Source organism: Shewanella sp. Actino-trap-3 (genome assembly GCF_002836275.1).
Classification (GTDB): domain Bacteria; phylum Pseudomonadota; class Gammaproteobacteria; order Enterobacterales; family Shewanellaceae; genus Shewanella; species Shewanella psychromarinicola.
On record NZ_PJCE01000001.1, the window covers coordinates 1,903,158 to 2,018,500 of the forward strand.

95 protein-coding genes, 7 tRNA genes, 1 other RNA gene and 1 pseudogene (1 of these 104 only partly in view) are annotated in these 115,343 nt (G+C 41.8%); 29 read left to right on the plus strand and 75 right to left on the minus strand.

Translation table 11 applies throughout. The features are described from left to right. The 8 genes from der to CXF80_RS08125 all read right to left on the minus strand — a co-directional run. Positions 1–923, minus strand: partial view of a ribosome biogenesis GTPase Der gene (gene der, locus CXF80_RS08090; RefSeq protein WP_101032395.1) — the 5' portion only. It extends 544 nt beyond the left edge of the window; 923 of the gene's 1,467 nt are visible here — the first part of the coding sequence; its start codon is at positions 921–923; the stop codon falls past the left edge of the window. A 103-nt stretch (positions 924–1,026) separates the two neighbouring features. Then, complete coding sequence (gene bamB, locus CXF80_RS08095; protein ID WP_101032396.1) at positions 1,027–2,262, minus strand: outer membrane protein assembly factor BamB; 1,236 nt, start codon at positions 2,260–2,262, stop codon at positions 1,027–1,029. Positions 2,263–2,274: 12 nt separating this feature from the next. Continuing rightward, positions 2,275–2,895, minus strand: a complete 621-nt coding sequence (locus tag CXF80_RS08100) for a tetratricopeptide repeat protein (RefSeq protein WP_101032397.1) — start codon at positions 2,893–2,895, stop codon at positions 2,275–2,277. 14 nt (positions 2,896–2,909) lie between these two features. Next, positions 2,910–4,184: a histidine--tRNA ligase gene (hisS, locus tag CXF80_RS08105; RefSeq protein ID WP_101032398.1), complete on the minus strand. Its 1,275-nt coding sequence runs from the start codon at positions 4,182–4,184 to the stop codon at positions 2,910–2,912. 98 nt (positions 4,185–4,282) lie between these two features. Next, complete coding sequence (ispG, locus tag CXF80_RS08110) at positions 4,283–5,398, minus strand: flavodoxin-dependent (E)-4-hydroxy-3-methylbut-2-enyl-diphosphate synthase (RefSeq protein WP_101032399.1); 1,116 nt, start codon at positions 5,396–5,398, stop codon at positions 4,283–4,285. Between the two features lie 30 nt (positions 5,399–5,428). Next, positions 5,429–6,406 (minus strand): RodZ domain-containing protein, encoded by a 978-nt coding sequence (locus CXF80_RS08115; RefSeq protein WP_101032400.1) that lies wholly within the window; start codon positions 6,404–6,406, stop codon positions 5,429–5,431. After that, positions 6,406–7,191, minus strand: a complete 786-nt coding sequence (pilW, locus tag CXF80_RS08120; protein WP_101032401.1) for a type IV pilus biogenesis/stability protein PilW — start codon at positions 7,189–7,191, stop codon at positions 6,406–6,408. Before pilW ends, CXF80_RS08115 begins: the two co-directional genes overlap by 1 nt. Before the next feature lie 31 nt (positions 7,192–7,222). Then, complete coding sequence (locus tag CXF80_RS08125) at positions 7,223–8,344, minus strand: bifunctional tRNA (adenosine(37)-C2)-methyltransferase TrmG/ribosomal RNA large subunit methyltransferase RlmN (RefSeq protein ID WP_101032402.1); 1,122 nt, start codon at positions 8,342–8,344, stop codon at positions 7,223–7,225. Between the two features lie 469 nt (positions 8,345–8,813). On the opposite strand from CXF80_RS08125, the gene CXF80_RS08130 reads away from it, so the two are divergent. The 4 genes from CXF80_RS08130 (at position 8,814) to CXF80_RS08145 (ending at position 13,245) form a co-directional block, all read left to right on the plus strand. Beyond that, complete coding sequence (locus CXF80_RS08130; RefSeq protein WP_101032403.1) at positions 8,814–9,872, plus strand: hemolysin family protein; 1,059 nt, start codon at positions 8,814–8,816, stop codon at positions 9,870–9,872. A gap of 629 nt (positions 9,873–10,501) precedes the next feature. After that, positions 10,502–12,238 (plus strand): bifunctional metallophosphatase/5'-nucleotidase, encoded by a 1,737-nt coding sequence (locus tag CXF80_RS08135; protein ID WP_101032404.1) that lies wholly within the window; start codon positions 10,502–10,504, stop codon positions 12,236–12,238. Positions 12,239–12,378: 140 nt separating this feature from the next. Further along, the gene (locus CXF80_RS08140) at positions 12,379–12,681 is read left to right on the plus strand and encodes an NrfJ (RefSeq protein WP_101032405.1); all 303 of its coding nucleotides are present in this window, start codon (positions 12,379–12,381) and stop codon (positions 12,679–12,681) included. 57 nt (positions 12,682–12,738) lie between these two features. Beyond that, positions 12,739–13,245 (plus strand): GNAT family N-acetyltransferase, encoded by a 507-nt coding sequence (locus CXF80_RS08145; RefSeq protein ID WP_101032406.1) that lies wholly within the window; start codon positions 12,739–12,741, stop codon positions 13,243–13,245. A gap of 324 nt (positions 13,246–13,569) precedes the next feature. Here the strand turns inward: CXF80_RS08145 and CXF80_RS08150 are convergent, their stop codons facing one another. After that, positions 13,570–13,782, minus strand: a complete 213-nt coding sequence (locus CXF80_RS08150; protein WP_101032407.1) for a DUF3820 family protein — start codon at positions 13,780–13,782, stop codon at positions 13,570–13,572. Positions 13,783–14,521: 739 nt separating this feature from the next. Here CXF80_RS08150 and CXF80_RS08155 point away from each other — a divergent pair. From CXF80_RS08155 to CXF80_RS08170, 4 genes are all read left to right on the plus strand, one after another. After that, positions 14,522–15,268, plus strand: coding sequence for an AAA family ATPase (locus CXF80_RS08155; protein ID WP_101032408.1), 747 nt, complete (start codon positions 14,522–14,524; stop codon positions 15,266–15,268). Beyond that, the gene (locus CXF80_RS08160) at positions 15,228–15,650 is read left to right on the plus strand and encodes a hypothetical protein (protein WP_101032409.1); all 423 of its coding nucleotides are present in this window, start codon (positions 15,228–15,230) and stop codon (positions 15,648–15,650) included. The genes CXF80_RS08155 and CXF80_RS08160 overlap by 41 nt, the downstream gene beginning before the upstream one ends. A gap of 325 nt (positions 15,651–15,975) precedes the next feature. Then, on the plus strand, positions 15,976–16,800 hold the full coding sequence (locus CXF80_RS08165) for a M90 family metallopeptidase (protein WP_101032410.1): 825 nt from the start codon (positions 15,976–15,978) through the stop codon (positions 16,798–16,800). A gap of 51 nt (positions 16,801–16,851) precedes the next feature. After that, complete coding sequence (locus CXF80_RS08170; RefSeq protein ID WP_101032411.1) at positions 16,852–17,457, plus strand: nuclear transport factor 2 family protein; 606 nt, start codon at positions 16,852–16,854, stop codon at positions 17,455–17,457. A 159-nt stretch (positions 17,458–17,616) separates the two neighbouring features. On the opposite strand, the gene CXF80_RS08175 is transcribed toward CXF80_RS08170, so the two are convergent. From CXF80_RS08175 to CXF80_RS08200, 6 genes are all read right to left on the minus strand, one after another. Next, entirely contained in the window at positions 17,617–19,080 is a 1,464-nt protein-coding gene (locus tag CXF80_RS08175) for an HDOD domain-containing protein (protein WP_443019014.1), read from the minus strand. Between the two features lie 521 nt (positions 19,081–19,601). Then, the gene (aceA, locus tag CXF80_RS08180; RefSeq protein ID WP_101032412.1) at positions 19,602–20,918 is read right to left on the minus strand and encodes an isocitrate lyase; all 1,317 of its coding nucleotides are present in this window, start codon (positions 20,916–20,918) and stop codon (positions 19,602–19,604) included. 96 nt (positions 20,919–21,014) lie between these two features. After that, positions 21,015–22,667: a malate synthase A gene (gene aceB, locus CXF80_RS08185; protein WP_101032413.1), complete on the minus strand. Its 1,653-nt coding sequence runs from the start codon at positions 22,665–22,667 to the stop codon at positions 21,015–21,017. Between the two features lie 1,128 nt (positions 22,668–23,795). Then, a complete protein-coding gene (locus tag CXF80_RS08190) occupies positions 23,796–25,538 on the minus strand; it encodes a tetratricopeptide repeat-containing diguanylate cyclase (protein WP_157822198.1) in 1,743 nt (580 codons plus the stop codon). 50 nt (positions 25,539–25,588) lie between these two features. Next, a complete protein-coding gene (locus CXF80_RS08195) occupies positions 25,589–25,801 on the minus strand; it encodes a hypothetical protein (RefSeq protein ID WP_101032415.1) in 213 nt (70 codons plus the stop codon). 349 nt (positions 25,802–26,150) lie between these two features. Continuing rightward, the gene (locus CXF80_RS08200) at positions 26,151–26,987 is read right to left on the minus strand and encodes an SAM-dependent methyltransferase (RefSeq protein WP_101032416.1); all 837 of its coding nucleotides are present in this window, start codon (positions 26,985–26,987) and stop codon (positions 26,151–26,153) included. A gap of 311 nt (positions 26,988–27,298) precedes the next feature. Here CXF80_RS08200 and CXF80_RS08205 point away from each other — a divergent pair, with 311 nt between their 5' ends. Further along, entirely contained in the window at positions 27,299–27,802 is a 504-nt protein-coding gene (locus CXF80_RS08205) for an outer membrane protein assembly factor BamE (RefSeq protein ID WP_101032417.1), read from the plus strand. A gap of 162 nt (positions 27,803–27,964) precedes the next feature. Here the strand turns inward: CXF80_RS08205 and CXF80_RS08210 are convergent, their stop codons facing one another. Both CXF80_RS08210 and CXF80_RS08215 read right to left on the minus strand, forming a co-directional pair. Further along, positions 27,965–28,300 carry an RnfH family protein gene (locus tag CXF80_RS08210; RefSeq protein ID WP_101032418.1) on the minus strand — a complete coding sequence of 112 codons (336 nt, stop codon included), beginning with the start codon at positions 28,298–28,300 and terminating at the stop codon, positions 27,965–27,967. Beyond that, on the minus strand, positions 28,293–28,727 hold the full coding sequence (locus tag CXF80_RS08215; RefSeq protein WP_101032419.1) for an SRPBCC family protein: 435 nt from the start codon (positions 28,725–28,727) through the stop codon (positions 28,293–28,295). Before CXF80_RS08215 ends, CXF80_RS08210 begins: the two co-directional genes overlap by 8 nt. Positions 28,728–28,977: 250 nt before the next feature. Between CXF80_RS08215 and smpB the strand changes: the two genes are divergently transcribed. Together smpB and ssrA are read left to right on the plus strand one after the other, a co-directional pair. Further along, complete coding sequence (gene smpB / locus CXF80_RS08220; RefSeq protein WP_101032420.1) at positions 28,978–29,469, plus strand: SsrA-binding protein SmpB; 492 nt, start codon at positions 28,978–28,980, stop codon at positions 29,467–29,469. Between the two features lie 162 nt (positions 29,470–29,631). Then, positions 29,632–29,987, plus strand: a transfer-messenger RNA (tmRNA) gene (ssrA, locus tag CXF80_RS08225). A 776-nt stretch (positions 29,988–30,763) separates the two neighbouring features. On the opposite strand, the gene CXF80_RS08230 is transcribed toward ssrA, so the two are convergent. The 7 genes from CXF80_RS08230 to CXF80_RS08260 all read right to left on the minus strand — a co-directional run bounded on the left by CXF80_RS08230 (position 30,764) and on the right by CXF80_RS08260 (position 38,143). Continuing rightward, on the minus strand, positions 30,764–33,271 hold the full coding sequence (locus tag CXF80_RS08230) for a DEAD/DEAH box helicase family protein (RefSeq protein ID WP_232772064.1): 2,508 nt from the start codon (positions 33,269–33,271) through the stop codon (positions 30,764–30,766). A gap of 349 nt (positions 33,272–33,620) precedes the next feature. Next, entirely contained in the window at positions 33,621–34,013 is a 393-nt protein-coding gene (locus CXF80_RS08235) for a hypothetical protein (RefSeq protein ID WP_101032421.1), read from the minus strand. Between the two features lie 120 nt (positions 34,014–34,133). Next, complete coding sequence (locus tag CXF80_RS20085) at positions 34,134–34,280, minus strand: hypothetical protein (protein ID WP_157822199.1); 147 nt, start codon at positions 34,278–34,280, stop codon at positions 34,134–34,136. Positions 34,281–34,629: 349 nt separating this feature from the next. Then, positions 34,630–34,974 carry a zinc ribbon domain-containing protein YjdM gene (locus tag CXF80_RS08245; protein ID WP_101032423.1) on the minus strand — a complete coding sequence of 115 codons (345 nt, stop codon included), beginning with the start codon at positions 34,972–34,974 and terminating at the stop codon, positions 34,630–34,632. A gap of 203 nt (positions 34,975–35,177) precedes the next feature. Further along, positions 35,178–35,369: a CopG family transcriptional regulator gene (locus CXF80_RS08250; RefSeq protein ID WP_101032424.1), complete on the minus strand. Its 192-nt coding sequence runs from the start codon at positions 35,367–35,369 to the stop codon at positions 35,178–35,180. A 158-nt stretch (positions 35,370–35,527) separates the two neighbouring features. Further along, entirely contained in the window at positions 35,528–36,850 is a 1,323-nt protein-coding gene (locus tag CXF80_RS08255) for a leucine-rich repeat-containing protein kinase family protein (RefSeq protein ID WP_198554819.1), read from the minus strand. Positions 36,851–37,099: 249 nt separating this feature from the next. Then, positions 37,100–38,143, minus strand: coding sequence for an alkene reductase (locus CXF80_RS08260; protein WP_101032426.1), 1,044 nt, complete (start codon positions 38,141–38,143; stop codon positions 37,100–37,102). Between the two features lie 144 nt (positions 38,144–38,287). Here CXF80_RS08260 and CXF80_RS08265 point away from each other — a divergent pair, with 144 nt between their 5' ends. After that, complete coding sequence (locus CXF80_RS08265) at positions 38,288–38,875, plus strand: TetR/AcrR family transcriptional regulator (RefSeq protein ID WP_101032427.1); 588 nt, start codon at positions 38,288–38,290, stop codon at positions 38,873–38,875. Positions 38,876–38,987: 112 nt separating this feature from the next. Here CXF80_RS08265 and CXF80_RS08270 read toward each other — a convergent pair whose 3' ends face one another. Continuing rightward, positions 38,988–39,233, minus strand: coding sequence for a TIGR02922 family protein (locus CXF80_RS08270; protein ID WP_101032428.1), 246 nt, complete (start codon positions 39,231–39,233; stop codon positions 38,988–38,990). Positions 39,234–39,655: 422 nt separating this feature from the next. Between CXF80_RS08270 and CXF80_RS08275 the strand changes: the two genes are divergently transcribed. Beyond that, entirely contained in the window at positions 39,656–40,378 is a 723-nt protein-coding gene (locus CXF80_RS08275) for a YebC/PmpR family DNA-binding transcriptional regulator (RefSeq protein ID WP_101032429.1), read from the plus strand. Between the two features lie 733 nt (positions 40,379–41,111). Here CXF80_RS08275 and hpf read toward each other — a convergent pair. Then, a complete protein-coding gene (hpf, locus tag CXF80_RS08280; protein WP_101032430.1) occupies positions 41,112–41,468 on the minus strand; it encodes a ribosome hibernation-promoting factor, HPF/YfiA family in 357 nt (118 codons plus the stop codon). Between the two features lie 436 nt (positions 41,469–41,904). Here hpf and CXF80_RS08285 point away from each other — a divergent pair, with 436 nt between their 5' ends. Continuing rightward, entirely contained in the window at positions 41,905–42,555 is a 651-nt protein-coding gene (locus CXF80_RS08285) for a DsbA family oxidoreductase (protein ID WP_101032431.1), read from the plus strand. A gap of 454 nt (positions 42,556–43,009) precedes the next feature. Then, positions 43,010–43,444, plus strand: coding sequence for an OsmC family protein (locus CXF80_RS08295; protein WP_101032433.1), 435 nt, complete (start codon positions 43,010–43,012; stop codon positions 43,442–43,444). 112 nt (positions 43,445–43,556) lie between these two features. Here CXF80_RS08295 and CXF80_RS08300 read toward each other — a convergent pair whose 3' ends face one another. The 4 genes from CXF80_RS08300 to CXF80_RS08315 form a co-directional block, all read right to left on the minus strand. Next, on the minus strand, positions 43,557–46,838 hold the full coding sequence (locus CXF80_RS08300) for a S41 family peptidase (protein ID WP_101032434.1): 3,282 nt from the start codon (positions 46,836–46,838) through the stop codon (positions 43,557–43,559). A 193-nt stretch (positions 46,839–47,031) separates the two neighbouring features. Continuing rightward, positions 47,032–47,865 (minus strand): hypothetical protein, encoded by an 834-nt coding sequence (locus CXF80_RS08305; protein WP_101032435.1) that lies wholly within the window; start codon positions 47,863–47,865, stop codon positions 47,032–47,034. Beyond that, positions 47,862–48,479, minus strand: coding sequence for a sigma-70 family RNA polymerase sigma factor (locus tag CXF80_RS08310; protein ID WP_198554746.1), 618 nt, complete (start codon positions 48,477–48,479; stop codon positions 47,862–47,864). The genes CXF80_RS08305 and CXF80_RS08310 overlap by 4 nt, the downstream gene beginning before the upstream one ends. A gap of 21 nt (positions 48,480–48,500) precedes the next feature. Continuing rightward, a complete protein-coding gene (locus CXF80_RS08315; protein ID WP_101032437.1) occupies positions 48,501–50,363 on the minus strand; it encodes a vWA domain-containing protein in 1,863 nt (620 codons plus the stop codon). Positions 50,364–50,718: 355 nt separating this feature from the next. On the opposite strand from CXF80_RS08315, the gene purE reads away from it, so the two are divergent. Further along, positions 50,719–51,210, plus strand: coding sequence for a 5-(carboxyamino)imidazole ribonucleotide mutase (gene purE, locus CXF80_RS08320; RefSeq protein WP_101032438.1), 492 nt, complete (start codon positions 50,719–50,721; stop codon positions 51,208–51,210). Next, a complete protein-coding gene (gene purK / locus CXF80_RS08325) occupies positions 51,210–52,295 on the plus strand; it encodes a 5-(carboxyamino)imidazole ribonucleotide synthase (RefSeq protein WP_101032439.1) in 1,086 nt (361 codons plus the stop codon). Before purE ends, purK begins: the two co-directional genes overlap by 1 nt. An 82-nt stretch (positions 52,296–52,377) precedes the next feature. On the opposite strand, the gene CXF80_RS08330 is transcribed toward purK, so the two are convergent. From CXF80_RS08330 to CXF80_RS08350, 5 genes are all read right to left on the minus strand, one after another. Beyond that, complete coding sequence (locus tag CXF80_RS08330; protein ID WP_101032440.1) at positions 52,378–52,995, minus strand: transglycosylase SLT domain-containing protein; 618 nt, start codon at positions 52,993–52,995, stop codon at positions 52,378–52,380. Between the two features lie 161 nt (positions 52,996–53,156). Further along, a complete protein-coding gene (locus CXF80_RS08335; protein ID WP_101032441.1) occupies positions 53,157–53,591 on the minus strand; it encodes a hypothetical protein in 435 nt (144 codons plus the stop codon). Between the two features lie 2 nt (positions 53,592–53,593). After that, on the minus strand, positions 53,594–55,237 hold the full coding sequence (gene gshA / locus CXF80_RS08340) for a glutamate--cysteine ligase (protein WP_269801271.1): 1,644 nt from the start codon (positions 55,235–55,237) through the stop codon (positions 53,594–53,596). A gap of 598 nt (positions 55,238–55,835) precedes the next feature. After that, a complete protein-coding gene (locus CXF80_RS08345) occupies positions 55,836–58,691 on the minus strand; it encodes a M16 family metallopeptidase (RefSeq protein WP_443019015.1) in 2,856 nt (951 codons plus the stop codon). Between the two features lie 57 nt (positions 58,692–58,748). Next, positions 58,749–59,177, minus strand: coding sequence for a YqaA family protein (locus CXF80_RS08350; RefSeq protein ID WP_101032444.1), 429 nt, complete (start codon positions 59,175–59,177; stop codon positions 58,749–58,751). An 868-nt stretch (positions 59,178–60,045) separates the two neighbouring features. Here CXF80_RS08350 and CXF80_RS08355 point away from each other — a divergent pair. Continuing rightward, positions 60,046–61,299, plus strand: coding sequence for a dicarboxylate/amino acid:cation symporter (locus tag CXF80_RS08355; protein WP_101032445.1), 1,254 nt, complete (start codon positions 60,046–60,048; stop codon positions 61,297–61,299). 95 nt (positions 61,300–61,394) lie between these two features. Here CXF80_RS08355 and CXF80_RS08360 read toward each other — a convergent pair whose 3' ends face one another. The 15 genes from CXF80_RS08360 to recA form a co-directional block, all read right to left on the minus strand. Continuing rightward, positions 61,395–62,558, minus strand: coding sequence for an alginate export family protein (locus CXF80_RS08360; protein WP_232772202.1), 1,164 nt, complete (start codon positions 62,556–62,558; stop codon positions 61,395–61,397). Between the two features lie 448 nt (positions 62,559–63,006). Then, complete coding sequence (locus CXF80_RS20090; RefSeq protein ID WP_157822200.1) at positions 63,007–63,423, minus strand: hypothetical protein; 417 nt, start codon at positions 63,421–63,423, stop codon at positions 63,007–63,009. A 26-nt stretch (positions 63,424–63,449) separates the two neighbouring features. After that, positions 63,450–64,580: a sodium ion-translocating decarboxylase subunit beta gene (locus CXF80_RS08365; RefSeq protein ID WP_101032447.1), complete on the minus strand. Its 1,131-nt coding sequence runs from the start codon at positions 64,578–64,580 to the stop codon at positions 63,450–63,452. A 9-nt stretch (positions 64,581–64,589) separates the two neighbouring features. After that, the gene (gene oadA, locus CXF80_RS08370) at positions 64,590–66,368 is read right to left on the minus strand and encodes a sodium-extruding oxaloacetate decarboxylase subunit alpha (protein ID WP_101032448.1); all 1,779 of its coding nucleotides are present in this window, start codon (positions 66,366–66,368) and stop codon (positions 64,590–64,592) included. A gap of 13 nt (positions 66,369–66,381) precedes the next feature. Then, entirely contained in the window at positions 66,382–66,630 is a 249-nt protein-coding gene (locus CXF80_RS08375) for an OadG family transporter subunit (RefSeq protein ID WP_101032449.1), read from the minus strand. 598 nt (positions 66,631–67,228) lie between these two features. Further along, positions 67,229–67,305, minus strand: a tRNA-Arg gene (locus CXF80_RS08380). Positions 67,306–67,379: 74 nt separating this feature from the next. After that, a tRNA-Ser gene (locus tag CXF80_RS08385) sits at positions 67,380–67,471 on the minus strand. 8 nt (positions 67,472–67,479) lie between these two features. Further along, positions 67,480–67,556, minus strand: a tRNA-Arg gene (locus CXF80_RS08390). 27 nt (positions 67,557–67,583) lie between these two features. Further along, positions 67,584–67,660 (minus strand) — tRNA-Arg (locus tag CXF80_RS08395). A 27-nt stretch (positions 67,661–67,687) separates the two neighbouring features. Then, positions 67,688–67,764, minus strand: a tRNA-Arg gene (locus tag CXF80_RS08400). A gap of 27 nt (positions 67,765–67,791) precedes the next feature. Beyond that, positions 67,792–67,868, minus strand: a tRNA-Arg gene (locus CXF80_RS08405). Between the two features lie 22 nt (positions 67,869–67,890). After that, positions 67,891–67,982 (minus strand) — tRNA-Ser (locus CXF80_RS08410). A gap of 513 nt (positions 67,983–68,495) precedes the next feature. Beyond that, positions 68,496–68,693, minus strand: a complete 198-nt coding sequence (gene csrA / locus CXF80_RS08415; RefSeq protein WP_076496509.1) for a carbon storage regulator CsrA — start codon at positions 68,691–68,693, stop codon at positions 68,496–68,498. A 449-nt stretch (positions 68,694–69,142) separates the two neighbouring features. Continuing rightward, complete coding sequence (gene alaS, locus CXF80_RS08420; RefSeq protein WP_101032450.1) at positions 69,143–71,767, minus strand: alanine--tRNA ligase; 2,625 nt, start codon at positions 71,765–71,767, stop codon at positions 69,143–69,145. 640 nt (positions 71,768–72,407) lie between these two features. Further along, on the minus strand, positions 72,408–73,472 hold the full coding sequence (recA, locus tag CXF80_RS08425; RefSeq protein WP_101032451.1) for a recombinase RecA: 1,065 nt from the start codon (positions 73,470–73,472) through the stop codon (positions 72,408–72,410). 288 nt (positions 73,473–73,760) lie between these two features. Here recA and mutS point away from each other — a divergent pair, with 288 nt between their 5' ends. After that, complete coding sequence (gene mutS / locus CXF80_RS08430; RefSeq protein WP_101032452.1) at positions 73,761–76,343, plus strand: DNA mismatch repair protein MutS; 2,583 nt, start codon at positions 73,761–73,763, stop codon at positions 76,341–76,343. A gap of 417 nt (positions 76,344–76,760) precedes the next feature. On the opposite strand, the gene rpoS is transcribed toward mutS, so the two are convergent. From rpoS to rlmD, 13 genes are all read right to left on the minus strand, one after another. Then, a complete protein-coding gene (rpoS, locus tag CXF80_RS08435) occupies positions 76,761–77,732 on the minus strand; it encodes an RNA polymerase sigma factor RpoS (protein ID WP_101032453.1) in 972 nt (323 codons plus the stop codon). 78 nt (positions 77,733–77,810) lie between these two features. After that, positions 77,811–78,743 (minus strand): peptidoglycan DD-metalloendopeptidase family protein, encoded by a 933-nt coding sequence (locus CXF80_RS08440; protein ID WP_372491483.1) that lies wholly within the window; start codon positions 78,741–78,743, stop codon positions 77,811–77,813. 244 nt (positions 78,744–78,987) lie between these two features. Beyond that, on the minus strand, positions 78,988–79,623 hold the full coding sequence (locus tag CXF80_RS08445; protein WP_101034721.1) for a protein-L-isoaspartate(D-aspartate) O-methyltransferase: 636 nt from the start codon (positions 79,621–79,623) through the stop codon (positions 78,988–78,990). Further along, positions 79,620–80,369 (minus strand): 5'/3'-nucleotidase SurE, encoded by a 750-nt coding sequence (gene surE, locus CXF80_RS08450; RefSeq protein WP_101032455.1) that lies wholly within the window; start codon positions 80,367–80,369, stop codon positions 79,620–79,622. The genes CXF80_RS08445 and surE overlap by 4 nt, the downstream gene beginning before the upstream one ends. Positions 80,370–80,372: 3 nt before the next feature. After that, entirely contained in the window at positions 80,373–81,446 is a 1,074-nt protein-coding gene (gene truD / locus CXF80_RS08455) for a tRNA pseudouridine(13) synthase TruD (RefSeq protein WP_101032456.1), read from the minus strand. Between the two features lie 27 nt (positions 81,447–81,473). Continuing rightward, a complete protein-coding gene (gene ispF / locus CXF80_RS08460; RefSeq protein ID WP_101032457.1) occupies positions 81,474–81,953 on the minus strand; it encodes a 2-C-methyl-D-erythritol 2,4-cyclodiphosphate synthase in 480 nt (159 codons plus the stop codon). Between the two features lie 63 nt (positions 81,954–82,016). Next, on the minus strand, positions 82,017–82,715 hold the full coding sequence (ispD, locus tag CXF80_RS08465; RefSeq protein WP_101032458.1) for a 2-C-methyl-D-erythritol 4-phosphate cytidylyltransferase: 699 nt from the start codon (positions 82,713–82,715) through the stop codon (positions 82,017–82,019). Positions 82,716–82,777: 62 nt separating this feature from the next. Then, on the minus strand, positions 82,778–83,080 hold the full coding sequence (gene ftsB / locus CXF80_RS08470) for a cell division protein FtsB (protein ID WP_101032459.1): 303 nt from the start codon (positions 83,078–83,080) through the stop codon (positions 82,778–82,780). Between the two features lie 101 nt (positions 83,081–83,181). Next, entirely contained in the window at positions 83,182–84,483 is a 1,302-nt protein-coding gene (gene eno / locus CXF80_RS08475; RefSeq protein WP_101032460.1) for a phosphopyruvate hydratase, read from the minus strand. Between the two features lie 274 nt (positions 84,484–84,757). Beyond that, positions 84,758–86,395: a CTP synthase gene (locus CXF80_RS08480; RefSeq protein WP_101032461.1), complete on the minus strand. Its 1,638-nt coding sequence runs from the start codon at positions 86,393–86,395 to the stop codon at positions 84,758–84,760. 114 nt (positions 86,396–86,509) lie between these two features. Next, positions 86,510–87,331, minus strand: a complete 822-nt coding sequence (gene mazG / locus CXF80_RS08485; RefSeq protein WP_101032462.1) for a nucleoside triphosphate pyrophosphohydrolase — start codon at positions 87,329–87,331, stop codon at positions 86,510–86,512. Positions 87,332–87,415: 84 nt separating this feature from the next. Continuing rightward, the gene (gene relA / locus CXF80_RS08490; protein WP_101032463.1) at positions 87,416–89,623 is read right to left on the minus strand and encodes a GTP diphosphokinase; all 2,208 of its coding nucleotides are present in this window, start codon (positions 89,621–89,623) and stop codon (positions 87,416–87,418) included. Between the two features lie 183 nt (positions 89,624–89,806). Further along, on the minus strand, positions 89,807–91,174 hold the full coding sequence (rlmD, locus tag CXF80_RS08495) for a 23S rRNA (uracil(1939)-C(5))-methyltransferase RlmD (protein ID WP_101032464.1): 1,368 nt from the start codon (positions 91,172–91,174) through the stop codon (positions 89,807–89,809). 120 nt (positions 91,175–91,294) lie between these two features. Here rlmD and barA point away from each other — a divergent pair, with 120 nt between their 5' ends. The 5 genes from barA (at position 91,295) to CXF80_RS08520 (ending at position 99,056) form a co-directional block, all read left to right on the plus strand. Next, positions 91,295–94,135 (plus strand): two-component sensor histidine kinase BarA, encoded by a 2,841-nt coding sequence (gene barA / locus CXF80_RS08500; protein WP_443019017.1) that lies wholly within the window; start codon positions 91,295–91,297, stop codon positions 94,133–94,135. Then, entirely contained in the window at positions 94,125–94,721 is a 597-nt protein-coding gene (locus CXF80_RS08505; RefSeq protein WP_101032466.1) for a YjaG family protein, read from the plus strand. Before barA ends, CXF80_RS08505 begins: the two co-directional genes overlap by 11 nt. Positions 94,722–95,092: 371 nt before the next feature. Next, positions 95,093–96,061 (plus strand): AEC family transporter, encoded by a 969-nt coding sequence (locus tag CXF80_RS08510; protein WP_101032467.1) that lies wholly within the window; start codon positions 95,093–95,095, stop codon positions 96,059–96,061. A gap of 128 nt (positions 96,062–96,189) precedes the next feature. Next, positions 96,190–97,848, plus strand: coding sequence for a DNA repair protein RecN (gene recN / locus CXF80_RS08515; RefSeq protein ID WP_101032468.1), 1,659 nt, complete (start codon positions 96,190–96,192; stop codon positions 97,846–97,848). Positions 97,849–97,997: 149 nt separating this feature from the next. Then, entirely contained in the window at positions 97,998–99,056 is a 1,059-nt protein-coding gene (locus CXF80_RS08520) for a hypothetical protein (RefSeq protein ID WP_157822201.1), read from the plus strand. A gap of 88 nt (positions 99,057–99,144) precedes the next feature. Here the strand turns inward: CXF80_RS08520 and CXF80_RS08525 are convergent, their stop codons facing one another. The 9 genes from CXF80_RS08525 to glyA form a co-directional block, all read right to left on the minus strand. Continuing rightward, positions 99,145–99,636 (minus strand): phosphatidylglycerophosphatase A family protein, encoded by a 492-nt coding sequence (locus tag CXF80_RS08525; protein ID WP_101032470.1) that lies wholly within the window; start codon positions 99,634–99,636, stop codon positions 99,145–99,147. 9 nt (positions 99,637–99,645) lie between these two features. Further along, positions 99,646–100,602, minus strand: coding sequence for a thiamine-phosphate kinase (gene thiL / locus CXF80_RS08530; RefSeq protein ID WP_101032471.1), 957 nt, complete (start codon positions 100,600–100,602; stop codon positions 99,646–99,648). A gap of 87 nt (positions 100,603–100,689) precedes the next feature. Continuing rightward, positions 100,690–101,094 carry a transcription antitermination factor NusB gene (gene nusB / locus CXF80_RS08535; RefSeq protein ID WP_101032472.1) on the minus strand — a complete coding sequence of 135 codons (405 nt, stop codon included), beginning with the start codon at positions 101,092–101,094 and terminating at the stop codon, positions 100,690–100,692. Between the two features lie 13 nt (positions 101,095–101,107). After that, on the minus strand, positions 101,108–101,584 hold the full coding sequence (gene ribH, locus CXF80_RS08540) for a 6,7-dimethyl-8-ribityllumazine synthase (protein WP_011636512.1): 477 nt from the start codon (positions 101,582–101,584) through the stop codon (positions 101,108–101,110). Positions 101,585–101,708: 124 nt separating this feature from the next. After that, the gene (gene ribBA, locus CXF80_RS08545; RefSeq protein ID WP_101032473.1) at positions 101,709–102,812 is read right to left on the minus strand and encodes a bifunctional 3,4-dihydroxy-2-butanone-4-phosphate synthase/GTP cyclohydrolase II; all 1,104 of its coding nucleotides are present in this window, start codon (positions 102,810–102,812) and stop codon (positions 101,709–101,711) included. A 118-nt stretch (positions 102,813–102,930) separates the two neighbouring features. After that, positions 102,931–103,590 carry a riboflavin synthase gene (locus CXF80_RS08550; protein ID WP_101032474.1) on the minus strand — a complete coding sequence of 220 codons (660 nt, stop codon included), beginning with the start codon at positions 103,588–103,590 and terminating at the stop codon, positions 102,931–102,933. 63 nt (positions 103,591–103,653) lie between these two features. Further along, positions 103,654–104,799, minus strand: a complete 1,146-nt coding sequence (gene ribD / locus CXF80_RS08555) for a bifunctional diaminohydroxyphosphoribosylaminopyrimidine deaminase/5-amino-6-(5-phosphoribosylamino)uracil reductase RibD (RefSeq protein WP_101032475.1) — start codon at positions 104,797–104,799, stop codon at positions 103,654–103,656. Positions 104,800–104,861: 62 nt separating this feature from the next. Further along, entirely contained in the window at positions 104,862–105,311 is a 450-nt protein-coding gene (gene nrdR / locus CXF80_RS08560) for a transcriptional regulator NrdR (RefSeq protein ID WP_101032476.1), read from the minus strand. Between the two features lie 109 nt (positions 105,312–105,420). Continuing rightward, the gene (glyA, locus tag CXF80_RS08565; protein WP_101032477.1) at positions 105,421–106,674 is read right to left on the minus strand and encodes a serine hydroxymethyltransferase; all 1,254 of its coding nucleotides are present in this window, start codon (positions 106,672–106,674) and stop codon (positions 105,421–105,423) included. Between the two features lie 261 nt (positions 106,675–106,935). Between glyA and ettA the strand changes: the two genes are divergently transcribed. The 3 genes and pseudogenes from ettA to CXF80_RS08580 all read left to right on the plus strand — a co-directional run bounded on the left by ettA (position 106,936) and on the right by CXF80_RS08580 (position 110,137). Then, positions 106,936–108,603, plus strand: a complete 1,668-nt coding sequence (ettA, locus tag CXF80_RS08570) for an energy-dependent translational throttle protein EttA (protein WP_101032478.1) — start codon at positions 106,936–106,938, stop codon at positions 108,601–108,603. 834 nt (positions 108,604–109,437) lie between these two features. Then, positions 109,438–109,646 (plus strand): annotated as a pseudogene (locus CXF80_RS08575) (hypothetical protein); the annotation flags it as partial. Positions 109,647–109,663: 17 nt separating this feature from the next. Next, the gene (locus CXF80_RS08580; RefSeq protein WP_101032479.1) at positions 109,664–110,137 is read left to right on the plus strand and encodes a LabA-like NYN domain-containing protein; all 474 of its coding nucleotides are present in this window, start codon (positions 109,664–109,666) and stop codon (positions 110,135–110,137) included. Between the two features lie 497 nt (positions 110,138–110,634). Here the strand turns inward: CXF80_RS08580 and CXF80_RS20410 are convergent, their stop codons facing one another. Then, positions 110,635–110,814 carry a hypothetical protein gene (locus CXF80_RS20410; protein WP_232772065.1) on the minus strand — a complete coding sequence of 60 codons (180 nt, stop codon included), beginning with the start codon at positions 110,812–110,814 and terminating at the stop codon, positions 110,635–110,637. A gap of 302 nt (positions 110,815–111,116) precedes the next feature. Between CXF80_RS20410 and CXF80_RS08590 the strand changes: the two genes are divergently transcribed. Together CXF80_RS08590 and CXF80_RS08595 are read left to right on the plus strand one after the other, a co-directional pair. After that, the gene (locus CXF80_RS08590; RefSeq protein WP_232772066.1) at positions 111,117–112,124 is read left to right on the plus strand and encodes a substrate-binding periplasmic protein; all 1,008 of its coding nucleotides are present in this window, start codon (positions 111,117–111,119) and stop codon (positions 112,122–112,124) included. Between the two features lie 35 nt (positions 112,125–112,159). After that, a complete protein-coding gene (locus CXF80_RS08595) occupies positions 112,160–112,591 on the plus strand; it encodes an acyl-CoA thioesterase (RefSeq protein WP_101032480.1) in 432 nt (143 codons plus the stop codon). A 51-nt stretch (positions 112,592–112,642) separates the two neighbouring features. Here the strand turns inward: CXF80_RS08595 and CXF80_RS08600 are convergent, their stop codons facing one another. Together CXF80_RS08600 and CXF80_RS08605 are read right to left on the minus strand one after the other, a co-directional pair. After that, the gene (locus CXF80_RS08600) at positions 112,643–114,127 is read right to left on the minus strand and encodes a putative bifunctional diguanylate cyclase/phosphodiesterase (RefSeq protein ID WP_232772067.1); all 1,485 of its coding nucleotides are present in this window, start codon (positions 114,125–114,127) and stop codon (positions 112,643–112,645) included. A gap of 138 nt (positions 114,128–114,265) precedes the next feature. Then, positions 114,266–115,108 carry an HDOD domain-containing protein gene (locus CXF80_RS08605; RefSeq protein ID WP_101032481.1) on the minus strand — a complete coding sequence of 281 codons (843 nt, stop codon included), beginning with the start codon at positions 115,106–115,108 and terminating at the stop codon, positions 114,266–114,268. Positions 115,109–115,343 lie beyond the last annotated feature (235 nt).

Here is a 115,343-nt window from a genome sequence, read left to right on the forward strand (position 1 = left end):
TTTAAGGTAAAGCCTAATAAACCAAGATCTTGCTCTGCAATCCCTTCACGTGCATCGATCACTAACAATACTACGTTAGCATCTTCAACCGCTTTTAAGGTTTTAATCACCGAGAATTTCTCGATAACTTCATTGACTTTACTGCGGCGACGAACACCTGCAGTATCAATTAACACGTACTCTCTACCTTCGCGTGACATTGGAATATAAATACTGTCACGGGTGGTACCGGGTTCGTCATAAACTACGACACGCTCTTCACCTAAAATACGGTTGATCAACGTTGATTTACCTACGTTAGGCTTACCAATAATGGCGAGCTTAATCGGTAAGTTTTGTAGGCGTTCTTGTTCCGCTTCAGCTTCTTCTTCAGTATATTCACGCTCAACTTGTTCGCCTTCTTCGTCTAATTCACGAACAATACCCATAGCTTCAGCATAAGGCGTTAACGCATAGTCGATCATGTTGGTGACACCACGGCCTTGTGCCGCAGCCATTTGATATACTTCGCCTAAACCAAGAGACCAAAACTCACCACAAGCTGAATCAGCATCAATACCATCAACTTTGTTGGCAACAACAAAGGTCACCTTGTCGCGGCTACGTAAATGCTGAGCAATCGCTAAATCAGCAGCGGTAAGACCAGAACGGGCATCGGTCATAAATAATACAACATCGGCTTCTTCGATCGCAGCCAATGACTGTTCAGCCATTTTAGTTTCGATCCCCTCTTCAGTGCCATCAATACCGCCAGTATCAACAACGATAAACTCGTAGCCAGCTAAAAATGCACGGCCGTATTTACGGTCACGAGTTAAGCCAGGGAAATCAGCGACTAACGCATCACGAGTACGAGTAAGACGGTTAAATAATGTCGATTTGCCGACATTCGGTCGCCCAACAAGGGCCACAACAGGGATCATGATTTTGCCTCTAAAAAACTTTTCAATAAAAAGCCCCCGGAACGCTTCCAGGGGCTCTAGTAAGGATATTATACCTTAATTAACGCAACAATAGTGCTAGGACTTATTCCGCATCTGTTTCGGTATCTTCCTCAAGATTCTTTTGCTCTTGTTTGTTCAAACTCACAATGGCGACTTTTCCGCTGCGACCTTGAACATAAATTTTGTCATCCTCCACTAAAGGTTGGCCATATAAGCCATCGCTATCAACTTCAATGCGGCCAACAACCTCACCGCTAATACGGTCAATAAAATGCAAGTAACCTTCAAAGTCACCGACAACAATATAGTTATCTATTACTGCTGGAGCCGTTAACTGACGATTTTTAAGCTCAGAATTACTCCATAGCTCTAAACCATTACGGCGATCGACTGAGTAAATACGGCTATGGTCGTCCACTAAAAACAGGCTGATACCTGCTGCGGCCAAATCATTAAAGCTTGAGTATTTACGCGACCAAACTACGCGACCATTGCGAAGCTCCATAGAGACTAAATTACCATTGTAACTAGCAACATATAGATTCTCACCCAATATTAATGGCGTCATATCAATATCGGCCATACGGGTAAACTCATTGGCACCGGTCGGACTAAAAACGGTTTGTTCCCACGCTGCTTGACCATTACTTTTAACAACAACAGCTATTTTGCCATCTGCAGAACCTAAAAAGAAACCGCCCGCTTCATAAACCGCAGAACCCGTACCCCGTAAAGTGAGGTTTGGCAGTTGCATCTCATAGCTCCATAACTTTTCGCCGTTATCGACATTAAATGCTTCAAATGTGCCTTTACTGGTATTCACTGCGACAACATCTTCTGCCACTGTGGGTGCCGATAATAATTCGCCATTAGCTTGCGTAGACCACACAACGTCACCCGTTGCCTCATCAAGCGCGACTAATAAGCCCGTTTCGCCACCAATAAACACTTTACTGCGTGCCGCAGTAACACCTGCAGCTAAACGAATGCCTTTAGTTTTGGTTACAAGCTGCTGTTCAAAGACGTCATTAAAGTCTTGCTTCCAAAGCTCATCACCACTTGTTTCGTCAAAAGCGACAACTATACCGTTGCGATCAGCAACAAACACTTTGCCATAACGGACGCTGGGACGAAGTTGCGAATAATAATCGCCGACGCCATCACCAACACTGGTATCCCAAATAATCTCAGGAAACACCGTTGCTTGTATATCAACTAATTCACTAACAGGCTCTTCTTCAACATCACTTGAAGAACAAGCAGACATAAGAGCAACACTTAGCCCAACGGCAAGTAGATTTTTGCACCACGACTTCATCGGCTAAGTTCCTTATGCCTTGTTTAGATTGTCTAACTTCATGGTCAGCGCTGGACTGGTTAACGCACCACCATTATCCACTGCTGCTTGATAAGCTAATTTGGCTTTATCCAAGTCACCTTGACGCACTAAAAAGTCACCTTTTAATTCTTCACGTTGAGAAGCAAATGCTTTATCAGTCACTTGATCTAACGTGGCTAACGCCATGCCTACATTATTTTGCTCAGCTTGAATACGCGCTAAACGGATCATCGCGACCATGCCCAAACCAGCACCAGGTTGCGCCGCAATCACTTTGGTAAATGAAACTTCTGCTTTAGCCAAATCACCCGCTTCAACTGCCGATTTTGCTATTATCAATTCTAGTAGCGCTTGATAACCTTGCTGATCATGTTCTGATGCAAAGCTTTCTGCCTGAACCAATAATGCAGCAGGATTATTAACCTGTGTCACGATAGACTGAAATGACTCTGAAGCTTCTTCAGCCGCCGTCACTTGCATGTCTGAATAAGTATTCCATCCATATAAGCCACCAAGGCCTACCACGGCACCCACGACAATCGAGGTACCATAATCTTTCCAGAACTGCTTGATAGCATCTACTTGTTGTTCTTCTGTGCTATAAATTTCCACTGGCACTTCCCCTTTTAAATCAGTTCTGCAATTTTAGTTACGAGTTCACTACGCGTAACCAATTGTTGTTCGTTGTTAGTTCGTAATGGCTTAATAGCGACTTGATTACTGGCCAATTCATTTTCACCAATAATTAACGCAAACTGAGCACCGCTTTTATCGGCACGCTTCATTTGCTTTTTAACGTTACCGCCACCGCAATGACTCATGACTTTAAGCCTTGGTAAATGTTGACGCAACTCTTGAGCCACTTTAATGGCTTCGACTACGCAGTTATCGCCCATTGCTGTGACATAAACATCCACTTCAGCGGCAATGTCACTGGTTAACTCGAGCGTTTCAAGCAATAGTACAATCCGCTCAAGACCCATAGCAAAACCAACAGCGGGGGTATCTTTACCACCAAGTTGGCCGACTAAACCGTCGTAACGTCCACCTGCCAATACCGTACCTTGCGAGCCCAAACTAGTGGTAACCCATTCAAATACAGTACGGTTATAGTAATCTAAACCACGGACTAAACGCGGATTGATGGTGTATTGGATACCAACAGCGTCTAAGAGTTCACACAAAGTTGAAAAATGTGTCTTTGATTCTTCACCAAGGTATTCCATCAATACTGGTGCATCGCTTAAAATAGCCTGCACTTGTTGCGATTTACTGTCTAGCACACGTAATGGATTTGAATACATCCGACGTTGGCTATCTTCATCTAATTTGTCTTTGTGTTGCTCTAAAAAAGCAATTAACGCATCGCGGTAAGCAGCACGCTCAGCGGGATCGCCTAGGGTATTAAGCTCCAGCGCAACATGTTCTTTAATGCCTAACTGGTCCCATAAACGGGCAGATAACATTAATACTTCAGCATCAACATCGGCGCTGCCGATCCCGAAAACTTCAACACCAAACTGATGAAATTGACGATAACGACCTTTTTGTGGACGCTCATGACGAAACATCGGTCCCATATACCATAAACGTTGTTCTTGGTTATACAGAAGGCCGTGCTCATTACCCGCGCGAACGGTTGAGGCGGTGCCTTCAGGGCGTAAGGTTAAGCTGTCATTGTTACGATCGCCAAAAGTGTACATTTCTTTTTCAACAATATCGGTCACTTCACCAATAGAGCGTTTAAAAAGATCAGTACTTTCAACAATAGGAGTGCGAATTTCGCTATAACCAAATGCACTAACTGATGAGCGCAATACAGCTTCGACTTTTTGCCATAAAGGACTTTGCGTTGGCAGAATATCATTCATACCGCGAATAGCTTGGATTTGCTTTGCCACTGTTAACTTGCCCAATTCTTGAATTAGCTTGCACTAATAAAATGTAAATATACCCTCAACATAGACAACACTTAGGTTGTCATGCACAGGATTAATGATTATTCAGTTTTGTCGGTGATCGCGATGCGATTTGCCATCATGCTTGCTTTAGCACGGATTTTGGCTTCTAAGCCATCGATAATATTTTTATTGTCAAAGCGCTCTTTTTGACGCACTCCGCCATCATAATAACCGCTCTTTGCATGGCCGCCAGTTAAGCCAATATCTGACACCAGAGCTTCGCCTGGACCATTAACCACGCAACCAATAATAGACACGTCCATTGCAGTGGTAATGTCTTCAAGACGACGCTCAAGTTCATTGACGGTACTAATCACATCAAATTCTTGGCGCGAACAAGAAGGACAAGCAATAAAGTTAATCCCACGGCTACGAATGCGTAAAGACTTTAAAATATCAAAGCCCACTTTAATTTCTTCAACTGGATCGGCCGCTAACGAAATACGTATGGTATCACCGATGCCTTCTGCCAATAACAGACCCAAACCGACCGCTGATTTGACTGAGCCTGCGCGCAGGCCGCCCGCTTCGGTAATGCCTAAATGCAAGGGTTGACGAATTTGTTTCGCCAGTAAGCGGTATGATGCAACAGCAAGGAAAACATCTGAGGCTTTAACGCTGACTTTAAATTGATCAAAATTCAAACGGTCTAAAATATCTACATGACGCATTGCTGATTCTAATAAGGCTTCAGCCGTTGGCTCGCGATATTTGTCCATTAAATCTTTTTCAAGCGATCCACCATTCACTCCAATACGGATTGGAATGTTGTTATCGCGCGCGCACTCAACAACACTGCGAATACGTTGTTCATTACCAATATTACCCGGGTTAATACGCAAGCAATCTGCACCGTATTCTGCCACTTTAAGGGCAATACGATAGTCAAAATGAATGTCGGCCACTAAGGGAACATTCACTGACTGTTTAATCATTTTAAAGGCTTCAGCTGCGTCCATCGTCGGTACAGAAATACGCACAATATCAGCACCGACTTTTTCTAACGCCCGGATTTGCGCAACGGTTGCTTCAACATCGTTGGTATTAGTGTTCGTCATCGATTGCACAGCAATCGGCGCACCATCACCAATAGGCACATTGCCCACATATATACGTGTAGATGGTCTGCGAATAATTGGGGATTCGTTATACATGCGAATATGCTCTATTGCTATGCTAAAGCATTATGACGCTTTAGGCAGGGTTAATCTTGCTACTCGGCCGTCGGAAAACGCAGCTAAACTGACGTTATTACCATCGAGACTGATACTGGCTACTTGAGGCGCACCCAGGATCACTTTAAAAGGTTTTGTACCACGGACTTCTATTCTTTGTGCCGCATTTTTCACACCATCAACCATCACTTTGCCATTGGCATCAGTTACGTTAACCCAACAGTCACCCGAAAGTTCAATCGTTAACACACTCTCAGAACTTGATACGCTCGTCTCTGTTATGGTTGACGATGGCGTACTCGGTTGAGTTAATGCCTGAGTTGAGCTCGCCGCGTTTTGCGCTGTTTGGATAAGATTATCTTCAGCTTCGATCGCAGCCCTGCTAGCTGCATCAGTTGAACTATCGATGCCTTCAGTCACATAATCTGACTCACTGGTGGTGTTTTCACCTTGCGATTGCCCAGATTCACTGCGAATGATTTGCTGCGGATCAAGCATGCTACCTTCCGCGGCAATTTCTTCAACGGTTGGCTGTGATAAATCAACATTTGTCAGTAATGATGATTTTTGAACCCACCATAACACCAGCATCGCTATCAATATGGCAACAATAAGGTAAGTCACTAAATTAAGACGACTATTGCGAGCTTGATGGATCGTCTTACGTGAAAAACTTTGCATTACTGGTGCCACTATTTCAGGCACTTGACGGCTTAAACATTGTTGTATTGCAGCAATGTCGGCGCTAACAAAACGAGCATAATTCTTAATATAGCCTCTAACATAAGTGGTAGACGCTATATTAATAAAAATATCATTTTCAAGATCTTCGATGATCTTGGGACGTAAATGCAATTGGGTTGCGACGGTCTCAATCGAGATCCCCTTTGCTTCGCGAGCCGCTTTTAAAATGGTGCCGGCTGTCACTACGTCTTTTAACAAATCCGCCTTTTCTGCGTCTTGTTCTACTTCGAATTCATTAGTCATTAATTCAAGTTAGCTCTATAATTTTTGGCTTGTGGAGATGCAGGAAACTTCGCAATTAATAAAATGCCAAATCGTTTTACGGCCTCTACATCGTTCGCCGCCCGCTCAATCTTAATCCCTAAGGCTAAACTTTCTGCTGATTCACTAGCAACTCGATGGTATCTTGCGAGTTGTTCGCGCGCATTGCCGTAGTCAGCATCTTCCATGGCTAACTCGGTTAGTTCTAATAACGTTACTTGCCGTCTTTTATCATACTTTAACGCCATATTAAAATACTGTCGCGCTTTTTCTTTATCACCTGCTTTGCGACTGCACACCCCTAAGTTTTCATAACTCGATGCTGTACGGGTATATTTAGGTGTTTCAATCGCAGCAAGAAACATTTTCTCAGATTCGACAAATTTATTTTGTTGACACAAAAACACCCCAAAGTTATTCCGCGCATCACCGGTGACATCACTAAAGCTAATGGCCTTTTCGTATGATGCTTCGGTTCGCTCTAAATCACCTACGGTTTGGTAATAATAAGCCATTGCCATATGAACTTCACTGGTATTGGGTGCATATTCAACTGCTTTATTTAAATTATACTTGGCTTGTTCGCTATTACCACGATTTAGATAAGTAAGTCCGAGATGCATACGCTCTCTAGCGGCCCCCTGCTTATCAAACTGACGTTCAGCTACAGGGATATCAGTACCACTGTAAGTACGCTCAGTCACACAAGCAGTGACAGACAAAGCCAATAAGGTAATCAGACCAACCTTTTGCATTCCGTGCATCATCTATAAGCCTATTATCTATGTAAACAACGAGTTATTCCATTGTGACTGAAATCTGATTCTGTTGCATTTGTTTTTTTGCTAAACGCTTTGTTCTATCACGAATATCACCCGCTAACTGGCCACAAGCAGCATCAATATCATCCCCACGGGTTTTACGCACAATAACGGTGAGGCCATGTTCTATCAATACTTTAGAAAAACGGTCTATGCGTGAGTTAGATGAACGACCGTAAGGAGAACCAGGATACGGGTTAAACGGAATTAAGTTAATCTTACATGGAGTATCTTTCATTAACGTTGCAAGTTCATGCGCTTGGTCTGTGCTGTCATTAATATGATCAAGCATCACATATTCAACCGTTACGCGGCCGCGATTCGCATTAGACTTTGCTAAATAACGACGAATACCCGCTAAAAATTCTTGTAATGGATATTTTTTGTTAACCGGAACCAACACATCGCGCAGTTCATCATTAGGCGCGTGGATACTAACCGCTAATGCCACATCAATAACGTCACCGAGTTTATCAAGCGCAGGTACCACACCAGAGGTTGATAAGGTCACGCGACGTTTAGATAAACTAAAGCCAAAATCATCAAGCATAATATCCATCGCAGGGATCACATTGGCAAGGTTAAGCAAAGGCTCACCCATACCCATCATCACTACGTTAGAAATGGGTCTATCACCGGTGTCTTTATGGAAACCTAAAAATTGCGATACTCTCCAGACTTGACCGACGATCTCCGATACCGTTAAGTTACGGTTAAAACCTTGCTGACCAGTAGAGCAGAAAGTACATTCTAAAGCGCAACCCACTTGCGACGACACGCATAACGTCGCGCGGTCCTCTTCTGGAATATATACCGTTTCGACTTCTTGACCCTGACCAACATTGATCGCAAATTTAATGGTGCCATCAGCAGACTCTTGAAAATTAGCAATTTCAGGCGCAATAATTTCGTATTTCGCAGCCAATTTTCCACGTAAAACTTTGTTTATGTTGTTCATTTCTTCAAAATCAGTGACCCCAAAGTGATAAATCCACTTCATTAACTGATCGGCACGAAACGGTTTTTCGCCCATTTCACTGAACAACGCACGTAGTCCTTTACGATCAAAATCTAATAAATTGATTTTTTTTACACTCATCTGCCTAACCTCAAAACACCAAAACCTGTAACAGGGCGGCGAATTATACAGTTAGCATCACGTTTTAGCCAGTATCTCGAGCATCGAGTTTACTCAATTTCTCTAGTATCGTGTTTTAGTCACTGTCGCGAGTGCATCAAGTTTATTCTGTAGCTCTAATATTGTGTTTTAGCCACCGTCGCGAGTACATCGAGTTTTAGTCACTGTCGCGAATGCATCGAGTTTATTCTGTATCTCTAGTATCGTGTTTTAGCCACCGTCGCGAGTACATCGAGTTTTAGTCACTGTCGCGAGTGCATCGAGTTGACTCGGTATCGCTAGTATCGTGGTTTAGCCACTGTCCGAGTACATCGAGTTGACTCAGTATCGCTTGTATCGCGTTTTAATCACTGTAGCGAGTGCATCGGATGTTATGATAGAATTGATACAGTTTGTTTAGTCTACCTCGAGGAAGTTTCTACTTACATTTATGTTAACTCTTTTTTTGATTGTCTTTTTTGCTATTTTCATTTCATTTCTATGCAGTATTTTTGAAGCAGTCCTCTTATCTGTTACTCCAAGTTATATCGAAACCCTCAAAGAAACTCACCCCTTTATTGCTGCACGCCTCGATAAGCAAAAGCAAAACATTGATTCTCCATTAGTCTCTATCTTAACGATAAATACCATCTCACATACCATGGGGGCTTCTGTTGCTGGTGCAAAGGCGGCCATCATATTTGGTAGTGAAATGCTTGGCGTATTCTCTGCTGTTCTGACTTTTTTAATTTTATTCTTCTCAGAAATTATTCCTAAAACCTTAGGGGCTAATTACTGGCGCAAATTGGCTCCATCGGTATCACTATGTTTATATTGGATGGAAAAGATGACGATGCCTTTAATTTGGATGACTCAAAAAGTCACCAACCTCTTCGGCAAAGGCGAAAAAGGTCAATACATTCGTCAAGAACTCAGCGCAATGACCCAAATGGGCAAAGACAGTGGCGAATTAAGTGAGCAAGAATCACAGATGTTAACGCAAATGTTGTCGATGAAAGACATGCACGTCAGTGACATCATGACCCCCCGCACAGTGATTTTTAAATTACCAACTCACATCACTAATGAGCAATTTATCGACCAGTATTTGTCCAGTACTTTTACCCGGATCCCGATTTATCAAGGTGATCGTGACAATGTGATTGGTTATGTCAATCGTAATGATATTATACTTCAGTCTCGCCAAGCCCCAGATACTGAAATTGGAGAGCATTTAAAAAGTTTACTCGTCGTCCCTTCTTCCGTAAGAGTATTGTCGCTGTTTCAATTAATGATCAATCGCAGTTCAAAAATCGCATTGGTGGTTGATGAATACGGTTCAAGCGAAGGCATTGTGACGATTGAAGATATCATCGAAACCTTAATTGGTTTAGAAATCGTTGACTCAAAGGATTTAACGCCCAATATGCAAGCATTGGCGCGCAAACTATGGCAACGACGGATAAAAAGTAAAGGTTTAGTCATATACGATGAAAATAATATGGGTTAATTAAGCCTCCGTTATTGGCTATAAAATCAGGCTAACCAATTATTAACATTCAATTTATAGCCTTTTTATACCAACTGAATGATGTATATTCCAATTTATCTTAATCATTAACAATGTTAACAGCAATTCGATTAACTAATTGTTAAAAAAGGTGTTTTACCACTGTTAACACACTAAACTTGTTGTGATCACGGGGCTATGATCACGGGGCTAATAGTCAATCCTGCGTTAGCCTCAATCCATACCATAGTACAGTGTAAATATGTCGCATTATTGTCAATAACCTCATCTCTGGACAAACCTTAAAATAATAAACGGTTCTCAAATCGCTCTTTGTCCCGCGAACGAAGTGGCATTGACTTGCAACAAAAGCGCTATTATTGCCTTTACTCGCAAAACAAAAGGCAAGGTTAACAAACCAGACAACACGCTAATTTATATCACTTTATCTTACTTATACCAGAATTGAAGTTAAGTACGATCAATAAAAGACTCTTAGGTATTCTGTTTCTGCGTTACATGGCAACTCTTGCACCAACAAGCTTAAATTGAAAGACCAAAGGAAACGCTGAGTGATTACATATTTAATGAAATGGGTATAATATACCGACATTAAATTGAGGGAAAAAATGCCAAATATTTATCGTTTATCTATTGCTCACATTAATGACACTCATTCTAACTTCGAACCTAGTCCAGTCCATTTTAGCCTGACAGCCCAACAGCACACTTATAAACTAGAAGCCCATTCTGGTGGCTATGCACGTTTAGGTTATCAAATAGAACAGGCAAGACAGCAAGCCGCGGCCCAGCAAACTCCATTTCTATTTTTACATGGCGGCGATAGCTTTCAAGGCACCTTATATTTTAGAGAGTTTAAAGGTGCAGCCAATGCCCATTTACTAAACCTGCTAAAGCCCGATGCTATGGTAATAGGTAATCATGAAATCGATGCGGGTAACAGCCCTGTTCAAGCGTTTTTAAATCGTATCGATTTTCCGGTATTAGCCGGTAATATGGATTTAAGTCAGGAAGACCGCCAGAAAACGGGCCGACTTTATGGCCATCCAATGCTATACGACTTTGATGACTCAACTGAAACGGCCAAAGTATTAATTAAGCCGTTTTATGATACCAAGCTAGCGATAATTGGCATCACTCTTGATCAAATGCGCTTAATTGCCAGACCGGATCCTGATACCCACTTTGTCAATGCCATCGAGACCACAGAGCGAACAATACAACGCTTGCACCAACAAGGTATTCATCACATTATCGTCCTAAGCCATTTAGGCTTAGATCAAGATAGGGAACTGGCCGCAAAAGTTGATGGCATAAGCCTGATTGTAGGTGGTCACTCGCATACGCTCCAAGGCGAGCTGAGTGATATTGGCCTGAGTAATATCCCTTATGGCGAAACAATTAATTCAACGCCGATTTTACATGCCGGTAAATATGCTGAAACGGTTGGTTTAGCTGAAATATGTTTTGACCAACAAGGTAAGGTTGTCGAACTGTTGGGTAACAATTACTTTATGCTCGATAACAACATTACCGTAACCACAAAACAAGGCACTGTTGCTGACAGTCATACTTCAGCGGCATTAATTGAACAACTTTTTAGTCACCCTTGTATTAAAGATGCCCAACATGATGAAGAGATCCACTCGGTCATTCACACCCAATATAGACCATCATTAGACGCAATAGAAAATCAAATTCTGACCCATATCCCGCGCGATTTTGTCCATACTCGCCTGCCCAGTAAACATTTTCCTCACGGTAGTGAAATTGCGCCTTGGGTCAGTAGAAGCATGTATAAAGCCGCAAAAAATATTGAACCGAATATTGATTTTGCCCTCCATAATGCTGGCGGTGTTAGACAGTCATTGAATAAAGGCCAATTGTCATTAGCGGATGTAGTAGGACGAATTTTACCTTTTGAGTTACCCCTGACCTTGTACCAAATCCAAGGAAAATATGTAATTGAAGCGCTTGAGTCTTCAATTAACTCGGCAACCAATAATGGTATTATGGGTACTGGCGCAGGTAGTTTTCCTTATCCTTACGGATTGCGTTACTTCTATGACGGCAAACAAATTAAAGGGCAACGGATCACCCAAGTCGAAATTTACAAACAAGATCAATGGCAAACTCTTGATCCTAAAAAGCTGTATCTGGGGGTATCAAGTTCTTATACCGCTGCGGGTAAAGAAGGATATGAGGCATTGTTGCTGGCACATTGGCAACAATCGATAACGGATCAAACATTACCAGAAGCGTTTATCGATTTTGTCAGTCAATATGGACACCTCATTAACGGACTACTATTGGCCAATGTACATTATATTAGCCACCGCGATTAAACCAGCATGCCTAACAGCTGGGAGACCGCAATAATTCGTAGTAGATCACAGACCTCAGTGAGCAGAGATGGTTAAATAGCATAAAATTGAGCGAATCTCGTTATCCATTATCATCTGTAGATAAAAATAGGAATACATACATGAAAGCTAAATTAATCGCATTTGCAGCAGCGGCCACCTTGGCTATAGGTGTATCTTCAGCATGGGCACAAGGCGCTTTACATCAAGCTGAAGTTCTCGACACCATGAATGGCGGTGGTTATACCTATGTTCAGTTAAAAGAAGCTGACAAAACATACTGGGCAGCAGGTCCGCAAACTGAAGTAAGCAAAGGTGACAAGGTCGAAGTGTCAGAGCAAATGTGGATGAGTGACTTTAAAAGCTCAAGCCTCAACAGAACATTTGATAAAATCATGTTTGTTGGTGATATTAATAAAAAATAGTACGTTTTATTGCTAAAACCTTACATAATTGACCAATCTTATCGATTGGTCTTTTTTATGCAAAATTCATTACCTCATCCTTATCAAATCGTGGATTTTTCTGCGTCAAATGCAACTCAAATCAGTCAATTATACCATTGTGCCGTACAAGGTATTATTCATCCAAGATACCCAAAATTAAAACTCAATGCATGGTCCTCAGCACCCCGTTCCGCTAAATTTTGGCAACTAAGATACAAACGAAATAAAGCATGGTTAGCGCTTGATAACCAGCACGTTATTGGCTTTATCAGTGTGGAAACACACTTTAAATATCAAGGTTACATAGATTGCTTATATGTACACCCCAACCACCAACACCAAGGCATCGCCAGCGCCTTATGCAGTCACTTGCAGCATTGGGCAATACAGCAACAATATTCCAACCTCAGTGTTGATGCGTCATGCTTATCTAAGCCCTTGTTTGAAACCATGGGCTTTATCTTGCAACACACAAGCTATCAGCAAAAACGCGGTCAAACCTTTAGCGGCTTTTACATGAAAAAAACTATTCTAAAAGCCTAGGTGCTAGGACGCTTCGCGGCTAGATCCTATAACAGCGTAGAGCTAGGGCGATAACGGCACGCCATTGAGTACCTCAAAAAGGGTGCTAACGAGCGAACGCCTTAATAGCAGCGTAGCGATCTAGCAGGACGCAGTCCGCCCTAGCCTCTAGGCTGTTATCGATCTTCTCGCTCGTTATCGCTCGTTATCGCTCTTCACCGCTTTATTAGCAGCGTAGCGATCTAGCAGGACGCAGTCCGCCCTAGCCTCTAGGCTGTTACGCTTGTCATCGCTTGTCATCGCTTGTCATCGCTTGTCATCGCTTGTCATCGCTTGTTACCCGCTTTAACGCTTTAACAGCGGTTGTAGCATTTCTTCCAATCCATTGAGTTTCACTTCATACATTAATGCGAGTTGCTCACCGAGCTTGCCCTCTGGAAAACCTTTAGAATGAAACCAGACCAAATACGGTTCAGGTAAATGCAATAATTTACGTCCAGCATATTTACCAAATGGCATGGTTTGATTAATCGCTTCTAACAATTGCTGCTCATTCATCACTATGGCTCCAGGCCTTTGATTATCAATAAGGTTATTGTATTACCCATCACATTAACTATTTTATCAGCTCAGAGTCATTTTCAAAACTGCTTTAGGCTTCGCCAAATCAACAGATAATGGATCTGTTTGCTATAGCGGGCCGTAAAGGCACCAGCAACGGAATAGCATAACTGACGGATGTCGAGTTAATGGCCATTCATGTCAAATCAGCACCAAGTTCACTTCAAAAACACGTTCAAGTGACAATATCGAGCATTAATAAAGCGACTAATAAAGCCACTGCTAAAGTAAATGCTAAAATTAAATACCCTATTTGACCTCAATTCTGGATAATAAACGCTTATCAAACAGCCCTTAGCTTAAAAATAACCCATTTAGCTGCATCATCAAGTTATATCAATTAGCTATATTAAAATCATCCTATAGTCATTTAATGTATATAAATCGGTTATCTCGTTGCTGCCAATATTAAAACGGTGTCAGCACACTGGATTGTTAACCGTATTTAACTGGCGTAAGTCATTATTAAATTTAACCTTTAAGTAACATTGACGCATGTAAACTAGCGCCGTCAATTTTCTGTCTAAACACTCAACACAGTCAAATAACCGCCCAGATGACATTAATAAAAAACTGTCAAAAATCAACTAATTGACTAAACCTAGATCCATAATTACAGTGAGTTATCAATTACATTTAACGATGTAAGTTAATTTATATTGGGAGGGCAACGTCCATGATCATATTAGTTGGTGGTGAAAAAGGCGGCAGTGGTAAAAGCTGTCTTGCGCAAAATATTGCGGTATTTCTGACCAAAGAGGCGAGTGCAAGCGTGATTATGGTCGACTGTGATCCACAAAGAACCACATCAGACTGGATCCAAGCCCGTAACAATAATCCTAAATTACCTGCTATTAACTGCGTGCAACTCTATGGAAAAATTCGTAATGACTTACTCAGCTTAGAGCAACATTACGACTACGTTATTGTCGATTGCGGTGGCCAAGATAATTTAGCCCTTAGAGCAACCATGTCAGTGGCATCCCATGTGTTAATGCCATTACGCCCCAAACGACGCGACTTAAAAACCGTCAGTCATTTAGACGATATCGTCGCCACTTGTTTGATGATTAACCCAAAAATGAAAGCGTCATTCGTGATCACGCAATGCCCAAGTTTACCTAATCAGGCAAGCAGAATTATAGAAGCAAAAGATGTTTGTCGTACCTACGACATTAACGTGTTAGATGCGGTTAACTACAGTCGTAATATTTACGACGATAGCGAAGAATCGGGATTATCTGTATTTGAATTAGAGCCAAAAGGTAAAGCTGCATTAGAAATGCGCAGTATTGCCTGCGAATTACTCGAAATTACCGATGCAAAACAACTCATCGAACAGCGCAATACTGCATCAAATGTGACCACATTGAGAGGAAATTATGGGACTAGCCGATCTCAAGAAAAACGCTTCGTTATGTAAAAATACCACTAACATTGCGGTATCGATTGATGACTTTATTGCGGCAGCCGATTTATATGCTGCGGGTCAAGACCGTCCTCAACATGATGCAAAGCAAACAATTACGACAACCAATGCCGATAACCAGAGCAATATAATCGATTTTCTACAGCGTAAATATCCACAGTATCTTGAACCAATGGTGTCTGCGAATAAAAGCAAAAAACAGCCTTACAAACACTGTACATTTACCTTAAGTGAAACGGCAATAAATGAACTAACATTACTGAGCCAACAAGGAGTCATAGCAAAATCAAAACTCATCAGGCAATTGATTTCACAACATTTCAGTTTATCACCACAACAACAAAAAATGTTAGAGGCTAATTTTTCAGACCAGTAATACATCTTAAATACACCTAATAATTGCAAATAAGTACTCTTTTCTCCCCACCCTTTTGCTGGCAACAAATATGAGGTTAATATTTGTTAGTCAGTGCTTTTTTTCAAAGTTTAATGCCTTCATTCCAACCAAAAAGTTAATAGCCGACACCCTGGTCACTATTTAGTTTTCACTAAAGCTTGAATTTGTTCAATCGCTACCCCATTAATTATTAATACTCACAGTATGAAAAAATGAGCAATGCACTCATCGGCAAGCTCCAGTAATCAATAATGATGAGTTCGAGACAATAATTTAACTCCCCTTCGACCACCAGGACATGTCTATGATCGCGATTATAATATTGCTCGTTATATCAATGATAGCCGTCGGGTGGATCGTCAGTAGTCAATGGCGTATCAACCGTCAACGTAATATCGTCACCCGTCAGCCATTTCCCACACGATGGCGTAACATATTGAAAACCCGCTTTCCATACTTTAAAGCCATGCCGACAGATTTGCAGCTTCAGCTCAAAAAACATATTCAAATCTTTATCGATGAAAAACAATTTGTGGGTTGTAACGGATTCGAAATTAATGACGAAGTAAAAGTCACCATCGCAGCCCAAGCCTGTTTATTATTACTCAACCGTAAAACCGACTATTACCCTAAACTGAAGCAAATTTTAGTCTACCCAAGTGCGTTTATTGTTGAGCAAAACCGAACTGGCCTCGGGGGAGTACAATCTACTCAACGTAATGTCTTGCTAGGTGAATCATGGGAGTATGGTAAAGTTGTTTTATCATGGAACAGCACTGTAGAAGGCGCGGCAGATCCATTTGATGGCAGTAATGTGGTCATACACGAATTTGCTCATCAACTTGATCAAGAAGATGGCAGCGCCAATGGCGCTCCTCCACTGCGAGATATCACTTCATATCGCTCATGGTCAACAACACTGGGGCAAGAGTTTCAGCAACTTCAGTATTGCGCTCAGCATCATATCCCGTCATTATTCAATTATTATGGCGCGACCAATCCGGCGGAGTTTTTTGCGGTGATCAGTGAAACTTTTTTCGAACGACCTGTAGAGTTTTATCAACAACATCAACAATTGTATAAAGAATTGAGCCAATTTTATCAGCTAGATCCCATAAATTGGCACTAGAATACTAATAGTAAAAACATCATAATAATTCACAATATGAAAAGGGATACTATGCAATCAATTATCCACCGACTCGGTTTTATTGCCGTGTTAATGACCACAGTGACGGCTTTTGACTTACACGCAACGCAGGCGGAAGAATTAACCGCAGAACAAAGTCAAACCGAGCCGAAAAATGAACACGTGAGTCAACAAGTGAGCTCCGAAAGCGAAGCTGTGATTAAAGACATCAATCAAAAAAACGAGTTAATTGACAGCCAAGGTTTATCTGCAAAAGACAGCCAAGCTGTCAGTGGCTTATTAAATCAATTACATGAAAGTGCTGCTGCAGCAGACTGGATTACTTATTTTAGTCTTTATCACTCACAAGCCGTGTTTATTGGCACCGATGCATCAGAGCGTTGGAATATGGTTGAATTTGAGCGCTATGCTAAACCCACTCAAGGTTGGCACTACGATGTAAAATCGCGTCACTTGTTACAAATTGACGATACGATTGTATTTGACGAACAGCTCTACAGCCCAGCTTATGGCATCAGCCGTGGTACTGGCGCGTTAGTACAAACAGTTGATGGTTGGAAAATTGCTCAGTATCATTTGAGTTTCCCAATCCCAAACGACAAAGCTAAACGTATTACCAGCTTAATTATGCAATAAGGGTTTAAGGATATGGTGGCCATTGTCGATTATCATGACCACCATAAAACTGAATATCTAATATCTAATATCTAATACCTAATATGTAATATGTAACGCTTAGCTTTTAAGATTGTCGGTAATTGCACAACATTCAACATTCAATAATCAATAATCGTTCTATGTCATTGACACCCTAAAACACACATTCGCTAGTTCACTAAAGTGTGTAAAACTGTCGAAATCGTCTTGCTCAAAATGACGTTCAGAACCCTGCCTATCGGCATAGAACAACCCTAACACTTTATGACCTACACAGAGTGGCGCTAATAAAAAACCATGTTGAGAAAAACGTTCAACTAGCACATTATCAACTTGTACTTTGCATTCATTACTGGTTGGTGTATTTACCCAAAAGCTCTTTTTTTGCCCCACACATTGAGTAAAAACCGATGTTGGATCATCAAGTTCAATCACAAAGGCTTGTTTTAATAACTCAGCACCATCACCCATCATCACTCTGGGTTGTAATAATTTACGGCTCGGTGATAGTAACAACACGCCACAACGATCCAAGCCAACACCGGTTAGCATCCCTTCTAATGTAGTGTGCATTATTTGATTAAAATCAGTTTTTACCACCGCATAATGAGTGAGTTGCCTCAATTTGCTTAATTGATAACCTTGATTGGTTTGTCGTATCTCTGTGGGCTCAATCGGAGAATCGGCTTTTTCTAATACGTCGCCAGTATTAGGTAAATAAGACACGATGGCTTTGGCACCATATTCAATGGCTAACTTATGGGTAATGTCACTGCAATCAATGAATCGTTGTGTAAACTCATCCACACTGATGTCTAACATGTCTGCGGCTTGGGATAAGCGCTTATGCAATTCTTCAGCATTAACGTTAGGCTGAGAAACAATTTCTGATAACTTATTCGCTAAAAATATACAACGGATCTCAGGCATGCGCTCATCAGGTTGTGCTAAAGACTTAATCAATACTTCACCTAAACCCCAACTTCTGGCAATACTTTGGGTAAGCTGAGGAAATGAGGTGCCAAGTTCAGCTCGGATCAGTGATTTTTGCTCAATGTTATCCTCAATGGTTAATAATTTTTTATCCAGTTGCTCGGTCTGCTCACCACCCATACTCCAAAAAGCACTTTCACCTATCCGATATAACAAAGAGGCAATAAACACTTCTTCACGCAACGACTCGCCCTTGTCGCTCATCATCATTCGAGCCAACATCGCCGCTTGAAATGACTGCGCCATCAGCTTTAATAAACGCTGGTAAACACCTTCTGAAAGGTGTTTATTTTCTAATAAGCTGGTCAGTAATTTAGCGGTAAGACAGATATTGCGAATAGTATCAAAACCTAGCACCACAGCCGCGCGGCTAACCGTTGAGACTTGACTAATGCCTTTGTTGTATATGGCGCTGTTAGCCACTCGTAAAATACGTGACGTTAATGCGTTATCGTGCATCACACTTCGACCTAATAAAGATAACGAAGACACATCGTCTTTTGCCAACCTTTCTAAATCAAGCACGGTTGAACATAATGCAGGCATTTCTTGATCACTGATCCGTTTAGTCCAGTAATCAGCCCCTTTTTGCGGAGTCATAGGTTTCAAAAAAACAGCCTAAATGTAAAAAATATTATTTTCAGTATACTCAGTTTCATCACAGTGTCTTGTAGATATTGTTACTCGCTCAAGCTAGCTCACGTATCAAAGCAAAAACAACACTTTCGGTATCCTCAATCATACTGACTGGTAAGTTAACAAAATTGACTCTAGCACACTGAATAAACGACAATATATATCGTGATTAATCACTTTATTTAGGCTCTGCTTATCTTTTTGCTTAGGAGTGGTTTGAGGTGCAACCCACCAATGCCATATTAGTGTCAATCCGTGGGATTTTTGGATAAATGAGTAGGTAAAAAAAAACGGCTCACAAGAGCCGCAATCACAAATAATGTGGTTAAAAAAGCTTACTGGGAGGAAGTACCCAAACAATCAAGATCAACAACTAAGCATATACTTATAATCCATCATACTTGGATAAAAATCCCGTACGACCTGTAGGTGAGCCGCACGGGGTTACAACAGTCACAAAGTGACTAAGCTTGTAAAATGGTCAGGCAACTATCTTAGAACTGTTCTTCTTCAGTAGAACCCGTTAGTGCAGTTACTGAAGACTTACCGCCTTGTATACATGTTGTTACTTGATCGAAGTAACCGGTACCCACTTCTTGCTGGTGCGACACGAAAGTGTAACCTTTCTTAGCTGCAGCAAATTCAAGTTCTTGTACTTTTTCAACATAATGCTTCATGCCTTCGCCACGTGCATAGTCATAGGCTAAATCGAACATGTTGTACCACATGTTATGAATGCCTGCTAACGTGATGAACTGGTACTTGTAGCCCATGTTTGATAACTCTTGCTGGAATTTAGCAATCGTTACATCATCCAAGTTCTTCTTCCAGTTGAATGAAGGAGAACAGTTATAAGCAAGTAGTTGATCTGGATACTGTTCATGAATGGCATCAGCAAACTTCTTCGCTTCTTCAAGACAAGGTTTAGCGGTTTCACACCAAATTAAATCAGCATAGGGTGCGTAGGCAAGACCACGAGAAATCGCTTGGTCTAAGCCAGCTTTAACACGGTAGAAACCTTCGTTAGTCCGCTCGCCTGTCACAAAGTCACGGTCATATTCATCACAATCTGAAGTCATTAAATCGGCAGCATTAGCATCAGTACGTGCAATAACTAACGTATCAACACCGCTCACATCTGCAGCTAAACGCGCAGCAACAAGCTTTTGTACTGCTTCTTGGGTTGGTACTAGAACTTTACCGCCCATGTGACCACACTTTTTAACAGACGCGAGTTGGTCTTCAAAGTGAACGCCAGCAGCACCAGCATCAATCATCGACTTCATTAGTTCGAAAGCATTTAGTACGCCACCAAAACCCGCTTCTGCATCTGCAATAATAGGTAGGAAATAGTCAGTGTAATTGTCATCACCAGGATTGACTTCTTTGCCCCATTGAATTTGGTCAGCGCGGCGGAATGAGTTATTAATACGGCTTACTACTGCTGGTACAGAGTTAGCTGGGTATAGTGATTGGTCAGGATACATAGTGCCCGCTAAGTTAGCGTCCGCAGCAACCTGCCAGCCTGATAAATAAATCGCTTCAATACCCGCTTTTGCTTGTTGTACAGCTTGACCACCTGTGAGTGCACCAAGAGAGTTAACGTAGCCTTTCTTAGCGCCGCCATTAACCAGATCCCACAATCTAGCGGCACCCAGTTTCGCAATCGTATTTTCTGGCACGACAGAGCCACGTAATGCGACGACTTCTTCAGCGGTAAAAGGACGCTTAACCGATTTCCAACGTGGATTTTCAGCCCAATCTTTCTTAATAGCATCAACCTGTTGCTGACGAGTTAGTTGTGTAGTCATAATGTCGCTCCTTCCTGTGTAATGGGTCGGCAAAGTGAATTTTTCGACTTTGCCTAATTCAGTAGTGTTGTAATTAATATTCTGATAACTGGCGTATTAAGCCGTTAGCAGTTCATATCCTGGTAATGTTAAGAAATCGACTAGCTCATCTGAAGTGGTAATTTGCTCGAACAGCCCTGCCGCTACACTGAACTTGCCAGCATTAAAACGTTCAGCACCGAGCTCTTTCTTCACGTTGGCCATTTCTTCTTTCAACATGTCTTTAAATAATGTTTTGGTGACTAATTTGCCATTTGATAAGCTCTTGCCGTGTTGGATCCACTGCCAAATTGAAGTGCGCGATATCTCTGCTGTAGCAGCATCTTCCATCAAACCGTAAATCGGTACGCAACCATTACCCTGGATCCATGCTTCGATGTACTGTAAAGCAATGCGGATGTTCAAACGCATTCCCGCTTCCGTCTTCTCTCCATCGCAAGGCTCAAGTAATTCGCTGGCTAAAATCGGCGCATCCACATCACGGGTAATATGCAATTGATTGGTTCTATCGCCACCAATATAATCATTAAAAATTTTCATTGCGGTGTCGGCTAAACCTGGATGAGCAACCCAAGTACCATCGTGACCATTGCGGGCTTCTAACTCTTTATCGCCACGTACTTTTTGCAATACGAGTTCGTTAGTCGCTTCATCTTTGGCTGGAATAAACGCCGCCATACCACCCATCGCTAATGCGCCGCGTTTATGGCAGGTTTTAATCAGTAAGCGTGAATAGGCGCTTAAAAACTTAGTGTCCATGGTGACGGCTTGACGGTCTGGTAACACACGATCAGGGTATTTCTTTAATGTCTTAATATAGCTAAAGATATAGTCCCAACGACCACAATTAAGTGCGACAATGTTCGAACGAAGCTCATAAAGGATCTCCTCCATTTCAAACACCGCAGGTAATGTCTCAATTAAACACGTACATTTAATCGTGCCAGGCTGTAAGCAAAAACGCTCTTCCACAAAGGCAAAGACTTTCGCCCACCAACGCGCTTCCAGATGGCTTTCTAACTTAGGAATATAAAAGTAAGGTCCTGAGTTGTTAGCTAACAGTTGGCGATAGTTATGATAAAAGTACATTGCAAAATCAACTAAACCACCAGGAATAGGTTTACCTTTGTATTCAATGTGTTTTTCAATAAGATGCAAACCACGTACACGTGCAATTAATACCGCAGGGTCTGGATTAAGCGAATAATGCTTACCTGTTCCTGGGGCGGTAAAATCAATATCACCACGTACGGCATCACGAAGGTTAATTTGACCTTCTACAATCTTTAGCCAGCTTGGTGCTAAGGAGTCCTCAAAGTCAGCCATAAACACTTTTACATTGGCGTTCATCGCGTTGATGATCATTTTACGGTCAACCGGACCGGTAATTTCAACACGTCGGTCAGTTAGATCTTCAGGCATGCCGCGAATAGTCCAATCACCATCACGTATCGCACGAGTTTCAGGTAAAAAGTCTGGCAACTCACCACCATCAATACGAGCTTGTTTATGTTGACGTTTACTTAACAACTCAGGTACTTCATCAACAAACTTTGCGCATAACGAATCAAGGAAAGTCACGGCGCCAGAGTTAAAGACCTCATCTTGGCCGTTGACAGTGGGACCAATAAACGTGAGATCGGTTTTAAGCGAATCATCAGCATTTGCTGTGGACTTACTGTATTGAGCTACCAATTGTTCTGCCGTCATATTTGGCTCCCTAAGTGCTATCAGTGTTGATAGTGCTATATGTGTTGATGTTGGTTGTCATGCTTCATTACTTAAACAGACTAGTTATTGCTATCACTCACATTGAATCGTAAAGCTAAGCACCACTATCACGGCCTACGCTTAAATGTTTCAAATCAAGTTCAATAAAGAGTATGCCAATAATCGTTAACTGAAACTGACGGTTAACCTGAAAGTTAAAAATACAAACGTTCAAATGTTTGTTTCGTACTAAAAACTAACCAAAAACGTTTGTAATTGCAACAGTTAATACTTTACCAAAACCGCCTTAAACACAGTGTCGACGATCACACAAATTGGTAATACCAAAGAATAAAAGCAATTAAGCTAATGATTAATATTAACTTTAATAATTAGAGTTTATACTTTAAATGAGTGGGTACAAATTCATCTTACCAATTGACCAGTAAACTGAAATAGTATAAAAGCTTGTAATTTAATTACTCAATGTAAACATATATTTACATAACTTTAGTCTACATTGTTGAATTAAACAATTTGATAACGTTTTTAACTTACCTATACGTAACTACATTTTATTGTTTAAAAACAAGATACTAAACTAAAGCAGTCAACTCAAAAATTTAAACAACCGTTTTAAATTTACGTTCACGTAAACGTTATAAAAAAAGACATTAGGACGTTTAAAAGTGTGAGTTACGTCACCCGATCAACAAGATCAAGCAGATTGGTCTGTTTTAAATAAAATTAAATTTTTTTTAAAAAAAAATGAAAAAAGTTCACGAATGGGGCAATAGAGAACCCAAATGGTGCAGTCGAAAGTATTAAACAGCGGTGATCGCAACGCTACGCTCACTGCATGGCAGTTATCGACTTATCGATAACTCATCAACCATTTCTAGCGTGAACAGAGTCATGCTTATACGCTACGTGGCGGGAAAAATTGAGAAAGCGTTGAGAAAGAGCTAACAAAGAGCTAACAAAGAGAGTCATAAGGTGGGCATGCGGTTAATGTTTGCCACTAGGGGGCTTGATAGGATTTTGCTTGAAGCAACTTGGGGCAGAGACTTTACCCCCTTAACCACAACAGCTGGGGGCCGATTTTAGCCGCAATGACATGGGGTGCTATCATAAGCCTGATTCGATTATTGTCAGCTTGTCTGATGACGGCGGTTTCATGGTGTCGTTGTAACATACCGCACAATTTCGACCATTATGTTTGGCCTTATAAAGGGCTAAATCGGCACGGTGAATTAATGGATCAAGGCTTAAATCATTTTTATCGACACTGCTAATGCCACAACTGATGGTAACCGTAAAATCGTGGCCAGAGAAACGAGTGTTAATATTGGCAACTTCACTGCGGATCTGTTCGGCTAAATCAGCAGCTATATTTTCAGTCTGCTTGGGCATAAAGATAGCAAACTCTTCCCCGCCCATTCGAGTAAAAATATGAGTAGAGTTCAACATATCACCAATCACATGAGTCACCTTTTTTAATACCCAGTCACCGGTGGCATGACCATATTGATCATTAATATTTTTAAATAAGTCCAAATCCATCAACATAACTGAGAATGACTCGCCAAGCGTTTGAGCTTGAATGAATTCATTTTCCGCCATGTCTTGTCCTGTACGGCGGTTAAAAATCCCCGTTAATCCATCTCGCTGCGCTTGTTTCATAAATTGATTACGTTGCAACCAAGCAGATACCAATAACAATAATAAACCAACAGAAAGACCCACAAGTAACGTTGAGATCATGATGGAGGAGCTTTTTTCCTTCATGACTAAATCTTTTTGTTTTATCAGTAACTCGTGATCTTGGATCAAACTGGTATTCTCACGATTTTTTTCAACGCTATCAAAGCGGGCCATTTGATAAGCATTTTCTTTTACTTTCTGTTCATCAAGCAATTGCTTAGCCAGTGCAGAAGCGACAACTTGATATTGGTACGCTTTATCAAAGTGACCACGTTTACCTGCAATCAAAGAAAGGACTTCATTAACACGCTTTTTTACTTGCATGTTACTGGGTTTATTAGGTAAAGCATTGACTAATTGGGCAAACATTTTAGCTTGTTGGTAATCGCCTGAATGAAAATAAATAACGCTTAAATAAGACTGTATTTCATTAATTTCAACTTTAAATTTAAACTTTTGGTAGCGTTCTAAAGCCACTAGGTACAAACTTTCGGCTGCCGCATATTGTCCTTTATCAAACAGCACATTGCCTTGCCCCTTAATAGACATAATCTCAATTAAAGGAAGGCCATGATCTTTACAATACACTCGGGTGTCTTTGAATAATGTTTCAGCTTGATCATAGTGCTGTAATTTTAAATGCGCTACGGAAAGGAGTAGCATTGAAAAACATTGATTTCGTGGATCTGCACCCTGGTTTAAACTCAGTGCTAATTGTGAAATTCGTAGCATTTCGTCATAAGCACCGAGTTGTAAGTACACGTTCGACAAGCGATTATAAGACTTTATTTTTATGCTGTTATCTTGATAATTTTCGATACGAGAAAAATTTTCCTCTAAGAGAGAAAAAGCTCGTTGATAGTTTCGCTGCGCTATATTTACGGTAATTTTAAATAAATAAATATTTGTCAGAACTTCCCCTGTTGGGTTAAACGTTAACGCTTTATCTAATGCCTTATCCGCTTCAACAAAATCGCCCAAATAAATATACTTTGCACTTAATAACCCATACAAACGACTGTGTTGTTGAGCCGTTAACAATGACTCAGAAGATAATGCAGCATCAATTTGTTCAATGGCTTGATTAATATCAGTCTGCAATGACTTTTCAATAGCATCTAAGCCTTTATCATAATCAATGCTAGCGGCAATCGCCGTACAGCTCAAAAACGATACAAAGATTATAAATATGTAGGGTAATTTTTTTAACAAAATAACTACTCTGTTGGATTTAGCACAATCAAATACATCGCCATTTCTTTGTCACCGGACAACTGGCTGATGCGCGTTTTATCGCCAGACATTACCGCTTCAATCTCTTCTTCTGTTAATCCATTTGATTTCATTACGCCGCGAGGATCACGCTTATATGCTTCTAATAGCGCAGCATTAGTCCCCAGTTTAGTAAAAAATGTACTTATGTTCGACATGTTATTGCTCTCTATTTTAAGAATTTATTTTAGTTTTTTATTGTTAATTCATAATCATAATGACATAACAGGTTGCAACTCAACACCTAAAGAGCATGCTACTGATTTAGCTAGCGTTCATAAGCTGGAGTGTACTTACATTCCAGTGGGGTTAACAACAAACGGTGCTAGTTGTTACCCTTACATTAGCTGACAATTTCAATGAGCCATATTCTAAATGTGCCGATTAACATTGGCAAAAGGGTATTCCATGATTTCTGCATCCATATCCAGCTTAATAAAAAAGTCGTCATGTTAACCATAATACCTCTCTTATTGTATCGTATAATCTCTTAATTTTAACAGTCACTTACCCTATATCTAATGCTGTTATGCCTAATTTAGCCAACATTTCATGGTTAAGAGTGATTTGGCTCGCAGGAGGGATCAATAATGTGCTAATCGTCGTTAACCTAGCCTCTGGCAATGCCGACAGCGATATACGCTCTATCACTGGTGATTGAAATGGCAAATTTGCTGCTTCATATATAATCACTTGATGATTAAGCGGATACCACTGAGATAAATGTTCAACCAAAACCTGCAATCTCGCTTCAGTGGTACTAAATTGAGTCAAGGTGTGTTCGCCAGCAAGGGCTATCTGCCAAAGTAACAGGTGCGTTGTAGGATCTGGGACATGGTGATAAAGCATGAATTGAGTAGCCTCAAAGCTTTGGTGACCACTATTGCCAGGATCGATGCCTAAATCGGCCCACAAACACGCTTCGGCTGAAATCCCCGGTAACATGCTCGCGTCGTAACCTTCAGCACGGGCTTGTTTAATGGATAAATGCGCCACACAAGCAAACACCCCTGGGTGCCCATATAATGCGCACACAACTAATTTACCTAGGCGCACTTCATCTAAAACGGCATTGATCATTTCAGCATAAGTATCACGGCGATTTTTTATCTCATCGTGTTGAGCATAGTAAACTTGTAGTGAACGCACATCAGCATTAAGCGACATCAGCCACCGTTCAGAAAAACCATCGGGCACTAACGAAAACACCACATCAGCATGCTCAATATAACTCAAACTTAATACGCCTATTTGCCCAGCAAGCTGTAACCCGGTTCCAACACAAATAAGCTTACCTTGGTTTGCACTAGCTAATGTTGTTACCTGCGATGGATGAATAGTCATAGTGGTTTCTTATTATTGTAATCACTACAACTTATATAAAATATAAATTATCAGTGACTTATACATAAATAGCATTTGATATCGACAAATATTAGCTCGAGCGTTTAAATCGGACAATTTAACAACATCTTACCAACATTTCTGCTGTAACGATAAATAAAAATGAAAATTTACTATAAATTTATTTATCCGAAAAATGGAACTTAGCGCGCTAAATTGACTCAAAGCCACAACATCTTCTAATAGCCCCTTGTCAGCATAGGGACAGCTTGGGTATGATGACCGACAGAATTTAGGAAGTAGCGCAGACAATGATAAACAAAAAACAAAGTCTTACCCTTGTAAGCGCAGTAGCGCTTTCATTATCTCTTAGCGGATGCAGTGTGTTTGACTGGTTGATTTATAAACCAGACGTGCCCCAAGGCAACTACATGGAAACACAGCAAGTCGATAAACTTCGTATCGACATGACTAAAGAGCAAACCGAATATATTTTAGGTCGCCCAGTATTGCGCGACAGCTTCTCCGATGACACTTGGTATTATGTGTATCATTTCAAAAGTGGTCGAGATGCTAGCATTACCCATAAAGAATTGATTATTCACTTTAATGGCGACAAAGTTTCCAGTGTTGTGGGTGATTATGATCTCAGTAACGATTTTAATACCCCGCTTGGGCAAAGCTCATTACCCTCGGTCAACCAGCCTGATCTTAAGCCTTTATTACCTGAAGTTCGCCCAGATGCGAAACCTTTGGTTGAAGAGCAACGTCCGACGTTAAAAAATCAAGCTAAAACCGATAATGAAGCGTTATAAGTCAAATGCCACCATGTGATTTAAGCAAAAAAAAGCAGGACCTCTATTGAGGAGCCTGCTTTTTTTTTGCTATATAGCTCATCTCTTAGCCCGAGTTGAGATTGATTAACCTTAGTTCGGGATAAGGGCGGTTTGATAACCGTTTAGTATCCTAAGCGAAGGTTAGTTGACTTTGGCACCGGTAATTTTATTAATACGACCTTCATCTTTGGCCTTTTCGGCGCGCTTACGACGCACATCTTTAGGATCTGCAATTAACGGGCGATAAATTTCGACACGCTGCCCAGGAACGAGCACTTCATCATGTTTAGCCTGACGGCTAAATACCCCAAGCTTAACCTCTTCAAGGTTAATATCAGGAAAAAAAAGCACCATATCACTTTGCTTAACGGCTTCAATAAATGTGGTTCCTGGCGACACCATAATCGGAATAATTTTCTGTTGTTTTGGCAATGCATAAATAACATCTACCGAAAATTTTTCTGTTGCATTAATCACGATAAATCACCTTTGCCCTGTCGGTAAATGCCATCACCATCGACGACATTAAATCCTTAAATACCTTACCAAACGCCATATCAACAAGCACACTAGAAAATTCGAAATCTAAATCGAATTCAACTTTACAGGCATCTTCGGTCAGCTCGGTAAATGTCCACAAGCCATGCATATACTTAAACGGGCCATTTTCCAATTCAAGTGAAATCGATTTGGCGCGAACAACTTGATTGCGCGTGGTAAATGTTTTACTGATCCCCGCTTTACTGACATCAACCGAAGCCACCATGGTTTTACCATCAAACTCAAGCACCTTCCCCCCAACACATCCGGGTAGAAAAGCATGATACGATTCAACATCATTGACTAAATCATACATCTGTAAGGCACTAAATCTAACCAGTACATTCTTGGAAATCTTGGGCATCTGACATCACTATCCTTAATACAATAGCTCGATTTTATCACGTTAAACAAAAAAGGCATCTTTGAGAGTGTTAAATCACGTTGGAAATAACACAATCACTAAGAAACTGGGTATAATCGTTGAAAGATCAAAAATCTCCCCCATATCTATTAGTTAATAGATTAACTTAATAGAGTTTATCAAATGGGCTCACTGCGGGTTGTCCAGCACCATCCTTCAGGTCAATAACGGCAATCAGACGGTAATAACTATGGTAAAAAAGAAATCAGCAAAAAATTCCTCAGCGAGCATCGCACGTAATAAACGCGCGACCTTTGAATACCGCATCGAAGAAAAGGTCGAAGCGGGATTGCAACTTATGGGCTGGGAAGTTAAGTCCATTCGTATGGGGAAAGTCAACTTATCTGATTGTTATGTATATATTAAAGAGGGTGAAGCCTTTATGCATGGTTGTACTATTCAACCACTTAATACCGCTTCAACCCATGTAATATGTGATCCCATCAGAACAAAAAAACTGCTATTAAAGCGCAAAGAAATTGACAAACTTGCCGGCCTAATTGAACGTCAAGGCTACACCTTAGTGCCATTATCAATGTACTGGCGTAAAGGCGCTTGGGTAAAAGTAGAAATTGGTTTAGGTAAAGGTAAAAAAGATCACGATAAACGTGAAGACACCAAAGAACGCGAATGGAAAATTGAAAAAGCGCGTGTCATGAAAAAAGACAAAGAGAACGCTTAATCTCGTCAATAGACCTTTGAAGTGAATAACACTGATAAGTCTTTAACTAACAGAGCTCTATTACGAAGTTGAGCCTATTACGAACAGATAGTGAACAAACGATTATATTTTGTTAATGGACGCTAGGTATTCATCTAACAACACGCTATAGTTAACTCAATTGGGGGCGATTCTGGATTCGACAGGATTCACGAAACCCAAGGAGCATGTCGAGGGGCGGTTGGCCTCGTAAAAAGCCGCACCGTTATAGTTGCAAACGACTCTAACTACTCTCTAGCAGCTTAGGCTAGCTAGCCATCAACCACACGTTTCGCACGTGGACAGTGGATTCTGATGGTCATATTACAGTGTGCTAGCGAGGGAACTCCGTCCGGGGGTGAACCGCGAAACAGTACCGGACTCACCAAGTAGCATCCTGTCTTTCGGAGACTGCTTGGTTAAATAAAAGAGAGACTAAACATGTAGTGCCGAGGATGTAGGCTTTCTGGACGCGGGTTCAAGTCCCGCCGCCTCCACCAATTTATAGAAGGGCTTAGCAGCAATGCTAAGCCCTTTTTGTTTGTCTGCTAGCTCAGTTTAATCCGCTTTATTATTGTGGCTGGATGAGTTTTATAATCAAATTAGTTTATTCGATACCAACACTTCATTGATAATTATTGCCTAGGCAAAGGGTACATCGCTGAGGCCAATGTCAATCTTCATATTAGACTGTTATGAGTTTGATAATATCGCTTTTTGAATATAAGCAACGTCGTGGCGCTTCGCCCACACCCGACCAAGAGGAAACCAACGGCTATTCCCTCTTGGATCACCCCAGCAGCTCCGACAAAGTGTTGATCCTCATAGCATAATAAAAATCGCCTAACGGCTCAGATGGTACATCCCTGTACCCCTGGGCCTGTGCCATCATCCATGATGTCACTACGGCATTTTCATCACGCTATTTCGGACACCTCGGACGTAGACCCATTGAGTCTGCGGGATTGTTTGTTGCTTTGTTGAAGGTTTGGTATTCGTTATCTTAAATCAAAACTTAAAGCCAAGTATTAACATTTAGCACAATATAGACGCAATAAGCCACTCACAAGTTTTTACATCACTTGGGCGTCCAACTACTGGCGCAAAGAAACCGTCAAGCAAAGCCTGAATATTACCATCGGCATTGGCCGTGGTAATATCAAAGGTTAACTAGCTGCTAAGGGCGGTAAGCTGAAACATAAAGGCACTCTCAATAACATTGGAGTGCCTAGAATATGGTTTTTACTGATTTGAACGGATTGGAAAGGTTTCGGGATTAGCTATTCTGATGTTTTATATCCGTTGAATATATGCTCATTATCTCTCTCTCACTCAAACTATGTGTATTTAACCATAACTGAATATTTTCGTCGGTTACTTGAGATATGTCATACTTCGCTAGTTCTTGAAAAAAGGCTTTAATACACCCTTTAAATCTGCTCAATCTAGTTCGATTAACAACCTTAACATCACTAGGTAAATCAGCGTGATAGGATAAATGGTTAGTAGGTATAACAATATACTTTTCACATTTAGTCATTTCACCATACTCTGATTTAAACCATTCACAATGGCTATTCATCTGTGCAGCTTCGTGTTTGTTAATATCTTTTCTGGTCTCCAAAACCTCATTCTTACATTCAAACATAATGTACTTGTCATTTACACCACACCATAAATTATCAGGTCCTTTTTTGATATCTTTATCAGGCATAGCACATATATAACCTAACATTTCGCCTACTGAGTTAAGTGCCATTTCAAACTTATTAGAGTTAATACCAAAAGATAAATCATCAAGAATGTGGTTGACTGATAAAATTAGATCTTCATAGCAATCATAGTTAGATATCCAATGTTTAACTCTTGAAATTCTATTTGAATTCATATAGCTAAGCTTCTCATAAGGAATCATTACATTAGGCTTTAGCAACCTTTTGTTATTTAAATATGCACTACGCTGCAACTTTATAGATTCTGCTTTAGAATTTAGATACTTATATCGTGCCAGTTGTTGTTGAAACCATGATTTTTCTTGAGCATCACCAGAAAAACTATCACATAATGTCTGCATTTTTTTGATCGCTTGATCATATATGCCATTGTTATAATTAACCTCAGCATCATATTCCAACTTAACAAGCTCATATAAACTATTATCAACACTTTCACTTTCCAATAAAGACATATTCTCTATGTAATAATTTTTCCATCCTTCATCACGATTTATTGCTTGATCAATCACATTATTTAACAAACTAACTGAGTTCAATTGGTTTGATTCCTCAGATATCATATCAACAATATCCAATCCTATTTGTATCTGCTTTCTAGTTTGGAGAGAAAAATACTTCTGTGTAATAGGACTCTTGACATATTTAACTAAATCACTTCCTAAAAGAATTATTACACTGTAATCTTTTTCTCCTCTTACACTCCGACCTAATCCTTGTTCAATTTTTTGAGCTAATTTTAAATTCAAAATATCACTGGTTGGGCGGCATTCCTCTTCATACCGGTCAATTAATGTATCAAAGTATGGTTTAGAATCAATGATAAGAATTCGACATGAGTCATCAGGAAGATCAATACCATCGTACCTGTTTACGAAAACTACAGGAGAGTTGTAATGACCACTTTTCAATGACTCTATATTTTGAGCAATTGTATCAGTTTTTGCGACTATTGAACCAAGTTGCTTAAATTGTTCCTCTGTTGCAAAAGAAGAAGTAAGGAAAACAACCCCATGACGTCTACCTTTAACACTTTTAGCAAATGCATCAACCACAGCTTCTCTATCTAATTCTTCAGCAATCAAAGAAGGCATTAATATCATTTTTTCACCAGACCACTTCATCTCTGGGTTTAACAAAGAGTTTGACAACGCCTCAACACCAAAACCTAAACACTTTATAAATAAAGAGTCCTCTTGTGTTGTTGCTGACATTAATATTCTATTTTTAGCGTTATGAAAGATGCCAAACTCTTCGATTGGCAATAAATATGGTGATATTTCTAACTTTGCTCCTGATATAAAAGCCTGACAATTTTTAACCATATTTCTCAATAATGGCCAAGAAAATTTTATGCCATCATCACTTTTATGAGAGGCTAAAAAAGTTGTTACTTCATCAATTTTATCTAACCAACACCAGTAAGGTATTGGTAGCATTGTGTTGTAATCTCCATCACGAATATCTAAAAAGCTTCCCTCACCCTGTAAACTTAGATCATCTGAAAATAATTCAATAAAATGTTTGTAGATAGCATGTTCTTTGTTCACTGTAATCGTTAAAGCACTTCTAATTGAATCGACGCAAGCATGAGCATCATCAAGAACTATACTTCCAACATTTAAAGATTTCGCACCTATACCAAACTTTGATAATCCATTAAAAACCTTCTGAACATGAGTAATAAGAATTTTTTCACCATTAAGAAATTGCTCTGGAAGCTCTCTACTACCACTAGTTTCAACGTATTGAATGCCAAATTTCTTAGCATCTTGCTTTACTTGTTCAGCAAGATATTTATTAGGACATACATATAAACAAGGCATACCTGTTTCATTAATTTTAGACTGCAATAACAGTAATCCTATTAACGTTTTCCCTTCTCCAGTATGAAGTTTTATTACATTGTCTTTATTTTTAGATCTATTACAAAACCAATCAGACAGAATATTAAGCTGCGAAGGCCGTAAAGGCCCAGTTTCACTTCTTCTATCTAGGGAATCGTATACCTCAATAGGATTAACCTTCTTTACCAATCCCTTTGTTTTCAATCTTTACTAAAATCAATCATGTCCGAATCATTTCTTCATATGTATAAAATAATACTGTGATGTATCTATTAGTTTAATCTGCATTGAAAATAGTTTATTAGGTGTATTACTCATTTCTCAAAAAAATACGATGATAGAGTATTGTCGTTAAACTACATTTTTATTGATATTTGAACCTGTTTAAATCTTATCTAAAGCAATAAACACCTTTTAGTGCTGAATGTGCTTAGCATTGAGAATTAAACCTTTTCAAGGTCGATACACGCCTTTAAAAAAAGAAAGCACCAAGCTTTCAGTCTATTAGACTATTCAAAGTTACCATAATGAACTGACTAGTAAGAAATATATATTACTCCTTAATCTTAGATGACTGGTAAATCGAGTGCTTCGCTGTTAGGGGATTGGTGACAACAATAATCAGCAATGCATAAACGATGGCCCAGGATATTGATACCCCTAAAATGCCGAGTAAGAAAGGGGCTAGCACGACGACATCGGCACCGCTTTTTAAGAGTTTGAATGTGAAAATGATAGATCCAAGTAACACCATTCCATGGATAAATGAGCTGAACGAGCTCAGTGAGCCACCAACGCTCACCGCCGATTGGGCTTTGTCTAAATCAGCTTGAAATCGATGCGTTGTTTTATCTGCAGCTTGCTCAGTTGATTCTTGATTGTCGGCAGTACTGTTTAACTCGGTAGGGTCTTGAGGTAAGACAATTTCTTTGGCTGGTGTGTCCATACACGGGATCTTCCATAAGATGACTGGTTAAGAGTAAAACTTATCAACTAATGGGCCAGAAGACAATAAATCAATGTTAATCAGTAACCTATTTTAGTTATTTAAAGGGAATCTTAACCATTACATTAATGCTCGTCTTAAGTGGCTTTCTACTAAGTCGAGAATGTCTTGCTGTTCAAATGGCGCTATACCCAAAAACGGCAATGTCTGAATATCTTGATTGGGGAACATGCTAAATGGGCTTGTGGTGCCACAAAAATATTGCATGGCGGCATATTCTTGATAACTACAAAAACGGCTAAATCGAAGAAAGTAGAGACACAGGTGCAATCGCGGCTGTGACCATCGAAAACATGGGTGTTTTCGCAGAGCGCCCATGGATGGGTTTACAGCGTGTCACGGAAGTGATTGCACTTGGGGAGCACCACTGGGCAAGCATGCGTTCGGGCATTGCTAAACAATATACTTTTGGAACAACAATAACCCGTTCAGGTGTGGCGGCGGGACTTGAACCCGAGTCCATAAAAAATCCCCGTTAATAGCGATATCAACGGAGATTTTTATTCATTTTACCAAGCCTAACAAATGGTCACTAACGCGACGGGCTTAAGTATAATTAGCTTTGTTTTTTAACAAACTTTGATTTCAGCATCATTTGGCCATTGCCATCGACTTTACAATCGATGTCGTGGTCGCCGTCGACAAGGTGGTTAATCACGGCTTTGGTGCCGACTTTAAGCACTAGCGATGAGCCTTTGACTTTAAGATCTTTGATTAAGGTGACTTTGTCGCCTTCTGCTAATAAGTTGCCGTTGGCATCTTTTAAAATGATAGCGTCTGGATCAACCACTTCTTCATTTGGGTTCCATTCATTGGCGCATTCAGGGCAAATTAATAATGTACCGTCTGAATAAGCGTACGGAGACTCACATTTTGGGCATGGCGGGATTACATCACTCATATCTTTACTCTCTGTGTTCTTGGCAGTTGTCGAACATGTTAATAGCGCTAATACGCAGTTCGACAGGCTTTATCGATTGGCGTGAGATAGAAAAGTATCTACCCTGCCGAATTATTGTAATGGCATTATAATGCTATTATCACAAGTTGACTACCCTAGGCAGTGCAGCAACCGAATTAACTTAACGATAGTGTAGACCAACGTTAGCTTTTCACTTGTGGATTGGGACGGCTTTGATTATCACCAAAACTCACATCGTGCTTTTGCAGATATTCACGAATAAGCTGACGAGTGACTTGTGATGGCGTGAGATCTTGAGCGGCACACAGCTGCTCAAATGCCTGCTTTTTTAACGGGTCCATTAATACGGTAAAACGTGCAGTTTTATTTTCCACTGTGGGCGAGCCTTTAATGACAACATGATAATTTGATTGTAATGCAGTGTGTTGATAAAGACCATATTCTGTATTGGTTATTTACGCTGAAATTCATTCGAGCTCAGGCGTCATTAAGTTAATTTACCTAAATAAGCCTTAACTCGAATGTTTATGGTTTAAGCAATACTCGCTAAACGCGGTAACAATGTATTAAAGCACGGTCTGGATGATACATCATCTAGCAGGCAATCTTGCACTACCTGGCGCAACATCGTGGCTTGTGACGTATCTGGGTTATCGATGAGGTTTAGCATATCATCGACCAAATAACCAAACGCCCTAACCTCAATCGCTTGGATTAACTGCCGCCGCTGTGGGGTAAATTGTTTTAAATTTGATGCCGCGCCAAAATCGCCAAACAATACATAATCGTCTTGGTTTATCATGATGTTGTGGGCATAAAGATCACCATGGCTAATGCCATTTTGATGTAAATGAGCCAAAATATCAGCCATTTGGCTAGCAATATAAGTAATGCGCGCCCAGGTAAATACCGTTTGCGGCTCAAAAGTGTCTCGGCTACAGGTTTGCAACGACGGTGGTAAACCTAAATTGCCGAAGCTTGGCGGAATAAGTTGCATCACTAAGCCCAGTTGATCGGGCTGATTAATTTGTGCCACCACATTAATTAAATTAGGGTGTTCACCCGCGGTTAAGCAGCAATCAAGCTCATCTGCAGGATAACCGTCACTGGTGATCATACCTTTAAACAGCTTAATGGCGATATCTGCATCGCTACTAAAGTGGCTAATATTTGAGTTTCCGGCATGGTGACCTGCTTGATAAATTAGCCCAGATGCACCCTGACCGAGTAACTGACCTAAGCTAAATTGGCGTAATGGCACGGTGGGAACTCGAGTATTGTCGCAATGTTCAACATGACTAAAGGCATTACCCGCAAAAGCCAGCCAGGCTAAGTTAGGTAATTGAAATAACCACTCAGGTAAATCGGTAAGCTGGTTTGCAGATAAACGAATAAGTGCCAATTGATGGCAACTTGCCATGCTAGCGGGTAGCGAGGTGAGCCTATTACCTGCTAGTGCCAGCTTCTCGAGGCGATAACATTGACCTAAACTATCAGGCAACTGCTCTATCTGGTTGTCGGTTAAGATTAACCAACGGGTTTGTTTTGGAATGGCACTGTCTAGCACGCTGCTGATTTGATTGGCTTTAAAGCCTATCATCTCTAAATTAGGACATTGACCTAATACTGCTGGCAGATGATCAAATAGGTTATTAGACAAAAATAAGATTTTAAGTTGATGCAAGTCGGCAAAGTTAGCCGGCAATGACGACAATTGGTTGTTGCTAAGATCAAGTACTTCTAAGGTATCGGCTAGCTCAAACAAGTTAACCGGAAACTCAGTGAGTTGTGCTGCGATATTGACCCGTTGATAACCCAGTAACAAACCATCATTTAATTGTTGCAGTGTTTGCATCATGCATCTCTTTGCCTAAAATTGCCGACATAGTAATAGACAGCACTCACTGAGACAAATTTCTGCCAAAAAAAAGACCACAGCAAAAGCAGTGGCCAAGACGGATACTAAAAAACACAAATTGGGGTTGATAATTTTAGCGCCACTTCTCACACATAAAATAGCTGTTAGAAGTGGATTCCTACAAAATACGTTTAACTAACCTCTACTGAAGTTAATAACGCAAAAAAACAAAAACAAAAAACAACGTTAAATCAATTCAGCTAACATAGCGCCGTCGTAGCTGACTAATTCAACGCCATCACGTACTTTTGCTACGTAATCAGGATTGGCAATAAATGGACGACCAATAGCCAGTAAATCAAACTTGTTCTCGCTAATCGCTGTGCTACCCGTTTCAGCGGTGTAGCTGCCCACACCCACTAACGTACCGGTATAAACACTGCGCATATAAGCCGATATACTGCCACCTAAGTAATCAAACTGCATTGAGTCGTCAAATATACCACCATGTAAAAAGGCTAAATTTCGTTTAGCCAACTCAGGTAATAAATAGTCAAAAACATCACGGTCGCGAGGATCTGCTGCCATATTGAAATAGGCGCCAGGAGAGACTCGAAGAGCGGTGCGATCTGCGCCAATTCTGGCAACCACAGCATCAACCACTTCTAAGGCAAAGCGAGACATGTTTTCTGGTGTTTGACCGTATTCGTCTACACGACGGTTGTTATCATAGTGTAAGAATTGGTCAATTAAATAGCCATTTGCACCATGAATTTCGACACCATCAAAGCCAGCATCAATCGCGTTTGCAGCGGCTTGGGAATAATCAGCTACTAATTGCTTAATATCGTCTACCGTGGCGGCTTTTGGGGTTTGATAAACCAATTCGCGCATTCTAGGCACAGTACCTTCCACGACTTGTGCAGAAGAAGATAAGACATCGCCACCACCGAAAAAGTGCGGGTGTGCAACACGGCCTGTATGCCAAAGCTGAGCAAAGATTTTACCGTCATTTTTGTGTACGGCATCGGTAACGACACGCCAGCCATCAATTTGAGCTGGGGTAAATAAACCTGGGGTATTTGGGTAGCCCTGGCCATCTGGACGAATAATTGTCGCTTCGCTGATAATAAGACCCGCTTCAGCTCGGCGTGCATAATAATCGGCAATCATCTGTGTCGGCACAAGGTCATCATCTGCCATACAACGCGTTAATGGTGCCATTAAAATCTTGTTTGATAATGTTAGGGTGTCGTTAAGTTTGTAAGGGGTAAATAAATTGGCCGTCATGTGATAATCTCTTTTCTTGAATATGCGTTCAAGATTAATCTTATTTGAATACACATTCAAGTAATTTTTGAATAGTCGAGCTATTTTAGTTAGACTAAACCGAAATGAGTTATCACGCTTTGTTGTTACCAGAAGTGACAGAATATGAGACATGCTGAATTTGATAGAGAAAAAGTATTAAGAGCAGCCATGAGTGCTTTTACGGTGAACGGTTATGCCAAAACCAGCATGCAGGATCTCACCAAAGCCACTGGCTTACATCCTGGGTCAATTTATTGTGCATTTGACAATAAAAAAGGCTTACTGCTTGCAGCTATAGGTCAATATCAACAAGACAGAGGCCAGCAATTTCAGCAACTGTTTACTGATGAAAACTCGATAATAGACAACTTACGTCGATACTTGGATAGCATTTTACAGGAATGCTTAAGTTGCGATGCTAGCCAATCATGTTTATTAACTAAAACACTCAGTGAAATGGGCGAGCAAGATGACGATATTCGCCAAATGTCGGCCCAATGTTTAGCCACTTGGCATGGCTCATTAGTGCAAGTATTCGAACAAGTAAAAGCAAAAAAATTAATTCCTGCCGACAGCGACTGTGAGTTTTTAGCCCAATATATGATGATGGGAATATATGGGATGCGCACCATCGCTCATACCAATCCTAGCAAAACGCTATTGCAGGCGTTAGCGGATAAACTGCTCGATGATTTACTACGATGTGATTAGCATTATTATTTCATGCTAAACAACATAAAACGTGCATAAAAAACACCAAAAAAGCATAAAAAAAGACACACTCGGTGTCTTCTTAGTTATGTTAGCTTGATGACTACTATCTTTAGCTCACGACACGTTGTGAAAAAACACGTTCACCCAATGAGTTAAGTATTTTGCACTCGCCTTCTAATACCGCAATAATCGATTTACCTCGGCGAAACGACTCAGGGATAATCACGCGTCCACTGTGACTGACTTGCAGATTGGTCATCACAGCATTATGCATTTCTAAGCCAACAGGGGCTTCGTAATACAAAATAGTCACTGTCGGATTTGAAGTTTGACCTTCGGCAGATACAGATTTCATATTCGGACTCTCATTTCAACATACTAGTTCAGTGTAGAAATGATATTGATAATGTCACTTATCAACACATCTCAGAGTAAAATGGATGAACAAATAGACTCTTTGTATTGAATTCATCCTGGGAGAGAAGTCCTTTCTCTTTATTTTTATATTTTGTCTTTAAACAAGCCTTTACAATTAAATTGTCTTTTCGATTTATTATCGATAGCCAGTGCTTAAAACATGAACGTAACACATTTGATGTGTAGATATGAATAGTGATGGCCCAAAAGTATGACGTGACAGATCTAAATTCTATAATACCTATCGGGTTATCAAGCCTATTTATGTGAAATTTAGAACCAGCACCTAAACAGCACAACTTATTCCTGCTAGAATCGGTGACAATTTTTAGCTTAAACATTTAATAAAACGAGATTAAGATGGGCAGAGCATATCAAAATAAAAAAGAGGACATGGCGAAAACCGCTGGCCAAAAGACACGTATTTACTCACGTTATGGTAAAGAGATTTATATTTGCGCTAAAGGTGGCGTTGACCCAGAGGGCAATTTAGCCCTACGTAGCTTGATTGCCCGCGCGAAGAAAGATCAAGTTCCGGCACACGTTATTGAACGTGCCATTGAAAAAGCACGTGGTGGTGGTGGTGAAGATTATGATACCGCCCGCTATGAAGGTTTTGGTCCTGGCGGATGTATGGTTATTGTTGACTGTTTAACTGACAACAGTAACCGCACATTTACTCAAGTTCGCCAAGCGTTTGTTAAAAATGATGCCAAGCTTGGTGGCCCTGGTACTGTTGGCCATATGTTCGAACATCAAGCAGTATTTGTGTTTGATGGTGATGACGATGAAGCCATTTTAGAACTGCTTATGATGGCTGACGTCGACGTTGCCGATGTAGAACTAGAAGATGGCATCATCAGCGTATTTGCGCCAGTATCAGAGTTTAATAATGCCCGCACTGTGTTAATTGAAGCCTTTCCTGAGATTGACTTTAAGGTAGAAAATTTAGCCTTTGTGCCACAAACCATGACTGAACTGACTGGTGAAGATATTGAAAGTTTTGATAAGTTCTTAGCGGCTCTTGATGATTGTGATGACGTGCAACACGTGTATCACAATGCTGAGATTGATGAAGAATAAATCAAACTAGAACGAGAGACTATAAAAGCCTAGGAACTAGATCGCTTCGCTGCTAGATGCTATAAAATCTAAAGCATAGAGCCTAGTACGCTAGGCGGCTAGATCCTATAACAGAGATGACAAGCGCTGACAGTCGATGGCAAGCCAAGAGCCTAGAACGCTGCTAGTACGCTACGCGGCTAGAGACTATAAAATCTTGGTAGCTAGCGATAACGAGCGATGACATCCGATAACAAGCCAAGTGCTAGACCGTTCTATCCGTGAGCGTAGCGTTCGCTTGTTATCGTTTCCTAGCAGGACGCAGTCCGCCCTAGCAGCGAAGCGATACTAGCAGGACGCAGTCCGCCCTAGCAGCGAAGCGATACTAGCAGGACGCAGTCCGCCCTAGCAGCGAAGCGATACTAGCAGGACGCAGTCCGCCCTAGCAGCGAAGCGATACTAGCAGGACGCAGTCCGCCCTAGCAGCGAAGCGATACTAGCAGGACGCAGTCCGCCCTAGCAGCGAAGCGACACTAGCAGGACGCAGTCCGCCCTAGCAGCGAAGCGACACTAGCAGGACGCAGTCCGCCCTAGCAGCGAAGCGATACTAGCAGGACGCAGTCCGCCCTAGCAGCGAAGCGATACTAGCAGGACGCAGTCCGCCCTAGCATCTAGCCTTTTTACCTTTACCGAACCAAACAAAAAAACGCAGCTTAAGCTGCGTTTTTTGGCATCGTTGAATAAACGATTTTGGTTAGCGTAAGTCCATTTCTTGAACTTTTTCGTAGGCGATTTCAGGCGCAGTGACATCTGGTTTTTCATGTAAATCTGCTTTTAATTGGCCTTTGCGATGCTTTAGTGCCGCATCTAATTTTTTAGCGGCGCTCGTAATAGCCGGATACATGACTAAATCAGTACCTTTAGCTGCAATGCTAGTTCCTTCATAGTTAGTTCTAATTTCAACATCATACTCACCATGCTCTTTAGCAATGATGATATCTAGCGAGATAAGCGTGGGAAAATGGTTAGCTATTTTAGCGAATTTTTCATCTACGTGTTGTTTGACAGTATCCGTAACATCAACATGGTGACCAGAAAGATTTATTTTCATAGATTGTCCTTAAAAGAATTTACTTGCCAAATTTATCGCGTGTTACAACTGCATGCTGACATAAATAGGCTTGTTGTACAAATGCAGGCTGACATATTTAGACATGGGTCATGAGCTTTATGTCACAATTACTCAAGCCTACAAAGTGTTTTATATCTACTTGTGTTCTTCGACAACTATGCCATTAATAAAAGTTGATAAAAACGCGCATGGGGTATATCAAATTGACCTAACCCTTACTTGATTAAACACCAGATTACTGATTAAGTATAGACACAATTTAGTCACAAAGGTTGCCTCTTTTGGGTTGTTTACACAAGTGATTACAAACCAAACAAATAATCACTAAAAGCAGTTATTTTATAAACAACTATACATTTTTTGCCTGTTAAGGCTTATATAAATGAAACCGAATTAATCATTAGAAAGGATAATTATGGCCACTAATCAACTCCAAATCGATATTATTTCAGACGTAATGTGCCCTTGGTGTATTGTCGGCTACCGTCGTCTTGAACAAGCACTAAGTCAATTTAACGATTTAGAGGTTAAAATACAGTGGCATCCGTTTGAACTTAACCCCATGATGGGGCCAGAAGGCCAACACTTAGGCGAACACATTGCCGAAAAATACGGTTCAACACCGGAGCAAAGTGCTCAAAATCGTCAACGATTAACCCAAATGGGCGCGGATTTAGGCTTTGAATTTAATTTTTCTGATTCATCGCGCATTTACAACACGCTACTTGCCCACCAGCTGCTGTATTGGGCTGCAAAGTCAGGTAAGCAAACCGAATTAAAACTGGCTTTATTTAGCAGCTACTTTACTCAGCAGCAGAATCCCGATGACATTGAAGTCTTAATTAATATTGCCACGCAGGTTGGCTTAGATGCCGATGAAGCTAGAGTTGTACTCAGCGACAAACGCTATGAAAAAGCCGTTAAAGAAGCAGAACAACTTTGGATCAGTCGCGGGATTCAAGCTGTGCCAGCCATAGTGTTTAATCAGCAATATCTAGTGTCTGGGGCACAAGAACCCGCCACTATTGCTGAATTGATCACCAAGCTGACCACCGAAGAAGCTTAATTGGTTTACCTCACCTCAACTCGGGTTAAAAGATGGGGAGAATAAGCTAACATCGGAATAATTGATTATCTCAGTTTAAAAACCCGAGCTGAGTTTAGTGAGCCTCAATGGGCAACTCATGGCGTTCACATAGACTGATTTATCTTTATAGCCCTATTTAAAGCCAAACTGTGGCTAAATAAACAAAACCAGCGCAAGCTGGTTTTTGTTTATTTAAAGAGATAGGCGTAGCCTCTTTGCCCTCGGTTTTAAAATTCGTGATATCAAACCGAACAGTAGCTTGCCTGTAGTGAATAGATGCCATTTTTATATCTGTTTTCTCGAGCGAGTCCATGGACATTCAGCTACGCTTGGTGTTGAATCAACAGATGTTAGTTATCGTTTAAGTAAGCATCTATAAACGGTATGTTAAATCGTTATAAATACCACTATTAGGTGGTTTTGGGAGTACAAAATGAGCTTTAAATTAACGGTGAATTGGCAATCTTCACCAAGTGAAGACGGTGAATTTAATCGCGACCATGAGGTGAAATTTGGCAGTGGACAAACGATCCAAGCCTCGTCGGCATCAGAATACAAAGGTAATGCAGACAAAGTTAACCCAGAAGAAAGCTTACTAGCAGCTTTGTCGTCGTGCCACATGTTGACCTTTTTAGCGATTGCCCATTTAAAGCGACTGCCAGTGACCCATTATGTTGATAATGCCACCGCTGATTTAGGTAAAAATGATGCCGGTAAAGTCGCCGTGGTCAAAATGACGCTTGAACCCAAAGTCACCTTTACTGAAGGGATTGAAGTAGACCAAGAGACATTGGCAAAAATTCATGCCAAGGCCCATGCAAACTGCTTTATTGCCAATTCATTAGCGTGTGTAGTTGAGATAAAATAGCGCAAGCATCATGGTTGCAATAGCTTCATATGCCCGCGCAACATAAGTACATTGAACCCATATCTACAAAAACCCCAAGTAATCACTTGGGGTTTTGTCAATAAGCTAATCATTATCGCGGTTTTATATCCGCAGCCGGACCTATTTTAGGTAAAGGCTGACCTTGTAAAGGTTTGATCGGTTGTTGTACTAACTCATCTTTTAAATAGCTAATCGCCGCATTCAGCTGAGCGTCTTTACCGTTAAAAGTCGCATAAGGTAAATTATCAACCTCAATGTCGGGTTCAACCCCATGACCTTCGACGATCCAACGCCCATCAATGGCATATTGTGGATATTCAGCCACCCTCGCCATGCCATTATCGGTCACCGAATTACGCCCCGATAACCACACGCCTGCGCCGGCAGTTTGTTTACCAATAATCGGCGCGATGCTTAATGCTTTGATCCCAGCGGAAAAGGTTTCACCATCTGAGTAAGTCATTTGATCAGCCAACACCACTAAGTGACCTCTGAACGTTTGCTGCATATTGGCATTGGTGCTGCCGTGTGTTGGCTGCCAAAATGCCCATGCACGGCGCAATAGCTTTTCAATAATCCAACTGTCAATGTTGCCACCGCGATTTCGGCGCACATCAATAATTAACCCGTCTTTGTCGTAATTGGTATAAAACTCGCGGGCAAAACTTTCTACATCACCAGAGCCCATTGCATACAAATGTAAATAGCCAATGTTGCCATTGGAGGCTTTGGCGACTTTGTCGCCATTATGCTCTACCCAGTCCAGATAACGTAGTTTGGCATCGGTGCCAATATCGTGCGGCGTCACTACGGTATTAATGGCCGTTTTACCCCGCATCAGTCCCAGTAGCACTTGTTTATTGCCTTGGTTACGCAGCAATTGAGTCACATCGGCAATATTAGTCACTTTTTTACCGTTAATGGCGCGAATAACATCCTCTTCTTGGGCATCAACTTCAATGCGCGCCAGCGGTGATGCAGACAATGGCAATTCGGCATCTGTTTGATAAATATGGCTAATAAGTACACCTTTATCGGTTTGAGTCAGCCTAGCACCTAATGCAGCTGCTTTGGCAGCATCCGCGTCTTGGGTAATATCACCGCCGCGCACTTGTGAATGTAACGAGTTAAGCTCGCCCATCATTTGCATAAAAATATCATTGAGCTCGTTGCGATCGGTTAACCTATCAACCAAAGGTTGGTACTTGGTTTTGGCGGCTTGCCAATCTACCCCACGCATTTTAGGGTCAAAAAACGAGTCACGGTGCATTAGCCATGCATCTTCAAAAATCTGCTGCCATTCTTGCGGTGGTGAAATACTCAATTGCCATTGATCTGTACTGACTTTCGCTCGCGATACATCGCTTGGCAGTTTGTCGCCCGCATCAACAATCATGATGTTTTTAGGATCTGATTGCTTACGCAGCATTAATTTACTGCCATCTTTTGATAACGAATATTGGCCCACATCCTCGCTAAAGGTATCGACTTTAAGAATTAGCGGATCAAACTTAATCAGTTTTAGCTCGCTGCTTTGTTCATTGCCATCAAGTAAATATAGTTTGTCTTTTGCCGCCGTTAAGCTTTGGTAATTACCCGCATCAACAGGCACTTGCCATAGGCGTTGGTTTAATCCATCCCAATCCACCTTGGTTCTACCGCCCATTTCCTGCACTTTATCCGTTTTTTTAGCCTCTTTTTTGACAGTCAGTTCCGTTGGTTTTGCAAATGGGAATGACGCTTTAGCATCTAACGCTAAAGCAAATATTTGGGTCCGTTTGTCAAAAATAGGCCCCATATTGCGGTCGCCCCATGGCGAGCCAGGATTGGCTTTAAATTCGCGATTAGACAAGAAATACAACCATTTACCGTCGTGGCTAAAACTCGGTGAAAACGACTCGTATTTGTCTGTGGTTAAGGTTTGTGCTTTTGACTCGTTAATTGAATACAACACGATTTGTGGCCGCTGCTTACCAATTTCAGCTTTTGTCAGGGCAATAAACCGACTGTCTCCAGACCATTTAATGTCTTGATAAGGACCAAGACCTTCGCCATTTTTGATAATTTTCTGGTTATTGTCGCGAGTTAAATCCAGTAACCACACGTTGCCCATGTAATCGTCGGAGACCAAATAACGTCCATTAGGTGATAACGACAAGCTGGTACGCAAGGTGTTTCCATCTTTGGTTAACTGTTTGGCCCCAGCAGAGCCGTCTGCAGGATATTGCCAAATTTCTTGCTCGCCCGATGCATCGCTAATGCCATAAACCCATTTACCATCATCACTAAGCAGTGCATCGCGCACGCGGCTATTGGCTGATGAGTCTATTTGCACTAAGCGGCGGCCATCATTACTGGCAATAGCCACATGGCTACGGGCAGTAATTACCACGTTGTCGCCTTGATGGGCAAAGACGGTTGAGGTGGCGTAATCCATTGGGTCGTTAACCCATTGCTCGCGGCGATGGGCAAAGTCACTGGTGAGTTCGATATTTAACCTTGATTGGGCAAGATCGGCTAAGTTTAACAACTTGATATCGGCGCCCTGCTGGAACACAATGCGGCCATTATTAAGCTGGGCATCGCGCACCTGCCAATCGGTATATTGAGTGTGTTGTTTACTATCTTTGCCATCTAGGGTCATCGACCAAATATTGTCATTACCAGACTTATCACTGACAAAATAGACCCGTTGATTCCATAACATCGGCTGCTTAACAGAACCCTCATGGGCACTGGTTAACTGCTGTGCTTCTTGTTTACTACCCAGCTTATAACGCCAAATTTCACCTTTAGCGCCGCCGCGATAGACTTTGACATTATCGCCACTGACTTGCAGACCAAATTGAGTAAAGTAAACATACTCACCTTTGTCATCAATAGTGCCTTCTACGGCGTCAGCTAAGGGTAAGTCTGTGATGGTTAAGGTTTGTGGGTTAACGGTTTTTAGCACCCAAAAATTAGCGGGCCCAAAGGCATTGTCGGTGGAATAAAGTACTTCACCTGATGCAGTCCAGCCTTGCAGGCGCACCCGGCTGTTTTCAAAACTTACCCGCTTAGCCACTCCGCCCTGAATAGGCATCACATACACTTCGGTTGCGCCTTCATAATTGGCGGTGTAAGCCACCCACTTGCCGTCTTTTGAAATGGTTGCGTCCATTTCTTCGGCGGCCAAACTGGTTAAGCGACTGGCTTTAGTTTGGTTGAGTTGGGTTATCCACAGATCGCCTTCGGCGGTAAACACTAAGGTTTGATCGTGCAATGCTGGGGCGCGGTAATAGCCTTGATTTGAGGCGTTAGCAACGACCATTGATGAGCAAGCTAAAGTACCTAAAACCAACATACAATGCACAACGGATCGACGAAGTTTCATGGTGAGGAGCGTCCTTATAAAGTCGATATCTCGAGTTAAATCAATATCAATTAACGTATTATATTTATCTGTTCACATTATCAGAGTTGTGGCTAATGTTGCAGCACAAATATGTAACGAACCACAATTTGAGATAATAAACGGCTAAACAGTGATCGCTTAGCCGTTGGTGTTTTAATGTCTCGTATTTTCCTTACTGCGAAGTCAGTTGCAGTACAATTTTATGGTATTGCTCATAAAGTGGATGTGACGGATCAGATAGCTCAGGGAAGCGTTGATCTATGGTGATCATATAACGTTCAGCCTGAATCAGTTTATTGTCGGCCATTAGTGCTTGTAACCGAGCCAAGGCGACATCAGCAGTATCTAATTGAATGTCCCCTTTTAACGATCCATTAAATGACTGTTTCACTTGTTGTCCCTCCTTGTCATGGCTGCGTGAGTGCAGTTCTAGCACTTTGTTTTGTGCTTCTTCATTTACTTTGGCAGGTGTTGGCGCCGCACTCATTACCGCGGATGATTTATCTGCCATTTTAGATTCAACTGTTCCGTTGTTATCAGATGCTTCACTGATTGTTTCACGATTAACACGTTCGTTATTCATTGGCACTGAACTCATCGATAATCCCTGTACGGCAATTGATTCTGCTGCTGCGGCATCTTCAACTGGTGACTCAGTTAGTTTAGGCACATCCGATGTCGATTTGGCCTGCTTAAATGATGACTGTTGAGCGGGTAAACCTTGTTCAATATCAATTCCAACTTGTTTTTGCAGGCTTGGGGTTAACATAAACAATCCCGCCACCAGCAATACTGACGCCGCGCTTGAAAACACCCATGCATTGCGTTGCCACATTGATTTTTTAGGTGAACTGACTTTAGATACATTTGCATCCGAACGCGCTTTGGCTAATATGGCCTCATCCAGTTCAGCAGAGGGTTGCTCTAATGGTTGTTGATGATAAGCCTTGTTGATTTCAGTTTGTAATGCAGTGAACTCTGCATCATGATCTAATTGTTTACTCATAATGTTGTCTCCTGCCTTTGGGTAGCAATACATTGCTTAATACTCTGATAAGCATAACGAATACGGCTTTTGGTGGCTTCTAAAGTCACATTAGCAATGTCGCTGATCATCGCAGCGGTCATGCCCATTTCGATGTTGAGTAAAAAAGCCTCTTTTTGCACTGGCGGCAGTTTGGCAATGCAATTTTTCATCATCTCAACTTGTTGCTGTTGCTGTAATTGTGGCTCAGGCGAGGCTTGATTATCTGCTTGTAGGCTATCCATGGTTTCACCTTCGCCAAGCGGGGTAACTTTATCGAGAGGCTTAACGGCTCGCACATGGTCAATCAATAAGTTATGGGCAATTTTATATAACCAAGTGGTGAATTTGGCCGTGACTTGATATTGCCTCGCCGCATTAATCACCTTACCCCAGGTGTCTTGATACAAATCTTCGGCTAATTGTTGGTTATGTAATTGGCGAACAAAATAACGATACAAAGGCCCTTTGTGTTTAAGGTACAAGGCCTCGAACGCGCGGACGTCACCCGCTTGGTAGTCGAGCATCAGTTGCTCGTCACTTCCCACTTGGGGAATTAACGGCTCATCCTTAGGGTATATTGATGTTTGCACCATTTTATCCTTTTTGTGACGCATTTATTGGCTAACCGAACGAGTGTCTGGCTCAGTAATCATAAGCTGTCTCTCGAGTACACTTGCGGTTTTTAGCATTTGCACAAACTCATGGCGATAACCAAATCGGTCTTGGCCCATTGCAGACTCAGCAAGTACAATTAACTTAGCATAATCAGTATCGTGGACATAATTATTATGATTAAGCAATTGCCCAAACCCCGCGACTGCGGCGGCAAAGCGGAAATCATCGCTGGCTTGATGCAAATGAGTCAGCTGCTGATCGCGGCTAATGGGATAAGCGATTAATTGACTTCTTTGCTCGCCAATCGCTTTATAACGCAGCTTTAAATAAGCCACTTCATTTGCAGTGTGTTGATGAACTTTAGCTTCATCAATTTGCGTCGATTCTGTGACAGCATAACGCAGCGGATCCACTAAACGATTTTGGCTATCGTTATAACGTATCTCGTACAGCGCGGTGACGGTATGACCCGCACCAATCTCACCTGCATCAATAGCGTCGTTATTAAAGTCGCTACGATTTAACAACCGGTTTTCGTAACCAATAAGTCGATACTCAGACACCACCGCCGGGTTAAATTCAATTTGCACTTTGACATCGTGGGCAATAGTTAACAGTGTGGCACTGAGTTGATCAACTAGCACTTTTCGCGCTTCATTTAAGGTGTCGATAAAGGCATATTGACCGTTAGCTTTATTTGATAATTGTTCCAGCAAATGGTCATTATAACTGGCAGTAGCAGAACCCAGACCAAAGCCAAGCGTAGATAAACCAATACCACTTTTACTTTGACTGGTGACAAAATCAACCAATTGCTGATGATCTGTCATCCCCAAGTTAAAGTCACCGTCGGTGGCCAAAATGACTCGGTTACTGCCGTTTTCGATAAAGTGCTTTTGCGCTAATTGATACGCCAACTGAATACCTTGGCTACCATTAGTGCCACCTTGTGCAGTTAACTGACTAAGGGCTGTTTTAATGGCGGTAAAGTCATTACCTGCAACACCGTCAAGCACCACACCGCTGGCACCGGCGTACACCACTATCGATACTTTATCTTGCGCCGATAATTGCTGACTTAGCATCAACATGGCTTGTTTCAATAGAGGCAATTTATCAGCAGACGACATAGAGCCTGACACATCAAGCAGTAGCACTAAATTACTTGCACCAAGCTGGTCTGCTGCAACATCAAAACCTTTAATGCCAATGCGCAATAACTGAGTATCAGCATTATACGGTGAGGGTGCTAATTCAGTATTAACGCTAAAGGGTTGCTCAGTGGTTGTCGGTGCTGGGTAGTTATAGCTAAAGTAGTTCACTAACTCTTCTACCCTAACGGTATTCTTAGTCGGCAGTTGGCCTTGATTGATTAATCTGCGGGTGGTGCTGTAACTGCCAGTATCAACATCGATTGAAAACGTCGATACCGGCGTTTCACCGGCAACCATATTGCCATTTTGTACTAGCGACTCAAACTTGTCATTAGCATTAGGTGCTAATGATAAGTTGCCATCGCTTACGCTGAGACTCTTGCGGCTAATGCTATTGTTGCTGATAGTCTCACCACTAACCGTGCGCTGCTCCATTGACGCTGCAGTGGCTTTAACGCTGCGATGCACCTCCTTTGATCCTTGGTATGCATCAGCCTGTGGCTCAGATGCCATCACTAAACCTGCTACCTCAGATAACTCGGGACGCGCTTGTGCAGAGGAATCCGTTTTACTCGCGGATTGAATTTTAGAAGCGGGCTGACTTTGTTTCGCACTGTCTTTGGACTCTTGCGCACAACCACTGACAATAATCGCGCTAATGACTATGGCTAATGCACTGCGAGTGAGTTGCTTATGGACATCGTTCATGGTTTTTTCCTCATCTATCGGCTTGTTATTCATATTGGTTACGTCAACAAAGTGACCTTGCATACAGCTAATAACGAGCGAAATAGGTAAAAGGGTTACAAAAAGAATTCTTTACTCCATTATTCATCAATGTTCGATACGAACTTGTGGTGAATATAAAATGTGTTTAAGTAGTTTTCGTATTTAGAAACTGAGTGTTAGCCTCAAGAAACACTGAAATGCAGCCAACAGAGCACGGCTTATGCTATTATTTAGCACCTTTTTTATCGCCTTAATATTGACGTTAATCGCCCGCGGTTCCTACTGAGCGAATTAGCCAAATATACTAATAGAATAAGTACGTTAAGGAGTTAACATGCAAGCCCTAGTTGCTGTTGTAATGGGTTCTAAAAGTGATTGGCCTACAATGGAAGCCGCCGCTGAAATTATGGATAAGTTACAAGTGCCTTATCATGTTGAAGTCGTTTCAGCCCACAGAACACCAGACAAGCTAATGGAATTTGCACGTTCTGCTGCAGATAAAGGCTATAAAGTCATTATTGGTGGTGCAGGCGGAGCAGCCCATTTACCTGGCATGATCGCCTCTAAAACTCGCTTGCCTGTGTTAGGTGTCCCAGTGCAAAGCAAGGCCTTATCTGGCATGGACAGTTTATTGTCGATTGTACAAATGCCTAAAGGGATTGCCGTTGGCACCTTAGCCATTGGTACTGCCGGCGCGTTTAACGCAGGTTTATTAGCCAGCCAAATTTTGGCGATTAGCGATGCCGCTTTAGCTGAGCGTTTAGAAGCATTTCGTGATGAGCAAACTCGCGCGATCCTTGATAATCCCGATCCGAGAGAAGACTAATGACCTTGCCAAAAAATCTATGGGTATTGGGCGATGGTCAATTAGGTGCCATGCTCAGTCATGCAGGCCAACCGCTAGGTATTAATGTGCGTCCGGTTGATATTATGACACCATCAGATGTGCAGTTACCGCTTGAAGCTGACGACATCATTACCGCCGAACGCGAACAATGGCCAGAGTCACAGCTGAGTTTACAACTCAGCCAACACCCACATTTTATTAATGGCCCAGTATTTGGTCGTTTAGCTGACCGTTTTAGCCAAAAAAGTCTGCTCGATGAATTAGCTGTCGCCACATCGCCTTGGCAGTTAGTTAATGACAATACCACCACGCAAACACTGCATAATGCCTATGGTGAACGGGTATTATTAAAACGTCGCACCGGCGGTTATGACGGTAAAGGCCAACATTGGCTCAAGCAGGCAGAAGCGACAACCATCCCTGCCGATTGGCGCAATGAAGCCATTGCAGAACAAGCGATTAACTTTGATGAAGAAGTGTCGTTAGTGGGTGTGCGCACCCAAGACGGGCGCTGTTTATTTTATCCGTTGGCGTTAAACCTACATCAAGACGGTATTTTAATGGCATCGATTGCGCCATTAACTCGCTTAGCACCTTTGCAGGCCGAAGCTGAAGACATGTTAAGCAAGGTCATGCATGACCTTGAATATGTGGGCGTGATGGCGATGGAGTGTTTCCGTGTTGGTGAACACTTAATGGTCAATGAGTTAGCACCTAGAGTGCACAACTCGGGCCATTGGACTCAAGCGGGTTGTCACATAAACCAGTTTGAATTGCATTTACGTGCCCTATGCAATTTACCTTTGCATCAACCACAGGTTAATTTCCAATGCGTAATGGTTAACCTTATTGGGGTTGATAAAGACGATAGATGGTTAAGTCTGCCAAATGCTGAACTGTTTTGGTACAACAAAGAAGTTCGTGTAGGCCGTAAAGTCGGTCACTTAAACCTGTCTGTGCATAATAAAGCGATGTTAGATGACAGCATTAGCCAACTAAAAGCTTGGATGCCACAGCAATATCAAGCACCGCTGGATTGGATTTTGGCCGAATTTATCAAATAGGTTTATCACATAAACTTGCCAATAAGTACGTTAAATAACAAAAAAGGAGCCTAGGCTCCTTTTTTGTTATTTAACGTATGGGTTAACCAAAAAACACTCGCCATAACCATGACGAATCTAAATTTTCTTTACATTGATGATATTGCGCCGCGTAGGTTTTTGAACGTTTATCCACTTTATTGGCTACTGGCGTTAACCATTTTTTGGCTTTAAAACTGCCGCGTTTATAACCGCCCCAACCTTCGTGATAATTTAAGTATTGGTTTTTAGCATCCCACTTAGACACGCCATTAATTTTATGGGTTTTGTAAATAAACCAGCCCATAAAGTCCATCGCATCGTCAAAATCACTGCGGCTAGACCAACTATTACCGGTTTCTCGAACGTAATCATCCCAGGTCATGGTTTTAGCTTGCGCGTAACCATAGGCGTCACTGGCACGGCCGGTGGGAATAAAACCTAAAAAGTATTGCATTGGTGGTGCAGCATTATGTTTGAATGAACTTTCTTGATACATCATGGCTAAGGGGACATGAACTGGCACTCCCCATTTTTCACGCGTATTGACTGCAGCGTCATACCACGAGCGATGTTCTTTAAAAATAGCACACAGGTCATCTGGCTCTTGCGGTGGCGACGTGGCGCATCCCGTTAATGACAGTAATACCGTTGCGCTAACAACGCCTAAAAAACACTTCATAACACCTCTGCCAGTATCTAAGATATTGATTCTTGGCTTAGTTTTACATCAATTAAAAACCAATGCAATTATCCTTAGGAAACAACCATTATTTCAACAATGCGCCTCAAACTGAAAAAACTGAGTGGCTCTGATTGAGCACATAATTAATGGAATTGGTATTACCGTTTCATTTCACATTGATGCGATTCTGTTTGCCATACAACAGGCTGCCAATACAATGAATTTTGGCCTATATAGATTTTGTCGGTATTGAATTTGGCGCCAATATGATAACGCTGATCGGCTGCAACATTGACCGAAAATACTTTCACCTTACGAGCCGACAATAACACTTTTAATTCAGGTGAGTTGATCAATTCAGCAACAGTAAACTTATGCTCGCCTGGCGATAATAAATAATTGGGTCTTGAAATAACCGCAACATCATCTAAGTGAGTCACCACTACACGGTATAAATTGGCACTGTTGTCGGGCGCTAAGTAGCTCGATACTGTGCCACATTGAACCATTTCATCTGGCGATGAAGCACAGCCATTTAGGGCTAATGCCGCTACCGCGACAACCAGCACTCGCCAAGATGAAAAAAACTGCATGATTATTTCGCCTCGAAAGTGCCCGCAGGAACCACATCACAAAAATAGTTTTCTAAGAAAGTGGTAAAATTATCTTGTGGTTGAGCCTCTAGACTTTGCTGTTCAAGTAAAGAGAGTTTGGCCTCATTTTTATAGGTTTGCTCAATATCATGGCTTAATGGGTAATGACTTAAAAACTGATGATAATCATCGGCCAATTGCTTAACCCACACACTGTGATCTGTGCCCTTAACAACGACCTCTTGCATCACCTTGCCTGATAACGTTTTATCAGGATCATCAATCGCTTCAGCCCATGTGCTTAACGCGTCTTGGTAAGCATGGCTATCATCACCATCGAGTAATTTCGCGAGAGTCGCTAACTGTTCAAATAGCTCGTGCATCCATTGCGTTAAGCTAATGGCCTTAGCATTACGCTGTAATTCAAGTCCAGGCTTGCGCCCTTCTAATACAACGGCTTTCAGATTAGCACCAATTTCAGCTTCACCGACCGCGTCGGTGTCTTCAGATGGCGACAATAAGCAGTACAATAAAAATAGATCCAGAAAACGCACTTGAGTGGCATCGATCCCAACCGGGCTAAATGGATTGACATCTAAAGCGCGCACTTCAATATACTCAACGCCTGCACGCGATAGCGCCTGCGAAGGTTTTTCACCTTTTTGGGCAACACGTTTAGCGCGAATAGGTGCATAAAACTCATTTTCAATCTGCAAAATATTACTGTTTAACTGACGAAATTCACCATCAACATTGACACCAATTTGCTCAAACTGTTTCGATGGCATTTTAATTGCGGCGCCCACGCCCTCAAGATAATCAGGCAATGAGTTATAGCTAATATTGAGCGTATCTTGTTCTTTGTTGGTATAACCTAAATCACTCATGCGCAATGATGTTGCATAAGGAAGATATAAGGTGCCTTTACCGGTTTTTTCAAACTCAAAATCGACGTCTTGATCTTTTATAAATGAGCTACATAATGCCGGTGTTGAGCCAAATAAATACGGTAATACCCATACTAAACGGCGGTAATTACGGATCAGTCCAAAATAAGATTCAGAAATGAAGTCTTCAAAATTAATACTTTTGCTACAACAAGCGCTGCCATTGCCGTTAGCAATTTTGTCGTCATATAGACGTTGCCATAAATCTTGCGAAACAGAGAAATTAAAATGAACCCCGGAAATAATCTGCATTAACGCACCATAACGATGGGTTAATCCTTTACGATATAAGGTTTTCATTTTACCGTTATTGGAGGTTCCATAACGTGCTACAGGGATATCGCTTACTTTACCTACATAGCATGGCATGCTAACAGGCCAGAGTTTTTGACCGTTTAAGTTACGCACACTGTAAGCATGTGTTTGGGTTAACCCCTCTAATAATTCATCAATGCTATGACAAACTGGCGTAATAAATTCTAATAGGGACTCGCTATAATCGGTAGTAATACGCGAATGCGTCAGCGCAGAACCGAGCGATTTTGGATGTTCATCTTGTGCTAAATGACCATTTTCATCAATACGCAATGCTTCACGCTCAATTCCACGTAACATGCCCAATAAAGACTCACGGCCTTGAGTGTCGCTTAAGTGTTCGACTTTTTCATTGAAAGACTTCAATTTACTACTCTCTTTTATGGATTCGCATTGCGAGTAAACAGCTAGACCTGATGATAAACGAGATGATTAGTGATACGCGAAAAAAATGTAACTAAGTATAAATCAACTTGTTTATAGGTCTTAAATTAAAAATGGCAACACTCTCTGTCACCCTTGATGGAGCCTTAAACATTATCTTTTATTTAGCGGATAACCGACACAAAATGATATGACGATTAAAGCACACGAATTAGCTCAACCTATTATATACCCAAGTCACTTCAACATGCTCGTTTCAGTACTCCCGTAGGATAACAGAACAGGGCAGTGATTGAAGACAATGGTGACGCCTTACCGAGTGCGTCTCTTCGCGACTGATAGGTTCTAGGAACTCGCAAGCTCGCCAGAGGGCGGTGCTTCGCTCCTTCTAGGTGCTAGGTTTTAGGTCCTAGATTCTAGAAGCGTAGCGTCCTCGAAGACCGCAGGTTGTCCTAGCAGCCGCAGGCGCTCTATTCCTAGACCCTAGTAGGACGCAGTCCGCCTAGAACCTAGCAGCGAAGCGTATATGTCCTGTATATATGGTTAACACTAGCGTATTTCAAGGCTAGTGTTAACCTTCGTAGTAACAAGTGTTCAACTAGTCGACAAGTGTCACCATTTCAATCTGATACCCCAGCGCTTTTAGTTGAGGTTCAACGATGGATTTATCACCGACAACTAACATCACCATCGTATTGATATCTAATAATTTACTGGCAAGTTTATTTAACTCATCCGTCGAAATGGTTTTAACAATTTCATCTTGCTGAGCGGTAAAGTTTCTATCTAACTGATAGCGCTGGATCATCCTTAAAAAACCGGCTTTTTGATACGGAGTTTCGTATTCTAACGCTTGGCTTTGCGCAATCGAACTGCGCATAAAGGCACTTTCTTCGTCGGTCATACCTGATGCTTGGTAAGCGTTAATTTCTTTGACAAACTCAGCCAACGCTAAGCCGGTCACATCGCTTCTGACGCTGGCATTGGCAATAAACTGACCTGAATCTTCAGCACCACTAAATTGAGTGCGAGCGCCATAAGTGTAGCCTTTATCTTCACGTAGATTAAGATTGATACGGCTGTTAAATGCTCCCCCTAATGGATAGTTCATCAAATAAGCCTTAAAGTAATCGCCCGTTTTGTCGTAAGGTAACGACACTTGGCCAATATCAATGACCGACTGAGCGGCTCCCGGTTTATCAATCAAATAAATGGTGTTTTTATGGTGTGTTGGCAGTGCAGGTAATGCGGCAACCTGAGTCGCCTCGCCTTGCCATTCATTAAACATCGACAATTTTGGCATGATCTGTTGCTGATTTAAGTCTGACACCACCACCATTTGAGCATTACCGGCACGATATTGCTGCTGATAAAATTGCTTCACATCAGCCAGTGTTAATGCCGATATTGAGGTTATGGTGCCATCACTGCTGATCCCCATTGGGCTATCGGCACCGTATAGCAATTTTGAAAAGCCACTGCGAGCAAGATAGTTCGCATCGGACATTTGATGTTGCAAGCCTTGCAACTGCTGCTGCTTCAGTCTTTCAAAATCTGCCGCCACAAAACCTGGGCTAAATAAGCGCTCTTTAACGATGGCAAGCGTGGCATCAAGATTTTCGGTCAAACTTGATACTTTAATGTAACTCTGTGAATTACTCGCGCCAAAGCTAATTGACGAACCCAGCAGATCAAGCGCGCCAGCCAGTGCTTCACTGCTGCGTTGCGCACTTGACTCATTAAGCATGGACGCAGTTAACTCGGCCAGACCCGCCTTATTGATGGGTGCTAAGCGATGACCGCCATCTAAATAAATAAGCAATTCGACCGTTGGGGTTTCATCACTTTCGGTGCCCATGACGTTAATGCCATTGGCGAGTTGACTGTCCCACAATTGTGGCACGGTCAATAACGGTGCTGCCGCAGACGACGGCATTTTATTACGATCAAATGAGGATTTAGCCAAGGTAATATCGGTTAATCCCGTTACCGCATCTTGTGCTATTGGCAAGGTACTTGGCTCGAAATTATCAGCATGGGCAATCAATTGCGTTTGCCCTTCTGGCACCACACTCATCACTACCATTGGCTTGTTTTTAATGTAGGTATTAAACACACGCATCACATCGGCTTGGGTCACATTGGCATAACGGGCTAAATCTGATGCCACCATGTCCGGTTTGCCAAAAAAGGTTTGATTGGAGGCAAGTGTTGATACTTTTCCGGCCACGCTTTGCATGCCAAAAATAGTCGACGCTTCGAACTGCACTTTGACTTTCTGTAAGTCGTCGTCGGTAACACCGCGTTGTTCAAACTCAGCGATGGTTTGATTAATTTTGATTTCAAGTTCAGCAAGACTGCCGCCTTTAGCGGGGTTCGCCACTGCGTAGAGTGATAGCTGGCAGGTGAGCTCTTGGCAAGGATGGCTCACCGCAGCTTGTACCGCATAGCCATCTTTAACTAAGTTTTTATAAATGAGCGAGGTTTTGCCGCCACCGAGAATATTGGCCAGTAGATCTAATGGCGCTTCATCTTTGTGCTGCACGTAAACCGTTGGGAAACCAATATAAATCAGCGGCAAATGTACTTTGTCTTCCATTGAGATATAACGAGTTTTATCCAATGTCACCATGGTTTTAGCTTCAGGCTTAACCGCAGGTCCTGCTGGGATTTCACCAAAATACTTATTTACCCACGCCAGCGTGTGCATTTCATTAAAGTCACCGCCAATGGTTAAGGTGGCATTGTTAGGCCCATACCAACGTTGGAAGAAATGCTTCACGTCATCAACAGTGGCGCGATTTAAATCGTCTGGCCAGCCAATAACAGGCCAAGAGTACGGATGCCCCGCAGGATAAAATGCTTGGTTAAAACGCTCATTCAATCGCCCATATGGACGGTTATCAATCCGCTGTGCGCGTTCATTTTTAACGGTTTCTCGCTGTACTTCGAATTTTTCGCTCGTCAGTGCGGGTAAGAAAAAGCCCATACGATCTGACTCTAACCAGAGCATTTTTTCTAATTGGTTACTCGGCACCGTTTCAAAGTAATTGGTTCTGTCGGTATTGGTGCTACCGTTCAATGTTCCGCCGGCTTCAGTAACAACTTTAAAATGCTGTTCGTCACCAACATGTTGCGATCCTTGGAACATCATGTGTTCAAATAGATGGGCAAAACCACTGCGGCCGGCTAATTCACGCGCCGATCCCACATGGTAGGTTACATCGACATGAACTAAAGGATCAGACTTGTCTTGATGTAAAATAACGGTTAAGCCATTGGCTAACTGATATTTTTTATAGGGAATACTGACTTGATTTTCGGACGCAGTGGCCGTTTCAATTAAGCTCACGCCTTGGGGTAAACTCGGTGATTTGTGGGCGTCATATGCACAACCACTCAATGCCGCACTGATAGCTGCAGCGAATATCCATTGATTTACATTTAGTTTCAAAATCGACTCCTTTCTTATTACAACAAACATAACCACAGTTGCAGAAATGACAAAATATCAATACTCAACCATATACATAACCAAGAATACGATGACGCTGTAACGTAATAGCTTACCGATAAACATCAACAATGAAGCAGGCACAATGGGCATTTTCAGCCACCCAGCCAGTAAACATAACAAATCACCGATTATCGGTAACCAAGACAATAGTAAGGCCCACAGACCATATTTTTCAATCCATGCCAGTGCATAGCGATATTGACGTCGTTGAATATCTTGTGGGTTTTTGGCTAATCGCCCTGCACGACCAAGGCCATAGCTGGTTATCGCCCCCAGCGTATTCCCTATGCTGGCCAGTATCAATAATTCAAGCCATGATGATGGTGTTTGATTCAATAATCCTACGAGTAACACTTCAGAGCCGCCAGGCAATAAGGTTGCGGCAAAAAAAGCGCCGCTGAACATCAACCACAAACTGGTCATTGATAACCCTTTTTACTAGTGTTCATATTCATTTAACGAACCCATTCATAGTGTTTTCATCATACTGACGAAGTGACAACATCACTATTTGTCGATGAATTTGCTCAGCCGATATCTTAACGTTAATCTGCTCAGAGTAAATGCGTAACAACATGATAGCTAGGGCCGATTGCTCTTTTGGGGCAACAATTTGTTCGCAAAAAAAATGATTAACACTTTGGATGAATATGATGTGGCGCAAATATTAGCGACAAAGACGCTTGTTTACCCATAAACTCACCTGTTTAGGCAAATACTGCTAGCAGCAGTGGTTTTTTTCTACTGCGTTATCACTTATTCATCTACAACAACTCTGCCTCATTAACTCTGCCTGTAGAAAATTGCCGCAAACTACCACAAAAAATCATCTTCAAAGATCAACAGACTTTCATCAGATGGTGACGACATCCATTACCTCAAAGCTTCATTTTGTGCCACGCCATTTAGGTACATTGGCCCGTTATAGCTTAATCAGTTAATGATTAGTAAAAAAACTTAAAGTTATAATAACAAAGTTAATTATTCATATAAGTTATAATAACAAAGTTAGTTATTCATCTAAGTTATAATAAAATAACGTTGTTTGTCATTCGTTCAGTTCATACAATGCAGTTAATATTTATTAACCTTATCAGGTTGATTAGCGAACTGTTGAGTATAAACACCATCCATCGCCTTCAACAAGCTAGACAGCAATACAGCACCATATCGCCATCGAAAGGTTTAGCTTTTAGTAATTAATCACTCATTAGTGAACGTAATGAGTCAAGCACAACGACGTTGTCTAGTCAGATTTAGTGACGTCATAATGACATAATTTGGAACTTTCATGATATTGAAAACGCTCAATCGCATCCCTTTTTGGCAGAAAGTCATTGCTGGTTTTGTTTTGGGAACGCTCACAGGCGTCGGCTTAGGTGAATCAGCCGTGATGTTAAAACCGCTTGGTGATTTGTTCATTAGTGCCATTAAAATGCTGGTCGCTCCTTTGGTATTTTGCGCCATTGTGGTCAGTATTACGTCGCTGGGTTCGCAAGGTAATTTAAAACGCTTAAGCTTTAAAACCTTAGCCATGTTTATGTTTACTGGCACGATAGCTTCATTTATTGGGTTAACGGTTGGCAGTCTTATGGACATGGGCGGTAACCTCGCGTTAGCCACTTCTGAAGTGCGTGAACGAGATATCCCTGGCTTCGCACAAGTGCTGCTTAACATGATCCCTGTTAATCCATTTGCCTCTTTAGCTGACGGCAATGTATTGCAAATCATCGTTTTTGCCGCTTTGGTTGGTATCGCCATTAATACTGTTGGTGAGAAAGCTGCCCCCTTAAAAAATGCCATCGAAGCCGGTGCTGAAGTGATGTTCCAATTAACACGTATGGTGTTAAAGCTAACGCCAATTGGTGTATTTGGCTTAATGGCATGGGTTGTGGGCGAGTATGGGTTAAGCACGTTATTGCCTTTAGGTAAGTTTATTCTTGCGATTTATATTGCCGCCTTAATACACATAGTGTTTGTTTATGGCGGATTAGTGAAATTTGCTGCTGGTCTTAGTCCGTTGAAGTTTTTCCGCAAAGCCATACCAGCACAAATTGTCGCCTTTAGTACCGCATCAAGTTTTGGAACCTTGCCAGCAAGTACTCGCTGTACTGAGGCTATGGGAGTATCAAAACGTTACAGTGCTTTTGTGTTGCCATTAGGTGCAACCATGAATATGGACGGTTGTGGCGGAATTTACCCTGCCATTGCGGCCATTTTTATTGCTCAAATTTATGGCATCTCGCTCGATATGACTGACTATATGTTGATTGCGGTCACCGCAACGGTCGCGTCTATCGGAACCGCGGGTGTACCGGGTAGCGCGATGGTAATGTTAACAGTGACATTAGGCGTTATTGGTTTACCACTTGAAGGTATTGCCTTTATCGCAGCCATTGACCGTATTGTTGATATGATCCGCACTGCAACCAATATCACTGGCGATATGATGACCGCGGTTGTGATAGGTAAAAGTGAAGGCCAGCTTGATGTTGAACAGTTTTACTCTGACGAAACCCCGGTGCAACAACCAGCCGTTTCGTGATGTTTCGCGCTAATAGCGTCAAATAGTAATAAAAAAGCGAGTATCTATTGATACTCGCTTTTTTACAAAATAGTACGCTTATCGTTTATTGATGATTAGAATTTAGCGTTTGCCCACAACCACACTTTATCGGTATCGACTTTACCAGCGCCGGCATCGCCCGCTGAGTAAGCGGCGTATTTAACGCCTACGGTATAATGTTTATCAATAGGTAAACTAAATACCGCATCTACTTCGTTACCTAAATCATTAACAGTGGCACTTGACTCGTCAGCTTCAAAATCATGATAAACCAGCGCCCATTTGCCGCCCACTAAGCTACCACCGACTGACACATAAGTATCGGCCAAGCCTTGCTTGGGTGTGGCTAAGAATTGATCTGACCAACCATTAAATGCGTGCAAAGTGGCCAGTGGCGTCGCAAAACCGTACTCGCCATTGTCAGAACCGAGTAATTCATAACCTACTTTAAAGGTTAAACCGCTAACACCTACACCGATTTCTCCTAGCATATAATCTGCAGAATATGAGGTTGTTGCCTTGTCAGCATCTTGAGTGGCATATTCTAGGGTATAAAGTAGTTTAATTTTATCGAGATTTTTGGCACCAGCAAAGCGAACACCATAGGTGTCAATACCATTGTCAATGTTAGTATCTTCTTCGAGTAAATAGCCATAAGCGCTAAGCTTACCCAAACCTAAATTGTATGATGCATTGATGATGTGATCTTTTGAATCAATGTCTTTAATGTCAGCAAAAATACGGTTGCGTTTGTAGAGGTAGCCATAATCAATGCTAAAGTCATTAATACCATATTGCAGGGTGACAGCATCGAATGTTTGGCGATCTTGACGCCAGCCGACATGGCCTAAGAAACGCATGTTATCAAGTGCTATCACTTGGCGACCCACTTTGGCTTTAAAGCCACTGCGTTTGTATTGTAAGAACGCTTGGTCTAATTCAGTGGTTTCAGGGTCTGCAATCACTGAGTAATCAGTATTATTGCCAATGGCGTCGTTGTAATCATTTACCCCAGCCACACTGCGAGAGTCTTCAAACTCAACCAAAGCGCTTAATCCATAATACTCGGCCGTCGCAAAGGTTAAGCGGGTACGCAAGGTCAATGCATCGGCATCTTTCAATGCATTTTCTTGATCGACCGATTCATAGCGTAAATTTAAATTAGCGTTTACGGTACCTTGAGTGACAGCATCGGCAACCGAATTAACTTTGACGTCTGCGGCATTGGCGCTTCCCATGGCCAATAACACCGAACAGGTTAATGCTGATAAAGCCCATTTTTTAGCTGCAGTAGAATTGTGGCAAGCCTTATCTGCAACTTGACTAGCAAGCAGTTTGTTATTCATCTTACATCCCTAATTGTTATTTTGAGTTAAGTTAAGTTAAATTACCGGTAAGTTAAATATACGTAAAATATATGACTATCAAGTTAACTGGCATTAACTTTAGCGGCTTCACGAATCCATTTCCGTGATTTATCCTGCATTTTAGATGCTTGTTTGCCTAGATATTGACGCTAATTCAAAATTTGCGACTTTTGACCGCTAAAATTAACGGCCTGTCGAACTATTAGTATTTTAGGCTGATGTTATCTTGGTAATAAAACTGTTAACAAAAACGGTAACTTAGATACCTATAAAGAGGTATACGGATAGGCTTTCTGCTAAAAATGGACTTTAGTATATGTTATCTTTCGATTTGTGATACCCAATATGATGGACATACAAATAAGCTAAAATACCAATATTCAGGGTGAGTCAGTGAACACTTTTTAAACTGATATAGTGCGTTTAATGAACCGATAGCACTCTTAACATATTCGTAACCTAGTCGGTTTGTTGTTTTTATTTGCAGGTTAAGAGTAGCATTTAAAAAGTAACCGTTTGGGCAATTTCCCCTTACCAATATAGCTTGTAAAACATACCGCCTTTGCTGTTTATCTTTGACACCTATGTGATAAAGACTAATGCTAGGGCAAACAATTCTTTCACAACCATAACGCCACGATTGCTCAGTATTAAAAGTTAAGTTCGCCAATATAAATCCAATAGCAGTATCTACTTTACCTTTGAGATAAAAACAAAAAAGCCAATGCTGGCGCATTGGCTTTTCAACTCAATCGATAACGTTTAGCCTAACACTGCCAACAATACGCCGGCGGCAACGGCACTACCCAACACACCGGCAACGTTAGGGCCCATGGCGTGCATTAACAAGAAGTTTTGGTTGTTAGACTCCAATCCCACTTTATTCACCACACGGGCTGCCATTGGCACAGCAGAAACACCTGCAGCACCAATAAGCGGATTGATTTTCCCCCCAGTAAGCTTACTCATTAATTTAGCCATCAATACACCAGAAGCGGTACCAATACTAAATGCGACCGCGCCAAGGATTAAAATACCGAGGGTTTCGATACGCAGAAATTGATCAGCTGATAATTTAGAGCCGACAGCAAGACCTAAAAAGATCGTCACAATGTTGATTAACTCATTTTGAGCCGTTTTCGATAAACGGTCTACCACGCCTGATTCGCGCATTAAATTACCCAAACAGAACATGCCGATTAATGGCGTTGCTGCAGGTAAAAATAAAATGGTTAATCCTAGTACCATCAATGGAAAAATAATTTTTTCCATTTTGCTGACTTCACGCAATTGCTCCATTTTGATTTCACGTTCAGCTTTGGTGGTCAGTAGCCTCATGATAGGAGGCTGAATTAACGGCACGAGCGCCATGTAGGAATAGGCCGCAACCGCAATGGCACCTAACAATTCAGGCGCTAGTTTGGAGGCTAAGAAAATCGCTGTAGGACCATCGGCACCTCCAATAATGGCAATGGCAGCGGCATCTTGCATACTAAACTCAAAACCAGGCACCCAATTTAAGGCAATGGCACCCAGTAGTGTCGCAAAAATGCCAAATTGTGCCGCAGCACCAAGTAATAAGGTTTTAGGGTTGGCAATTAATGCCCCAAAGTCAGTTAATGCACCTACCCCCATAAAAATGAGCAATGGGAATACACCGGTTTCGATCCCTACATGATAGGCGTAGAACAGCAAACCACCTTCATCGGTAAAGCCAGCGTTTGGGATGTTGGCTAATATAGCGCCAAATCCAATGGGTAATAATAATAGTGGTTCAAAACCTTTAATTATTGCTAAAAATAGCAATAAACAACCAACCGCCATCATCAGTAGTTGACCACCACTAAAGTTGGCGACACCCGTTTCGCCCCAAAAGGCCAATAATCCTTCCATTTAGACCTCTTATGTTAATGATAACAATGTAGAACCTACGGTTACACTGTCACCCTGCTTAACCGCTAACTGAATGACTACACCATCTTCTTGGGCTCGAATTTCAGTTTCCATTTTCATCGCTTCAAGGATAATGATCACTTCACCGGCTTTGACTGCATGACCATTATCGACTAACACTTTAAAAATATTCCCCGATAACGGTGCCGCCATGGTGCACTTAATCTCACCCGTAGTGGCTGAGGCCGCTGGTGCTGACGTTGTAGCAACAGGCGCGGCTGAGGTGGGTGCAATATGGCTGATATCACCACCTTCACTCACTTCCACCACAAAACGTTGCCCTTCGACATTAACCGTATAAGTTGCTGGGCCACTATCGGTGTTAACTTGAAGATCATCGGCACTTGGAACGGGTTCAAAGGCATCGGGGTTGCCACGATTCTTAAGAAACTGTAGACCAATTTGGTTAAACAGCGCATAAGTCATCACGTCATCGTCAACATCTGCTGCTAAGGTGAAACCTTGCTCCGCAGACTTTTGAGCTAACTCTGCACGCAACTTGTCCAATTCAGGCGCGATCAAATCTGCCGGACGACAGGTAATGGCTTGTTCACCTTTAAGTACTCGAGCTTGAAGTTCGGCATTCACAGGTGCTGGCGTGGCGCCATATTCGCCTTTCAATACCCCTTCGGTTTCTTTGGTCATCGACTTGTAACGCTCGCCCATTAGTACGTTAATGACCGATTGCGAACCGACAATTTGCGATGTGGGCGTTACCAACGGAGGAAAACCTAAGTCCTCGCGCACCCGTGGGATTTCGTCCAGCACCGCATCCATTTTGTCTGCTGCGCCCTGCTCTTTAAGCTGACTTTCCATGTTGGTTAACATGCCGCCAGGCACTTGAGCACGTAAAATTCGTGAATCTATCCCTTTTAACGTACCTTCAAAACGCACATATTTTTTACGCACCTCACGAAAGTAAGCGGCGATCTCTTCGAGCAGCACCATATCGTAACCGGTTGCTCTGTCAGTATCCTCAACCATGGCCACTAATGTTTCTGTCGCGCTGTGACCATAGGTTTGGCTCATCGATGAAATAGCGGTATCCAATACGTCTACGCCCGCTTCAATCGCTTTCTGATAGGTCGCAGTACTGAGGCCAGTCGTCGCATGACAATGCATAGATATCATTAAGTCGGTTTGCGACTTTAAACGACTGATAAGCTCATAGGCTTGCATAGGCTTAAGTAAACCGGCCATATCCTTAATGCATAATGAATCGGCGCCCATATCCTCAAGACGCTTGGCCATATCAACCCATGTATCAATGGTATGAACAGGACTTGTGGTAAAAGAAATAGTCCCTTGGGCATGACCACCGACATTTTTAACTGCTTTAACTGCCGTTTCTAAATTACGTACATCATTCATGGCATCAAAAATACGAAAAACATCTACGCCATTAGCATGCGCCCGTTCGACAAAACGAGTGACGACATCATCGGCATAATGGCGATAACCTAATAGATTTTGGCCTCGAAGCAGCATTTGCTGTGGTGTATTAGGCATGGCTTTTTTCAATTCGCGAATACGATCCCATGGATCTTCGCCTAAATAACGAATGCATGAATCAAATGTAGCGCCGCCCCATGACTCGAGTGACCAAAAACCCACTTTGTCTAATAGCGGCGCGATGGGTAGCATATCGTCGATACGTAAACGGGTTGCCAGTAATGATTGGTGTGCGTCACGCAGAGCGACATCGGTTAATGCTAATGGCTTGATCATAATGACTCCAAATTTATTTTGCGCGGTATTGATGTATCGCTGAGGTAATTGCGGCAATCAGCTTAGGATCTAAGCCGGTATGTCCCGGTGCACAAGGTGTTGCTGGCACTGGTGTAGCTGTCGCTGTCGCTTCTGGTGCAGGAAAAAGCTTGGCAATAATGCCAATAGCGATGATTAAGATGCTCAAAAAAATAAACACTAAGCCCATGCCCATTACCATGATGCCTAGTGCATCGGATAACTGCTCTGATATCGATGTCATGTATTCTCACTTTGTCTGTTAAACATCAAAAAATTGCGTTGACTATTATGTACCGTCCCCAATGCGCGGTCACGGTGCAAAGTCACAAACTTGCACCAAGACAACAGCCGCTTAACGACAACATAAAAAACTTAAACTATTTAGGAAAGCATAAATATTCAAGCTCTACGCTTATTCAATGACGTTATATTTCATGGTAAAAACAGCAAACTGAGGCTGTAAACCCAAATTCTGCCACGAAATATAAACAATTTATAACAAAAATGCTATCTTTTTGTAAATTGGTCTTACCAAATAAGTAACATTCAATAATGTCGACTAAATAAAATTCAATAAATAAGTCAAAAAAATACTAAATCTGCAATAGAATTAGCAATAACACCTTTAAATTGATAAAACCATAATTCAATCATAAGTATACTTATACTTTGTTGATTTAACACCTTGATAAAATAAATGATTAGTTATGATATGGATAACAAGTGAATAAAGATGTAAATATCACCTTTAATTTGATAAAGAGGTTATGGTTAAATGAGAAAAGGCTGTTAAAATTAACAAAAAAAAAGCCCCACATTAATGCAGGGCTTTTTTATTATGGTGCGCGTGGGAGGAGTCGAACCTCCGACCGCCTGGTTCGTAGCCAGGTACTCTATCCAGCTGAGCTACACGCGCAAAATCAGTACAAGATGCCATTCATAAATATTGCTATAGTCAGCACTTTAACAATACTCACTTTACTTAATGAATGGCGGAGAGGGAGGGATTCGAACCCTCGATGGGATTTAAAGCCCATACTCCCTTAGCAGGGGAGCGCCTTCGGCCACTCGGCCACCTCTCCGCAATATATGGTGCGCGTGGGAGGAGTCGAACCTCCGACCGCCTGGTTCGTAGCCAGGTACTCTATCCAGCTGAGCTACACGCGCATAAATTGGGTCTTAGTGAAACATGAATGGTGCGCGTGGGAGGAGTCGAACCTCCGACCGCCTGGTTCGTAGCCAGGTACTCTATCCAGCTGAGCTACACGCGCATTCATGATTAACACTTTACTATGTAATGGTGCGGATGGGAGGAGTCGAACCTCCGACCGCCTGGTTCGTAGCCAGGTACTCTATCCAGCTGAGCTACATCCGCATTCATGGTTCACATTTTAATAGATAATGGTGCGGATGGGAGGAGTCGAACCTCCGACCGCCTGGTTCGTAGCCAGGTACTCTATCCAGCTGAGCTACATCCGCATCGTATATCTATTGTAAGAAATGGCGGAGAGGGAGGGATTCGAACCCTCGATGGGATTTAAAGCCCATACTCCCTTAGCAGGGGAGCGCCTTCGGCCACTCGGCCACCTCTCCGTTTCTTGGCGCACATCTTACTGTTTGATGAAAATAAGTCAAACCCTTTTTAGGAAACCTAACTTCATTTGGACTGTTTTTAATCACATTGGATATAATAGGCTCAAATAATCATCAAAACCGTGTTATTTCTTATGAATAATGGTTTTAATTAACCGTAACAATTTCATTAAGTCTCTGTTCATTCTACGAGAGTTTTAACCTTTTTTGGCAAGCGACATATTTGAAGACATCGTTGATCTCGATAAGGTAACTTCTACACGGCATATACTCGGCACTCAGTTGCCGCTCAACATCATGTTAAGCGACACAGACAATCGCCGGATAGGGTCACTTAGCTAGTTAGCCTCAATTCTGGATAATATACGGTTTTTCCAAGTTGAGGTTAACTCATCAGGACTGATTTAAACTAAAGCGGCAATTTCTTTGCCGTGCAAAAAACAAAAAAGTCAGCAAATGCTGACTTTGATGATATCGAGCATATGTCTGCCCGAAATTAAAAACTGCCCGAAATTAGAAATTTCCATCTTCAGAAGGCGTACCTGACTTCTCAGATTGAATACGCTGATAGATCTCTTCACGATGAACAGACACTTCTTTAGGTGCATTAACACCTATACGTACCTGGTTACCTTTAACACCTAACACAGTAACTGTGACTTCGTCACCGATCATTAATGTTTCGCCTACTCGACGAGTCAAAATTAGCATTCGATTGCTCCTTTAGTTCGATCTGCATAACACGCTTTATCCGTAATATGCGCTCATTATAAGGTTTGCTTTACATAAAATCATAGTATCAATTTCAAAATACGTCAGTTTATAAAGCATATTCTATTAGGAAATCATAAAATTTGACGATTGGTCGTCTTTTAAAACGAGATTAACGTAAATTAAACCAATTTACGTTATACCACTCAGTTGTTAAATAATTCATTACAGCAAACCAATAACAAAAACGATAGGAAGGGAAAACAAATACCAAGTGCTATATTTGAGCACACAATAAGTACTGTCTAACTAACAATCCTTTTAAACGCTTTTACTGCTAGCAAGATAGTTCACTATGCCAAATCTGCTCATAGCACTCAAGACATAAAGTCGCATATCTTAGACTTCATGTCTCAATTGCTATCAAAAACGCTAATCTACAGATTTCATTAACGTAAACGTTCGTTTACCCATGGTTCCACAAGGGCTAATGCTGCGGCTAGATTCTCAGGCTGAGAACCACCCGCTTGTGCCATATCTGGACGACCACCGCCCTTACCACCAACCTGTTGTGCAACCATTGCCACGAGCTCGCCCGCTTTGACCTTTTTAGTTAAATCATTGCTGACGCCAGCAATTAAATTCACTTTACCGTCTTTAGCTGTGCCGAGCACAATAATCGCAGACTTTAGTTTTTGCTTTAGCTCATCTTGTAAACCACGGAGTGAACCTGGGTCAATACCATTAAGCTGTTTAACTAATAGTTTAACACCATTTATCTCCACTGCATCCCCAGCCATATCGGCACTGGCTGCTGCGGCTAACTTATCTTTCAACTGAGACAACTCTTTTTCTAACTGTTTGACTTTATCTAACTGCGCTTTTAATTTAGCCACAACAGATGCACTGTCTGATTTAAGTAGTTGCGCAGTTTCATCTAACACGGCTTGTTGCTCGGCAATATAAGCCATAGCAGCAACACCAGTGACGGCTTCAATACGACGCACACCTGCAGCAATACCGCCCTCTGAAGTGATTTTAAATAAACCAATATCGCCCGTGCGGCCAACATGAGTACCGCCACATAACTCGATAGAGAAATCGCCCATAGTGACAACACGTACCTGATCATCGTATTTCTCACCAAATAAAGCCATTGCGCCTTTTTCTTTAGCTTCATCAATGGCCATTTCAGTGGTGCAAAGTGCATGGTTACGGCGAATTTGGGTGTTAACTAAGTCTTCTACAGCTTTCAACTCTGATGGTTTGAGCGCTTCAGAATGAGCAAAGTCAAAACGTAGGCGTTCAGGGTTCACTAATGAGCCTTTTTGAGACACATGAGAACCTAACACTTGGCGTAATGCAGCATGCAATAAGTGAGTCACGGAATGATTTAACTGAGTACGATGACGTAACTTTTTATCCACTTGCGCGGTTAACTGCTGGCCTAGCACTAATTGGCCTTGAGTTAATTGCCCCTCATGACCTGTAGCCGGACCAAACTTATGCGTATCAGCAACGTTAAATACCACACCATCGGCTGTCAGTTGGCCTTTATCACCCACCTGCCCACCTGCCTCAGCATAAAATGGGGTGTTGTCTAATACGACAACGGCATCTTGACCCGCAACCACGGTATCAACCGCTTTACCGTCAACATATAAAGCAATTACGTTCGGCTGCCCTGTGAGTTCGGTATAACCACTGAAAGAAGTTTGTGCATCAATAATTAGCTGACTATTATAATCTGCACCAAAGTTACCTGCGGCTTGCGCACGGCTTCTTTGCTGCGCCATTGCAACGTCAAAGCCGGCTTCATCAACATTAATATCGCGTTCACGACAAACATCAGCCGTTAAATCAATAGGGAAACCATAGGTGTCATACAGCTTAAATACGGTGTCGCCATCTAAAGTATCACCTTGGAGGGTGTTCAGCGCGCCATCTAAAATCACTAAACCGCGCTCAAGGGTACGGGCAAACTGCTCTTCTTCGGCTTTTAAGGCTTTTTCAACAATGGCTTGAGATTGTGTTAACCCATTTGCGGCATCGCCCATTACGCTGATAAGCGTTGGCACTAATTTATAGAAAAAGGCGTCAGTCGCACCAAGCTTATTGCCATGGCGAACAGCTCGGCGAATAATGCGACGTAATACGTAACCGCGGCCTTCATTTGATGGCATCACACCATCGGCAATTAAAAATGCACATGAACGGATATGATCAGCGATGACGCGTAGTGACTTATCTTCTAAATCAGTAATACCAATAATATTAGCGGCTTGGGCAATCAACTGCTTAAAAATATCGATTTCGTAGTTTGAATGTACACCCTGCATAATGGCAGCAATACGCTCAATACCCATGCCGGTATCGACTGAAGGTTTCGGTAGTGGCAACATTTCACCGTCTGCTTGACGGTTATACTGCATAAATACAATATTCCAAATTTCAATAAAGCGATCGCCATCTTCTTCAGGTGTGCCAGGGCGGCCACCCCAAATATGATCGCCATGATCGTAGAAAATCTCGCTACAAGGGCCACAAGGTCCGGTATCACCCATCTGCCAGAAGTTATCTGACGCAAACGATGCACCTTTGTTATCGCCAATACGGATCATGTTTTCAGCTGACACACCAATTTTTTGAGTCCATAGGTCATAGGCTTCGTCATCTGTTTCATAAATGGTGACACATAAGCGTTCTTTTGGCAGCTTGAGTGTTTCGGTTAAAAAGGTCCATGCGAATCGAATCGCATCTTCTTTAAAGTAATCGCCAAAACTGAAGTTACCTAGCATTTCAAAAAAGGTATGGTGACGAGCGGTATAACCCACATTATCAAGATCATTATGCTTACCGCCCGCACGAACACAACGCTGAGATGTTGTTGCGCGGCTGTAATTACGCTTATCCATACCGAGGAACACATCTTTAAATTGGTTCATGCCCGCATTGGTAAATAACAGTGTTGGGTCATTGGTGGGAACGAGCGAGCTGCTATCAACAACCTGATGTCCGTTATCTTCAAAGTACTTTAAAAATGCACTTCTTAACTCTGCTGTAGTCTGAAACATAAATGGTCCTGAATAGAGAAAATACAAAAGTAACGAGCTTGGCATGCAAGCCAGTAAATGTTGGCATTATATACTGAATTTACGTCAACATGCGAGATGAGTGGTTTGATTACCCTCTTAGTTGAAATCCATAAGAGTAGCCAATAACAAGCAAATATTAAAATCCACTGACCCTAGGCATTACTATTGCAATTAGGCGTTATAAATAGGGCTATTAGATTGAGTGCAATAAATATTAACGGGTCTTAACAGAAAGTGATTTGTTCATGAAAACAAACTAGTAGTAAAAAGTAATCAATAAGAGGCTGGCAGCTTTAACGAGTCGTGTGTTGCTTCGCGTAAGTTGCAGATATAAAAATGGGTTCTTGAGGTGGCTTTGTTGGACGTTGATGTTAAAACAGTGAATAACTACGGGGTATGAGTATTAATACCATTAACACTTATGCTGTACTCATGTACTCAATGATAAAAAACATATTGAAGTGATAGGATCGTTAACAGCTAATCACTATTGTTAGGGTCATTATACTGACTCATCATTAGGGTCATCATTAAGTGCGTATGTACTTACAGGATATTTCATGGCGGGAATATTCGCGGCGCGCAAAATGCGCTACCGCGATATATTTTACTGACTGGCTTAGAACACCTCGCCAGTTTCAAGATCGACATTCTCATCATTTTCTGTTTTTGAGCCTGATGCATTAGCACCACCGTTCAATAACATAGCACGAAGAGTGGTATTAATTTCACTGGCAATGGCTGGGTTTTCAGTTAGAAACTTACCCGCATTAGAACGGCCTTGACCAATTTTTTCGCCTTTGTAACTGTACCAAGAACCCGCTTTATCAACCAGCTTATGAGCAACGCCTAAGTCAACTAACTCACCGGTACGATTAATACCTTGTCCATAAAGAATTTGAAATTCAGCTTGTTTAAATGGGGCGGCAATTTTGTTTTTAACCACTTTAACGCGGGTTTCATTACCCACGACTTCGTCGCCCTCTTTAATTGCACCTATACGACGAATATCTAAACGAACTGAAGCGTAGAACTTAAGTGCGTTACCACCTGTAGTCGTTTCTGGACTACCGAACATAACACCAATTTTCATCCGAATTTGGTTAATGAAAATAAGCAAAGTATTTGATTGCTTGAGGTTACCAGCAAGTTTTCGCATTGCTTGGCTCATCATACGAGCGGCTAGGCCCATATGCGAATCACCAATTTCACCTTCAATTTCAGCTTTTGGCGTTAACGCTGCAACAGAATCGACCACAATAACGTCGACAGCACCAGAGCGGGTTAACGCATCACAAATTTCTAATGCTTGCTCACCGGTGTCTGGCTGTGAACAAAGTAAGTTATCAATATCTACGCCTAGCTTTTTGGCATAAATAGGGTCAAGTGCATGCTCAGCATCAATAAACGCACAGGTTTTACCTTCGCGTTGCGCCGCTGCAATCACTTCCAGAGTTAACGTCGTTTTGCCTGATGACTCTGGGCCGTAAACTTCAACGATACGTCCCAGTGGCAAACCACCCGCACCTAGAGCGACATCCAATGAAAGTGAACCGGTAGAGATAGTTTCAACATCCATTGTGCGATCTTCGCCCAACTTCATAATTGAGCCTTTACCAAATTGCTTTTCAATCTGACTTAAAACGGCGGCAAGTGCTTTCTCTTTATTTGGATCAACCTTCATTATAAAACCCTCTAAGGCATTCAATACGTTTAGTAAAATGCTGTTTTGACTTAGGTGAAATGATGTAAACCATTTCAGTATGTTCATCAGTATACTGTATAGTCATACAGTATCAAGTGCTGAGCGCAATTTATTTTTTAACCTGTGATAATTGCCTTTTCACATCAATATTTTATCCAGATATACTTTTTATTATGAATCTATTTATACGCTGGGGACAAATATTGTTAAGATTAGCCCCATAAAATTACGCCCCCCTAAGATTGATTAAATAGTGAAGTGTTCATAATGACAGTAATTGATACCAGCGATTTAGAAAAACACACCCCGATGATGCGCCAGTATTTGAGCTTAAAAGCTGCTCATGCTGATATGTTATTGTTTTATCGGATGGGTGATTTTTATGAACTGTTTTACGATGACGCTAAACGCGCTTCTGAAATGTTGGGCATTTCTCTCACCGCTCGCGGGAAAAGTGGCGGCGATCCTATCCCCATGGCAGGTATTCCCTATCATGCCGTTGAGGGCTATTTAGCAAAATTAGTTAACATAGGTCAGTCTGTGGCCATTTGTGAGCAAATTGGTGACCCTGCAACATCAAAAGGTCCAGTAGAACGCCAAGTCGTGCGTATTGTCACTCCAGGCACCTTAACCGACGAAGCCCTACTGCAAGAAAAACAAGACAATTTACTGGCGGCACTTTATCAAGGTAAAAACGGATTTGGATATGCCACACTGGATATTTCATCAGGTCGTTTTGTGGTTGCAGAGTTACCCACCCGTGAAGCATTAGAAGCTGAATTACAACGCACGAATCCTGCCGAATTACTTTACAGTGAAGATTTTACTGACATGTTATTAATCAATAATATGAAAGGCATTCGTCGCCGTCCAGAATGGGAGTTTGAGTACGATACTTGTGTGAATTTACTGCTCAGTCAATTTGGCACCAAAGATTTACATGGTTTTGGGATGAGTGATGCTCGATTGGCGTTACAAGCTGCAGGTTGTTTAATGCAGTATGTAAAAGATACTCAAAAAATGGCGTTGCCACATATCAACGCCATTGTACGTTTTAATCAATCGGAATCGATAATTTTAGATGCCGCGACTCGACGTAACTTAGAATTAACGCAAAACTTGTCTGGCGGACGTGAGAACACTCTTACGTGGGTATTAGATAATACCGCAACCCCTATGGGAAGCCGCATGTTACAGCGCTGGATCCACGAACCATTACGACATCGCCAAACGATTCAATATCGCCATAACGCTGTCAGCGAATTGATTGAGCGAGACTTATATCAGACGCTACATGAACAGCTAAAAAGCTTAGGTGATATAGAACGTATTATGGCACGTTTGGCACTACGCAGCGCCAGACCACGTGACTTTTCACGTTTAAAGCAAGCATTAACACTTCTGCCTGAGATCCAGCAAACCTTAGCGGTATGCCAGCAACCTCGATTGAGTACATTAGTCCAATTATTAGGTGAATTCCCACAACAACACGACCTATTAGCACGCGCTATTGTAGACAATCCGCCCATGTTAATTCGTGATGGTGGCGTTATCCGTACTGGCTACAATAATGAATTAGACGAATGGCGGAAGTTGAGTGAAGGGGCAAGTGATTATTTAATCGAACTTGAAGCTCGCGAGAAACAACAAACAGGGATTAATACCTTAAAAGTGGGTTATAACCGCGTCCATGGTTACTATATTGAAGTGAGCCGTTTACAGTCAGAAAAAGTGCCACTAAGTTATCAACGCCGCCAAACACTTAAAGGGACTGAGCGTTATATCACCCCAGAGTTGAAAGAATACGAAGAAAAAGTACTCTCAAGTCAGGGAAAAGCACTCGCACTTGAAAAACAACTTTGGGAACAGCTGTTTGACTTATTACTGCCAAAATTACAAGAGTTACAGCAGTTTGCTACTGCTGCTGCAGAACTTGATATATTGAGTAATTTTGCAGAACGTGCCCAGACCTTTAATTACCAATGTCCGCAAATGACTCACGAAACTGGTATTCATATTGATGCGGGTCGCCACCCCGTGGTTGAACGAGTCAGCCAAGCGGCGTTTATTGCTAACCCTGTCGCGTTAACACCGCAACGTCAAATGCTAATCGTTACCGGTCCTAATATGGGCGGTAAATCAACCTATATGCGTCAAGTGGCGCTCATTACATTAATGGCACACATTGGCTGTTTTGTGCCCGCAGATTCTGCTCAAATAGGTGAGATTGACCGTATTTTTACCCGCATTGGTGCCTCTGATGATTTGGCATCGGGTCGCTCAACCTTCATGGTTGAAATGACCGAAACCGCCAACATTTTGCATAATGCAACCGCAAACAGTTTGGTGTTGATGGATGAAATAGGCCGTGGTACTTCAACCTATGATGGGTTAGCGCTCGCGTGGTCTGCTGCAGAATATCTCGCTAAAAACCTTAGTGCTCTGACATTATTTGCCACTCATTATTTTGAACTCACCCAACTGCCCGAACTGTTACCGTCAGTGATTAATGTGCACTTAGATGCAATAGAACACGACGACACCATTGCTTTTATGCATTCGGTACAAGAAGGTGCGGCAAGTAAAAGTTATGGTCTGCAAGTTGCGGCGCTCGCAGGTGTACCGGCCTCAGTCATTAAAGCGGCGAAACAGAAACTGCATCAACTTGAAAACCGTGACATGAGTTTATCACAGCAAAATCCGACCCAAGTGAGCATGAATTTATTACCTCCAATACCAGAGCCGTCGCCAGTGTTGGACAAGTTAGCGCAAATTAATCCTGATGATTTAACCCCTAAACAAGCATTAGATTATTTATATGAATTAAAGCGTTTAAATAACGTAAGTTAACAAATAATGCCGTTTGGTAGCTTACCCATCTCTTATCCCGAGTTGAGGTTATTAAAACCGTGGAAGTCGGCCAAGGCTTCCACTCCAATACTGCATTTCGCGACCATGTAGCACAGCAACAATGATAGGCTGACACAATAAGCAGGAATAATGAGAGACTGAAAACGAGAGACTGAAATGGACTAAAAGTGGGGAAGCGGCGTCAAAAAACATCGGGGGGGGTGAGGCAAATTGTTTAACAAGCTTTTTATCTTAACAAACGATTGAGCTTACGTTTACATCGATTAAGATCAAATAAATTAACGAGATAAACCTAAATACATGAGATGGAGTATTAACCACTCATATAGGTTCTCAACCCGAATACCGACAAAACCTTAAGCTGTACTTATTAAACAATTATCGATTCAATATCCATTAGTCTCTGAATAATGCTTCAACTGAAAGCCCTTGCGCGCCAAGTAAATCTTTTAAGCGTTTGAGAGCTTCAACTTGAATTTGGCGCACTCGCTCACGGGTTAACCCAATTTCAGCACCGACATTTTCTAATGTTGAAGGTTCATATCCGAGTAAACCAAAACGTCTCGCCAGCACTTCACGTTGTTTAGTATTAAGCTCATTTAACCACTCTACAATCGAATTAGATAAATCTTCATTTTGTACGCGATAGTCTGGACCGACGGAATCATCATCAGCAATGACATCTATTAATGCTTTCTCATTATCGCCACTAAATGGCGAGTCTACCGAGGTAATTCTTTCATTTAGTTTTAACATGCGACTGACATCACCAGTGGATACATCTAATTTTTCGGCAATCTCTTCTGCGGTAGGTTCATGGTCAAGTTTTTGAGCAAGTTGTCTTGCGGTGCGTAAGTACACATTTAATTCTTTAACAATATGGATGGGTAAACGGATAGTGCGAGTCTGATTCATTATCGCCCGTTCGATGGTTTGTCTAATCCACCATGTTGCATAAGTGGAGAATCGGAAACCACGTTCAGGGTCAAATTTTTCTACCGCTCTGATTAAACCTAAGTTACCTTCTTCGATAAGATCGAGTAGCGCTAAACCACGATTGTTATATCTTCTGGAAATTTTAACGACAAGGCGAAGGTTGCTTTCGATCATGCGGTTGCGAGACTTTTCGCAGCCTTTGAGGGCTTTACGTGAAAAAAACACTTCTTCCTCTGCTGTCAGTAGCGGAGAAAAACCTATCTCACCTAAATATAATTGAGTAGCATCTAAATTTTTCTGTAAGTCATCTTGGACTTTTTCTTCAATCTCGAGTTGTTGTACCAAATCACGGTGATCGGTTGTGTCTCCTGGTGGTTGTTTAGCTAGATCGACAAGATATTCTGCTGAAGCAGTATTATTTTTGCGGCTCATAATTGCTCTCCCAAACCTAATTTATGTTATTTAATCTACTGCAATTGCTTATCCTCCGTTAATTATGTGACTAAACAATTACTGTTTAGGTAGATATCGTAATGGGTTGACAGACTTACCATGAAAGCGCACTTCAAAGTGAAGCATAACTTGATTAGTCCCGGTACTGCCCATTTTTGCAACTGTTTGACCTGCACTCACATATTGCTTTTCTTTAACCAGTATCGTGTCGGCATGCGCATAAGCACTTAAAAAATCATCATTATGCTTGATAATCACTAAGTTGCCATACCCGCGCAGTGCATTACCTGCATACACGACTCTCCCATCTGCTGCGGCTTTAATAATATCGCCGCGATTACCAGCAATCTTTATCCCTTGATTGCCTTGTTCTGATGCCGAAAAATATCCAACTATTCGACCTCTAACTGGCCAGTGCCATTGCTGAACTTGCTGTGGCAAATTTGCGACAGAACCTATTGCACTTTGGTTAATTGTTTGTTGGGTAGTTGTTACAGAATACGCAGGCTTGACTTTGTGATCAAGAACTTTTTTCGTTCTGGCTGAAACTACTGCTGGGCTTGGCTTTGGAATATCCTTCGGCTTGATTGTTTCTAATTGAGAACGATTTGAGCTCGAAATATATGGTTTGGTAACGGCTTGTGTTTGTACTGAAGTCACATAAGGTTGAGGTGCTCGAACGGTTGTCGATGGACGATTATTAGTGGCCGCTAAATTAAGTACTTGCCCAGGATAAATAATGTAAGGAGACGATAAATGGTTCAAACGGGCAACGTCCACAAAATTACGCCCTGCCCCCCAAGCAATTGAATAAAGCGTGTCACCTTTCTTTACTTTGTATTTGTTCGTTTTTAATGAGCCTTTATGATAACGAGGACCATGATTATTTGACGATAAACTGTCAACCGGCGCGGGACGATCAGCTTGAAAGCTGCATCCAGTGAGCATAATTGCTAAGACCAAAAAGTGTGGCCAACCGGTATTCATCAAACAAAATCCTTTTAGAAGAGGTACGTGATTGTTAGGCTAAAACAAGCTTGTTGCAAACGAAAATATCGTTAATGTATCAAACCTCATTTTATCGTGTTGAATAAGCTCAACTCGGGATAAGAGACGGGATAAATCGATAAAAACAGGTTTACGCCAAGTCTGCAATATCAAACTTGCCATTTGTGTTGCCAACAAGGCCTATTGCAATGCAATAGCATATATCAGGACAAAGAGCTGAGGTTAACTATGCCAAATCGCCATTAATTAAAGGAACAAATTTAACTGACTCAATGATCTCAGATTGGAATGCCTGTCCGACACGGGTAATTTTGAGCAATTGTTGGGTGTCTTCTCCCACCGGAATAATTAATACACCACGGTCAGATAATTGTTCAAGCAATGCTTGAGGTACCCTTGCTGCAGCGGCCGTCACCATAATGCCATCAAATGGCCCTCGATTTGGCCACCCTTGCCAACCGTCGCCATATTTGAATGATACATTATGTAGATCTAGGCGCTTTAGTCTTTGACGAGCTTGTATTTGTAATGCTTTGATACGTTCAATAGTGCATAACTCTGGAATTAACGATGCTAAAATAGCAGCCTGATAGCCTGAACCGGTTCCAATCTCTAACACTTTTTGAGGGTTATGCTGTAACAGAAGCTCAGTCATTCGAGCCACAATGTAAGGTTGTGAAATTGTCTGTCCCTGCCCGATTGGTAATGCAGTATTTTCATACGCCTTATGAGCTAATGCACCATCAAGGAACAATTCCCGTGGTGTTATTGCTACAGCATGCAATACGGCAGGATGTCGGATCCCTGCATCAGACAATTTCTTGGCCAAATTTATTGCTGATGTTGAAGCTACCGGTGTCATATTTTTATTATCCAATCGGCTAATCCATCAAGTTGATTGTATGCCGTCAAATCAACTGTTAGGGGGGTTATTGATACATATCCTGCTGCTACTGCATCGAAATCGGTCCCTTCACCTGCATCTTGTTCACTTCCAACAGGCCCAAGCCAGTATATATCTTTACCCGCTGGATCTTGGGTTTTTATCATACCTTCTGCTTTATGCCGTGCACCTAAACGGGTGACTTTAATCCCTTTAATTTCTGCTATCGGTAAATCGGGGACATTAACATTTAACATTTGATCACGACTAATAGGATGAGCCAACAACCCTTTTACAATTTTAGTCGCATAAACCGCAGCAGTATCGTAATGAATTAATGATTTTCCAACGAGAGACACCGCTATGGCTGGCAGACCTAAAAAACGCCCTTCCATTGCAGCGGCAACGGTACCTGAATATAAGGTGTCATCTCCCATATTCGCACCGGCATTAATACCGGAAACCACTATGTCGGGTTCCGTAAGGCACAGCTGCCTAATAGCGAGATGAACACAGTCAGTTGGAGTGCCATTAACAGCAATGTAGCCATTATCTAAATTATTGATTCTTAATGGATTAGTTAAGGTTAATGAGTTACTCGCACCCGAACAATTACGATCAGGTGCAACCGTTAACACTTGGGCAAACTCGCTCAGTGCGTTGCTTAACGCAATAATACCGGCCGCACTCACACCATCATCATTACTGACTAAAATATTAATCATTCATTAGCACTCTTCATTGGATTGTGCTTGTTGATCCGCAACCATCTCTTTTCGCTGTGATTCTTGAATATCTTGATAATCAGCAAGTTCACGTAACATCGACGTGGCATAACTGCCGGCCGGCAACACAAACTCAAGGGTGAGTATATTCGCTTCAAACTGCCATTTTATCCCTTGAGGCTCAAGCAATAAGGGTCGTCTTTCTTGTGATAAGCCCGCGTCTTCGAGTCCTTGCAAGTCAGTTGATAAATCGGTTAATGGTGTCAGTTCAACGGCTAATGCTTCGGCTTGAGCTAATGGTAGACCTTTGCCCCACAACGGGGCTGAAAGTTGAATATCTTTTTCTGCTAAGCGACTATTGAGAACCTCATCCCACGTTTCAGCGGTAAAATAGCTTTTACTGCCAGCTAACATCACGCAATCGCCTGCTAATGTGTCAGTATGATGATGGGCTAAACGAAATGACACCACTTGATTAAACACATTGGAACGTACTGCTGATAAATACATGCTGCGTTTATGACGATCTTTTACGTTGCGACCACCGCTGAGCATTTGTCGACCCAAAATGAGGTTTTTGCCGTCGTGGCCAAAACGTTGCTCGCCAAAGTAATTGGGGACACCTAACTTAGCAATCTGTTGTAAACGTGTTTCAACATCGGCAATATCGGTTATATTGCGTAATGTCAGCACAAACCGATTTCCGATCAAGGCGCCTATACGCAGTTTTTTACTGTGGCGGCTGCTCGACAAAATCGTTAATTTCTCATTATTAAGCTCTGTCCACTCAGGGGTTTCTTTACCCGGAATACGTACCCCAAACCATTGTTCGGTAATAGCATTTTTATCTTTCTGGCCAGCGAAGGTCACTTCTTTCGGATGAACTTTAGCGAACTTAGCCAATATTTCAGCAACATAGACCGTATTCATGCCGTTTTTACGCACATGGAGCATATGATGCTCGCCTTCGCCTGTTGGCGTAAAAGGCAAAATTTCTTTAACAATAAAATCGCTATTATAGGTACGTAAATCAGCTTGGCTTATTGGTTTACCAAAAAGGTAATGTAATTCTTTCATGTGCCAGAATTCTCTATATTTTGTAGGTTATCGACTCGTCATCAACACAACAGCTTCAACAGCAATGCCTTCTTTACGTCCAGTAAAACCGAGTTTCTCGGTCGTCGTCGCTTTAACATTAATGTTATCGATATCCGTTTGTAAATCGGCACTAAGGCACTGACGTATAGCCTCAATATGTGGCGCCATCTTAGGTGCTTGAGCAATAATGGTGACATCTAAATTACCTAATATAAATTGCTTTTGCAGTGCAAGTTGATAACAGTGTTTTAATAACACACGACTATCGGCACCCGCAAAGTCGGCATCCGTATCAGGAAAATGTTGACCTATATCCCCTAACGCCATCGCGCCTAATATCGCGTCGCTAATAGCATGCAATACCACATCACCGTCAGAATGGGCGATGAGCCCACTGTCATAAGGAACCGTCACACCACCTAAAATGAGTGGGTTATCACCGCCAAACTTATGCACATCAAAACCATGACCAATACGAATATTCATTTAAAACCTTATATTAACTTGTTATGAGGCGATATTAACAAGTGTTGTTTATAACTGTTCAATTTATTTTTGTGACATAAACAAGGCCGCCAACTGTAAATCATCTGGATGAGTCACTTTAATGTTATCCATTCGGCCTTGAACCAGACCCGGCATGACTCCCGCCCATTCCATTGCACTGGCTTCATCGGTAATAGAGACCTGGGCCGCTAGTGCGGCCGATAAATGGCTGCGTAAAGTTGATACGGGAAAAAACTGTGGGGTTAATGCATGCCATAGCAACGCGCGATCGACAGTACTAACAATATGACCACTGGCGTCACTTCGCTTCATGGTGTCACGAACTGGCGCAGCAAGAATGGCGCCTTGAGGATGAATGTGTACAGACTCAATCAATTGGGTAATATCTTCGTGGCTTACACAAGGTCTTGCGGCATCATGAACCAGAGCCCACGCATTAGGATTAAGAGTCTGTGCATAATCTAATGCCGCTAAAACAGAATCAGCGCGTTCTCCACCACCAATGACTTGGGTTAACTTAGGATGTTGAGATTGTGGTAACTTACTGAAATACTTATCTTCTGGGTGTAGAGCTACCACCACCAAGTCTATTTCAGAATGAGCCAATAATGCATCTAATGTATGTGCGAGGATGCTTTGTTGCCCAAGCATTAAATATTGCTTAGGTTTATCAGCCCCCATGCGACTACCAACACCCGCGGCAGGAACAATAGCAATAATAGAACGAGGATTGTTTAGCATATTAGCAGTACCAAAATTGAAAGTAATATGATTAAGAGTTTTGCCTGCGGTGTTACACAGTATTAACGATTAAATTGGTTTAGCTCACGTAGTTCACTGCCTACTACCCGATAAAACGTTTCGCCTTCTTTAACCATACCCAACTCATTGCGGGCACGTTCTTCAATCGCTTCGGTGCCACGTTTTAAATCGATAATCTCTTCTTTGAGGATTTGATTTCGAGCGACTAGCTTATCATTACTTTGTTCTTGGGCCGCTATTTGGGTTTGCAGCACGACATATTCTGAAAAATTGTTATCGCCCTGCCAAAGTCGGTACTGTAAAAGTGACAATAAACAAATCAGTAAAAATAGTAATCGTTTCATAATATTAAGTTATGTCGAAGTAACCCCTAGAAAACATGTCCGTTATAGTACAACACAAAAGGCCACCCAGTGGTGGCCTTTTTCAGTTAAAGCAAAAAAAATTATGCTTGGCCTTTCACTTCTTTAAGACCGTTGTAAGGTGCTTTTGAACCTAGGGCTTCTTCGATACGTAGCAATTGGTTGTATTTCGCAACACGGTCACTACGGCTTAGTGACCCTGTTTTAATTTGGCCTGCCGCGGTACCAACAGCTAAATCAGCAATCGTTGAATCTTCTGTCTCGCCACTACGGTGAGAGATTACAACAGTAAAGCCTGCATCTTTAGCCATTTTAATGGCAGCCAAGGTTTCAGTTAATGTACCGATTTGGTTGAATTTAATTAGGATAGAGTTAGCGATACCATTGTCGATACCACGCTTAAGAATTTTTGTATTTGTTACGAATAGATCGTCACCCACTAATTGGATTTTATCGCCCATTAGTTTAGTTTGGTGAGCGAAACCATCCCAGTCAGATTCGTCAAGACCATCTTCGATAGAAACAATTGGGTAGCGTGTAGTAAGATCTTGTAAGAAGAAGTTAAATTCTTCAGAAGTGAATTTTTTGCCTTCACCTTTAAGATCGTAAATATTTGCTTCTTTGTCGTAAAACTCAGATGCAGCACAATCCATCGCTAACGTGATGTCTTTACCTAACTCGTAACCAGCGTTTGCAACAGCAACTTTGATTGCAGCAAGTGCCGCTTCGTTAGAGGCTAGGTTAGGCGCAAAACCACCTTCATCACCCACAGCCGTTGAGTGACCGTCAGCTTTAAGCACTTTAGCTAAGCTGTGGAATACTTCTGCGCCCATACGTAAGCCTTCACGGAAAGTCTTAGCACCAACGGGTTGGATCATGAACTCTTGAATATCAACGCTATTATCTGCGTGCTCGCCACCATTGATGATATTCATCATTGGAAGTGGCATAGAGTAAACACCAGGTGTACCGTTTAAATCAGCAATGTGAGCATATAAAGGTACGTGTTTAGCTGCCGCAGCCGCTTTAGCAGCCGCAAGAGACACAGCAAGAATCGCGTTAGCGCCAAATTTTGCTTTGTTTTCTGTGCCATCTAAGTCAATCATGATTTGGTCAAGTTCAGCTTGAGCCAATGCATCTTTACCTTTAAGCGCTGCAGCAATTGGGCCATTTACAGCAGCAACGGCCTTAAGTACACCTTTACCTAAGTAACGTGTTTTGTCGCCATCACGAAGCTCTAATGCTTCGCGACTACCGGTAGAGGCGCCAGATGGTGCCGCAGCCATACCCACAAAACCACCTTCTAAATGCACTTCTGCTTCAACCGTTGGGTTACCACGCGAATCCATAATCTCGCGACCAATCACTTTAATGATGTTAGCCATAATTCCCTCGTACTTTGTGTAAGTAAATTAAAAAATTAAAAGAAATAAAAAGTTAATACCAATACAAAAGCATAAAACACTCAGAAAAGCAGATTTATTGGTATATAACTTTCAGTTTTGTAATTTAAATTCGATTTGTGCTTAGGATAAATCTAATTGGACTTTGCTTCAACTTAGTTTTCACTCTCGTTTGAGATCATAGGTGCGATTATTTGATCTCGCGCAAGCATTTTGAATAAAAAAGCCGTTAATGCATGCATTAACGGCTTGTTGATTAAACGATGTCGCGTTTTTGATACGCATAAGAAGCGGCAATAAACCCTTCAAATAATGGATGCCCATCGCGCGGTGTTGAGGTGAATTCTGGATGGAATTGACCCGCAACAAACCATGGATGATCAGCAAGCTCAATCATCTCAATCAATTTACGATCAGAAGACAATCCACTGAATATTAGGCCCGCTTGTTCTAAACGCTCAATATAATTGTTGTTAACTTCGTAACGATGACGATGGCGTTCAACACAAGTATTTGACTTGTAAGCTATTGCAGCTTTAGAGCCTTCTTTCAAATGGCAAAGCTGTGCGCCTAAACGCATTGTGCCACCTAAGTCAGACGATTCATGACGCTGTTCAATATCGCCATCATCGTTAATCCATTCAGTGATTAACCCTACCACTGGATGTGGAGTCTGCTGATTAAACTCCGTTGAATGTGCACCTTCTAAACCGGCAACATTACGTGCAAATTCAATTAACGCCACTTGCAAGCCTAAACAAATACCAAAGTAAGGTAGTTTGTTTTCACGGGCAAATTTAGCAGCAAAAATCTTACCTTCTATGCCACGCTCACCAAAGCCACCTGGGACTAAAATACCGTCTAGGCCTTGCAACACTTCTTCGCCTTTGGCTTCAACCGTTTGCGAATCAATGTATTTAATATTGACAGTCACACGGTTTTTTATACCCGCATGCTTTAATGCTTCGTTAACTGATTTATAGGCATCAGGTAGTTCAATGTATTTACCAACCATACCAATGGTCACTTCACCATTAGGGTTCGCTTCTTGGTAAATAACATGTTCCCATTCAGACAAATCGGCTTCGTTGCAATCGAGGTTGAAACGTTTGATAACCAGATCATCCAATCCTTGCGAGCGTAATAATGCAGGGATTTTATAGATGCTATCTACGTCTTTTAATGAAATAACCGCCCGTTCTTCAACATTACAGAATAGCGAGATTTTGGCTTTTTCAATTGCTGGAACCGCACGGTCGCCGCGACAAACCAGTACATCCGGAGCAATACCAATAGAGCGTAACTCTTTAACAGAGTGCTGAGTTGGCTTGGTTTTAATTTCACCTGCAGCGCCTAAGAATGGCACTAAGGTTAAATGCATAAATAACGTGCGTTCACGTCCTAGCTCTGCACCTAATTGACGAATAGACTCAAGAAACGGTAATGATTCAATATCACCTACAGTGCCACCGATTTCCACAATCGCCACATCATGGCCTTCACCACCGGCTAACACTCTTGCTTTAATGGCATTAGTAATATGAGGGATAACCTGAATCGTTGCGCCTAAATAATCACCACGACGTTCTTTACTAATGACTTCTTCGTAAATACGGCCAGTAGTAAAGTTATTGCGGCGATTCATTTTGGTGCGAATAAAACGTTCGTAATGACCTAAGTCGAGATCGGTTTCAGCACCATCTTCAGTGACGAAAACTTCACCGTGCTGAGTGGGACTCATGGTACCCGGATCGACGTTAATATAAGGGTCAAGTTTCATAATGGTTACATTGAGGCCACGCGCCTCTAAAATTGCCGCCAGCGAAGCTGCTGCAATGCCTTTACCTAGTGATGAAACAACGCCACCAGTAACGAAGATATACCTTGTAGTCATGCTGAACCTGAGAAATATATTGGAAAAAAACGTGCTTGTAAGAAAGCACTAGGATGGGACGATATTATAGCAAAGCCACCTCGTTTCGACAAACTTAAACGCGCTAATTTTAGCTTAATTTGCGTTTTCATCTTGTTTCACCGCATTCCAGTACCGGTCTAATTCGTCCAGAGTATGGTTTTCTATAGGTTTGCCGTTTTCAGCTACGTGCTGCTCTACACCTCGAAATCTACGTTCAAATTTCTGATTGGCTTGGCGTAGAGCTTGCTCAGGATCAACCTTTAAATGACGGGCGAGATTGACTACGGCAAATAGCAAATCACCCATTTCATCAACAATCCTAGGCTGATAGAAATCAGGGTTTTGATCCCGTTTACTCACCTCCACCAGCACTTCATCTATTTCTTCATGTACTTTGGCAACCACAGGGGCCAGTTCTGCCCAATCAAAACCGACTTTAGCGACTCGGTGTTGAATTTTTCGTGATCGGGTTAGCGCAGGTAATGCTTGGGGAATATCATCTAACGCGGAGTGCAGTTGTTTTTGCTGACGTTCAGACCCTTTTAATTTTTCCCACGCGTGGCTTAAATCATCGGTATTGGTGATTGCCACAGTCGCTTCGGTTTCTGGCTGGGTAAACACGTGCGGATGACGACGAATCAACTTATCACTAATGCGCTCAATCACGGTGGAAAAATCAAACTTACCTTGCTCTTGCCCCAGTTGACAATAAAACACCACCTGAAACAGTAAATCACCCAGTTCATCAGGTAATTCCTCCCATGCTTGTCGCTCAATCGTATCAACGACCTCGTAAGCCTCTTCTAATGTAAAGGGCACTATACTGGCAAAGTCTTGAGCCAGATCCCAAGGGCAACCAGAATCAGGATTGCGTAATTGCTGCATGATGGTCAGTAACGATTGAATATCTGCCATAGAAAGGGCCTTTTTTGGGAGTGAAACCTAATAAAAAAAGGCACCTAATAAGTAGATGCCTGTTCAATTAATACATGAGGTTATTTATAATCGACGAGATTCAATAACACCATCAACTTGCGACAGTTTCGCGATAATTCGTGATAAACCATCTAAATTATACAGCTCAAGTTCAAGCTCTACGGTGGCTGTTTGGCTTTTAACATCAGAAGATGAACTCATGGCCATCACATTGGATTTTTCTGCTGCAAGCACTGTGGTTAAATCTCGCAGTAAACCACTGCGATCATTGGCAAGGACTCTTACGCGGATACGATAACCACCAGAGTAGTTTTCCCCCCAAATGACATCCACGCTACGTTCAGGATGAGCGCGCATTAACTCTTTTACTTGCTCGCAATCACTGCGGTGCACAGAGATACCCCGTCCCATAGTAATATAACCAAAAATCTCATCGCCAGGTACCGGTTGGCAACAACGTGCAATGTGGCTCATTAAATTACCCACACCATTGACTTCAACTTGGCCTTTACTCGATCTTTTAGGTTTATTTGACGCTTTCTTTATAATATCTTCAAGTAAGTCTTCGTCAGTGTCTTCTACCTTATGAATTAAGGTGTCAGTAAAGTTAACCACTTGATTTAAGCGTAAGTCTCCCCCACCGATGGCAGCCAGCATGTCATCCATTGAATTTAAATTAAAGCGCTCAACCGCCACGACTGCGTCTTTAACTTTTAAACCTACACGGGCTAATTCAGACTCAAGCATCTCTTTACCCGCGGCAATATTTTTATCGCGGTCTTGTTGTTTAAACCAATGTTGTATTTTTGAGCGCGAACGGGATGATTTTATATAACCTAAATTAAGATTAAGCCAGTCACGTTTAGGGTTTGGGGTTTTTGAGGTGATAATTTCAATACGCTCACCGGTTTCAACTTGGTAAGTGAATGGTACAATGCGGCCATCGACTTTGGCGCCAATGCACTTATGACCCACTTGTGAGTGAATATAGTAAGCAAAATCGAGCACAGTTGAGCCTAACGGTAAGTCGACGACTTCTCCGCTAGGCGTGAATACATACACTCGGTCTTCAAAGACTTGACTGCGGACTTCGTCAACCAAATTACCACTTTCGGCCACATCTTCTTGCCACTGTAAAATTTTACGCAGCCAATTAATTTTTTCTTCGTAACCCGTTTGTTTGGTGGTACTGGCACCTTCTTTGTATTTCCAATGCGCAGCGACCCCAAGTTCAGCGTCTTGATGCATCGCTTCGGTACGAATTTGAATTTCTACTGTTTTGCCTTCAGGCCCAACAACCACAGTATGAATAGATTGATATCCATTAGGTTTTGGATTGGCGACATAATCGTCAAACTCACGCGGAATATGATGCCAAAGGTCGTGTACAACCCCTAATGCACCATAGCAATCTTGTAATCTGTCGGTAACGATACGTACAGCTCGAACGTCAAAAAGCTCATCAAACTTAAGATCTTTGCCCTTCATTTTGCGCCAAATACTGTAAATGTGCTTAGGACGACCGTACACTTTAGCGCGAATATCATCACTGTCTAAACGCTGTTGCAACTGGGTCACAAATTTGTCGATAAACACTTCACGATCAACACGCTTGCCATCAAGTTGTTTGGCGATGTCTTTATAAACCGTTGGATGTAAATAGCGAAAAGAAATGTCCTCAAGTTCCCACTTAAGCTGGCCAATCCCCAAACGGTTTGCTAATGGTGCATAGATATCGGCAATTTCACGCGCTAACAACACCCGAGTTTCTTCATCGGAATTTTTTACCGCGCGCAGTAAACACACTCGTTCGGCTAATTTGATCACTACGGCGCGAACATCTTCAACCATTGCCAATAGCATTTTTCGAATATTGTCGATTTGCGGTTCAGCATCACGTGAGTTTTTACTGACTTTTAACGCCCCAATGGCATTCATGGTCACGACGCTGGCGACTAATTTGGCAAGATTATCACCGTATTGCGCTATAATTTGCTCTTCATTGAGAACGCCAGCATCCAAGAGCAAAAACAACACTGCGGCTTGCAGCGTTTCAATGTCCATATTCAGCGGCGCAAGAATTTCAATCATTTCACGTGCACGTGCCAGCAACTCGGTGTGAGCCAGTTTATTTTTAACCGGTAAGGCCTCAACATGCTGGATCAATTCCAATAAGGTTTGCGCGTCATCTTTATCGACAAGATAACGAGCCACCCATTCATCTAGATGGAATGCTTGCGTATTAAAATGTGCTTCGCGAACAGATACCATGAACCCTTCCTTAGCCGCATGACCGACTGATATTCAACCATAGTATCCACTCTAATCGGTGCAGACATGGTGTTAACAACAACTAAACGGCCTATCTTGAAAATCTACATTGTTTTGTCAATTCAATAGTGCTCAGTTGAAAAAATTTTTAGCATACCTATCGTGTATGGCTAAAACTGATGTTTATTTATCTAATTCAAATAACACCATCGCTTCAATATGGTGTGTCTGCGGGAACATATCAACTAAACCCACTTGGGCAATACGATAACCATTGGCTAATAATACACTACTGTCGCGGGCTAAACTTGCCGGATTACATGAAACATAGACCACTTTTTTAGGTTGCATTTTCTGTAACCATTGTAAACTTTCAAAGGCTCCTGCTCGAGCAGGATCAAGTAACAGCTTATCAATTTTGCCTAGCCAGGTTTGTGTCGATAAATCGGCACTCAAATCAGCATGATGAAAGGTGACATTATCTAACTGGTTATCAATAGCATTTTGTTTAGCTTGTTGCACCATTTCAGGTACACCTTCGACACCTATAACCTCTGCAGCTCGTCGAGCTAAGGGTAAACTGAAATTACCGACACCACAAAACAAGTCTAGAATACGCTCGCCAGCCTGAGGGGCTAACCACTCAATGGCTTGATCCACCATGGCCTGATTAATAGCACCATTAACCTGAACAAAATTGCCTGGCGTGAACGAGCAGCGAACCGATTCCTGTGCAAGATGATAATAAGGTAACGCGACTAAATCATCATTGGCTTGTGACAACGGATACAATTGCGTCAATTGACCAGCATCATCTTGCAATAATAAGTTAAGTTGATGTTTTTCAGCAAAGCCCGTTAACCAACGAATATCGGATGCTGGCAAGACTTTAGTGACTCTTAATACGGCAAAATTACCGTTATCGGCTTGGGTAAGTTCAACATGCCCTAAACTAGCCTTAGCTTTGAGTTGATTTAAATTAACCGCCAATGGGGTAATTAACGCGGATAAAGACTCTGCTAATACAGGGCACTGCTGAATAGAGACAATTTTATTGCTATTTGCTGCACGAAATCCAAGTTGTAGCCGCTGAGAATTTTTATCGAATAATGTTGCCAATCTGGCACGTCGACGGTAATGCCACGCCTCTCCCACTAAAGGTTCTGCGATGATATCGGCTTCAATGGTTTTAGCACTGGACAGCTTGCTGATGAGATCAACTAAGCTAGTTTGCTTATGATCGCGTTGCACATTCGTGTCCATATGCTGTAAATCACAGCCGCCGCATTGATGATAATGAGGACAATGAGGGGTGATTCGATGAGCAGATGCCACATCAATAGCAATTAACTTGGCCTTAGCATAGCTTTTCTTTTGTTCCACAAATTGTACTGTGGCCGTCTCTCCTGGCAGCACACCAGGAATAAACACAATTTTACCTTGATGTTGCGCTATGCCCGCACCTAAATGGTCAAGTTGAGTCACGCTGAGGCTGAGCTTTGCTGATAATTGCTTAGATTTGTTCGGTTTTGCTTGGAAAAATTGTGCCATTTCGGCCTCAGGTATTGAATAAAAAACTAGTCAAGAGTGCGCCATATCTGGCAGTCTAGACGCAATATCAACGATTTAGTAATAGGGACACACCTAACTACCATGAAAAGTGCCAACAATATGACCAAATATAGCCTACGCTCTTGGGTTCTGGTACTTGCGTTAGCACCCACTATCGTAGTGGGTATTCTACTTGGAAGTTATTTCACGATAAACCGCTTTTATGAATTAGAACAAACCTTAATTGAAAAAGGCAGCAATATTGTTGAACCGTTAGCGATTGCCAGTGAATTTAGTATTATTAATCAAGATCGTGAATCCACTAAACGTATACTCGCCGCATCGCAAATTAACAACGCATCATTGATCCTCTCTATTGCGGTTTTTGATGCCGAAAACCAACTCTTTGTGACCTCGCACTACCACAAAGATTTTGAATCTATGCGCTACAAACAAGCTTTGGCAAACTTACTCGGGACAGAAAATGAAACAATTGGCGATACGTTAGTCATTCGTGTGCCAATAATATCTCATACTGGCTTAGAACCAAAACCGGTTGCCAGTATGAATCGCCCGAGTGATGGCAACATCGATAACAATTCCTCAGTCAATGATACCGTAGAGCCCATTTACAACAGTCAACAAGAGCGGATATTAGGATACATTTCAGTATTACTGAATAAGGAAAACGCCCTGCTCGAGCAACATCGAGCGGCAATCGCCGCGTTTATTATCGTATTAATTGGCGTACAATTTAACCTGTTTTTTACCTTTCGCTTAGTCAAACACGTTAACTACCCCATTACAGAAATGGTTCGTGTAGTCGCCAAAATCCGTGAAGGTAAGCTTGATACTCGCCTAGAAGGCAACTTAATTGGTGAACTTGACTTGCTTAAACGAGGCATCAACGCAATGGCAGGCTCATTGTCAGAATATCACGATGAAATGCAGCAAAACATTGATCAAGCCACCTCAGATTTACGTGAAACCCTTGAACAGATTGAAATTCAAAACGTTGAGCTCGACATTGCCAAAAAACGGGCCCTTGAAGCGAGCCGTATAAAATCTGAATTTTTAGCTAACATGTCCCATGAGTTACGAACACCACTTAATGGCGTCATTGGATTTGCAAAGCAGCTACTCAAAACACCATTGCATACCAGCCAGCTCGACTACATTAAAACCATTGAACGCAGTGCCAGTAACTTACTTGGCATTATCAACGACATTCTCGATTTCTCGAAACTAGAAGCAGGTAAAATGGTATTAGAGAAAATGCCATTCGCACTGCGTGAAACACTCACAGAAACCTTGACGATTATTGCTGGTAGCGCCCAAGAGAAAGGCCTAGAACTGGTTATCGACATCGACGCAAATGTGCCAGAGAGCGTCAGTGGTGACGCGATGAGAGTCAGTCAAATTATTACCAACTTAGTCGGTAACGCTATCAAATTTACCGACAAGGGCAGCGTAATACTCAAGATACACTTGGTGGGTCAAGACGAAGATAACATCACCTTACGCTGCGAAATTATCGATACCGGTATTGGTGTTAATGAAAGCCAACAAGATTATCTATTCCAAGCATTTGGCCAGGCCGACTCATCTATCTCACGCCGCTTTGGCGGCACAGGACTAGGCTTGGTGATCACCAAACGCTTAATTAACCAAATGGGTGGCCAAATAGGCTTTACCTCTGCGCCAAATAAAGGCTCAAATTTCTGGTTTATTCTGCCGCTTGGGATCAGTCAATTCGAAATTGGTGAAGTACTTACCGTTGATGTATTGCAACATAAATCAGTATTGTTGTATGAGCCTCGGGAATTAACCCGCGATACATTAAATCGCCGCTTAGTGTCATGGCAATTAATTATCACTAATGTTGCAAATCTAGAAAACCTCACATCAGTATTACAAAGTAAAACCAGCAAGTTTGATTACATCATCATGAGCTGTCATGGTTTTGCGGACAATACGGTCTTTATCCATTTCTTGCAACAAGCCAGGCAGCATACCGACTGCCTTATTTTATTGCATGACTGTTTAAATCAAGACATGATCATCAATGTGCTCAAAGCCAATGCAGATGTATTACTCAACACTCCGGTCAGCGATTTTACCCTAGCACATCATTTAATCTATCCTCCGGTGCCTTCAACTTCAGTGCGTCTCCCTGAACTGATTAGCCCAGACCCATCGCCACGCCTGAAAGCATCGGTATTAGCCGTTGACGATAATATGGCCAATCTAAAGTTAATTGATACTTTACTCAAAGAATTAGTTGAGAACGTGGTCACAGTCAATAATGGCGACGATGCGATAAAGCAAACTAAGGCACAAGCGTTTGACTTAATCTTTATGGATATTCAAATGCCTGGAACTGACGGCATTAGCGCAACCCAGCAAATACGCTCAGAATCACTCAATCGTAATACGCCCATCATTGCAGTAACGGCACACGCTATCGCCGAAGAGCGTAACAATATTTTAGCCAGTGGTATGGATGGTTTTTTACCCAAACCCATTGATGAACTATCACTAAAAGGGGTGATTAGCCGCTGGATAACTAAACCACAATTGACCCATTTTGATTCCCATGTACTAAATTGGGATTTGTGTTTAACCCAAGCGAACCAAAAAACAGATTTAGCCTTAGATATGTTAAAGATGTTGGTTCATTCATTACCCGAAACAACAGCCGCTATCGATACAGCATTCATAGCCAGAGACGCACAGACATTACTCCAAGCCGTACATAAGCTGCATGGTGCAACATGTTATTGCGGCGTACCGACAACACAAAAGCTGTGTAGGGATATTGAGTCAGGATTAAAGCATAAAATTGACATCGATGACTTAGAACCTGAAATACTAGAGTTACTTGATGAGTTAACTAAGGTAGAATCGGCAGCAAATCAAGTAATAAACCAGCTATCAGTGGATGTACCCCATGACCAGTAAAACCGGTTTTTTTAAACGCCTAAAGGCATTATCGTTACCTCAAAAGCAGCTTTTTGCCCTCGCACTGTGCCAACGAATGCTGCCCAACTACCAACTGTTTTCTGAAGTCTGTGAGTTTGGCCAACCACAGGTCCTAAGCACGGCATTAGAGTTATTATGGCAAAGCCAATATGACAAAAAGCTTAAATTCAATATTGATGTGCATTTGCAACGTCTGGATGAAAACACCCCTGATCCAAGCCAATTTGAAGCCTATGGTGCTTATCCCGCCATGGATGCTGCAGTGGCCATTGCCACTTTAATGGGTGCAATAGACGGAAAAATTGAAGAAGATATTACTAATATCAGTAAGTTATCATCAAGTACTGTGGCTAACTACATTGAGGCTATTAGTGAGGAATCATTAATGGATGAAGCGCTGGATGAATTTGTGTTTTCACACCCAGTAATGGAAGAAGAAAAACAATTACAAGGTATGTTACTCGACATTATCGAAGCCAATCCTGAGATCAACATCGAGTTGGTTAAAGGTTTACGTAAAGATATTATCGAAACGGGTGTGTCTAATATCGGCATTAGTCTATAGCAATACTATCAATAGATTTTACTTAGCCTGGAAACTATTCCAGGCTTTTTATTGAGCGTCATAGCCAAAATTTTTTATCACAGTTTCAGCGGCAGCAACCCACATAGAGAAACCGATAACTGGACGTGAATGATCGGTCATTAAGCTCGGCGGTGATTATTAGTAGAACGGTTATCGCATCGAAGAAAACAAGTAACTTTTTTAGTGATTTTTTACGCTGAATGAGCAATATTGCCACAATCAAAAGTATTAAAGGCCTGTTTTAGCTTAAAATCAAAAATAAACGCTCGTTTAACTTTAGCCTAATTGCATCCTGCTATCAAAAAGCAGTACAGTGATCTTATTATCACTTTGCTAAGGAATTGCGAGGAATGTCCAGTATTCTTACCCCGCTAATCGCTGTATTTATAATTATGCTTCTCGGCAGTATCATTCAGAAATTGAGACTTTTACCACCAGACACCGATCTGATCCTCAATCAATTTGTCTATTACATAGCCTTCCCAGCGATTTTACTCATTGTTTTAGCTGAAACTCACATTGAAGATATTATTCAGTGGGGCTTTGTTGGTGGCTTTAGCCTGGCGATGATCATCACTTATGCGCTGGTCATTGGCGTATCACTATGGTGCAAGCCTAAGCAGCAAGCGGTTGCCGCAATGCGCGCGTTAAACGCCACGTTTGGCAATACTGCATTTATTGGTATTCCATTGCTGAGCCTATTGTTCCCAGGTCACAAAATGGCATTAGTGGCCGCAGCGATTGCCAGCTTGCTGTCGGTGTTCATGTTCGCGTTTGCTTTAGTCTCTATTGAACTGGCCAGCCGTAATAAACAATCAACCGACCATGCCATCATCATCATGGCTAATGCACTGTATAAAAACCCGATAGTGGTCGGCAGTCTTATTGGTATAGGCCTATCGGCATTTCATATCACCTTACCCGCTAGCCTGGCGTTAGTGCTGCACCAAGTGGGAAACACCTCCAGTCCTTGTGCACTGTTTGCCATCGGAATGGTACTTGCCAAAGCGTTACGGCATCAGTCAATCACGAACATGTTCAGTCTTAGCTTGATTGCAGAACTGAGTTTAATCAACTTACTCAAGATAATTATTCAGCCCCTTATTGCCTTTGGATTACTGAAACTCTTCGGCGTAGAACACGAGTTACTGACTATGGGAGTCCTGTTAGCAGCCTTACCAACTGCAGCAAGTGTGTATTTATTGGCAGACCGATACCAAATTAATGCCAATGGCAGTGCCCAAGGGATTTTATATGGCACATTAGTCACTTTTATTAGTTTGCCTATAATAGAAACACTTTTAAAATCATATGCTTGATAATTGACCGAGTTAAGGCGATAAAATAATCAGTGATATTTTTATGCCAACCACTTTACTGTATATAAAAACAGTATATACTGTTTATCAATACAGTGGTTCAGTCGCTTCATTGACAGGGATTCATTATGCTTTGCCAACTCAGCATCAATAATTTTGCTATCGTGCGTTTTTTAGAACTCGACTTTAAAGCCGGTATGACAAGCATCACCGGAGAAACCGGTGCAGGTAAATCGATTGCTATCGATGCCCTTGGGTTATGTCTTGGTAATCGCAGTGATGCCAATACCATCAGACCCGGCGCAACGAAAACTGAAGTGAGCGCGCGGTTTACGCTCCACGATGTCCCTTTAGCTAAACGCTGGCTTGAAGATAACGATCTTGATGCTGAAGATGGATGTATTTTACGTCGAACCATTAATAATGATGGCCGATCTAGAGCCTATATTAATAGTAATCCGGTCCCGGTTTCGCAATTAAAAGCCGTTGGTCAACTCCTGATAGGCATTCATGGCCAACATGCTCACCATGCCATGCTCAAAAATGATCATCAGTTAGCCTTACTCGACAGCTACGCTAACCACAAGTTGTTACTTGATGCCGTCAGTGCCAGCTATCAGCGCTGCAAGCAAGTGGAAAACGAGCTAAAGCATCTTGAGCAAGCTCAGCACGAACGCATTTCGCGTCAACAGCTGCTGCAATATCAAGTAGAAGAGCTTAATGAGTTCAACTTAGGCTTGGAAGAATTTGATGAAATAGAACAAGAACACAAACGCTTAGCCAATGGCACAGATTTAATTGAACGTTGCCAAGCTGGTTTACATTTATTGACCGAAAGTGATGAAGGCAATATAGAATCGCTGCTTAATAAAGTGGCCAGTATTGCTGATACGCTTCAAGGCTATGATGAATCCCTTGCTCCTATCGGCACTATGATCAGCGATGCGTTAATTCAAGTACAAGAAAGCGCTAGCGAAATTGAAAGTTATTTAAGCAGTTTAGAGCTTGATCCAGAACATTTTGCCTATTTAGAAAAACGCCTTTCAACGGCAATGCAATTGGCGCGTAAGCATCATGTGAGTGCTGATAAGTTGGCGCTACATCATCAAGCATTGATGAGTGAATTGGCCGAACTTGCTGACGACGAAACTAAATTAGATGGTATAAGACAGCAACTTGAAGCCACCAGAAATGCCTATTTAACCAATGCACAAAAACTAAGTCAAAGTCGTAGCCGTTATGCTAAAGAACTCGATAAATTGGTCACTCAGTCAATTCATGAATTGAATATGCCTAAGGGCAAGTTCCATATTCAGGTTAACTATGAAGCAACTAATATCAGCTTAAATGGTTGCGACCAAATTGAGTTTATGGTTACCACTAATCCCGGCCAACCTTTACAACCTATTTCAAAAGTAGCCTCAGGCGGCGAACTATCACGCATTGGCTTAGGCATTCAGGTGATTACCGCCAGAAAAGTCGCCACTCCGACGCTTATTTTTGATGAAGTGGATGTGGGCATATCGGGTCCTACCGCTTCGGTTGTTGGCCGTATGTTACGCAGCCTTGGCGAGTCGACTCAAGTATTGTGTGTTACTCATTTGCCACAAGTGGCGGGTAACGGTCATCAGCATATGTTTGTCAACAAATTCAATAAAGCAGGTAGTACAGAAACCACCATGCAGGCCTTGGATAAAGATCAACGGGTGAATGAACTTGCGCGCTTATTAGGTGGTGATGTCATTACCGAAAATACCTTGGCTAATGCCCGTGAGTTGTTGCAATAATCGTTATGCACTTATAAAAAGCAAATCAATATGTTAACGTAAAATTAACATAGATTTACGGATAAATCATAATGCTGAAAGTAATAAAGGGCTTGGGTGTTTTTGTCGGGCTAATATGTAGCTTAATGGTCTTTATTGTTGTCTGTTTAGTGGCCATTAATGCAACAGACAGAACAAAGTCACCTAACACGCTATTAGTTGAAAACTGGCTAAAGCAACAGCCTATCGATCCAAGCGAAAATGGTTTTGTATATTTACAAACTTTTATCGGCACTTTTCAGGATGTAACGACTAAAGAAGTGGCCACTACATTAAGTTTCAATGATGAGGAAGATCAACTACTACGCGATTACAAAAAATCGTGTTATCAAACTGATGTGGCAACCTGTAATGAATTTCTTGAAAAGAATAACGAAAGTATTTTACAAGCAATTCATGCACACAAAACCGATGCAACCCATTATAGAAAGCTGATTGAAATGCCTTATTGGCAAGAAGATATTCAGTATTTAACACCTGAAAATCTTTTTAAATGGGCGCCACTACTTAAATTACGAACAATCAGTGAACTTACCGTTTTAATAAACCTTGACGGGTCCTCTAACCCTAACGTGAATGAAGCCTTGTTAACATTTTTAAATAAAGATGCTCAATTCTGGAATATGGTTTATCACTCATCTCGCTCTATATTCAACCATATGATTGCCGTTAGCGTAATCAAATCTCAACTTAACTTTGCCAGCACTTTAGCTAGAACACTCGATACGGCAGTTCTACAGAGAGTCACTACTTGGCAAACGCCATTCGAATTAACTAATAGCGATTTTGAGAGAGTATTTTCTGGTGAATGGCAGTTTGCTCATAACACGATGCAAAAAATGATAACGGATGCGCAGGAAGAGACGGTGCCATTTTATGAGAAATGGTTAGCTGATACTTTTTTTAACCCCATTGACAGTGATAATCTCATGGCTGAATTTATTGTTAGCTTGGTAAAAGAACCGATATCCACAAACCCCTCTCACACACTTAAACAACCAAGTTATTGTTCTAACGACAATAAATTACAGCAATTATGGCATTTACGCTACAACCCTGTAGGTAAAATATTAAGTTGTGCTAATTACGAAAGAAATCTTAAGTTACAGTTCATCAATATGAACAATGAAATAGAACAGCTGCGCACAAATTTAATAGTGACTCAATAAATAAAATTATAATTAAACTAAAATCGAGAGTCTAAATATGTCAAACATCGCAACGTGCGCTTTTGACATATTAAATGCTTTAAGGCTCTTATAGATAATACACCGCTAATTGCACACCGATTAACGAAAAGATCCCCGCCAATACATCATCAATCATAATCCCAAAACCACCATGCACTTTGGCATCAAGCCAACGTATAGGCCATGGCTTTATAATGTCAAAAAAGCGAAATAATACAAAACCGAGAGCTAACCATATAAAACCTAAAGGCGCGGCAATCATGGTGATCATCAACCCAACCACTTCATCCCACACAATAGCGCCATGGTCGTGTACACCCATATCTCTGGCCGCTTTCCCACAAATATAGAATCCAGCAAGCATACTAATACAGGTGATGATGAGGTAATTCGTTAAGCTTAACTGCTGCATGAGCAACACTATGGGCACTGCGGCTAAGGTACCAAAGGTACCCGGCGCTTTGGCCGCTTTACCGCTGCCAAAGCCTAATGCCAAAAAATGAATTGGGTGGGCTAAAGACAGTTTTTTAACGAATTTATCTTGGGTTAATAGTCTCATAGTACTCAATTAAAAATGCACAAAGCCACGTGAAATGGGGGTAAATACTTGCCCATCTTCTACTAGTTTTAATTTATCGCCGGCGCTGATCTGACCAATTTTAACAAACTTCACCCCAGCATGAATTAGCGCGGTATCAATTGCACCGCGTTGTGACTCTGGCACAGTAAATAAAAGTTCGTAGTCTTCACCGCCCGTTAATGCATAACTTAATGCATCTTCACGACTAAGATTGGCTTTAAGTGAGTTTGATAAAGGAATTAGATCCACATCAATGATGGCGCCGACTTTCGATGCCGATAACACATGTCCAATATCAGACATTAAGCCATCAGACAAATCGATAGCGCTTGTGGCGAGAGTGCGTAGTGCTTGACCTGCCAACACACGAGGCGTTGGGTAATAATGGCGGTTAATCAGATATTGTTTATCTTCAGCGTTAACGGTTTTAACTCCTCTGATAATATCAAGGCCTAAGGCTGAATCACCTAAGGTTCCCGTCACATAGATCCAGTCTCCTCTTTTTGCACCTGCACGGGTTAATGCTGTTCCTTTAGGGACTTGGCCATTAATCGTAATGCTGATACTGCGCGGACCACGGGTGGTATCACCACCAATGAGTGCAATACCATAATATTCAGCAATATCAAAAAGGCCGGCACTGAACTGGGCTAACCAAGGTTCATCAACACAGGGTAACGTCAGTGCTAAAGTAAACCAAGCGGGCTCTGCCCCCATTGCGGCAAGATCAGAAAGGTTAACCGCTAGCGATTTATAACCTAAAGCATGAGCTGGAATGTCTGCTAAAAAATGGATATTTTCAACAAGGGTATCACAAGAAATTGCTAAAGATTTCTTGTCCGCAGGATTCACTAACGCACAGTCATCGCCGATGCTTAACTCAACATCGCGCCTTTTTTGACCTTTATTGCGGAAGTAATGTTCGATGAGTTGAAATTCTTTCACATTCAGTCTGGTACGGTAAACCGTCCACCTTAATTTTGAAACAATTAATAACAAATGAAAACGGTATCCGAAGATACCGTTCTGGTGTTACTTATGCTTCACTAACTTATCAAGCAAGCCGTTGACAAATTTGTGACTATCTTCAGCACCAAACGCTTTCGCTAACTCGATACCTTCGTTAATAGCCACTTTAAACGGCACATCTTTACGGAAGGTCAACTCGTAAGTTGCCAGACGCACAATGGCTTTTTCTACTGGTGACACTTCTTCAAAATTACGATCAAGATGTGGCTTTAACAGCTCATCAATTTGCGATATTTTTGATGCTACACCGGTTAATAGCTCACGAAAATAAGCGACATCAACACCGTCAGTGTTCTGTTCAGTTAAAAACTCATGTTCTACGTCAGCAACTTTGTTTTTACTTAACTGCCATGAATAAATGGCTTGAACGGCTAAACGGCGGGCCTTACGGCGCTCTGAAGGTTTCATACTTTTCCTACTATTACAGCTGTTGTTCTAGTTGTTGCAGTACATTAACCATTTCAAGCAAACTAAGGGCAGCTTCGCCACCTTTGTTACCTGCTTTAGTACCTGAACGCTCAATAGCTTGCTCAATGGTATCTGTAGTTAATACACCGAATGAAACAGGAAGATCGTACTCTAATGCAACTTGTGCAAGACCTTTGTTACATTCACCAGCAACAAATTCAAAATGAGGTGTACCGCCACGGATGACAGCACCTAATGCAATGATCCCGTCAAACTTTCCACTTGCAGCAACACGTTTTGCAGCAAGCGGTAATTCAACTGCACCAGGCACTCGAACAACAGTAATGTTGTCGTCACTGACCTGGCCGAAACGCTTTAATGTGTCTATTGCACCGTCAAGCAGACTTTCAACTAAAAAGCTATTGAATCGCGATATTACAATCGCCACTTTGGCATTTTTCGCTTCGATATTACCTTGAACTACGTTCATTCTATCTTACCTAAATTAGCTAAAGCACCCCGCTCGGGGCAAAAAAGAGGCGCTATGATATCACAGCCGAAAGCCCTGAGCGCTATGCAATTAATGAAATTATTAAATTTACCATAAGCCAAAATTATTCAGCTATATAATCCGTTACTTCTAAACCAAAACCTGACAAGGAATGGTAACGCTTTGGCGAACTTAATAAGCGCATTGTACTGACACCTAGACTCGACAGAATTTGCGAGCCGACGCCAACACGACGTGATGTTCCTTGCCACATGGCTCCTGCTGGTGATTGGCCATTATCTTCGGCCTCAAACGCTTTCACTTTTGCCAGAATCTGACTTGAATGCTCAACGTTACCCAGTAACACCAATACGCCACCTTCTAAAGCAATGCGTTGCATGGCTTTTTCTAATGGCCAGCTACGTGTTTGATCTCGCTCAGAATGCAGTAAATCGTTAAAGGTGTTTTGCAAATGCACACGCACTAAACAATTAGGCTTCACTTCATCTTTAACCAATGCGTAGTGTAATTGATTATCAATAGTGTCTCTAAATGTCACCATAGTAAAATCACCAAAACGAGTCGGTAGTTTACATTGAGCTTCGCGTACAACCGTGGTTTCGTTGGTGTTACGGTATTCAATTAGGTCTGCAATGGTACCGATTTTAATCCCATGCTTTTGACTGAATATTTCTAAATCAGGACAGCGCGCCATGGTGCCGTCTTCATTTAAAATTTCAACAATCACAGCTGAAGGTTCACAGCCAGCTAAGCGCGCTAAATCGCAACCGGCTTCAGTATGGCCAGCACGCGTTAATACCCCGCCTTCTTGTGCCATTAACGGAAAAATATGCCCAGGTTGTACTAAATCAGAGGCTTTGGCATCTTTGGCAACAGCGACTTGAACGGTCACGGCTCGGTCATGAGCTGAGATCCCGGTTGTGACCCCGGTCGCCGCTTCAATTGATACGGTAAAGTTAGTCGAGAACTGCGCATTGTTGTTGGTAACCATTAAAGGCAAGTTAAGCTGCTGACAACGCTCTTTGGTCATGGTTTGGCAAATTAATCCGCGACCATAGGTTGCCATGAAATTGATTGCAGCAGGCGTCACTTTATCAGCGGCCATGATCAAATCGCCTTCATTCTCTCTGTCTTCATCATCCATCAAGATAACCATCTTACCTTGACGAATATCTTCAATGATTTCTTCTATGTTATGTAGCGCCATTGTCAGACCTTTCTCTATTAAGTTTTTTGATTTTAAATAATTAAATCAATTTGTATTTGTTATTTTGAATAATGTCTTGTACATAATCATTGGGTATAAATATTTATGCCTGGAGCGATTAACGCAAAAAACCAGACTTAGCTAATAATTCCATTGTCACACCCGATGACGGCTGTGCATGGCTAGCATCAGGTTGCATTAAACGCTCTAAATAGCGGGCAATTAAATCCACTTCGATGTTCACGCTGTCACCAACTTTGAGATCCACCAGCGTGGTTTCACCCGCAGTATGAGGCACGATGGTTAATCTAAAACGAGTTCCATCAACTTCATTGACGGTCAAACTAACGCCATCAATGGTGACCGATCCTTTGTGAGCAATGTAGCGACTTAATTGAACCGGTACCGATAACCAAAACTCAAGTGCCTTGCCTCGGTAAGCACATTGCTCAATTTTTGCAATGCCATCAACGTGGCCACTGACCATGTGTCCGCCCAATCTCGTGGTCGCCGTAACGGCTTTTTCAAGATTAACCTTTTGGCCAACTTGATAACGACTAAAACCTGTTAATTCAACTGTTTCAGCCGATATATCCGCAACGTAGCTATCGCCTAAACGCTCAACAACGGTCAAGCACACACCATTTGTGGCAATGCTATCCCCTAGGTTTACATCGGTTAAATCCAACTTGCCGCTGGCAACGGTTAAGCGGATATCGTTACCTTTGCGATCAATTTTACGTAATGTACCAAGGGCTTCGATTATCCCAGTAAACATAATGACTCACTTTTTGCTTTTAAACTTTGCAGTTGTTCAGGTTTTTCTTAAACAACTGCCACATTAATAGGGTTGATTATATCTGAGGATATAACGCTTATCTTGTCCAACGTTGCGCTCATCAATTAATTGCAATGCAGGCGTTTGCTCCATGGCACTGTAATCGGGTAACTGCAACATATTACGTCCATGGCTGCCTAACAGTTTTGGCGCTTGATAAAGCACAATGTCATCGGCGAGGCCTTGAGCAACAAACGCCCCAGCTAAGGTCGCACCCGCTTCGACTAAAACAGAATTAGTATGCTGGCCTAAATACGTTAGCAAAGCTAACAATGGGATCCTGCCCGACGAGTCACATTCTAATTGTAAAAAAGAAACGTGTTGTGGAAAAGCAGCTTTAGCACTTTGGGAATATTGACAGCCAGAAACCAGTAAAATAGGACTTTGAATTGAAAATAACCTTTGTGTTGCCGTCAGTCTCGCTCTGCTGTCTAGCACAACCCTTAAAGGTTGGAAAATTTCATCTTTAGTATGGCAAGTGGTTAACTCACCTAACGCCTCATAGCGCACATTAAGGCTAGGGTCATCGATAAGGATTGTTTCAACGCCTGTGATTAATGCACAGTGGCTGGCACGGTATTTTTGCACATCGGCTCGAGCAGCACTGCCGGTAATCCACTTTGACACCCCATTAGACAGGGCTGTTTTACCGTCTAAACTGGCGGCTATTTTAACCGTGACCCAAGGAAGCCTAGTTTTCATGCGCTTCATAAAGCCTAGATTGAGATCATAAGCTTGTTGGCTGAGTAGTCCTACATCGACCTTAATTCCAGCCTCACGTAACATGGTGATACCGCGGCCTGACACTTCTGGGTTCGCATCGGTCACAGCAACAACGACTCGCGCAACCTTGGCGTTAATTAACCCTGAAGCGCAAGGTGGCGTACGACCATAATGACTGCAAGGTTCTAAGGTTACATAGGCGGTGGCGCCTTGAGCGCTATGACCATTATCAAGCACCATTTTCAGCGCATTGACTTCAGCGTGGCCTTCGCCAGCACGCTGATGGAAACCCTCACCGATAATCTTATTCTGATAGACAATGACACAACCAACACAGGGGTTGGGCCTAGTGGTATAACGGCCTTTCTCGGCAAGCGCTATAGCACGGCTCATCATTTGGGTGTCAAAAGTAGGCCCGTTGGACATGATAGATAATCTCTTATTGCTTAGATGCCATGATAACCGTTAAAAACGGTCATTACACAGCATTACTTTTGCAACTTAGCAATGGCCTCGCCAAATTGTGACACATCTTCAAACGCACGATAAACAGAGGCGAAACGAATGTAAGCCACCTTATCAAGGTTCATCAACTGTTCCATCATAAGATTACCAATCATTTCCGAATCCACTTCGCGCTCACCAGTCGCGCGCAGCATTGATTTAATTTTTGTCAACGCTTGATCAATGTCATCAATAGAAACCGGACGTTTTTCAACGGCACGCAACATGCCGCCGCGCAGTTTCTCTTCATCAAATGGTTGTCGGGTGCCATCGCGTTTTATCACTCTAGGCATGACTAATTCAGCGCCTTCAAAAGTGGTAAAACGTTCATGACATTCGGTACATTCCCGGCGACGACGGACTTGGTGACCATCAGCCACTAATCGAGAATCTATCACTTTGGTATCGGTCGCGCTACAAAAAGGGCAATGCATTAGGACTCCTGCAGAAAAAATGGCCGCTAGCAATTAGCGGCCATTAAAGTTTATCCTATTTGGTGAACAAGGTTAACCTAAACCTGTATCAACAGACATCCAAATACGATTAACCGTATACAGGGAATCGAGCACACAAGGTCAATACTTGACCTTTTACGCGCTCAATAACCGCTGTATTAGATGCATCATCAAGAATGTCACAAATCCAACCGGTCAATTCTTTCGCTTCAGCTTCTTTAAAGCCGCGACGAGTAATGGCTGGTGTACCAATACGAACACCAGAGGTCACAAACGGTGAACGAGGGTCGTTAGGCACTGAATTTTTGTTAACGGTAATGTTGGCACTGCCTAAGGCGGCGTCGGCTTCTTTACCGGTTAAATCGCGGCCAATTAAGTCAACCAACATTAAATGGTTTTCAGTACCGCCAGAAACGATTTTGTAACCGCGGGCTAAAAACACTTCAACCATGGCTTTGGCATTTTTAACAACTTGCTGTTGGTATACTTTAAATTCTGGCTCTAGTGCTTCTTTAAATGCGACCGCTTTACCTGCGATAACATGCATTAAAGGACCACCCTGACCACCAGGGAATACTGCTGAGTTTAGTTTTTTATATAAAACTTCATCATCGGCTGCAGAAATAATAATCCCGCCGCGTGGGCCGGCTAATGTTTTATGGGTTGTTGACGTTATCACATGTGCATAAGGCACTGGCGTTGGATAAACACCTGCGGCAATTAAGCCTGCCACGTGGGCCATATCAACAAACAAATAAGCACCAATTTTGTCGGCAATCTCGCGCATTCTAGCCCAGTCAACAATACCGGAAAAAGCCGAAAAACCGCCGATCATCATTTTAGGCTTATGTTCAATGGCTAAACGCTCCATTTCGTCATAATCAATTTTGCCAGACTCATCAATACCGTAGGGAATGATGTTGTAAAGCTTGCCAGAAAAATTAACCGGTGAACCGTGGGTCAAATGACCACCATGAGCAAGGTTCATCCCTAAAACGGTATCGCCTGGCTGCAATAACGCCATAAATACGGCACTGTTTGCTTGCGAACCTGAATGAGGCTGTACGTTAGCGTATGTTGCACCAAATAATTCTTTTGCGCGTTCAATCGCTAATGTTTCAATCACATCAACGTATTCGCACCCACCATAGTAACGCTTACCTGGATAACCTTCAGCATACTTGTTGGTTAACTGAGAACCTTGGGCTTCCATCACACGAGGACTGGTATAGTTTTCAGATGCAATCAATTCAATGTGTTCTTCTTGACGACAAGTTTCATCTTCAATGGCTTTAAATAATTCTGGATCATAATCCGCAATATTCATCGCTTTCTTCAACATGCTAGCTCCAACATCATTATCTGTATAGTAGGGTTGCGCGTTATTCTACCCTGCAACGATGATGATTCACAGTAGAAACAACATGAAATTCACTGTGTTCTGAATACAAAACTATTCATGTTTATGGCACCAAGTGGCCAGATCCTTCATTCTTTTTGACCTAAAAAGCGCTGTGGATTAAATCACACAATTGCCTGTTGAGTTCAGCTCATAATACAGTAGAATTATCATCATCTTTGTTGACAATTAGACAGTATAATTATGGCTCAATTTGTATACAGCATGCTTCGTGTGGGTAAAATTGTCCCACCTAAAAAGCAAATTTTGAAAGACATTTCATTAAGCTTCTTTCCTGGCGCCAAAATTGGTGTACTCGGATTAAACGGTTCAGGTAAATCGACATTGCTGCGCATCATGGCCGGTATAGATACCGAAATTGAAGGTGAAGCGCGTCCAATGCCTGGACTAAAAATTGGTTATTTACCGCAAGAGCCGCGCTTAAACGAGCAACAAACGGTTCGCGAGGCCGTCGAAGAAGCCCTGAGTGAAGCCAAAAATGCATTGATCCGTTTAGATGCTGTTTACGCCGCTTATGCTGAACCCGATGCAGATTTTGATGCCCTAGCCAAAGAACAAGGTGAGTTAGAAGCCATCATCCAATCTCAAGATGCACACAATCTTGATCATATTCTAGACCGTGCAGCAAACGCGTTACGTCTGCCCGATTGGGATGAAAAAATTGCTGTACTGTCCGGTGGTGAACGTCGACGGGTAGCCCTTTGTCGCTTGCTACTTGAAAAGCCTGAAATGCTATTACTCGACGAACCGACAAACCACTTGGATGCTGAATCCGTCGCATGGTTAGAGCACTTTTTACAAGAGTATTCTGGCACCGTAGTCGCTATTACCCATGACCGCTATTTCTTAGACAATGCAGCAGGCTGGATTTTAGAACTCGACCGTGGTGAAGGGATCCCCTGGGAAGGTAACTACTCCTCATGGCTTGAGCAGAAAGATGCCCGTTTGCAACAAGAATCTTCAACACAAAGTGCTCGTCAAAAAACTATCGCAAAAGAATTAGAATGGATACGTCAAGGTGCGAAAGGCCGCCAATCTAAGGGCAAAGCCCGTATGGCGCGTTTTGAAGAACTCAACACTAACGATTACCAAAAACGTAACGAGACCAACGAATTGTTTATTCCACCAGGGCCACGCCTCGGTGATAAAGTGATTGAAGTGACTAACTTAACAAAATCCTATGGTGATCGCGTATTGATTGACGATCTTACCTTTACCGTTCCCAAGGGCGCCATTGTGGGGATTATCGGAGCTAACGGTGCGGGTAAGTCGACACTATTCAAAATGATCTCAGGCGAAGAACAACCAGACAGTGGCTCGATTTCTGTGGGTGACTCAGTTCAAATTGCTTCTGTTGAGCAGTTCCGTGATTCAATGAATGATAAAAATACCGTGTGGCAAGAGATTTCTGGCGGCCACGATATTATGCGGATCAATAATACTGAAATTTCGAGCCGTGCTTATGTCGGACGTTTTAACTTCCGTGGTGGCGATCAGCAAAAAATTATCGGCACCTTATCGGGTGGCGAGCGCAACCGAGTCCACTTAGCCAAATTAATACAAGCCGGTGGCAACGTATTATTACTCGACGAACCTACCAACGACTTGGACGTAGAAACATTACGTGCCCTAGAAGAAGCGTTATTAGAGTTCCCCGGTTGTGCGATGGTTATTTCACATGACCGTTGGTTCCTTGACCGTATCGCTACCCATATTCTGGATTACCGAGACGAAGGTAAAGTGAGTTTCTATGAAGGTAACTATACTGAGTATTCAACTTGGTTAAAAGATAGCTTAGGCACCGATGTAGTAGAACCGCATCGATTAAAATATAAGCGGTTAAATAAGTAATCTCAGCTAAGGATAATAAAAGGCTATCAAACAGGCCTTTGCCCCGCTAACGATGTTACACAATAAAGCAGAGCCTAAGCGCTCTGCTTTATTGTATTTGAGCGTATTGAATGATTATGCTCAGATTAAACGATAAAAATATCAACCTACAGCAACATTTTGTCAATTCATTGTGAGCAATACACCATAATCTGTTTATAAAGCGAAAAATAACTTCCGCATTATAAATCACCAAGCTGCTTTTACTTTTTACTGATTAAATTCAGTTTATTACCGAGTTTTAACGATTTCAGTTTGTAAGCCAGTTTAACGGTGATATCAGTGAGATACGGTTCAATTTACCGTGTTTTATTGTGCTTATACCAATCCTATTAAATATGTGATCTTTCAGCGGGAGTTCAAAGTGCTGTAGGCAAGGCAGATGACATTGACGTGCGGAAAAAAGCAATTATTTTATAACGACAACGATATAACGAATTCATTGCACTATTACCTAAGGTTATTAGGGCTAATACGGCGATAGCCGAAACCGATAAAAAAATTGAAAAATCTGTTTCTTTAATCGATGAATTAACTCAAAAACCACAACAAGACGGCAAACATCTTGAAACTGAAAAAGTAGTCATATTAACTGAATATGAGGCGATAAATAAAAAACGTGCCACTAAAAGTCAGCCATTAGTTACACTCAAAAAAGATATTACTAATCATTTAATTACCGATTTATCGAAATCAAGTCGCACACAGCCAGTCGTTTAAATAGTTCGATTCAGTGTTCAACATACCCCTCTATCGCAGATTGATTGAAAGAGTCCAAAAGCAGCATTTTATCCAATACCGCTAATGGTCTTTACCGCAGCTGGCAGTGAAAACCGTATTGCGGTAGCAACTGTGATATTCTTCAATATGGCATTGGCGACGTTGTCGCCTTATTGGTGATCCCCGCAATGTACCGACTCATCTCTTCGTCAACTCACTCACCAGGGTTTGTTGAAGCACAACTTAATGACGCCATTGCCGCTCAAAAAGCGCAACAGCCTTAACCTTCACAGGTGTAATAATGACAACCCTTGCCGTATTCGTAGATGTGCAAAATATTTATTACACCTGTAAGCAAGGTTTTGGACGTTCATTTAATTACCGCGCCTTGTATAAACGTTTATCCGCACAAGGCAATATTAGCCATGCTATCGCCTATGCGATTGCTCCGGCAGATGACGGACAGGTTAAATTTCAAGATGCGCTAAAACATATTGGCTTTACGGTTAAAACTAAGCCTTATATTCAGCGTAGTGATGGCTCAGCCAAGGGAGATTGGGATGTCGGTATTACTATCGATATGCTTGAGATAGCCCCCATGGTAGATGAAGTTATTTTACTGTCTGGTGATGGTGATTTTGATTTGTTACTCAAAAAAATCAACCAAACGACCACATGCTACACCCATGTAGTAAGTGTTGAGCGCCTTACCGCAAAGTCGCTAACCGACCAATGTCAGCAATTTACCGCCATTGATAACACATTATTGATTTAGCCATTTACGCCATTACTTTATTTCACATACGCTTTATCGACACTTTTTTACAATAGCAAATCCTGATGAGTGTCTATTAGCGGTTAAATCAATAATCGCTCTAGATAAGCGATTTAATGGTTTGCCTTTCCAAAAATGAAACCGCGACCTCATAGGGTTAGGGTTGTTATTGATGTCGCTTGTCTGTGTGTCTGTGTGTCAGTGTGTCAGTGTGTCAGTGTGTCAGTCAACAATTTCAAATCGATAAAGCTTTTCTCTACGCTATGCTAGCCAAAGAAATCAGTAACATTATGTAAAAAAAAGAGCAACGGCTCGGCTTGTAACAAAAGTGATAGCGTCACGTTTTAATATAAAGGCATTACTCAAATGCTTGATGCTTGATGCTTGTGTACTTATAAGACACTTCGTGATGCAATACCAATGTCAGATTAAGTAAATTATCGTGCCCAGGACAACGATAACAAACACCATCTAAAAATACGTTTTTTGCTGTTAAGCTAAGTCGGCATCAATGCTGACATTATATCTTTGTGCTTAAAGCCCAGCGGATCGTAAGTGGGTTTACTCAATAGACCACCTCTATTCATCACGGCATTCATCTGCACATTAAACTGACATAACTTAATCCCTTCTCTTGAGCCATCATTTTGGCTATAGCTGATATATCCCCAAACCACGTCAACAAACTCGTTTCAGCGCTCCCGAATGGCAAGGCCTAGAGGCTAGGACGCTGCGTGGCTAGAACCTATAAAATCTTAGCAGCCAAGCGGCACTTGAACCTAACAAACCGAAGGTCGCTCTAGCAGCCGTAGGGGCTCGTTAACTTGTACGGTAACTTTCCAGCTTTCGCCCGTGATGGTATTTATTTTAATCCTTTTTCAGCCAAAATCGACGCCTTAACAAACTAATTTGATGACTAACTTGATGACTAACACTATGGCTAGCCTATTGTTCTATTAGCATAACAATCAACTAGTTGATGTCAATATTACTCTTTTCCGTTACCCTTATTATGACCATAAATTTATCACTGAGTCAGTTTGTAGGCATTAGCAGTAATCATATTCTAGCGGCTATTGATTGGCGATATTCGCAACAGAGGAAATATCACTTTAATAGTAAAGGTGCTATTATCCGCTTGGCACAACAGGAATATTTAATAAAGGATTATATGTCGTTAATAGGTTACCCAAACGTCCTGCTTGGTTACATTCCAACGGGCAAAGTGTGGCGTATATTTGCTCAACTGACTTTACTTGCACTTGTAAGCGCTTGCGTTATCGTCACCCCTAAAATGGCAGTGGCAGAATCACTAAGAATCACGTTAGCAGCAGAAGATAGTTGGCCCCCGTTTGCTGATGAAGTCGGAAGAGGTATTTCCCACAACATTATCAACCATGCTTTTGAGCAAGTTGATGTTGAGGTTTCCACAATTGTCGTACCTTACTCTCGGGGTCTGATTATGACCGATCGCGGCACTGTTGATGGCGTCTTTAATGTCACCCGAGAGCAGAGCACTATTGATCGCTTTGTATTTGGTAATGAGCCTCTTTTTACCGTAACGGCTTCTTTTTTCTTTGCCAAAGAATACCCTACCATTGTGAATAATAAATGGCAGATCCCAGCACAGAGCACGATTGGCATTGTGAATGGTTATGAATACGGAGATGAATTTATGACACTTGTAGAAAAACTGAAACTACACGTTATTACCGTTAATAGTCAGCGCCAATTGATCAATTTACTATTAGTGGGCAGAATTGATGCTGCGATTATGTATGATCTTGTCGCTGATGTTTACATTAACCAGATGGGTGTTAGCCATGATATAAAAGCAAAATTTAACAATCATACCAGTGAAATATTTGTCGCGTTCTCTAAACATAATCCACAAGCAAAGCACCTTAGCCAATTACTCGATAAAGGACTGCTCACGTTACAAAAACAAGGCAAGTATCATCAACTGCTTCTGCCCGCAAATAATTAACCACAATACAATGAATAACATAAGGTCATAGTGTAATGAGCCATGTCTCTGTAGAGCCCAAATACAGTCCAGTTCACTCTTTTGCGGTACAAATTTATTATGAAGACACCGACTTTTCTGGTGTGGTGTACCATCCTAATTTTTTAAAGTATTTCGAACGCGCGCGTGAACATGTCATTGGTGCAGATGTGCTTAGTCAACTTTGGCAGCAACAACAATTAGGTTTTGCGGTTTATCGCAGCGATATGTTATGTCACGATGGGGTTGAATTTGCAGAAATTATTGATGTTCGTACTCAATTTTATTTTGAAAGTAAGTATCGTACAGTGTGGAAACAGCAAATATGGCGTCCCAATGCCAAAAAGCCTGCGGTAACGGCAACCGTTGAAATGGTCTGCATGAACCAGAAGCGTCAACTTGCGCCTATGCCTGCAGAATTAATCGCCCATTTATCGGTGGGATCTTAGTCTTAGCATGGTCACCTAAAACGTCTCAATGTCGCCTTAAAGGCCATTATGTTATGGGTGTTTAATTTGCGGATGATTAAGTTGCGAATAATTAAGTTGCGGATAAATGTGTTCAAACTCACTGGCAGTGAAAGGTTTCGCAAAGTAATCACCTTGAATCGTATCCACCCCAAAAAGATGTAACGTCTCTAAGACTGACTTAGATTCCACCCCTTCAACCGTCACTTCAAAACCTAAATTTTTAGCGAGATCGATACTGGTCTTAACAATTTGTTTCGCGGCTTTGGACGTTTCAAATTCATCTAAAAAGGCTTTATCAATTTTCACTTCATCTACGGGTAAATGACGCAAATAAGCCAAAGAAGAATGGCCGGTACCAAAGTCATCAATGGCCAATTTAACCCCGATATCTCGCAATTGATTTAAGGTCATAATAGTTTGTTCTAGTGATATCATTAAGGCGCTTTCGGTGATTTCAATCGTAATGGATTCGGCAGGAACCAGATACTGGGATAGTTTTGTGGCGACATCGACTGCCAAATTGGGATTATCTAAATCAGTTGATGACAAATTAAGCGCAACATTAACGTAAATCCCCATATTTCGCCATTTGGCTTGTTGAGCTAACACGTTATCCAGCACCCAAGGACTCAGAATATCAATCATTCCGGTTTGTTCCGCTAATGGAATAAATTCACTCGGTGAAATTAGTCCTAAGCTTTCATGCTGCCAACGGATCAATGCTTCTACCTGCTTACATTGGCCACTTTTTATATCTAATTTTGGTTGAAAAACCATAAATAATTGATCTTGCTTTAATCCTTTAGGCAAGCCATTAATGATTAGCAATTCTCGGTATTGCGCTTTATCATCATCCTGATCATAAAAAGCAATCGGCTGCTTTAATGCTTTGGCTTTCTTCAGGGCTAAATCTAAGCGGCGAAGCATCAAACTCACATCCGCATGATGTTCACTTAATGACAACACCCCTAATTGCATTTTGATACTGATGGGCTGCTGTTCAATTTCAAATGGTCTTTGTAAGTCATTTTTTATGGTGAGCAACTGCTCGATAGTCAAGGGTTGGTGATAAAACAACAGAAACTCATTACCGTTCATCCGCGCAATAAACTGTGCTTTGCAATTAAGGCTATCGATCCGCTTTGCAAATGCTTTAAGCAGTTTGTCACCAAATAAAAAACCAAATAAATCATTCACAAAACGAAATTGGTGAATATCCACCAGCACCAGCATACCTTCAGAAATCGGCATTCTAGCCAGCATTTTTCGTTTAAAGCCGACACGATTGGCTAATCCGGTTAACTTATCCCGTTCGGTAATAAACAGGCTTGATTGATGTAAATCATGAAGAACGTTAATGAGCGGTTTTAACGATTTAGAAGACGAGTCTATATTAAATGAATCTTGGTTAAGCAACCTGAGTTCAAGCGAGTGAGTTAATCGCTGAATAAATCGATGTTGGCGCCAATAAATGAATGCAACAATGCACAGCATAACTGCAATAATAAATAACATTGTTATCAGTAAATAATTCATCATGTTACAGTTTCAGTCTTGTGGTTTTTAGACATTAAACAGCATTGTATTTGGATAGTGTTCATTCTGGTATTGGCTCAAAGAGTAATATCCATAAAAAATATCCATTAATAATGGCTATTCGTAGCTTTGCTTAATTGAATGATACATCTCAATAAATTCATCACTGGCTAGATCTTCTGGTGTCACAGGTAACCCGCGCTCGGCAAACACCCCTAACCTTCCCTCTAAGTCTTCACCGGCACGAAGTTCACCCGTGTAGAATGCTGCGGATCGAATAAAATCAAGGTAAGTGACCGTGTTAGGCAGGTAGTGAAGATCAGACCAACGTTCAACCACTTCCATTACCTCTGGGGCAAAGTCCCATGTTTTTAATACAGCACGGCCAATCGGCCCCTGCATTTTACGCACTAAACTGCGTAAATCGTCAATTCGACTAAACAGTTCAGGTTGAGCTTCTGCTTCGGTTAATACCGGTAATGCACCAATATTATGCACTAAGCCCGCAAGGGTTAACGTATCACGATTTAATTTTTTAGTGGGATGACGCTTATTATACATTTCGAGCATGGCACAGGATGAAGCGGTGACCTCAATCGAGGTTTTCCATACTTCATCCATGACTTCCCACACCATTTCGTTAGTGGAGATAAATAACTGCTCCATGGCAACAGAAGTGGTAATAGATTTTATTTGCACTAAGCCAATACGGCTAACCGCAGCATTGATACTTTCCGCTTTGTTACCCCGAGAATATAAGGCACTGTTAGCCACTTTAATAATTCGAGCTGAGATAGCGGCATCTTGACCAATAATATCTGCGACTTGTTTAAGACTTGAATCTTGACGAGACACGACTTCTTGAACGCGCATAGCCACTTCAGGCAATGTCGGTAGCACTAAAGCATCATCTTTAAGCTTCTTTAATAGTCCAACCAAGAGTTGATGTTCCGTCGACATGGAGTCTCCATAAATATATAGTCAATAATGTTGTGATTATATACCCAAACCGATAACGTTTGCGATTACTCAACAAGCTAGAACTTAATTAATTGTCCGCTGTTGTGCCAATTAATCGCTTAAATATTGCCTTTGTCATACTAAAAAGACAACCGACATCACAAATACCAAGGCTATATTTGTCCGCGCTAATATCCTTAAGTAAGCTTCCGACCTTGAGTTATGCAATATCCCA

Coding starts and splice junctions, on each gene's coding strand:
- mutS (WP_101032452.1), top strand. CDS start 73,761: ATGACAGTAATTGATACCAGCGATTTAGAAAAACACACCCCGATGATG.
- CXF80_RS08135 (WP_101032404.1), top strand. CDS start 10,502: ATGCCAAATATTTATCGTTTATCTATTGCTCACATTAATGACACTCAT.
- CXF80_RS08125 (WP_101032402.1), bottom strand. CDS start 8,344: ATGAGTGTAAAAAAAATCAATTTATTAGATTTTGATCGTAAAGGACTA.
- ribH (WP_011636512.1), bottom strand. CDS start 101,584: ATGAACGTAGTTCAAGGTAATATCGAAGCGAAAAATGCCAAAGTGGCG.
- relA (WP_101032463.1), bottom strand. CDS start 89,623: ATGGTATCTGTTCGCGAAGCACATTTTAATACGCAAGCATTCCATCTA.
- pilW (WP_101032401.1), bottom strand. CDS start 7,191: ATGATGCACGGAATGCAAAAGGTTGGTCTGATTACCTTATTGGCTTTG.
- CXF80_RS08145 (WP_101032406.1), top strand. CDS start 12,739: ATGCAAAATTCATTACCTCATCCTTATCAAATCGTGGATTTTTCTGCG.
- CXF80_RS08115 (WP_101032400.1), bottom strand. CDS start 6,406: ATGACTAATGAATTCGAAGTAGAACAAGACGCAGAAAAGGCGGATTTG.
- oadA (WP_101032448.1), bottom strand. CDS start 66,368: ATGATCAAGCCATTAGCATTAACCGATGTCGCTCTGCGTGACGCACAC.
- CXF80_RS08335 (WP_101032441.1), bottom strand. CDS start 53,591: ATGCAGTTTTTTTCATCTTGGCGAGTGCTGGTTGTCGCGGTAGCGGCA.
- aceA (WP_101032412.1), bottom strand. CDS start 20,918: ATGACTACACAACTAACTCGTCAGCAACAGGTTGATGCTATTAAGAAA.
- CXF80_RS08270 (WP_101032428.1), bottom strand. CDS start 39,233: ATGAAATCTGTATCTGCCGAAGGTCAAACTTCAAATCCGACAGTGACT.
- CXF80_RS08155 (WP_101032408.1), top strand. CDS start 14,522: ATGATCATATTAGTTGGTGGTGAAAAAGGCGGCAGTGGTAAAAGCTGT.
- CXF80_RS08580 (WP_101032479.1), top strand. CDS start 109,664: ATGACAACCCTTGCCGTATTCGTAGATGTGCAAAATATTTATTACACC.
- CXF80_RS08600 (WP_232772067.1), bottom strand. CDS start 114,127: ATGTTATTTATTATTGCAGTTATGCTGTGCATTGTTGCATTCATTTAT.
- CXF80_RS08205 (WP_101032417.1), top strand. CDS start 27,299: ATGATAAACAAAAAACAAAGTCTTACCCTTGTAAGCGCAGTAGCGCTT.
- truD (WP_101032456.1), bottom strand. CDS start 81,446: ATGAAAGAATTACATTACCTTTTTGGTAAACCAATAAGCCAAGCTGAT.
- CXF80_RS08445 (WP_101034721.1), bottom strand. CDS start 79,623: ATGACACCGGTAGCTTCAACATCAGCAATAAATTTGGCCAAGAAATTG.
- CXF80_RS08130 (WP_101032403.1), top strand. CDS start 8,814: ATGTTAACTCTTTTTTTGATTGTCTTTTTTGCTATTTTCATTTCATTT.
- CXF80_RS08255 (WP_198554819.1), bottom strand. CDS start 36,850: ATGCAAACACTGCAACAATTAAATGATGGTTTGTTACTGGGTTATCAA.
- CXF80_RS08245 (WP_101032423.1), bottom strand. CDS start 34,974: ATGAGTGATGTAATCCCGCCATGCCCAAAATGTGAGTCTCCGTACGCT.
- CXF80_RS08590 (WP_232772066.1), top strand. CDS start 111,117: ATGTCAATATTACTCTTTTCCGTTACCCTTATTATGACCATAAATTTA.
- CXF80_RS08510 (WP_101032467.1), top strand. CDS start 95,093: ATGTCCAGTATTCTTACCCCGCTAATCGCTGTATTTATAATTATGCTT.
- CXF80_RS08275 (WP_101032429.1), top strand. CDS start 39,656: ATGGGCAGAGCATATCAAAATAAAAAAGAGGACATGGCGAAAACCGCT.
- ispF (WP_101032457.1), bottom strand. CDS start 81,953: ATGAATATTCGTATTGGTCATGGTTTTGATGTGCATAAGTTTGGCGGT.
- rlmD (WP_101032464.1), bottom strand. CDS start 91,174: ATGGCACAATTTTTCCAAGCAAAACCGAACAAATCTAAGCAATTATCA.
- CXF80_RS08305 (WP_101032435.1), bottom strand. CDS start 47,865: ATGAGTAAACAATTAGATCATGATGCAGAGTTCACTGCATTACAAACT.
- ispG (WP_101032399.1), bottom strand. CDS start 5,398: ATGTATAACGAATCCCCAATTATTCGCAGACCATCTACACGTATATAT.
- ftsB (WP_101032459.1), bottom strand. CDS start 83,080: ATGAAACGATTACTATTTTTACTGATTTGTTTATTGTCACTTTTACAG.
- CXF80_RS20090 (WP_157822200.1), bottom strand. CDS start 63,423: ATGCGCCAGCATTGGCTTTTTTGTTTTTATCTCAAAGGTAAAGTAGAT.
- CXF80_RS08170 (WP_101032411.1), top strand. CDS start 16,852: ATGCAATCAATTATCCACCGACTCGGTTTTATTGCCGTGTTAATGACC.
- rpoS (WP_101032453.1), bottom strand. CDS start 77,732: ATGAGCCGCAAAAATAATACTGCTTCAGCAGAATATCTTGTCGATCTA.
- bamB (WP_101032396.1), bottom strand. CDS start 2,262: ATGAAGTCGTGGTGCAAAAATCTACTTGCCGTTGGGCTAAGTGTTGCT.
- CXF80_RS08265 (WP_101032427.1), top strand. CDS start 38,288: ATGAGACATGCTGAATTTGATAGAGAAAAAGTATTAAGAGCAGCCATG.
- CXF80_RS08310 (WP_198554746.1), bottom strand. CDS start 48,479: ATGGTGCAAACATCAATATACCCTAAGGATGAGCCGTTAATTCCCCAA.
- purK (WP_101032439.1), top strand. CDS start 51,210: ATGACCTTGCCAAAAAATCTATGGGTATTGGGCGATGGTCAATTAGGT.
- nrdR (WP_101032476.1), bottom strand. CDS start 105,311: ATGCATTGCCCTTTTTGTAGCGCGACCGATACCAAAGTGATAGATTCT.
- CXF80_RS08300 (WP_101032434.1), bottom strand. CDS start 46,838: ATGAAACTTCGTCGATCCGTTGTGCATTGTATGTTGGTTTTAGGTACT.
- CXF80_RS08200 (WP_101032416.1), bottom strand. CDS start 26,987: ATGACTATTCATCCATCGCAGGTAACAACATTAGCTAGTGCAAACCAA.
- CXF80_RS08595 (WP_101032480.1), top strand. CDS start 112,160: ATGAGCCATGTCTCTGTAGAGCCCAAATACAGTCCAGTTCACTCTTTT.
- CXF80_RS08285 (WP_101032431.1), top strand. CDS start 41,905: ATGGCCACTAATCAACTCCAAATCGATATTATTTCAGACGTAATGTGC.
- hpf (WP_101032430.1), bottom strand. CDS start 41,468: ATGAAAATAAATCTTTCTGGTCACCATGTTGATGTTACGGATACTGTC.
- CXF80_RS08150 (WP_101032407.1), bottom strand. CDS start 13,782: ATGAATGAGCAGCAATTGTTAGAAGCGATTAATCAAACCATGCCATTT.
- CXF80_RS08355 (WP_101032445.1), top strand. CDS start 60,046: ATGATATTGAAAACGCTCAATCGCATCCCTTTTTGGCAGAAAGTCATT.
- surE (WP_101032455.1), bottom strand. CDS start 80,369: ATGATTAATATTTTAGTCAGTAATGATGATGGTGTGAGTGCGGCCGGT.
- ribD (WP_101032475.1), bottom strand. CDS start 104,799: ATGTCCAACGGGCCTACTTTTGACACCCAAATGATGAGCCGTGCTATA.
- CXF80_RS08550 (WP_101032474.1), bottom strand. CDS start 103,590: ATGTTTACTGGGATAATCGAAGCCCTTGGTACATTACGTAAAATTGAT.
- CXF80_RS08235 (WP_101032421.1), bottom strand. CDS start 34,013: ATGGACACACCAGCCAAAGAAATTGTCTTACCTCAAGACCCTACCGAG.
- mazG (WP_101032462.1), bottom strand. CDS start 87,331: ATGGCAGATATTCAATCGTTACTGACCATCATGCAGCAATTACGCAAT.
- recN (WP_101032468.1), top strand. CDS start 96,190: ATGCTTTGCCAACTCAGCATCAATAATTTTGCTATCGTGCGTTTTTTA.
- CXF80_RS08605 (WP_101032481.1), bottom strand. CDS start 115,108: ATGTCGACGGAACATCAACTCTTGGTTGGACTATTAAAGAAGCTTAAA.
- CXF80_RS08195 (WP_101032415.1), bottom strand. CDS start 25,801: ATGTCGAACATAAGTACATTTTTTACTAAACTGGGGACTAATGCTGCG.
- purE (WP_101032438.1), top strand. CDS start 50,719: ATGCAAGCCCTAGTTGCTGTTGTAATGGGTTCTAAAAGTGATTGGCCT.
- CXF80_RS08160 (WP_101032409.1), top strand. CDS start 15,228: ATGGGACTAGCCGATCTCAAGAAAAACGCTTCGTTATGTAAAAATACC.
- CXF80_RS08365 (WP_101032447.1), bottom strand. CDS start 64,580: ATGGAAGGATTATTGGCCTTTTGGGGCGAAACGGGTGTCGCCAACTTT.
- CXF80_RS08350 (WP_101032444.1), bottom strand. CDS start 59,177: ATGACCAGTTTGTGGTTGATGTTCAGCGGCGCTTTTTTTGCCGCAACC.
- smpB (WP_101032420.1), top strand. CDS start 28,978: ATGGTAAAAAAGAAATCAGCAAAAAATTCCTCAGCGAGCATCGCACGT.
- CXF80_RS08215 (WP_101032419.1), bottom strand. CDS start 28,727: ATGCCCAAGATTTCCAAGAATGTACTGGTTAGATTTAGTGCCTTACAG.
- recA (WP_101032451.1), bottom strand. CDS start 73,472: ATGAAGGTTGATCCAAATAAAGAGAAAGCACTTGCCGCCGTTTTAAGT.
- CXF80_RS08140 (WP_101032405.1), top strand. CDS start 12,379: ATGAAAGCTAAATTAATCGCATTTGCAGCAGCGGCCACCTTGGCTATA.
- ispD (WP_101032458.1), bottom strand. CDS start 82,715: ATGCTAAACAATCCTCGTTCTATTATTGCTATTGTTCCTGCCGCGGGT.
- CXF80_RS08375 (WP_101032449.1), bottom strand. CDS start 66,630: ATGACATCGATATCAGAGCAGTTATCCGATGCACTAGGCATCATGGTA.
- nusB (WP_101032472.1), bottom strand. CDS start 101,094: ATGAAACCTTCAGAGCGCCGTAAGGCCCGCCGTTTAGCCGTTCAAGCC.
- CXF80_RS08295 (WP_101032433.1), top strand. CDS start 43,010: ATGAGCTTTAAATTAACGGTGAATTGGCAATCTTCACCAAGTGAAGAC.
- CXF80_RS20085 (WP_157822199.1), bottom strand. CDS start 34,280: ATGCAATATTTTTGTGGCACCACAAGCCCATTTAGCATGTTCCCCAAT.
- CXF80_RS08315 (WP_101032437.1), bottom strand. CDS start 50,363: ATGAACGATGTCCATAAGCAACTCACTCGCAGTGCATTAGCCATAGTC.
- ettA (WP_101032478.1), top strand. CDS start 106,936: ATGGCTCAATTTGTATACAGCATGCTTCGTGTGGGTAAAATTGTCCCA.
- ribBA (WP_101032473.1), bottom strand. CDS start 102,812: ATGGCGCTACATAACATAGAAGAAATCATTGAAGATATTCGTCAAGGT.
- csrA (WP_076496509.1), bottom strand. CDS start 68,693: ATGCTAATTTTGACTCGTCGAGTAGGCGAAACATTAATGATCGGTGAC.
- CXF80_RS08360 (WP_232772202.1), bottom strand. CDS start 62,558: ATGGGAAGCGCCAATGCCGCAGACGTCAAAGTTAATTCGGTTGCCGAT.
- CXF80_RS08525 (WP_101032470.1), bottom strand. CDS start 99,636: ATGAGACTATTAACCCAAGATAAATTCGTTAAAAAACTGTCTTTAGCC.
- eno (WP_101032460.1), bottom strand. CDS start 84,483: ATGGCTAACATCATTAAAGTGATTGGTCGCGAGATTATGGATTCGCGT.
- CXF80_RS08330 (WP_101032440.1), bottom strand. CDS start 52,995: ATGAAGTGTTTTTTAGGCGTTGTTAGCGCAACGGTATTACTGTCATTA.
- barA (WP_443019017.1), top strand. CDS start 91,295: ATGACCAAATATAGCCTACGCTCTTGGGTTCTGGTACTTGCGTTAGCA.
- CXF80_RS08165 (WP_101032410.1), top strand. CDS start 15,976: ATGATCGCGATTATAATATTGCTCGTTATATCAATGATAGCCGTCGGG.
- alaS (WP_101032450.1), bottom strand. CDS start 71,767: ATGTTTCAGACTACAGCAGAGTTAAGAAGTGCATTTTTAAAGTACTTT.
- CXF80_RS08505 (WP_101032466.1), top strand. CDS start 94,125: ATGACCAGTAAAACCGGTTTTTTTAAACGCCTAAAGGCATTATCGTTA.
- glyA (WP_101032477.1), bottom strand. CDS start 106,674: ATGTTGAAGAAAGCGATGAATATTGCGGATTATGATCCAGAATTATTT.
- CXF80_RS08480 (WP_101032461.1), bottom strand. CDS start 86,395: ATGACTACAAGGTATATCTTCGTTACTGGTGGCGTTGTTTCATCACTA.
- CXF80_RS08260 (WP_101032426.1), bottom strand. CDS start 38,143: ATGACGGCCAATTTATTTACCCCTTACAAACTTAACGACACCCTAACA.
- aceB (WP_101032413.1), bottom strand. CDS start 22,667: ATGACGGCAGAACAATTGGTAGCTCAATACAGTAAGTCCACAGCAAAT.